Source organism: Streptomyces sp. NPDC051211, from assembly GCF_040689505.1.
In the GTDB taxonomy this organism is placed as follows: domain Bacteria; phylum Actinomycetota; class Actinomycetes; order Streptomycetales; family Streptomycetaceae; genus Streptomyces.
The window spans coordinates 55,740-169,944 of the sequence record NZ_JBFBAV010000005.1 but is presented as its reverse complement, the minus strand read 5'-3'; the positions used below and the strand labels follow the sequence as shown (position 1 = coordinate 169,944).

Below are 114,205 nucleotides of genomic sequence, written 5' to 3'. Positions count from 1 at the left end.
GCGGGGCCGTTCGGGAAGCAGCCGGCCCGACGCGACGTCGAGCAGGTGGATCACGGCGTCGTGCGTGCCGCCGACCGCTTTTCCGAACGCGACCAGTGCGCCGTCGGGTGACGGCTCGGCGAACACCAGCGCCCGGTCGCTCTCCCAGGTGTTCGGATCGAGCACCGTCTCGGCCGGCGCGTCCTTGCCGCGCCGCAGCATGAGCGCGAGTTTCTCGTCGTCGGCATCGGCCTGCCAGAAGAACTCGTGGCCGTGCGGCCCGGCGGGAACCGGTGGCGACAGCCGGGTATGACGCGACGAGCGGGTGACGGCCGTCCGCAGCCGGTCCCGCCCCGGGACCTCGTCCAGCACGGCTCGGGCGGCGGCTTCCTGTGCGGCGATCCAGTTCCGGGTCTCGGCGTCGTCGAGTCGCTCCAGCCAGGCGTAAGGATCGTCGAACCGCCTTCCGTGCAGCGTGTAGCCGCTGTGGGGGTCCTTGCGCGTCGTCGGGACTTCCAGGGGCAGGCTCGGCTTCTTCAAGCGGATCCTCCGCAGTCGCAGCTCTTCAGTGAGCGGTCGGGTAGTCGTACGAGAGGACGTCCGGCAGGGCGGTGAGGTCCGGGCGCCAGCTGTGCAGGACGGCTGCGGAGGGGGCGAACAGCACGGCCGGGATCCGGTCCGGGGCGAACCACTCCCAGCGAGCGATCTTGTGCGGCTCGGTGACGGCCGGGGTGCCCTCCGCGGCCTCGGTGACCGCCGCCGCTGTCAGCCTGGTCGTCCCGGACTCCGTGTCGATGTGGACGCCGAGCACCCGGACCGACGCCGGGTCCGTCCGCAGGTCCGTTTCCTCCGCGAGTTCCCGGGCGGCGGCCTGCTCGAAGCCCTCCCCGGGGTCCACCTTGCCGCCGGGCAGTTCCCAACGGCCGTCGTGGGCCTGCCCGAGCAGGACCCGCCCGTCGGCGCCGAGCACGATCAGGCCGACTCCGACGACGGCGTTCGGCTGCGGCACGGCCCGCTCGGGGCGCTCGCGCTCCGGGTTCTGGGGTGCGGTGGTCATCATCGTCCTTCCGTCGTGTTGCCGGGCCGGGCCCGTACGTGTATCCGCTCGCCCTGCGGCCCGAACAGGCTGAGGAATTCGACCGGTTGCGGGCCCGCGTTGAAGAAGGCGTGCGGGATGCGGGTGTCGAACTCGGCGGCTTCGCCGTCGGTCAGAACCAGGTCGTGCTCGCCCAGCAGCAGCCGCAGCCGCCCGGAGAGCACGTACAGCCACTCGTACCCCTCGTGGACGCGCAGCTCGGGCAGCGGCCGGCCAGCGTCGGAATCGGGCGCCGGCGGGATGATCATCTTGTAGGCCTGCAACCCGCCCAGGGCGCGGGTCAGGGGCAGATAGGTGCTGCCGTGCCGGATGAAGGGCTTGGCGCGGATGCGCGGGTCCCCGGTCTCGGGCGCGCCCACGAGCTCGTCCAGGGCGACCCGGTGGGCCTTGGCGAGGGGGAGGAGCAGTTCCAGGGTGGGCCTGCGCTGGCCCGACTCCAGTCGGGAGAGCGTGGAGAGGGAGATTCCGGTGGCTTCGCTGAGCTGGGCGAGCGTGGTGCCGCGCGCCCGCCGCAGCTCGCGCAGCCGCGGGCCGACGGCGGTGAGCACTTCCGCGAGGTCCGAGTCCTCCTCTTGAGCCATGATCCCATTTGCCGCTTCGGCAACAGTGTTTGTCAAGGCGGCCGGACCGGCCGCAGGCTCGGCCGTATGACGAACACGAACACGAACTCACACGGAACACATTCATCGGTCGGGGCCGGGGCCGGGGTCGGGGTCGGGGTCTCAGGCGATGTCGAGGTCGAGGGCGCGGCCGGGGCCGGGGCCGAGGTCGAGGTCGACGTGGTGGTGGTCGGCGGTGGGGCGGCGGGGCTGAGCGGGGCGCTGACCCTGGCCCGGGCCCGGCGCTCGGTGCTGGTACTCGACTCCGGCAGTCCTCGGAACGCACCGGCCGCCCACATGCACGGCTTCCTCGGCTTCGACGGGGCGAACCCGGCAGAGCTGCTCGCCCGGGGCCGGACGGAGGCGGCGGCCTACGGTGCGCGCTTCGCCCCGGCCACGGCCATCGCGGCGGACCGGATTCCGGAGGGCGGGTTCCGGGTGCGCTGCGACGACGGCTCGACCGTCCGCGCCGCCCGACTGCTGGTCGCCTCCGGCCTGGTGGACGAGCTGCCGGACGTGCCGGGGCTGGCCGGGCGCTGGGGGCGCGACGTGCTGCACTGCCCCTACTGCCACGGCTGGGAAGTGCGCGACCGGCCGCTCGCCGTCCTGGCCACCGGCCCGCTGGCCGTTCACCAGGCGCAACTGTGGCGGCAGTGGAGCGACCGCATCACCCTGCTCCTGCACCGCGCCGCACCGCTCGGCGGGGACCAGTACGAGGAACTGGCCGCCCGGGGCATCGCAGTGGCGGAGGGGGAGGTGACCGCCCTCCGGCAGGCGGCGGACGGCCGGCTGACCGGGGTCGAGCTGGCCGACGGTACGACGGTCCCCTGCGAGGCCCTGGTGGTCGCCCCGCGCTTCGCCGCCCGCGCGGGGGTCCTCACCAGCCTGGGCATTCCGCTGACGGAGGTCGAGCGGGACGGCCGGGTCATCGGCACCGCCGTGGACGCCGATCCGCACACCGGAGCCACCGCCCTGCCGGGGGTCTGGGCGGCCGGCAATGTGACGGCCCCGTTCGAGCAGGTGGTGGGTGCGGCGGCCCAGGGCGTCCACGCGGCTGTGGCGATCAACGCGGACCTGATCGCCGAGGAGGTCCGGCGCGCGACGGCGGCGGCAAAGGCGGCGGCCGCGAGCCCGCAGACCCCGCAGGCCGAGCCCAGCCCGGCGCACTGAACCAGCCGCGCACCGGACCGGTGCTCGGCCGCGTGTGCGGGTTTCGCCCAGCCGCCGGCCGCGCAGGATCTCCGACGATCTGATCGTCACAGCGGGACAGCGGGACAGCGGGACAGCGGGACAGCGGGACAGCGGGACAGCGGGACAGCGGGACAGCGGGACAACGGGACAACGGGACAACGGGCATTCCGGGGGGCGCAATGGCACATGTGCTGGTCATCGGCGGCGGGGTCGGGGGGCTGGCCACGGCGCTGATCGCCGCCCGGCACGGGCACACGGCCGAACTGTTCGAGCGGGACACCCGGGCTCCGGGCCGCGCGCTCGACCGGGACTTCTTCGGCTGGCGCCGCTCCGCCGTCCCGCAGGCCATCCAGCCGCACGCCCTGCTCGGCGCGGCCCGCAAGGTGCTGCGTACCGAACTCCCCGATGTGTACGAGGACATGCTGGGCCTGGGCGCCCGCGAGCGGCACGAACTCGACTGGTTCGAGGAGCGCCCGCCCGCCCGGCCGGGCGACGAGGACCTGGTCATGCTCCAGGCCCGGCGCATCGTGCTGGAGAGCGCACTGGTCACCGCCCTGCGGGCGGAGCCCGGGGTGGTCGCACGGTACGGGGAGCCGGTCACCGGGCTGCTGACGGCCCGGGCCGGCGAAGGCCCGGCCGGCGAGGGCCCGGCGGGCCGGGACGCCGCCGGCCGGGACGAAGCTGGCCGGAACGCCGTCGGCCGGAACGCCGTCGGCCGGGAGGTCGGCGCAGGCATCGGCATCGGCGTCGACGTCGGCGGCTCCGGGGCCGGCGTCCGCAGCGCCGGCGCGGTCCAGGTCGTCGGAGTGCGGACCGCGGGCGGCATTTACCGGGGCGACCTTGTCGTCGATGCCGGCGGGCGGCGCGGCGGCGCCGAGCGCTGGCTGGCCGCGGCCGGCTGCCGCCCCGCGCTCGTGGAACGGCACCGCACCGGCCTCGCGTACTTCTGCCGCTGGTACCGGCTGCCCGCCGGCCGGGAGGACGGCCCGCGCCGGCCCTGGGCGGTGACGGGCGGCAGTTTCGCCGGCTGCGCCGTCTTCCCCGCCGACAACCGGGTGTTCGCGGTCACCCTGTTCGTGCACACCGAGGACCCGACCCGGTCCGCACTCCGCGACCCCGCCGTGTTCGAGGCGGCCGCGGGGGCCTTCGCCCCCGGCGCCGCCTGGCTCGCGCTGGGCGCCGAGCCGCTGTCCGACGTACAGGCCGCGGCCGGGCTCGACAACCGCTGGTGTGCCCTGGCCGACGAACAGGGCCCGGTCGTCCGCGGGTTCGTGCCGGTCGGCGATGCCATCACGCACACCAACCCGACCCTGGGTCAGGGCATGTCCCTCGCCCTCTGGGCGGCCCAGCGGGTCGGCCGGACGGCCCACCAGGACCCGGGATCGGCAGCCTTCGCCGCCGGCTACCACGCGTGGGCGGTGCGCACCCTCAAGCCCTGGTTCGACTTCCAGGTGGTGGCGGACGGGGCCATCGGGGAGCGGTACGCGACCCACGCCGGCCGTGCGGGCCGGGCCGGCGCCGCGCGCGAGGTGGCCGCGCTGTTCGACTGCGCGCTGGACGACCCGGAGGTGATGCGGGCCCGGGCCAGGGTCCGCCACCTGGCCGACTCGCCCGAGCGGGCGTACGCGGACCCGGAGATCCGGGCCAGGGTGGCCCGCTGGCTGGCCGCCCGCCCCGACTACCGGCCGAACGCGTGCGGCCCGGACCGCAGGGAGTGGGAAAAGCTGACGGCAGGCTGACCGGGCCGACGGGGACGGGGCCGGCCGGGTCGACTGGGCCGACCGAGCCGGGCCGACGGGGCCTGCCGGGCCGACGGGGCCGGGCCGGCTGACGGGGGCGGCGGCCCGTCCGCGCCAGGACGGAGGCCACGACCGCCAGGGCGGAGGCCACGGCCCCGGCCCGCGGTCTACACCCCGAGCACCTCGGCCAGGTCGTAGTGGACGACCTCCTCCAACTGGGCGTACGTACAGCTCTCCGGCGTCCGGTCGGGCCGCCAGCGGCGGAACTGCGCGGTGTGCCGGAAGCGGTCGCCCTCCATGTGGTCGTAGGCCACCTCGCAGACCCGTTCGGGGCGCAGCGGCACCCAGGACAGGTCCTTCTTGCCGGTCCAGCGGCTCTGCGCACCGGGCAGCCGGGCACTCTCGTGCGCGGCCTCCTCGGCCCAGGCGGCCCACGGGTGGCCCGCGGCATCGGCCATCCGCAGCGGCTCCAGCTCCTCGACGAGCTCGGCGCGCCGCTTCATGGGGAAGGCGGCGCAGACGCCCACGTGCTGCAGTGCGCCGTGGGCGTCGTGGAGGCCCAGCAGCAGCGATCCGACAATCGGACCGCTCTTGTGGAAGCGGTAGCCCGCGACCACGACGTCGGCCGTACGCTCGTGCTTGATCTTGAACATGAGGCGGGCATCGGGCCGGTAGGGGAGATCGAGCGGTTTGGCGATCACCCCGTCCAGCCCGGCCCCCTCGAACCGCTCGAACCACTCCTGCGCCTCCGTGGCGTCGGTGGTGGCGGGCGCCAGATGGACGGGGGGCCGGGACATGGACAGGGCGCGGACCAGGGAGTCACGGCGATCGGCCAGCGGGGTGTCGAGGAGCGCCTCGTCGCCGAGCGCGAGCAGATCGAAGGCGACGAAGGAGGCGGGGGTCGTCTCGGCGAGCAGCTTCACCCGGGAGGCGGCGGGATGGATCCGCTCGGTCAGCCGGTCGAAGTCGAGCCGCCGGTCGTGCACGATCACGATCTCCCCGTCGACCACGCAGCGCTCCGGCAGATTCTCCCGCAGAGCCACCACCAGCTCGGGAAAGTACCGGGTCAGCGGCTTGCCGGTGCGGCTGCCGATCTCCACCTCGTCCCCGTCGCGGTGCACGATAGCCCGGAAGCCGTCCCACTTGGCCTCGTACTGCATGCCCGGCGGGATCCGGGCCACGGACTTGGCGAGCATCGGCTTCACGGGGGGCATCACCGGCAGATCCATGTCCTCGATTCTGCGGTGGTACGTCCATCCCCGCCCGGTGTGCGAGTCCGGCCGGCCCGGCCTACCGTGGCGCACATGGGTGCTGCCGGGAATGCGATCGAGCTGGAGGCGGGCGGGCGGACGGTACGGCTGTCCAGCCCGGACAAGGTGTACTTCCCGGAGCGCGGCCTCACCAAGCTGGACGTGGCCCAGTACTACCTGGCGGTCGCGGACGGCGTCACCCGCGCCCTCCGCAACCGGCCCACCACCCTGGAGCGCTACCCGGACGGGGTCGAGGGCGAGTCCTTCTTCCAGAAGCGCGCCCCGAAGAACCTCCCGGACTGGATCCCCACCGCCCACATCGCCTTCCCCAGCGGCCGCACCGCCGACGAGATCTGCCCGACCGAACCGGCGGCCGTGCTGTGGGCCGCCAACCTCGGCTGCCTCACCTTCCACCCCTGGCCGGTGCGGCGCGAGGACACCGACCGCCCGGACGAACTCCGCATCGACCTGGACCCGCAGCCCGGCACGGACTACCACCACGCGGTCGTCGCCGCCCACGAGCTGCGCGACCTGCTGGAGGAACTGGGCCTGCGCGGCTGGCCCAAGACCTCCGGCGGCCGCGGGCTGCACGTCTTCGTGCCCATCGAACCGCGCTGGACCTTCACCGAGGTCCGGCAGTGCGCGATCGCCCTGGGGCGGGAGCTGGAGCGGCGCATGCCGGGGAAGGTCACCACGGCCTGGTGGAAGGAGGAGCGCGGCGAGCGGATCTTCGTGGACTACAACCAGACGGCCCGTGACCGCACCATCGCCTCCGCCTACTCGGTCCGCCCCCGCCCACACGCCCCCGTGTCGGCACCGCTGCGCTGGGACGAGATCGACTCGGCCGAGCCCCGGGACTTCGACATCGTCACCATGCCCGCGCGCTACGCCGAACTGGGCGACGTCCACGCAGACATGGACGAGCACGCCTTCACCCTCGACGCGGTCCTCGAACTCGCCCACCGCGACGAACACGACCACGGCCTGGGCGACATGCCCTACCCCCCGGACTACCCGAAGATGCCGGGCGAACCCAAACGCGTCCAGCCCAGCCGCGCCAAACACGACCCGGAAGAATAGGGGGAATGACCGCACCCCCAAACACCCCCTCCCTCCCTCTCCTCTTCCTGGACATCGACGGCCCCCTCCTCCCCTTCGGGGCAACCGGCTACCCGACGTACGAGCCCGCTGACGCGTCGAACCCGTTGCTGGCCCGCCTCAATCCCGCATACGGTCCCCGGCTGCTGGCCCTGCCGTGTGAACTGGTGTGGGCCACAACCTGGATGTCGGACGCGAACGCCTGCATCGCCCCACGCCTCGGCCTGCCTCCACTGCCGGTGCTGGACTGGCCCGAGCCCCACGCCGAGGACGAGCGCACCGGGCTGCACTGGAAGACCCGCGCCCTGGTGGCCTGGGCGGCCGGCCGCCCCTTCGCCTGGGTCGACGACGAAATCACCCCCCGCGACCGCACCTGGATCTCCACCCACCACCCGACCCGCACCCTCCTCCACCACGTCGACCCCCGCCGCGGCCTCACCCCGACCGACTTCGAAACCCTCGAATCCTGGCTGCTCAGCGGCCCTTCTTCCGCCTAGCTGCCTGCCGTCGCCGATCTCAGGCCGCCGTCAATCGGTGACGGTCAGGAGTAGAACCCTCGCCGTATTCGGCGCGGCTCATGGCGAAGCCGGCCGGGTGTTCGCGGCGCAGGTATTCGTAGCGGGATTGGAAGACGTCGGTGGCCTCGTGGATCGAGCAGCCGAGGTGGGAGCGGAACAACTTGATGCCTTGGGTGATCTGACCGCTGAGTTCTGCTCGTCCGCGAAAGAGAGAGGTCCGATCGTCCAAGGGACAGAGGCGGGATCTCCGCCGGGCCAGTCGGTGTCGGTCAGGGTGGCGAGCAGGCGGCCCTCCGAGAGGGCCACCGCCACGTCCATGCCGCGAGCCGCCCCCTCGGCGAAAGTGGCCGGTGCAGTGTGATCGAGGAGGAAGACGAAGTGCTGGGTGATGCGCTGCCGCCATTCGTCGAGATTGCCGTCGCCGTCGATGCGGAGGTTGGAGTTCCAGGCTGCTTGGGCAAGGGCCGATACCAACAGCCCGAGGAAGTCGGCCTCCCGCAGGCCGTCCGCATGGTCGATCAGGATCGCAAGGCCCTGATTTCCCTGGCCGGGACCGTGCCAGTCGTGGAGGCAGCCCACCAGCGCGTCCCAGTTGTGGCCGAAGTGGCCGACGAACGAAAGCTCCCGCGCAAAAGTGCGGAAGAGAGACGCAGCATCCCGTAGTTCGCGGCCGTCCAGGCGCAGGACCAGACCGTTGCGCTGCGCGAGCGCGGCGGTTTCCGACGCCAGCCAGGGATCGGCGACGGGGGCGAACACGACCCAGGGAGAGCGGCGTTCCGTCAGCGTGGGTTTCGGCATCATGGCGCTGATGCTTGCACGCATCCGCTCTGCGGCCGCGTGAGCAACGGCATGGACCTGACGCTCCTCAAATGAACCTATCCGCCCAGGTCAGCAGGCGACCGACGGCGCGGTCCAGGACCGCCCGCCGGGTCTGACTCCCGCGTTCCAGGCGTTCCATGCGGCCGTCCTGTCGAACGCACGATCGTTCATCTTGATGGGTGTTGATCAGTCGTTGATCGGACGTACATCGGCGGTGGTGAGGATCTGCGCATGTCGATGAACACGATCGCTGCGGGGGCAGCTGCCGCTGCCTGGTACGAACTCGCGCTGTGCGCCCAGACCGGCCCGGACTTCTTCTTCCCGGAGCCGGGGACGTCCCTGCGGGACGCGAAGAGACTGTGCGGGGCGTGCGAGGGGCGCGCGGGCTGCCTGGAATTCGCGCTGGCCAACGATGAGCGCTTCGGCGTCTGGGGCGGCCTCTCCGAGCGCGAACGCTCGGCCCTCCGCCCCCGCTAGGTCTGCGTCCCCTTCCCACTCCGCCGCACCAGCCCGACCCGCCGCGCGAGCAGGTCGTCCTCCGGGGCGCCCCACTCCCGGCCGGGCGGTGCGTGCGGGACGACCCGCACCGGATAGTGCCCACCGACGGGCGACACGACTCCGCCGAAGCGGGGGTCGCCGGCGAACCAGATGCGGCCGGGGTGGGGGTTTTGCGTCTCGGCGAGCGGGACGGGGAACGGGATGACGCGGAAGGTGGGGGAGAAGCCTGCCTCGACAGTGATGACAACGGTGGTCGGGCTGCCCGCTGCCCGTGCGGGGTAGCGACAGGGAAATTCGCGCCAGGGATACGCCTGAAGGACCTCCGCCACTCGGTGCCGCCGAAAGAAGGCGATGGCTACCACTGGCAGGATTGCGACGACCAGCATCACGACGTACAGGCTAGCGAGCAGAGCCGCCATCACCTTGCCGAAGGACATGATCGTGCCGGCGATCAGGCCCGAGGCGGCAGTACCGATCAGCCAGACCGTGCGGCGGAACACCAGGTTCGCGTAGCCAGTGACCGTGGGCGGGTGGTCCCATGCGACCTTGGTGAGTGGCAGCGTCACAGGAGCACCTCCAAGATGCGCGAGGGGCGGACCTCAGGGGGTGTCGGGTCGGTGAACGACACTGTGTGGACGATGCCTTCGAGCACATCGCTGTACGCCTCGTCGTGCTCGCTCGACACACTGCTCAGGTCGAGAACCACCACGTATGGGCCTTCGCTGTGAGCCAGTGCGGCCCGTGCTTGGAAGACGGAGTGCTGGATTCCAGGCAGCGCGAGCGTGCCAGCAACAAGGCAGCAGGGCAGTGACGACGGCAGGTCGATGAAGCGACGAGTGGACGTGATCCACAGCGGTGACTTGGCGAGTGCGAGAGCTGTGCGTGCCACAGCCAGGCGGGGATTGTTTGTCTCTACTCGCCGGACGGTCAGCGAGAACAGCGAGGTGGACAGCCCGGACGGGCCGTCCGGGTGTAGCCCGATGGCCGTGTGGACGACGTGGTGCTCGGCAAGTTCGTCCAGGTGGTCCAATAGCTGCGCGACCTGTTGCTCCGCTAGAGCGTTACCCGTGGCTTCTGCCACTGACTCAAACTCGGCACGCTGGGCTGCCGCGATGTCATAGAAGCCCGGCGGCAGGCGGAACCAGAGCGGCGGGAATTCGTGGTTCATCGGACCCTCATCGCTGACCATGCGTGGGAGAACTTGGCGGCTGCGGCAGGGGCGTCTTCCAGGACACCGCGTGTGCCGTCCACGGCGGTGCCTGTCTGTTCGGTGGTATCCCCTGCCCAGGGTGTATAGCCCATACCCGCAGTGAAGGCTCCGGTAGCCGGAACTGCCACGCTCGCCGTGTCGCGGACTCCGGGAGCGGCATTGCGCAGAGCCCACTGGCTCAGCGGACTCTCGGTGGTCCGGATCGTGTTCCCCGTGCTCCACGTCGTCCTTGCGAACGTCCCCGCTCCCGCCCCCAACCCCGACAACGCACTCGTCTCCGGCACCGCCATCGCCGCCCGGGTCGCCCCCACCCCCGCCTTCGCGCCCGTCGCCACGGCCGCGACCCCCGGTACCGTGCCGAGCGTGTCGCCCATCAGCGTGACGCTGCTCTTCCAGAAGTCCGCGTCGAACTCGCCCTTCGTGAAGCCGTCCTTCAGCGGCTTGCGGAACTTCGGGTCCGATGCGTGCATGGTCAGGGCCGCCAGGCTCAGGCCGCTGCCGACCAGCATCACCGCCAGGGCGGCCGGCGGGCAGACGAAGGCCAGGCCGGCGCTCAGCAGGCCCAGGACGGCCGACAGGTTCGACAGGGAGTCCGCCGGGTCCTCGATCACCTCGCGCCAGAGCGACTCCAGCACCCCCGGCTCCTTCGGCGCCAGCCGATCCGTGGCCGAATCCAGTGCATCCGCCACCCGCCGTGCGTCCGTCGCGTGCTGGGCGGCCAGTTCGCGGGCCAGGCGGCGGGCGTTTGCGAGGGCTTCCGGGGTGGTGGCTGCGGCGGCGAGGGAGGCGTAGCGGGCTGCCAGGGTGCGGTGGGAGACCAGGGTGTCGTGCCAGGACGTGAGGCGGCGCGCGGCGTCGGCCAGGGAGTCGTGGGCCGAGCGCAGGTAGCGGGGGAGGTCGTCGGAGAGGGCCGTGCGGAACGCGGTTGCCGCTTCGCCCTCCCAGGCCCCGCTCCGGGACACCAGCGCGTCGACCACCCGCGAGGCCTCGCCCAGGGAGGCCGCGGAGGTGCGCAGTTTCGCCGCCAGGGCGAGGACGGCGGCCGGGGAGCCGGGGGCGGGGTCGAAGCCCAGTGCCCCGGTCGGGGCGGCCTCAGTCACGGCGGGCCGCCACAGCCGCCCGGAAGGCCTCGCGGATCGCCGCGTCCAGCGCCCCGTACTCCGAGGCGCTGCCCCGTACGCCCTCACGGACGGCGGCGACCCGCTTCGACAGCTGCTTCGTGCCGTACGACCATCTGTCCTGGAAGCGTTCGCAGGCCGCGTCCAGCTCCGCCGTGCCCAGCTGGTCCTCCCGGACGTGGCCCATGGCCCGGCGGGCGTCCTTCAGGGCGGTCAGGGAGGTGTCCAGGGACTGGGTGAAGCGGGTCAGCTGGTCGAGGTCCGCCCGGAGAATGGTCATGGCGGTGAAGCCTGGCAGAGCACCGCTCTGCCAGGGGAATCGCCGTCACTCCCAGGAGGGACCGGGAACCGGTCAGGCCTTGCGGGCAGCGAGCCGGGCGGCCCGCGCGGCGAGGCGCTCGTCGAACTTGGTGGCTTCCGCGTCCAGGCCGTTCATGAAGAGGCCGAGCTCGTCCTGGGCCTGCTGGCCGTCCGGGCCGAGGCCGTCGATGTCCATGACCTTCAGGAAGCGGAGGACCGGGCTGAGCACGTCGTCGTGGTGGATCCGCAGGTTGTAGACCCCGCCGATGGCCATCTGCGCGGCCATCCGCTCGAAGCCGGGCATGCCGTGTCCGGGCATCCGGAAGTTGACGACGACGTCCCGGACCGCCTGCATGGTGAGGTCGGGGGCGATCTCGAACGCTGCGCCCAGCAGGTTGCGGTAGAAGATCATGTGCAGGTTCTCGTCGGCGGCGATGCGCGCGAGCATGCGGTCGCAGACCGGGTCGCCGGACTGGTGGCCGGTGTTGCGGTGCGAGATGCGGGTGGCGAGCTCCTGGAAGGCCACGTAGGCGACCGAGTGGAGCATCGAGTGACGGTTGTCGGACTCGAAGCCCTCCGACATGTGCGCCATCCGGAACGCTTCCAGCTTGTCCGGGTCCACGGCGCGCGAGGCCAGCAGGTAGTCGCGCATCACGATGCCGTGCCGGCCTTCCTCGGCGGTCCAGCGGTGCACCCAGGTGCCCCAGGCGCCGTCACGGCCGAAGAGGGTGGCGATCTCGTGGTGGTAGCTGGGGAGGTTGTCCTCGGTGAGGAGGTTCACCACCAGCGCGATCTTGCCGATATCGGTCACCTTGGACTGGCTGGGGTCCCAGGCCTCCCCGTCCTCGAAGAAACCGGGGAAGTTCCGACCGTCGCTCCACGGCACGTACTCGTGGGGCATCCAGTCCTTGGTGATCTTCAGGTGGCGGTTGAGCTCCTGCTCCACGACCTCTTCGAGCGCATAAAGGAGCTTCGCGTCGGTCCACGCCTCCGAGCTGCCGAGGTGGGGAGAAGTGATCGTCACGGGTACTCCTGGGGGGACAAGCGAATTACCTACGGTTCCGTAGCCTACGTACCCGTAGGTTAAGCACGGCGTGAAGACCAGCCAAGCCCGGGGGGCCGCTATGCCCTGTTACGTTGGGTTAAATATGCAGGTGAGGGGCCGCCCGGGCGGTCGAAAATGAGACACGTCCGGACGGCCCCTTCAGGCCGGGCCACGGTTCAGGCCGTCAGGTGGTCCGCCTCCCCGGCCTTGACGGCGAAAATCGGCGAGCGGGCCGCGCCTCGACCGCGCGGGTGTTGCAGCGCCTCGATCACGCAGGTGTTACTGCCGCGTGGACCCGTCCCACATGGCTTCCCGTACCTCCTCCACCGTGGTGGGCCGCAGCTCGCCGTCCAGGAGCAGCCATCGCGTGATGCCGATCGACTCGAGGAACGGCACGTCGTGGCTGGCCACGACGAGCGCCCCCTCGTAGGACTCCAGTGCGTCCGTCAGCTGCCGCACGCTCGCCAGGTCCAGGTTGTTCGTCGGCTCGTCGAGCATGAGCAGCTGCGGGGCCGGTTCCGCCAGCAGCAGTGCCGCCAGCGCCGCCCGGAACCGTTCGCCGCCGGACAGGGTGCCCGCCGGCTGGTCCGCCCGGGCTCCCCGGAGCAGGAAGTGCGCCAGGCGTGCCCTGATCCGGTTGTTCGTGGCCTCCGGTGCGAACCGGGCCACGTTCTCCACCACCGACAGCCCGTCGTCGAGCACGTCGAGCCGCTGCGGCAGGAAACGCGTCGGCACATGGGCCACCGCCTCGCCCGACGCCGGCGGCAGCAGCCCCGCGATCGTGCGCAGCAGGGTGGTCTTGCCCGATCCGTTCCGGCCCACCAGAGCGATCCGTTCCGGTCCGCGCAGGTCCAGCTCGCCGGGGACGGCCGGTACGCCGCCCCCGTACGACAGTGCCAGCTCGCGCAGGGTCAGCACCGTGCGCCCGGCCGGCACCCGGGTGGCCGGCAGCTCGATCCGGATCTCGTCGTCGTCCCGGACCGCTTCCACGGCCTGGTCGAGCCGCTCCCGGGCCGCCGCGAGCTTCTCGGTGTGCAGGATGCGGTGCTTGCCGGACGAGACCTGGGCCTGCCGTTTCCGCTCGTTCATGACGGTCCTGGGCTCGCGCTTGTTGTCGTACATCTTCTGGCCGTAGCGCTTCCGCCGGGCCAGCTTCATGTGGGCGTCGGCCAGTTCGCGCTTCTGCCGCTGTACGTCGGCCTCCGCGACCCGGACCATCCGCTCGGCCGCCTCCTGCTCGGCCGCGACGATCTCCTCGTACGCCGTGAAGTTCCCGCCGTACCAGCGGACTTCGCCCTCGCGCAGCTCGGCGATCTGATCGACCCGCTCCAGCAGCTCCCGGTCGTGGCTGACCACGACCATCACTCCGGACCAGGACTCCACGGCGGCGTACAGCCGCCGGCGGGCCCGCAGGTCGAGGTTGTTGGTCGGCTCGTCGAGCAGGAGTACGTCGGGCCGGGCCAGGAGCAATGCCGCCAGGCGCAGCAGCACGGACTCGCCGCCGGAAAGGTCGCCGACCGTGCGGTCGAGACCGATCCGGCCCAGGCCGAGGCGGTCGAGGGTGGCGTGGGCGCGCTCCTCGACGTCCCAGTCCTCGCCGACCGCGGCGAAGTTCACCTCGGTGGCCTCGCCCGCCTCGATGGCGTGCAGCGCGGCCCGGGTGCGGGCGATCCCGAGGACCTCGTCCACGCGCAGCGCGGTGTCGAGGATGATCCCCTGGGGGAGGTGTCCGACCGTCCCGGCGACGGACAACTGGCCGTCCGAGGGGCGGAGTTCACCGGCCAGGAGTTTCAACAGGGTCGATTTGCCAGAGCCGTTGAGTCCGATCAGGCCGGTTCGGCCGGGGCCGACGGAGAGGTCGAGGGCCTCGAAGACGGGGGTCCCGTCAGGCCAGTCGAAGGCGAGGGCGGAGCATTTGAGAGAAGTCTGGGCATGGCTCATGGAGGCCTCCAGGTTGCGTGAATGGCGAGCTGCAACGTGGGGAGACACCGCCGCTGACGCTGATGCAGCGGGTGTGGGTGTCTCGAACCTCAGACGAACAATGTCCTGCTCCGATCGACGGCAATGGGGCGTCTTCGAAGCTACGGGCGGCCGGGGCCGCCCGCAAACGAATTCCGGGGCCGTTCGGCGGAGTCGGGGAGTAGGAGGAGTCGGGGAGTGGGAGTCGGGGAGTGGGGAGTCGGGGATCAGGGAGTCAGCAGGAGCCGCGCATGAGCTCGGCGAGGCTGTGGTCCACGTCCAGGTAGAGGTGTTCCAGGCCGGGCGGGGCCACCGAACAGGACCGGTCGAGGAAATGGCGCAGGTCGGCGCTGCCCATGAGAACGACCGCAACACCTTCCGGAGCATGGAACTCGACCACGGTCCGCCCCGCCCCGTACGGCCGCACGCGTACGTCGCCGTAGCCGGCCGGCCGCTCCAGACCCACCTCCAGGAGCTCGCGCGCGAACGTCCACGACACCTCGATCCCCTCCAGTGTCGCGGGAGCGGGGAACGCCATGCGGACGGCGAAGGGGTCGGCCCGGTCGTAGCAGAGGGTGACGGGAACGGACTCGACCTTCGGCGCGGTGGCGACCAGTCGGGCCTCTACGGCCTGCTCGATGACGGTGATCAAGGCTCGCTCCCTTGCTGTGGATCGGTTGCGGGCTGAAGGGGTGGGGGCCCGGCATCCGGATAGACGCTGGATCCGGCCGATCCGTGCGGGGAACGCAGCGTGACCTGTGTCACCGAATGGCCGGATCCCACCTGTGTGATCGCACAGAGTGATCGGCGGGGTGGGAGTGGTGGCTGCGGCGGCAGGGAGGCTGCGGTGGTGTTGCGGCCGCCGTGTGGTTCCGGGTGATCGCAGTAAGGCTGAATAGCGCTCACTCCAGAGGCGCAAGGTGCGTTAGCTTCCGGCGCCATGAGACTTCCTGGAGTGGGATTTCGCGCGGGTGCCGGTGTTCGTTCAGGTGTCGGTTCCGGCGTCGGTTCCGGTGTCGGTTCCGGCGTCGGTGTGTGCGCGGCAGCGCTGGTGGTCGGGCTGCTGGCCGGCCCCGCGGGCGCACAGGAGCAGCCGGCCGGTGAGCGCCCGGGCGACACGGCCGCGGCTGCGGGCGTGGGGTGGTCGGTGAAGGCCACCGGGGCGGATGCCCGCTTCCGCGGGCTGTCGGCGGTCAGCCGGTCCACGGCCTGGGTGTCCGGCTCCAAGGGCACCGTGCTGCGCACGGTGGACGGCGGGCGCAGCTGGCAGAACGTGTCCCCGCCGGCCGCGGCGGGGCTGGAGCTGCGCGACATCGAGGCCTTCGACGCGCGGCGGGCGGTCGCCCTGTCCATCGGTGAGGGCGAGGACTCGCGGATCTTCCGTACGGAGGACGGGGGCGCGAGCTGGACCGAGACCTTCCGCAACCCCGAGCCGCGTGCCTTCTACGACTGCCTGACCTTCTTCGACCACCGGAACGGTCTGGCCATGAGCGATCCGGTGGACGGCAAGTTCCGGATCCTGTCGACGGCCGACGGCGGCCGCAGTTGGCGGGTGCTCCCGAATGCCGGGATGCCGGACGCCCTGCCGGGCGAGGCCGGATTCGCGGCGAGCGGCCAGTGCCTGGTGAGTGCCGGGCCGCGCGATGTGTGGCTGGCCACCGGGGGCGGCGCGGTCGCCCGGATCATGCACTCGGGCGACCGGGGGCTGACGTGGACGGTGACCGACGCGCCGGTGCCGGGCGGGGACCCGGCGCGGGGCGTCTTCGGGCTGGCGTTCCGGGACCGCGACCACGGGCTCTCGGTGGGCGGTGACTACCGTACGGGCCAGCCGTCTCCGCAGGCTGCGGCACGGTCGGGGGACGGCGGACGGACGTGGCGGTCCTCGGCGGTGCCGCCGGCCGCCTACCGGTCCGGGGTGACGTGGGTGCCGTTCCTCCGGTCGGTCGCCCTGGCGGTGGGCCCGACGGGCACGGACGTGACGCTGGACGGCGGGGCCACCTGGCGTCCCCTGGACGCGGGTTCGTTCGACACGGTCGACTGCGCTCCGCAAGGGGTGGCGGCGTGCTGGGCGTCGGGGGAGAAGGGGCGAGTGGGGAGGCTGGAAAAGCTGTAGGGGCTCCGGGCCGTCTCCGGTCGGAGACGGCCCGGTCCGATACGCGCAATTCGCACGCTCCGGGACGGGGCATGGCAAGGGGTGCATCGCGCTGGACATGACAGCAGGCGTGCTGGGATGATCGCGGACTTTCCCCGTCCACTTAAATGAAAGTCAGAGAATGACGACGTCCCCCACGTCCTTCTTCCGGCGCGCCGGTTGGGTCGCCGCGCTCGCCGCGGCAGTGCTCTCGGTGCCTGTGCTCGGCACGCCCGCGCAGGCGGCTCCCGGCGACCCGGCAACCGCGTCCTCGTTCAACCTCAAGTCCGGACCGGACCTGAGCGGTCACGTGGCCGACCTGAAGGCGGCCCTGCCCACGCAGGGCGTCCAGATCCTGCTGGACCAGGGCAACCGGGTTGCGAAGACGGGCCCGTCCTGCACCACGGACCCGTTCGGGACCGGCGACGCCGGCGGCATCCTGGCACCGGCCGAGAAGTTCTGCTGGGACGCGGGCGACTCCGACACCAAGGAATGGATACCGCAGGGCATCACCGGCGTTTCGGATGCGCAGGCCGACGAACTCTGGGGCACCCGGAAGCCGGTGGTGACCGCCTGGTACGACAAGTCCGACAACGACCTCTGCTCGTCGAGCCCCGGCACCTGCTACGAAAAGGGCGTACGGCTGTCGTTCCTCGACCCGGAGACGGCGGTGACCGGCGACCCCGAAGGCCGCCGGTACCGGCACGTTCTGCTCGTCGAGCCGTACTACAACACCTACAACCACATCTCCTACAAGGCGATCAACCTCCACGCCGGCGGCATCGCCTGGTACAAGAACTACCTGTACGTCGCGGACACCATGAACGGCCTGCGGGTCTTCGACATGCGTTCCATCCTGGACCTCAACCCGGACCAGGACTCCGCGGTGGACGACACCACGCTCGACGGCCTGAAGAGCAACGTCAGGGACGAGACCAAGATCGGCCGGCAGAGCAACGTCTACTACAGCCACACCTACCGCTATGTGATGCCGCAGGTGGCCTCGTACAAGTTCGTCAGCCCCCAGGGCAACTCCTCGTCCGCGGTGACCTGTGTGGCGACCGGAGCTCCCAAGGCGTCCTACATCTCGATCGACCGCAGCAACACGGTTGCTCCGGCGCTGATCATGGGCGAGTACTGCAACTCCGACACCACGCACGTCGAGAAGGGGCGGATCGGCGCGCTGCCCATCGACGACAGCACCGGTCTGCTGAAGACGGCCAACGGCGTGGTCAGCGCGTCGGACGCGTACTACCTGCCGCGTGACCTCACCCAGGGCGCGGCGCGCTACAACGGCATGTACTACTTCAACCGCAGCAACGTCCACTTCAGCGGCAGCCTGCGACGGGCCCATGTCTCCGGCGGCCGCCTGGTGGACTACGGCGGCAACATCGCCAACGCGGTCGGGCCCGAGGATCTGTCCTTCGAGCACTCCCAGAGCCAGCCCGGGGGCACCCAGTACCTCTGGTCGCTGACCGAGCACCGCATGGACACCGCGGACCCGACCTGCACCGACGCCGGTTCGCCCTGTGGCCGGGTGGTCTACGCACACCGCGTGAGCGACATCCTGGCCCGGCCGTAGCCGACTCCGGAAGCGGGCCCCCGGTCCCGCTCCCGGTCCCGATTCCGGTTCTGCTCCCGGTCCTGATTCCGGTCCTGATTCCGGGTCCCGCTCCGGGCGTGGCAGGAATTGCTTCTCCAGTGGCGGGGGCCCGGGTGCGCGGCGATAACGTGCTCGTCATGACGTGGCGGGGACCGACGTATCGAGTGGTCGACGGGGAGCGGATCGAGGGTCTGTGGCGGCATGTCTGGCGCCGTGGCTGGAGCGGCACGTACTACGTCGACGACCTGCTCGTCTTCGCGGACGGGGCGATCGGCTGCGAGGAACTCACCGATATCGCCGGGCTGGGCCGCCTGTTGGCCTCGGGCCGGATCTCGGCGACCGAACCCGGACGGGGCGATCTGCCGGTGGAACCGTCGAAATGGCGGTCGCGCCGAGGCGAACCCCTGACGCCGGAAGGCTTCGTCCTCGAGGTCGCCGACCGGATCGAGGCGCTCAACGGGCGCCCGACCACTGCGGACCGCTGCTGGGATGCGATTCGCCGTTACCGGGACGAGCCCACGGAATCCAACCGCCTCGCCCTGCGGCAGGCGTACCGGAACGTCCCGCCGCACCGCCGCATCCACGTCCTCGGCGACATGGACCGCCAGGACCGTCCGCTGCGCATACTCGCCACGGACATCGGACAGCCCGTGGACGGTGACGGCCCCGTGGTCACGGCCTTCATGCACCAGCAGACCCTGGACTACTTCATCCGTGCGGACGGGGCAGCGAGCACCGAGCGGATCCGTTACCCCGACGATCCGGTCGGCCCGTCCCGCCCCGCCCTGACCCTCCACGAAACGGTCCATCCCCAGGGATGGCCCGAAACCCTCGATCTCTTCGTGCTGCGCAACGAATATCCGTCGGCCGTGGTCATCGGCAACGAGACCTACCCCTCGGTCACCGAGGCCTACGCGTCCCTCACCGGCCATGAAGACCCGTCCGCGATCCGCCTGTCCCTCATGGCCGATCTCCTGCGCGCCAAATTCGCCCAGCACGCGGAACTGGCGGAGATCCTCCTCTCCACCGGGGACGCGCGGCTCAGCTACACCGGCAGTTCCGTCTCTTCCTTCTGGAGAGACGCCCCGGACGGCCGCAACTGGCTGGGCCGCCTCCTGGAACTGGTCCGCTCCGAACTCGTCGTGGTCCGTCGGTCGCCCGACGGCGGGAGGGTTTAGCCCAGGCCGGCGCCCCGCCACCCGGCGGCCCGGCAATCCGCCAACCCGGCGGTCCCGGCCTCGGACCGCCTGCCCGAGACCGCAGGCGTGTCAGGCCGCCGGCGTCTCCCGTACCGTCGCCAGGTCCGCCGACGTCTTCGTCGCGATGAACTCCGTGATGCGGTACTCGCAGACCCCCGCCACCACGAACGGGTCCTCCTCGGCGATCTTCTCGATCTCGGGGCGGGGGACGCCGCCCGCCAGGATGACGCCGCCGTCGCGCGGGACCTTGCGGCCCGAGGCCAGGAAGATGCCCTGCGCGTAGTAGCCGTTCAGCCAGGCGATGTGCGCGTCCATCTCGGCCTCGACGTCCTCGATGGGCGCGGTGTAGGTCAACTCCATTACGAACATGATCGTCAGGCTACCCTCGGACCATCATGACGAGCGTGAAGACCCCCGCCGACGAGGCCGAGGCCCGGGCGATACAAGACGAATTGCGTAGTCGGGTGGTGTTCGGCGAGGCCGGGCCGGGCGTCGGGCAGGGGCTCGTCGCCGGGGTGGACGTCGCCTACGACGACGAGCGCGACCTGGTGGCGGCCGCCGCCGTGGTCATCGACGCGGCCACCCTGGACGTGGTGGAGGAGGCGACGGCCGTCGGGCACGTCAGCTTCCCCTACGTGCCCGGCCTGCTGGCCTTTCGGGAGCTGCCCACCGTGCTGGCCGCCCTCGACGCCCTGACCGCCACCCCCGACCTGGTCGTGTGCGACGGCTACGGTCTGGCCCACCCGCGCCGCTTCGGGCTGGCCTGCCACCTCGGCGTGGTGACCGGACTGCCCGCCATGGGCGTGGCGAAGAACCCGTTCACCTTCACCTACGAGGAGCCGGGCGAGCGCCGCGGCAGCACCTCGCCGCTGCGCGCCGCCGACGGCGCCGAGGTCGGCCGGGCGGTGCGCACCCAGGACGGCGTCAAGCCCGTCTACGTGTCCGTCGGACACCGGGTCTCGCTCGACAACGCCTGTGCGCACGCCCTCGCCCTCAGCCCCCGCTACCGGATTCCCGAGACCACCCGGCTCGCCGACTCCCTGTGCCGCAAGGCGTTGCGGGAAGCCGGCTGAGCCGGGCGCGCCGGGCGCGGGTCCGCCGGTCCGGCGGATCCGGACGCCTCAGCGGGCATCCGCCACCTCAGCGAACATCCGCCACCCGGAAGCGGATCCCGGCCTTCTGGAGCCGCTCCAGCAGCGCGTCCCCCATCGCCACCGCGGTGGTCAGCTGGCCTGCGCGCGCGGGCAGTTCGTCGTACGCCAGGCACAGCGCCGACTCGGCCAGCATCTTCGCGGTCTCCCCGTAGCCCGGGTCGCCGCCCGTGACCTCGGTGAACACCCGCTGGCCGCCGCCCTTGCCGACGAACCGGACGCTGAACCAGCTGCGGGCCCGCCGCTCCGCGTCCGGACCCTGGCCCGGTTCCCAGCGGTTCATCAGCCAGTTGCGGGCGGCCGGGACCTGGGCCAGTGCCGCCAACGCGCCCACCGCGGCCACGCCGCCCACCGCCACCGGCAGATGGGCGACCGAGGCGTAGTGCCGGTAGCGGAAGTCCGGCCCGTAGCGTTCCAGCGCGGCCGCCGAGCGGGCCACGATCTGCGGGTCAAGGGTGGGCAGCGGCAGCGCCCAGGCGCCGGTCTCGCGGCTGAACCGGGGGGCGCCGACCGGTCCGCGGGCCCGGCGGCCCAGCAGCCGGGGTTCGTGGAGCCGGCGTTCCCGGGCCGCGCTCAGGGTCTGCGGGCCGCGGCCGAGGGCGGTGAGCGCCGAGGCGAAGGTTCCGCCGGAGAACAGTCCGCCGCCCCGCATGAACCCGTCGACGGTCAGCGGGACCCCTTCGGGCAGCTGCCGGACGGTGAACCAGGCGCCCAGGTCGGCGGGGATGGAGTCGAATCCGCAGGCGTGCACGAGGCGCGCCCCGGTCTCCCGGGCCCGCGCGTCGTGCTCGACGTACATCCGGTCCACGAACTCCGGTTCGCCGGTGAGGTCCAGGTAGTCGGTGCCGGCCTCGGCGCAGGCCGCGACCAGTTCCGCGCCGTACCAGACGTAGGGGCCGACGGTGGTGGCCAGCACCCGGGTGGCGGCGGCGAGTTCCCGGACCGCTGCGGCGTCGGTGGCGTCCGCGCGCAGCAGGGGCAGGTCCGCGCAGTGCGGGTGCCGTGCGGTGAGCCGTTCGCGGAGCCGTTCGAGTTTGCCGGTGTCCCGTCCCGCGAGGGCCCACCGGCAGCCGGCCGGCGCGTGCGCGGCGAGGTACTCCGCGGTCAGCGCCCCCACGAACCCGGTCGCCCCGAAGAGCACGACGTCGTACGTGCGTTCCGGTGCGTCCTGTCTGTTCATCCCCGCTCCTCCCAGCTGGTGTCGGTGGCTGAGGCTAGCGTGAGCTCGGGCTGTTCGTTCGGGCAGGTGTGACCTGCGGTAAGTGGAGGTGTCCCGGTGAAGGCTGCGGTGCGCAAGTGGGAAGCGGTGCGGGAGTTCGCCCTGGGGCTGCCCGAGGCGGTGGAGGAGTTCCCGTGGGGGCCGGAGGACTGCGTGGTGAAGGTCAACAAGAAGATCTTCGTCTTCCTGGGGAACGCGGACGGGCCGCAGCCGCCGGGCCTGTCCGTGAAGCTCAAGGACGAGTCGCTGCACGGCCACGCCATGACCGCTCCGGGGGCCGAGCCCAGCGGGTACGGGCTGGGGAAGGCCGGCTGGGTGTCGGTGCCCTTGGGGGAGAAGGGGGCGCCGAGCGCCGAGGTGCTGTGCGAGTGGGTGGAGGAGAGCTACCGGACGGTGGCTCTGAAGCGGCACATCAAGGAGCTGGACGCGAGGATCGAGGCAGACCGCTAGTGCCGCATCAGGCAACGTTTGCCCTTGTGACGTGACGTGACGTGACGTGACGTGACGTGACGTGACGTGACGTACCGGTGCTGTGCCGGGCGGCGCGTGACGGTCACCCTGTCGGGGTGGCGGAACGAGTACGCGTGCGCGAGATCGACGATGACGAGGGGCGGCTGCTGCTGCGGATCATCCGCAGGGGCACCGGGTCGGTGGTGACCTGGCGGCGGGCCCAGATGGTGCTGCTGTCCGCGCAGGGCATGCCGGTGGCGGAGATCGCCGAGGTGTCGTTCACCAGCGATGGCCGGGTCCGGGACGTGATCCGCTACGGCGGAGTGCGGCACCTGTTCGCGGCCTACGACCTGGCCAAGGACAAGCTCTACGGCCACATCAAACCGGTCAAGCGGCGCACACACTTCCTGGAGTTCTGCCGCTATCTCCGCACCCTCTACCCCCGAGAAGTGCGGATCGCGATCGTCTGCTGCCAGGGCGACAACCACACCATGGGGGCTGCGGTCTGCGCCCCGGACGGCCGGATCGTCACCGCGGTGAACGCCCACCACTTCACCTGAGGCCCCTGCGCTGAGCTGGTCGTCATCGGTGCGGCGGCCGCCCGGGGCGCCTACGACCCGGACACCATCGTCGCCGTGGGTGACCCGGGGCCGCGGGGTGGTGCCCCCATGTGGCCGCTGCCGTCAGGTCCAGCCTCTTGTCCAGCCCAAATGTCGAACTACAACTGAAGGGCAAGTGTCCTGCGCCAGTAATCTGTTGGTAGATCTGCGCGCCCTCGATGACCGGCTTCCGGACGCCAGCCAGGCACGTCAACCGTTCACAGCTCAGCCAGAACTGCCTAGGAACTTCCGGCCCAGGACACTAGTCTCCTACCAGGAGGAGCAGCCGTCTGCGGCGGCCTGCGGAGCCGCGGCGAGTGAGGTACCGAGCACCGCCGCCATGGCGCCGCCCCTCACCAGGGCCCTGCGCAGGCTCTTCTTCCTCGTGTTCATTCTCTTCTCCCTCGTCCGGATCGTCTCTCGAGGTCAGCGGGTCAGCGGGGGTTGCCGTACTGGAAGGCGTTGGTGATCTCCTGTCCGGGAACCGTGTTGGACCGCAGTGCGAAAACGGCGGACTCCCGGAAGAAAACGCCGACTTCGTCCTTGCCGTCGTGGTTCCAGTCACCGGCCAGCGGGAGCGAGTACGGGTTGCCGTACATGAAGGAGTTGGTGATCTCCTGTCCCGGGTTGGTGTTGGAGCGCAGCGCGAAGACGCTCGACTGCGGGATGTACACGCCCACCTCGTCCTTGCCGTCACCGTCCCAGTCACCCGCGGTCGGCACCCAGTTGGGGTTGCCGTACATGAAGGAGTTGGTGATCTCCTGTCCCGGGTTGGTGTTGGAGCGCAGCGCGAAGACGCCCGACTGCGGGATGTACACGCCCACCTCGTCCTTGCCGTCACCGTCCCAGTCACCGACCAGCGGCAGCCAGTCCCCGCCGTTGCCGTACCGGAAGGACGTCGTGATCTCCTGTCCGGGGTTGGTGTTGGAGCGCAGGGCGAAGGTGCCCGAATCCGGCATGTACACGCCGACCTCGTCCTTGCCGTCACCGTCCCAGTCACCGGCGATCGGTATCCAGTCCCCGCCGTTGCCGTACGTGAAGTCGATGTCGGAGTACCCGGCGTTGTTGGAGTTCCGCAGCGCGAAGTGGTTGCCCCGGTAGATCCCCGGAGTGTCGACCCCGTCGCCGTTCCAGTCCCCCATGACCTCCCGCACCCCCGCGCCGAACGGCTGCGTGGTGTCGGCGCCTCGGGCCCGGACGAACTTGGTCACCGGGCCGGCAGGGCCCTGCCGCCGCCAGTCGAAGAACTGGCCGTTGTTGTACGACTCGACCCGGCCGCTCTCGTTGCCGCCCACCGTCTTGATCTGGGAGCCGTCCGCCGAGACGGCCACGACGATGTTCACGTGGTCGCTGTCCCGGCCCGCGTTGTCGTAGACGGCCGCGTCGCCGACCTGCGGTGTGTTGAAAAGCCGGTCGTTCCCGTAGTTCAGGAAGCTGTCCGCCCACGGGTCGAGGTGGTTGAGATCGGTCACCCCGGCCGTGCGCCAGACCCATTTGGCGAAGACCGCGCACCACGGGGGGCAGCTCCCGTTCCCCGAGTAGTACGTGCAGCCGTGCGGGTTCGCCAGTTCGGCCAGCGCCACCTCCGCGATCCGGGCTCCGCTGCCCGGGGCCGCCGTCGCGGCGGACGCGGCCTGCGCCGCGGACCGGGCGGCGGTTTGTGCCGACGGCGCAGCCATGGACTGCGGGGCAACCGTCAGGGCACCGGCGGTGCACACGGTGACGAGGGCGGTGGCTGCGAGTCGGCGTGTCCGGGTGTGCAGGTGGGCGAGCATCAGTCAGCCTCCGTGTGTAAGGACCCCGTTGGGCCTCGATGACCGAAGGCTGCCGCAGGCTGGTCCAGGTTTTCTCCAGGTGCCCAGCGGAGGTACCGGAGCGGGCCGGTAACCGGCTCACCACACGAGGGATTCCGCCTGCTCACGGGCCTCCAGCTCGGTGAACACGGCCAGAGCTTCGGCACGGAGCACGGCCGCCTCCGCGTAGGCCTCCTCCGCCTCGCGCACCTCCGCGAGATCACGCATGGCCCGCGCCCTGAAGAGGGGTACCCCGAGCGGCTCCCAGACGCGCAGCGCATGGAGCAACGGCCCTGCGGCCTGCTCGGGGCGGCCCGCCGCGATATGGAACTCGCCGAGCGTGCGCAGCACCATGCCCTCGCCCAGGGTGTCGTGGTGGGCCCGGCAGACGGCCAGGGCGTCCAGGAGCGGAGGCAGTGTGGCGGTGCCGAGGCGGATCCGGGTCTTGGACAGGGCTTGCCGGGTGTAGGCGATCATCAGCTCGTCGCCCAGGTCCTGCAGCATCCCGAGCGCCTGTTCGAACAGGTGCTCGGCGGCAGGGTGGTTGCCGAGCGCGCGGTGGACCAGGCCCGTGGTCCGCAGCGTGAGCGCCACGCCCCGGCGGCTGCCGAGCCGACGGTAGGCGCTGTGCGCTTCCTCGAGCGTGGTCAGGGCCTGCTCGTGGCGGCCCTGCTCCAGGTCGACCGAGGCTGCGAGACGGGAGGCGTATCCCAGCCCTGCATCGTCGCGGGAGACACGGAACCCTTCCGCAGCGCGGGAGAGCGCGGCGCGGGCGGCGGCGAACCGCCCCTGTTCACGGTGGACGCTGCCGGTCCCGGCGAGCACGACGGCCAGGCCCCGCAGATCGTCCGTCTTCTCCACGAGGGCCCTGGCCTGTTCGAAGTACGTCAGGGCCTCGCCGTAGCGGTCCTGGGAGTAGCGCAGTTGCCCGAGACCGGCGAGCAGCATCGCCTCTCCGGAGCGGTCCCCGGCACGCCGGGTGGCCGCGATGGCCGCGTCGTGCGTACGCCACCACTCCTCGAAGCGGTTGGCCACGCCGAAGGAGGAGGAGCCGAGCGCGAGGGCCACTTCGCGCGCGGGGAGGTCGAGGTCGAGGGCTGCGGCCCGCTCCACGGCGGCCACCAAGGCCGCCGCCTCGGACTCGTACCATGCGGCAGCGTCCTCGGCGACTGGTGCTCCGGCCCGCGCCGTCGTGTAGTGGGCGCACATCTCGAGCTCGCCGGAGGGGGCTGCCGCGGCATGCCGGCGGATCAGCCAGAGCCACGAACCGAGCGCGCGGGTGGCGGCGTCCCTCACCAGCTGGGGGGCGTCCTCGGCGGCCGCCCGCTCGGCGGCGTACACCCGGTGCAGGTCGTGCAGCCGGTAGCGGAGCCCGGCGCCGTGTCCGCCCGACGCGACGGACAGCAGGTGGGCGTCGGTCAGCCGCTCGACGGTGTCGTCGGCGGTGCGGGGGTCGGTGTCCAGCAGGGCCGTCACGAGCCAGGGCGCGAAGTCCGGTACGCCGAGGGCGCCCAGGAGGCGGAAGGCACGGCGGGCCCGGTCGTCCAGGGCTTCATAGCTGAGAGCCACGCTGGCACGGACGGCGATGTCTCCCACGGCCAGTTCGTCGAGGCGCCGGTGCTCGTCCGAGAGCCGCTCGACCAGGGTGTGCAGGGTCCAGTGGCGGCGTGTGGCCAGGCGCGCCCCGGCGGTCCGCAGGGCGAGCGGCAAATGGCCGCACAGCCGGGCAATGGACTGGGCCGCGGCGGGCTCGGCCGCGACCCGTTCCGCTCCGGCCACCCTGGCGAGCAGGGCGACGGCCTCGGCGGGGCCGAGGACATCGAGTTCGAGGCGGTGCGCACCCGTCAGTGCGGGGAGCCTGCTGCGGGAGGTGACCAGGACGGCGCAGGAGGCGGCACCCGGCAGCAGCGGGCGGACCTGTGCCTCGGAGTCGGCGTCGTCCAGTACGAGCAGCATCCGGCGGCCCGCAAGGGTGGTGCGGTACAGGTCCACGCGCTCGTGCAGGCTGTCGGGGACCGGTCGGCCGAGGGCGCGCAGGAACCGGGCGAGCACCTCTTCGGGGGTGGCGGGGGTGGTGGCGCCGCTCAGGTCTGCGTAGAGGTGGCCGTCGGGGTAGGCCTGGGCCGTCCGGTGTGAGGCTTCGACGGCGAGCGCCGACTTGCCCACCCCGCCGGTACCGGAGACGACGCAGACGGGCAGGGCGGTTCGGGTGGAGGGAGTGTCCCCGCCCGCGCCGACGAGGTGGCGCACCAGCTCCGCGAGAGGCCGGGCGCGGGCCGTGAAGTCCGCGGTGGCCGGCGGGAGGAGGGCCGGCACGGGCACCACTTCCGGGACGCCTGCACCGCGCTCTCCGCCCGTTTCGCCTTCCGCTTCACCGCCGCACGCGGCGGTCGGGGCCGACGCGTGGCCGGTGGGGTCGCCGCCCGCCCGGAGGATCGACACGTGAAGGGCCTGCAAGTCCGGACCGGGCTCGACGCCGAGCTCGTCGGCGAGCGCTTGCCGCCCCTGCGCGAACACCTCCAGGGCCTCGGCATGCCGGCCGGCCCGGTGCAGGGCCAGCATGAGGTGTCTCCTGGCGCGCTCGCGCGTCGGGTGGGCGGCGACAAGGGCCTGCAGCTCGGCGAGATCAACCGGTGTGCCCGCGTCGAGCTGCGCCTGAGCCCGCTGCTCCATCACGGCCAGGCGTTCCTCGTCCAGGCCGGCGGCAGCGGCGCCGAGAGCCACGCCGATCCCTCCCAGTGCCGGACCACGCCACAGGCCGAGGCCTCGGGTGAACAGCGCGGCGGCCTCTGCGTGTCGGCCGTCCGCGGCCGCCTCGCTGCCCTGGGCGGCCAGCTCCGCGAAGCGGTCCCGGTCCGTCCCGGCGGGTGCCACCCGGATCCGATACCCGGCCGGCCTGGTCTCGATCACATCACCGAGGGCGCGGCGCAGTGCCCACACATACGTCTGGACCAGGGTCCGCGCGCTGTCGGGAGGAGAGTCGCCCCACACCCTGTCGATCAGCGTCTCGGCCGACACCACCTGTCCGCGCTCGAGCAGCAGTGCCGCGAGCAGTGCCCGCGGCTTCCTGCCCGCGATGGCCAGCTGTCCCCCGTCACGCCATGCCTCGACCGGTCCCAGCAGCCGGAACTCGGTCATCGGCAGGTCCCCCCGGGCATTGCGCCCACCCCCTGTTGTCAACGCAATGATCAAGATAGTGGAGGGGGCTCAGGGCGGACAGGGCGGAATCCGGACCGCATTCGGGGCATGGCGGCGGCCGCCGCAGCATCGGGATGAAGGGAACCTCCCGGCGGCGACGTGCCGTAGCGGTCGGACGTCTACCCGCAGCAGCTGATGAAACCCTCTCCTGCGCCGCCGCCCCGGTCCACGGGCTCCCTCGGCCCGGTCAGCAGCCCGCTCTCCGCGGTGAACCGAGGGAGCTGCCCGCGCAGCACCGTCGCTCCGAACAGCGCGACGCTCAGCAACAGTTCGACCGGTTCCTGCTCGCTCGCCTGCCGGACCCGGGCATGCTCGCGGCGCAGCCGGTCGAGGAGCGCGCCGCCGTGCCGTGTATGCCGGGCCAGCATCCACTGCAGCATGGCGACGCCGCCCGCGAGGAGGATTGCGAGGTACGTGAGGAACGGCCCCCGGCCCGGTCTCCCGACCAGCGAAGGCCACGAGGGGAGCGGCGCCGAACTGAGGAGACCCCAGGCGGCTACAGGGCAAAGGTTGCCTGATGTGGCACTAGGAGCAGACCGCCGGAAGGCGCAACGAGGCAAAACGACTAAGCGCTTGCTCTTGTGCTGAGTGGAACGCGTTCCTAGCATCGCTGGTGTTACATCGGTTGTGTCACACAGTCGCGACGCGGACGCTGGGGGCTCGATGGCAGGGACAGGGAACGGCCCGCTGGCCGGGCTGCGGGTGGTCGAACTGGCGGGGATCGGCCCCGGCCCCTTCGCCGCCATGCTCCTCGCCGACCTCGGCGCCGACGTCGTACGGGTGGACCGGCCCGGCGGCGGCGGGCTCGCCGTCAACCCCGCCTACGACGTCACCAACCGCAACAAACGCTCCGTACTGATCGACCTGAAGGCCCCCGAAGGGCCCGCCCGGGTACTGGACCTGGCCGAGCGGGCCGACGTCCTGATCGAGGGGTTCCGGCCCGGGGTCGCCGAGCGGCTCGGGGTCGGCCCGGCCGACTGCCACGCCCGCAACCCCCGGCTGGTGTACGGCCGGATGACCGGCTGGGGCCAGGACGGCCCGCTCGCCCACACCGCCGGCCACGACATCGCGTACATCGCCGTCACCGGCGCGCTGGGCATGATCGGCAACCCGGGCGAGCCCCCGGCCGTCCCCGCCAACCTGGTCGGCGACTACGCGGGCGGCTCCCTCTACCTGGTCATCGGCGTCCTCGCGGCCCTCCAGCACGCCCGCACCCCCGGCGGCACCGGCCAGGTCGTGGACGCGGCCATCGTCGACGGCACCGCCCACCTCACCGCGATGATCCACGGGATGATGGCGGCCGGCGGCTGGCAGGACCGGCGCGGCGCGAACCTGCTCGACGGCGGCTGCCCCTTCTACGGCACCTACGAGACCGCCGACGGCCAGTACATGGCCGTCGGCGCGCTGGAGCAGCAGTTCTACGACACCTTCACCGAGCTGCTCGGGATCGCCGACCGGGCCCCCGCCCGCAAGGACCTGGCCCGCTGGGGCGAGCTCCGCGAGGCCGTCGCCGCCCGGTTCAAGACCCGCACGCGCGACGAGTGGACGGCCGTCTTCGAGGGCACCGACGCCTGTGTGGCCCCGGTGCTCTCCCTCCGCGAGGCGCCCGAGCACCCGCACCTCGCGGCCCGCGGCACCTTCACCGAGGCCGCCGGGATCGTCCAGCCCGCCCCCGCACCCCGGTTCTCCGCCACCCCGGCCGTGGTCACCGGAGGCCCGGCCCTGCCCGGCGCGGACACCGAGGCGGTCGCGCGAGACTGGGACGTACCGGCGCTGGCCGGGCCCGGGAAGGACGCCTGATGGAACTGTCCATGCTGCTCGACTACGCGGGCGATCCGCGCCGCGCCGCCGACGAGGCGGCGGCGCTGGAGGCCGCCGGGCTCGACGCCGTCTGGGTCGCCGAGGCCTGGGGCTTCGACTCGCCGACGATCATGGGGTATCTGGCCGCCCGCACCGAGCGGATGAAGATCGGCTCCGCGATCCTCAACGTCTACTCCCGCACCCCCGCACTCATCGCGCAGACCGCCGCCGGACTGGACGCGATGTCCGGCGGCCGGGCCCTGCTCGGCCTCGGCGCCTCCGGCCCGCAGGTGATCGAGGGCTGGCACGGCAGGCCGTACGACCGGCCGCTCGGCCGGACCCGGGAGACGGTCGACCTGTGCCGCCGGATCTGGCGCCGCGAAACCATCGACAACCACGGCATCACCGACATGCCGCTGCCGCTGGAGAAGGGCGGCCGGCACGGCAAGCCGCTGAAGATCCTCACCCGGCCGGAGCGCCCGGCGATTCCCGTCTACATCGCCTCCCTCGGCCCGGCCAACGTGGCGCTGACCGCGGAGGTCGCCGACGGCTGGCTGCCCACCCTGTTCCTCCCCGAAAAGGCCTCGGCCGTGTGGGGGAGCGCGCTGGCCGAGGGGGCGGCGAAGCGGTCCGCCGAACTCGGACCGCTGCAGACCGTGGCGGGCGGACTGCTCGCCATCGGAGAGGACGCGGCCGCCGTACGGGACCTGGCCCGCCCGCAGATCGCGCTGTACGTCGGCGGCATGGGCGCCGTGGGCAAGAACTTCTACAACGACCTGGCCGTCGCCTACGGGTACGGGAAGGAGGCCAGGGAGATCCAGGAGCTCTACCTCGCCGGCCGCAAACGGGACGCGGCGGCGGCCGTACCCGAGGAGTTCTGCGAGCTGATGACGCTGTGCGGGCCCGAGGGCTACGTACGCGAGCGCATCGAGGCCTTCCGGGAGGCGGGCGTGACCATGCTCAACGTCACGCCCGTCGGCCCCGAACCGGCCAGGATCATCGAAACCGTCAGGAACTGGCTGTAGGGGGCCCGGTATGAAGCGCCGGATTTTCGAGGCGGAGCACGAGGCGTTCCGCGAGACCGTACGCACCTTCCTCACCAAGGAGGTGGCGCCGTACTACGAGCAGTGGGAGAAGGACGGCATCGTCAGCCGCGAGGCCTGGCGGGCGGCCGGCCGGCAGGGGCTGCTGGGCCTGGCCGTGCCGGAGGAGTACGGCGGCGGCGGGAACAGCGACTTCCGGTACGCCGCGGTGATCGCCGAGGAGTTCACCCGGGCGGGCGCCGCCGGCCTGGCCATCGGCCTGCACAACGACATCATCGGCCCCTACCTGACCTCGCTGGCCACCGAGGAGCAGAAGCGCCGGTGGCTGCCCGGGTTCTGCACCGGCGAGACGATCACCGCCATCGCCATGACCGAGCCGGGCGCCGGCTCCGACCTCCAGGGCATCCGGACCAGCGCCGAGGACCGGGGCGACCACTGGCTGCTCAACGGGTCCAAGACCTTCATATCGAACGGGATCCTCGCCGACCTCGTCATCGTGGTCGCCCGCACCACGCCCGAGGGCGGGGCGCACGGCCTGTCCCTCCTGGTGGTCGAGCGCGGTACGGCCGGCTTCGAACGCGGCCGCAACCTCGACAAGATCGGCCAGAAGGCCCAGGACACCGCCGAACTGTTCTTCAACGACGTACGCGTCCCCAAGGAGAACCTGCTCGGCGAGCTCAACGGCGCGTTCGTCCACCTGATGACGAACCTGGCGCAGGAGCGGATGGGCATCGCCATGGCCGGGATCGCCGCCGCCGAGTACCTGCTGGAGATCACCACGCAGTACGTGAAGGAGCGCGAGGCCTTCGGACGGCCGCTGGCCAAGCTCCAGCACATCCGTTTCGAGATCGCCGAGATGGCCACCGAATGCGCGGTGACCCGCACCTTCCTCGACCGCTGCATCGTCGACCACTCCAACGGGGAACTCGACCACGTGCACGCCTCGATGGCCAAGTGGTGGGCCACGGAACTCCAGAAGCGGGTGGCCGACCGCTGTCTGCAACTGCACGGCGGCTACGGCTACATGACCGAATACCGGGTCGCCCGGGCCTTCACGGACGGCCGCATCCAGACCATCTACGGCGGCACGACCGAGATCATGAAAGAGATCATCGGCCGTTCCCTGCTCGGCTGACCTCCCCCCTTTTAGAAACCTCCGAAAGGCTTGACCAGTGAGCACCGAAGCGTACGTATACGACGCGATCCGCACCCCGCGGGGCCGGGGCAAGGCCAACGGCTCCCTGCACGGCACCAAGCCGGTCGACCTGGTGGTGGGCCTCATCCACGCCCTCCGCGAGCGCAACCCCGGGCTGGACCCGGGCACCATCGACGACATCGTGCTCGGCGTGGTCGGCCCGGTCGGCGACCAGGGCTCCGACATCGCCCGGATCGCGGCCATCGCGGCCGGACTCCCCGACACCGTGGCCGGCGTACAGGAGAACCGCTTCTGTGCCTCCGGCCTGGAGGCCGTCAACCTGGCCGCCGCGAAGGTCCGCTCCGGCTGGGAGGACCTGGTCCTGGCCGGCGGCGTGGAGTCCATGTCCCGCGTCCCGATGGCCTCCGACGGCGGCGCCTGGTTCAACGACCCGATGACCAACTGGGACGTCAACTTCGTCCCGCAGGGCATCGGCGCCGACCTCATCGCCACCATCGAGGGCTTCTCCCGGCGCGACGTGGACGAGTACGCCGCCCTGTCCCAGGAGCGCGCCGCGACGGCCGTGAAGGAGGGCCGCTTCGCGAAGTCCGTGGTCCCGGTCACCGACCGCAACGGCCTGGTCGTCCTGGACCACGACGAGTTCATCCGCCCGGGCACCACCGCGGACACCCTCGCCAAGCTGAAGCCGTCCTTCGCGGACATCGGCGACCTCGGCGGCTTCGACGCCGTCGCCCTGCAGAAGTACCACTGGATCGAGAAGATCGACCACGTCCACCACGCGGGCAACTCCTCCGGCATCGTCGACGGCGCCTCGCTCGTCGCGATCGGCTCCCGCGAGGCGGGCGAGCGCAACGGCCTCGCACCCCGCGCCCGGATCGTCTCGGCGGCCGTCTCCGGCTCCGAGCCCACCATCATGCTCACCGGCCCCGCCCCCGCCACCCGCAAGGCCCTCGCCAAGGCCGGACTGACCATCGACGACATCGACCTCATCGAGATCAACGAGGCCTTCGCCGGCGTCGTCCTGCGCTTCGTCAAGGACATGGGCGTCTCCCTCGACAAGGTCAACGTCAACGGCGGAGCCATCGCGCTCGGCCACCCGCTCGGCGCCACCGGCGCGATGATCCTCGGCACGATCGTCGACGAACTGGAGCGCCAGGACAAGCGCTACGGGCTCGTCACCCTCTGCGTCGGCGGCGGCATGGGCGTGGCCACCGTCGTCGAACGCATCTGATCCGTCCTGATCCCTGATCCCACCTCTGACCCGGACCGACACGAAAGTAGTGAACATGAGCGAGTCCACCACGATCCGCTGGGAACAGGACGAGACCGGCGTCGTCACCCTGGTCCTCGACGACCCCGACCAGTCCGCCAACACGATGAACCAGGCCTTCAAGGACTCCATCGCGGCCATCGCCGACCGCGCCGAGGCCGAGAAGGACTCCATCCGGGGCATCATCTTCACCTCCGCCAAGAAGACCTTCTTCGCGGGCGGCGACCTCAAGGACATGATCCGGCTGCGCCCCGAGGACGCACAGCTCGCCTTCGACACCGGCACCGCCATCAAGCGCTCGCTGCGCCGCATCGAGACCCTCGGCAAGCCGGTCGTCGCCGCCATCAACGGCACCGCCCTCGGCGGCGGTTACGAGATCTGCCTGGCCTCCCACCACCGGATCGCCCTGGACGCCCCCGGCACCAAGATCGGCCTGCCCGAGGTCACCCTGGGTCTCCTCCCGGCCGGCGGCGGCGTCACCCGCACCGTCCGCCTGATGGGCATCGCCGACGCGCTCCTCAAGGTCCTCCTCCAGGGCACCCAGTACAACCCGCAGCGCGCCCTGGACAACGGCCTGGTCCACGAACTGGCCGCCACCCCCGAGGAGATGATCGCCAAGGCGCGCGCCTTCATCGACGCCAACCCGGAGTCGAAGCAGCCCTGGGACGTGTCCGGCTACCGGATCCCCGGCGGCACCCCCTCGAACCCGAAGTTCGCCGCCAACCTGCCCGCCTTCCCGGCCAGCCTGAAGAAGCAGCTGAACGGCGCCCCCTACCCGGCCCCGCGCAACATCCTCGCCTGCGCCGTCGAAGGCGCCCAGGTCGACTTCGAGACCGCCCTCACCATCGAGGCCCGCTACTTCACCGAGCTGGTCACCGGCCAGACCGCGAAGAACATGATCCAGGCGTTCTTCTTCGACCTCCAGGCCGTCAACGCCGGCCGCAGCCGCCCGCAGGGCATCCCGCCCCGCAAGGTCACCAAGGTCGCCGTCATCGGCGCCGGCATGATGGGCGCGGGCATCGCCTACTCCTGCGCCAAGGCGGGCATCGAGGTGCTCCTCAAGGACGTCAGCGTCGAAGCCGCCGAGAAGGGCAAGGCGTACTCCGAGAAGCTGCTCGACAAGGCCCTGGCCCGCGGCCGTACGACGGAGGCCAAGCGGGCCGAGCTGCTGGACCGGATCACCCCGACCGCCGACATGACCGACCTCGCCGGATGCGACGCCGTCATCGAGGCCGTCTTCGAGGACGCCGCCCTCAAGCACGGCGTGTTCCAGGACGTCCAGCAGTACGTCGCCCCCGACGCACTGCTCTGCTCCAACACCTCCACGCTGCCCATCACCGGCCTCGCCGAAGGGGTTTCGCGGCCCGCCGACTTCATCGGCCTGCACTTCTTCTCGCCCGTCGACAAGATGCCGCTGGTCGAGATCATCAAGGGCGAGCGCACCGGCGACGAGGCCGTCGCCCGCGCCTTCGACCTGGTCCGCCAGATCGCCAAGACCCCCATCGTGGTCAACGACTCGCGGGGCTTCTTCACCTCCCGGGTCATCGGCCAGTTCATCAACGAGGGCGTGGCGATGGTCGGCGAGGGCATCGAGCCCGCCTCCATCGAGCAGGCCGCCGCCCAGGCCGGCTACCCGGCCAAGGTGCTCTCCCTGATGGACGAACTGACCCTCACCCTCCCGCGCAAGATCCGCAACGAGACCCGCAAGGCCTTCGAGGCCGAGGGCCGCGCCTGGACCGAGCACCCGGCGGACGGCGTCATCGACCGCATGGTCGACGAGTTCGACCGCCCCGGCCGCAGCGGCGGGGCCGGCTTCTACGAGTACGACGAGACCGGCAAGCGCGCCCGCATCTGGCCGGGGCTGCGCGAGCACTTCGCCAAGCCCGGGTACGAGATCCCGTTCGAGGACATGAAGGAGCGGATGCTCTTCTCCGAGGCCCTGGACACCGTCCGCTGCCTCGACGAGGGCGTGCTCACCTCCGTCGCCGACGCCAACATCGGCTCCATCATGGGCATCGGCTTCCCCGCCTGGACCGGCGGCGTGATCCAGTACATCAACGGCTACGAGGGCGGCCTGGCCGGCTTCGTGGCCCGCGCCCGCGAACTGGCCGCCACGTACGGCGAGCGGTTCACCCCGCCCGCCTCCCTCGTCGAGAAGGCCGAGCGCGGCGAGACCTTCACCGACTGACCGAAAGCAGGATCCGACGCGGGCGGCGTTCCCTCACTCCTCCGGGGCGAACGCCGCCCGCAGCTCGTCCCGCAGCGACCGCTGGAAGGCGGTCACCAGCGCCTGCACCACCATCGGCTGCATGTGCGCGGACAGCGCCTTCATCGACTCCACCCGCTCCGGGTCGTCCTCCCCTTCGGTGAACGGCCCCCACACCTCGTCCCGGAACAGCCGGGTCAGCTCGTGCGCCGTGCTCCGGGCGTGGTCCACCAGCACCGTGCGCGCCGCCACGATCGTCTCGTGCGCGATCGGTACGTCGAGCAGTGCGACCCCCAGCCGCAGCAGCCCCGGCTCCACCCGGAAGCCCGCGCCCGCCGCCGCCAGCACGTTCATCGCCGTCAGCCGCCGGATGTCGGTGTCGGACAGCACCCGCCCGGCCCGCCGCTCCAGCTCCTCCCGCGAGGTCTCCTCCGCCGCGTCCGGCGCCCAGCTGGCCACCAGCGCCCGGTGGATGGCCAGGTCGCGGGCGCTCAGGTCGTCCGGCAGCGCGTCCAGATAGCGCTCGATCGCCGACAGGGTCATGCCCTGGTGCTGGAGCTCCTCGATCAGCGCCAGCCGGGACAGGTGCTCCGGCCCGTAGTGGCCCACCCGACGGGGTCCGATCACGGGAGGGGGCAAAAGCCCGCGCGTGCTGTAGAACCGTACGGTACGGACGGTGACCCCGGCTCGCGCGGCGAGTTCGTCCACGGTGAGCGTGGGCTCCTGCGCCTGGGTGCTCATCGGCTGTGCCTCGCTCTCTGATCACTGCGCCTCAGGTTCAACAGTATTGCTGTCGCACCAACGATGTGAAACGGCCAGGAGCTGCCCATGACGACGAACCTGCGACTGCCCGCACCCGCCGACGAGCTCACCCTCCCCGCGCTGCTCGCCCGCAACGCCGCCGACCACCCCGAGCTGCCCGCGCTGTCCTGGCGCGAGGGGGACGGCTGGTCGACCCTCACCTGGTCCGAGGTCCGCCGCAAAGTGGCCGTCCTCGCCTCCGGCTACGCCGCTCTCGGCGTGGAACGCGGAGACCACGTCCTGATCATGATGGGCAACCGGCCCGAGCACTGGCTCAGCGACCTCGCCCTGGTCCATCTCGGCGCCGTCCCGGTCACCGTGTACGGGACCTCCGCGCCCGAGCAGATCGCCCACATCGCCCGGCACAGCCGGGCCCGGGTCGCCGTCGTCGAGGGCGCCCGCGAACTGGCCCGCTGGGAACCGCTGCTGGACGATCCGGACACCCCGCTGGAACGCCTGGTGGTGGCCGAGCCCGCCGACGCCGGCAGCCACCGCAGCTACGGCTCGCTGCACGCGAGCGGCGCCCGGGTGCACCGCCCCGACACCTTCGAGAAGGCCTGGCAGGAGACCCGGCCCGAGGACCCGCTCACCGTCGTCTACACGTCCGGCACCACCGGCGACCCCAAGGGCGTACGGCTCACCCACCGCAACATCATGCTGCAGGCGGTCCGCCTGGACCGGCACGTGGACCTGCCCGAGCACGCCGAGCACATCTGCTACCTGCCGTTCGCGCACATCGCGGAGCGGATCCTGGGCATCTACCTGCCGCTGCTGCGGGCGGCACACGTCCGGCTGTGCGCCGACCCCGCCGCCGTCTCGGCGGCCGTGCGCGAGCTGCACCCGGTCCAGTTCTTCGGCGTGCCCCGGGTCTGGGAGAAGCTCGCCGCGTCGGTCCGGGCGGTCCTCGCGCAGCTGCCCGAGGAGCAGCGCACCGCCATCGAGGCGGCCAACGACCTCGCCCGCGAGCGGGCCGGGTACCGCGAACGCGGCGAGGAGGTCCCCGCCGAGGTCGCCGAGGCCTACGGGCGGGCCAAGGAGCGGGTGCTGGACCCGCTGCTGGGCCTGGCCGGACTCGACCGGCTGGTGTGGACGGCCAGCGCCACCGCGCCGATGCCGATCGACGTGGTCCGCTTCTGGGCCGGCTGGGGCATCACCATCATGGACGCGTGGGGGCTCACCGAGACCTCCGGAGTCTGCACGGTCAACAGCCCGGACGCGTTCCGGCTGGGCTCGGTGGGCCGGCCCATCGAGGGCCTGGAGCTGCGGCTGGCGGCGGACGGGGAGATCTTCACCCGCGGCGCGACCGTGTTCGGCGGCTATCTGCGGCCCGACGGAACGGTGGAGAGCGCCGCCGACGCCGAAGGCTGGTTCCCCACCGGGGACATCGGCCGCCTCGACGAGGACGGCTTCCTCTGGCTGACCGACCGCAAGAAGGAACTGATCATCACCTCCACCGGCAAGAACGTCTCGCCGGCGCTGGTGGAGAACACCGTCAAGGAGCACCCGCTGATCGGCCAGGCCCTGGTGCACGGCGACGGCCGCTCCTACCTGGTCGCCCTGCTGGTCCTGGACGCCGAACTGGCCCCCGCCTGGGCGGCGGCCCGGGGCATCGAGGACACCTCGCCGGCCGCACTCGCCGCCCACCCCGCGGTCCGGGAGGAGATCGCCCGCGCCGTCGAGGTCGCCAACGCCCGCCTCAACCGCACCGAGCAGATCAAGCGGTACCGGCTGCTCGTGGAGGAGTGGGGGCCGGAGTCGGGTGAGCTGACCCCCTCCCTGAAGCTGCGCCGGCGGGTGGTGCGCGCGAAGTACGCGGAGCTCATCGACGGCCTGTACGAGGGGCCGTACGCGGGGCCGTTCGAAACCGTGTGAGGTGCCTACGTCCGGCCGCGGGTCCTGCCCGCGGCCGGCGGCACCTGGTCCGGGGTGCTGTCTAGCGCCCGATCACCGGGTAGTGGTCACTCAGGTTCGTGTACGTGTAGGAGGTGCCCCAGCTGGAGACGGTCCAGGGAGCCGACTGCTCCTTGACCACGTCGTTGGCCCAGCCGGCCGGCCGCGCGTGACCCGCGCGGTGCAGGACGTAGTCCAGGTCCTCCCGCGGATCGGTCGGGTAGCGGTCCTTCGCGATCGAGTTGTCCTGGGTGTCGAAGGAGTACGGGTGGCCGGTGCGCGCATCGGCGCCGGCCAGGCCCGCGTCCGCCAGCATCGTGTTGTACTCCGGGGTGTGCGAGTCCACGTTCAGGTCGCCCGCCACGATGACCTGCTCGTTCGCCGGGATGTTCTTGGCGTCCAGGAAGGCGTCGATGTTCTTGAACTGGCGGCTGCGCATCTGCGCCGCCTCGCCCGCCGAGCAGCCCGGGTCGGTGGACTGCGCGTGCGTGCCCACCACGTGCACCTTCGCGCCGTTCACGTTCAGGACCACGTACGCGAAGCCCTTGTTGGACCACCAGTCCGCGCCGCAGGCGTCCTTGTAGACGTACTGCTCCTTGCGCACGATCGGCCACTTGCTCAGGACCGTGACGCCGCCGTCCTCCGGGGTGGTGGAGGAGTACGCGCCGCCGGTGGCGTCCCAGCCGGTCTTGCTGCGGCCGACGACCGGGGTCTGGTACGGGTACTGCGCGGCCGAATTGGCCTTCAGCGCGTCGGAGGCCGAGTTGTCGAAGGCCTCCTGGATCACGACCACGTCGTGGCCCTGGTAGAAGGAGGTCCTCGGTATCGCCGCGGCCCGGTGGTCCTGCCCCCAGTTCGGGTACAGGCTCTTGCTGAACAGGAACACGTTGTACGACAGGACGCTGACCCGGGGGGTCGCGTCCGCGGCCTGCTCGGCGGCGGAGGCGGCCGGGGTGGCGGTGGCTGCCAGTGCGGCGGCGGCAACGGCCGCGACGGCCGTGGCGGCGGCCCGGTTGCGGAGGTGCTCGGTGAGCGGCATGCGGTCTCCATCATTCCTGTGGGGAAGATCGACCGCGCCATCAAAGCAGCCGCAGTTACCTCTGGGTAACACCCGTGCACCGGGAATCTGGACGGACCGTGGCCATACTGGGAGAGGGAGATCGCCGATCGAGATCACCGCCCCGCACCGGATCGGGAGGAAGCACGTGAAGCAGGACCCCGAGCCGCCCCCGCCCGGAGGCGTGCTCTGGACCATCTCCGGGGACATCCGGCAGCTGCTGATGCTGCCCCCGGCCTTCACCATGCAGGTCGCCCACCCGGCGATCGGCGCCGGAGTGGACCGGTACTCGGTCTTCCGCACCGATCCCTGGGGCCGCGGCGAACGCTCCATCCGCTCGGTCCAGCTGTGGGTGTACGGCGGCGAGGAGGCCGCCGCCGAGGGCCGCCGGGTGCGCCGGCTGCACAAGGACATCCAGGGCACCGACACCCGCGGCCGCCCCTACCACTCCCTGGACCCGGCCTGCTACTCCTGGGTGCACGCCACCGGCTTCCCCGTGTACCGGCACGCGGCCCGCTACCTGTACCGCCGCTTCACCCCGGAGCAGGAGCGGCAGCTGTACCGGGAGTGGCTCCAGGTCGGCCGGATCCTCGGCATCCGCGACCGCGACATGCCGCAGACCATCGAGGAGTTCTGGCCCTACTACCGCAAGATGCTGGCGGAGGAGCTCGAACTCACCCCGGTCGCCCGCGAGTTGCTGGCCACCGACCTGCCGCTGCCGCGCCCTACCGGTGGCCCGCTCGCGGTGCGCGTCCTCACCCGGCTCGCCTGGCCGGTGCTGCGCACCCTCTTCCTGCGCTTCCGGGCGTTCGTCACCGTCGGCTACATGCCGCCCGACGCGCGGGACGCGCTGGGCCTGGAGTGGACCCCGGCCCAGGAACGCCGGCTCCGCCGGTTCAGCGCCGTCGTACGGACGCTCGTACCGCTGCTGCCGGAGCGGTGGCGGTACCTGCCGGTGGCGCGGGAGGCGCGGGCCCGGTGGCGCGCCGCCACCCGCTGAGGGCGGCGGCGCGCGCTTTCACGCCACGTCGGCGTCGGCGTCGGCGTCAGCGTGGGCGTCAGTGGCCGTGGCCGTGGCCGTGCTCGTGCTCGTGCTCGCGCTCGTGCACCGTGTCGGTCGCGGCGATCTTCTTCCAGGACCTGGGCTCGGCGGCCGGCTTGGCCGGAGCGGAGAAGGCGCCGCGCGGCTTCGCGGTCAGCGTCTTCGGAACCGGGCCGGTGGCCGGCTTGCCCGCCGTGTACAGCCAGGTGTCGAACAGCGCGGTGAGCGGCTTGCCGGAGATCCGCTCCGCGTATCGCACGAAGTCACCGACCTTCGCGTTGCCGTACTTGCGCTCCGTCGGCCAGCCCTTCAGGATCTCGAAGAACTTCCGGTCGCCGACCTCGTTGCGCAGCGCCTGCACGGCGAGCGCACCCCTGTCGTACACCGCGGCGTGGAACTGGTTCTCGGCGCCCGGGTCACCCGGCTTGACCTGCCAGAACGGGTCCTCCGCCGGGCGGGTGGCGTACACCCAGTCGGCGAGCTCCTGCGCAGTGCCCTCGCCCTCCTTCTCCGACCACAGCCACTGGCTGTAGCGGGCGAAGCCCTCGTTGACCCAGATGTCCTTCCAGTTGTCGACGGACACGCTGTCCCCGTACCACTGGTGGGCCAGCTCGTGCACGACCACCGAGACGTTGGCGCCGTTCGCGAACTGGCGCGGGCTGTAGAACGGCCGGGTCTGCGTCTCCAGCGCGTAACCGCTGGTCACGTTCGGCACGTAGCCGCCGAGCGCGTTGAACGGGTACGGGCCGAACACCCCCTCCAGCCACTCCGCGACCTCGCCGGTCCGCTCGATGCTCGCGCGCGCCGCACCGTCGTTGTCGCCGAGGTCCTTGCTGTACGCGTTGAGGATCGGCAGCCCGCTCGCGGTCTTGTCCGTGGTGATGTCGAACTTGCCGATGGCGAGCGTGGCCAGGTAGGTGGCCTGCGGCTTGTTGGACCGCCAGTTGTACCGGGTCCAGCCGAGCCGCGAATTCTGCGACTGGAGCACGCCGTTGCTGATGGCCTGGGTGCCGTCCGGCACATTGACCGACACGTCGAAGGTGGCCTTGTCGAGCGGGTGGTCATTGCTCGGGAACCACCAGATCGCCGAGTCGGGCTCCTGCGCGGCCACGCCGCCGTCCGGCGTACGGTGCCAGGCGGTCCAGCCGTCCACCTTCAGCTCGGAGGGCTTGCCCGCGTACTTGACCACCACGGTCAGCGGCTTGTTCTTCGCCACCGGCGCCGCCGGGGTCACCTCCAGTTCCTGGGTGCCGGAGGTCGCGAACTTCGCCTTGATGCCGTTGACCCGCACCTCACTGACCTTCAGCCCGAAGTCCAGGTTGAAGCGGGACAGGTCCTGCTTGGCGGTGGCGAGCAGGGTGGCGGTGCCCGTCAGCAGGTCCGTCTTCGGCTGGTACTGCAACCGCAGGTCGTAGTGCGAGACGTCGTATCCGCCGTTGCCGCTGGCCGGGTAGTAGCTGTCACCGATACCCGGCGCCCCAGGACCGGCACTGGCCGCCGACGCCGGGATCACCAGCAGAAGGGAAGCGGCGAGCACGCTCGGGGCGATGACTTTGCGGTGCACGAAAAGCTCCAAGGGGTAGGGGGCGCTGTTCCGTTCGAACGTATTCACCCCCGGCGCCCCGCGTCATGTCCATGGCCCCGGCTGTCACATGATCGCCATCTGGACGCAAGGATCACGCCGTTGGGGGAAGCGACTCGGCCGTCACGGCCGCGACGAACCGCTCCACACCCTCCGCGCTGCTCCCCAGGAACAGGTTCGGCTCGATGAGTTCCAGTTCCATCACCACCGGGTCCCCGGCCCCGTCCAGCGCCAGGTCCACCCGGGCGATCAGCGGGGCGTCCGGCGACGGCACTGCTGCCAGGGCCGCCCGGGCGGTACGGATCTCCGCCTCGCTCGGCCGGTACGGGGCGGCACCCGGGTGCGCCTCCCGGTCGTTGTCGATCACACCGGGCTCGGTCAGCAGCGGACCCTTCCGTATCGCATGGCTGAAGGTGCCGGAGAAGAACACCAGGGCGCGTTCCCCCCGTTCCACGCCCGGCAGATATGGCTGGATCATCACGGTCCGGCCCTGGTCCAGCAGCATCCGGGCATGGCGTGCGGCGTCCGCGGTCCGGCCGGACTCGTAGCGGGCGGTGTCCCGGGCGCCGGCGGACACGGAGGGCTTGACCACCACCCCGTCGGCCGCATCGAGATCCTCCTCGCGGAACCCGTCACCCGGGGCGAGGAACCGGGTCGGCACGACCGGCACGCCCGCACCGGCGAGGTCCAGCAGATAGCGCTTGTCGCTGTTCCAGCGCACCACCGGCGCCGGATTCTGCAGCCGGGTGGCGTCGGCCGCCCGGTCGGCCCAGGCCAGGAACTCACCGAGGCGGTCCGTGTAGTCCCAGGTCGACCGGACGACCGCCAGATCGAAGCTGCCCCAGACCCCCGGCTCCGCATCCCAGGCCACCGCCTCCGCGGCGGTGCCGCCGGCCCGCAACGCGTCCACGATCAGCGGGAGATCGGCGTCCCGCTTCAGACCTTCTTCGCTCGTGACGATCGCGATCCTGCCGGTACCCATGCATCTCCCCCTGTGGCCGCCTGTACTGCCCGGCCACTCTTCCACACGGGCACCGGCGGACCTGGGACGGGCCGGGGCGGATCGCCGCGGCCGCGGTCAGATGCCGCCTGGCAGGGCCGCGAGTGCGCCGAGCGTCACGTAGATGCCGCCCACCGCCCAGTGCTGCCGGGCCAGAGCGCGCGGGCTGCGGCTCAGCCACCGGCTCAGCAGGCCGCCCGCGCAGGCGTAGCCGATGTCGAGCAGGACGGCGAGGAGCAGGAACACCGCGGCCAGCAACTGCATGTCGGCCCGCGGGGCGGCCGCATCGGGCCGCACGAACTGCGGCAGGAAGGCCAGGAGGAACAGGGTGACCTTCGGGTTGAGCAGGTTCACCAGCGCCCCCTCGGCATAGGCGCGGCGCAGCCGGACCGGCGGGCGCTGCGCCGGGTCGAGGAGGACCGCACCGCCGCGAAGCGCCCGCACCCCCAGGAACAGCAGGTACGCCACCCCCGCGTACTTGAGGACCAGGAACGCGGCGGGGGAGCCGGTGATCAGCCCCCCGACACCGGACACCGCCAGGGCGAGGTGCACCAGGGTGGCGCTCTCCACCCCGGCGGCCGTGGCCAGTCCGGCCCGGCGGCCCTGGGCGGCGCTGCGGGTGACGATCAGGATCAGGTTGGGGCCGGGGACCAGGATGACGGCTGTGGCGGCCAGGAGAAAAGCCAGGAGTGCGCTGCTGTCCATGCGTCTAGCCTGGCCGGGCGGGTGTCCGTACGCCCGGACCAATGGAGGTGGAAGTGGACCGTTCCGCGGCACGCGTCTGGTCGCCGGCCGAACTGGACGGCGTCCTGGGCGGCTGGTCGGCCGCGCCCGGCCCGCTCTACCGCCGGCTCGCCGACGCCCTGCATGCGGCCGTCCGTACGGGAGACCTCGCGCCCGGCGACCGGCTGCCCGCGGAACGCGCGCTGGCCGCCGCGCTGGGCGTGAGCCGGGCGACCGTCGTGTCCGCGTACGACGTCCTGCGCGGGAGCGGCGCGGCCGACAGCCGCCGGGGGAGCGGCACCCGGATCACCCGGCTGCCTCCGACCGCCCTCCGGCCGGCGGACGGGCGGGTACGGGGCGGCACTTCGGCCGCGCTGGTGCAGCGGCTCATCGACGGCGCGGGGGGCCCGGCGGCCGCCCGCCCGGCGGGCGAGGTGATCTCCCTCTCCGTCGCCGCCGAGGGCGCCGCGCCCGAACTCCGCGACGCCCTCGGCGAACTGCTCGCGGACGGCGGCCTCGACGCCCTGCTGGCGCACTCCAGCTACCACCCCGCCGGGCTGCCCGAGCTGCGGGCGGCGGTGGCCGGCCGGTACACGGCCCAGGGGCTGCGCACCACCCCGGAGCAGATCCTGGTCACCACGGGCGCGACCCAGGCCCTGGCGCTGGCCGCCCAGCTGTACGTCCGGCGGGGATCGGCGGTGGTGGTGGAGACGCCGAGCTGGCCGGGCTGTCTGGACGCGTACCTGGCGGCGGGGGCCCGGCCGCGCCGGGTCGGCCTCGACGAGGACGGGGTCCGGGTCCGGGAGTTCCGCACGGCCCTGCCGGGCGCGGCGCTCGCGCACCTCACCCCGACCTTCCACAACCCGACCGGCGTGCTGATGTCCGCGGCGCGGCGGGAGCGGATCGCCGCGCTGGCGGCGGCCGAGGGGGTGCCGCTGGTCGAGGACCTGGCGTACGACACCCGGCTGTGGGACACCCCGGAACCCCCGCCGGTGGCGGCCTTCGCGCCGGCCGGCGCGGACGTCCTCACCATCGGCTCGCTGGCCAAGACGGTGTGGGGCGGCCTGCGGATCGGCTGGCTGCGCGGGCCGGCGGCCGCGGTGGAACGCCTGGCCCGGCTCAAGACCCTGGCGGACCTGGGCAGTCCGCTGCTGGACCAGGCCCTGGCCGTGCGGCTGCTGCCACGGGTCGATGCGGTGCGGGCGGGGCGGGCGGTGACCCTGCGGACCCGCCTGGGCCTGCTGGAGTCCTTGCTCTCCGCCGCCCTGCCCGGCTGGACCTGGACCCGGCCGGCCGGCGGCGCCGCACTGTGGGTCTGCCTCCCGGACGGTGCCGACGCGTCGGTCTTCGCGCAGGTCGCCCTCCGCCACGGCGTCGAACTGATCCCGGGCTCCACCACGGACCCCTCCGGCAGCCACGACACCCACGTCCGCCTCCCCTTCACCTTGCCGGAGCCCCGGCTGCGGGACTTGGCGGCACGCCTTGCCGAGGCGTGGGGTGGCTATCGGTAGCGGTAGCGGTAGCGGTAACGGTAGCTGGGCCGGCCGCTGCGCGGGCCTTTCCCCACCCCGCCCCTTCCCGCTGTGCCGGATATGCGGCTCCGCCGCGTGGGGGCTCCGCCCCAGACCCCGCTCCTCAAACGCCGGAGGGGCTGGGATTCGCTGCGCAAATCCAGCCAGCGCGGCGTTTGAGCGCATCCGGTCGCGAAGCGCCGGACCGGGGGTCTGGGGGCTTTCCCCAGTTCGGGAAGGGGCGGGGTGGGGGAAGGCCCCGCGCAGCGGGCCGACCGGGAGCCCGGGGTTCACGGCGTACTAAGCAGTCGGTAACCTGCGGCGCATGACACTTGAGCCGCGAGCCGCCCGCCGTGCCTGGCACAGCGCCATCAACCCGCTCCACTCCACCGTCTACTTCTCGCCCGACAGCGCCAAGGAGCTCGGCGCCCTCGGCATCACCCACCCCGTCGCCGTCAACCTCGCCGCCCGCTCCGCCGCCATGGGCGCCGTCGGGGCCGGCACCGTTGCCGCCGCCTTCTACAACTACCGGTACGACCGGATCGCCCGGCACATCCCCGCCGTCTGGGACACCGCCACCCCCGAGCAGGTCATCGCCGCCCGCTACCGGGCCGCCGACGCCACCCTGCGCAGGCTGCTCGGCCCGGAGACCATCGCCTCCGACGAACTCGCCGAGGCCGCCGAACTCGCCCTGCGCGCCACCGAGGCGTGCAGCCGGCACGGCCGCGCCCTCTACTCCGCCCACGCCGACCTCCCCACCCCCGAGGAGCCGCACCTCCGGCTCTGGCACGCCACCACCCTGCTCCGCGAGCACCGCGGCGACGGGCACGTCACCGCCCTGCTCACGGCCGGCCTGGACCCGCTGGAGGCCCTCGTCAGCCACAGCGCCACCGGAAAGGGCTTCTCCCCGAAGTGGCTGAAGGCCACCCGAGGCTGGGACCAGGACGACCTCGACGCCGCCTCCGCCCGGCTGCGCGAGCGCGGGCTGCTCGACGAGGACGGCGAACTCACCGAGGCGGGCCGGGACCTTCGCGAGCAGCTGGAGGCCGAGACCGACCGGCTGGACGCCGCCCCGTACGCGCACCTCGGCGCGGCCGGCCTGGCCCGACTCGCCGAGCTCGGCGGCGGCTTCGTCCTCAAGGCCGTCACCGCGGGCGCCTTCCCCGGCGACCTCTTCGGCAAGGCCTGACCCCTCCCGTCGGTGCCACCTGCCACAATTGGCGGCTCCAGGCACAGACAAAGGCGGGACCGAGAACGTGACGACGTCCATCGAAGGCAGGATCGCCGAGGAGCTCGGCGTACGGGAGCGGCAGGTCAAGGCCGCCGTCGAGCTGCTCGACGGCGGCTCCACCGTGCCGTTCATCGCGCGCTACCGCAAGGAAGCGACCGAGATGCTCGACGACGCCCAGCTGCGCACCCTGGAGGAGCGCCTGCGCTATCTGCGCGAGCTGGAGGACCGCCGCTCGGCGATCCTGGAGTCCGTACGGGAGCAGGGCAAGCTCGACGCCGAGCTGGAGGCCCGGATCAACGCGGCCGACACCAAGGCCCGGCTGGAGGACATCTACCTGCCCTTCAAGCCCAAGCGGCGGACGAAGGCCCAGATCGCCCGCGAGGCCGGTCTGGAGCCGCTCGCCGACGGGCTGCTCGCCGACCCGTCCGTGGAGCCGGCCGCCGCGGCGGCCGCGTTCGTCGACGCGGACAAGGGCGTCGCCGACCCGGCCGCGGCCCTGGAGGGCGCCCGCGCCATCCTCACCGAGCGGTTCGGCGAGGACGCCGACCTGATCGGCGAACTGCGCGAGCGCATGTGGGGCCGCGGCCGGCTCGCCGCCAAGGTCCGCGAGGGCAAGGAGGAGGCCGGCGCCAAGTTCGCCGACTACTTCGACTTCGCCGAGCCCTTCACCGCCCTCCCCTCGCACCGCGTCCTGGCGATGCTGCGCGGCGAGAAGGAGGACGTCCTCGACCTCACCCTGGAACCCGAGGAGCCCGAGGCCGCGGCGACCCCCGGCCCGTCCACGTACGAGGGCATGATCGCCCGCCGCTTCGGGGTCGCGGACAGGGGCCGGCCCGGCGACAAGTGGCTGGCCGACACGGTCCGCTGGGCCTGGCGCACGAAGATCCAGGTGCACCTCGGCATCGACCTCCGGATGCGGCTGCGCCAGGCCGCCGAGGACGAGGCCGTCCGCGTCTTCGCCTCGAACCTGCGCGACCTGCTGCTGGCCGCGCCGGCCGGCACCCGCGCCACCCTCGGCCTGGACCCGGGCTTCCGCACCGGCGTGAAGGTCGCCGTGGTCGACGCCACCGGCAAGGTCGTGGCCACCGATGTGATCCACCCGCACGTGCCGGCCAACAAGTGGGACGAGTCCCTCGCCAAGCTGGCCCGGCTCGCCAAGGAGCACGCGGTCGAGCTGGTCGCCATCGGCAACGGCACCGCCTCCCGGGAGACCGACAAGCTGGCCGCCGACCTGATCGCCCGCCACCCCGAGCTGAACCTCACCAAGGTGATGGTCTCGGAGGCAGGCGCCTCCGTGTACTCGGCCTCCGCCTTCGCCTCCCAGGAACTCCCGGACATGGACGTGTCGCTGCGCGGCGCCGTCTCCATCGCCCGCCGCCTCCAGGACCCGCTCGCCGAACTCGTCAAGATCGACCCCAAGTCGATCGGCGTCGGCCAGTACCAGCACGACCTGTCCGAGGTGAAGCTCTCCCGCTCCCTCGACGCGGTGGTCGAGGACTGCGTCAACGGCGTCGGCGTGGACGTCAACACCGCCTCCGCGCCGCTGCTCTCGCGGGTCTCCGGGATCAGCGGCGGACTCGCCGAGAACATCGTCGCGCACCGCGACGCCAACGGCCCGTTCCGCAGCCGCAAGGCCCTCAAGGACGTGGCCCGGCTCGGCCCCAAGGCGTACGAGCAGTGCGCCGGCTTCCTCCGGATCCGCGGCGGCGACGACCCGCTGGACGGCTCCAGCGTGCACCCCGAGGCCTACCCGGTGGTCCGGGCGATGGGCAAGAAGGCGGGCGGCGAGGTCGCCGCGCTGATCGGCAACACCGCCGTGCTGCGCTCGCTGCGCCCCGAGGAGTTCGTCACCGAGACCTTCGGCCTGCCGACCGTCTCCGACATCCTGCGCGAGCTGGAGAAGCCGGGCCGCGACCCGCGCCCCGCGTTCAAGACGGCCACCTTCAAGGAGGGCGTCGAGAAGATCGGCGACCTGGCCGCCGGGATGATCCTGGAGGGCGTGGTCACCAACGTCGCGGCCTTCGGCGCCTTCGTCGACATCGGCGTCCATCAGGACGGCCTGGTGCACGTGTCGGCGATGTCGAAGACCTTCGTCAAGGACCCGCGGGACGTGGTCAAGCCCGGCGATATCGTCCGGGTGAAGGTCATGGACGTGGACATTCCGCGCAAGCGGATCTCGCTCACCCTCCGGCTGGACGACGAGGCGGCGGCCGGCGGTTCGGGCGGCTCCGGCTCCGGAACCGGCTCCAAGTCCCGGCAGGACCGCCAGGAACGCCAGGAACGGCAAGCCCGCCAGGACCGTCCGGAACGGAAGGACCGGCAGGACCGCCGTGGCCGCCCGCCGCAGCAGCGCGGCAACGGCGCCGGCCGCCGGGAGGGCACACCGCCGCCGCCCGCCAACAGCGCGATGGCAGACGCCCTGCGCCGGGCCGGCCTCACCGGCGGCGACGGCGGCCGCCGCTAGGTCGTCTCTTTCGGATCTTGCCGGTTAAGCCCGCGTTGTCCGGTGCCGTGCATCGCAAGGCGGAGAGGCTCCCGATTACTGGACGTCCTCGGGTGCCTCGACAACGCGGCGAGGTGCGGTGCCGGGCGGCGCGGGTCAGGCAAGATCCGGAAGAGACGGCCTAGGGGTGTCCGGCGGATCAGGGTCGGCCCGGCCATGATCCGCCGGACATCCCCCGGCGCTGACGGGTGGCCGAATAGGCACCACGGATGCGGACGGTCCTTGCCAGGCTCCCCGCAAGATCGGTAAGCATGACGGAGCGCCCGTCCGCCGCACGGCGGACGGGCCCTCATGAACTCCCCTCAGGACCGCACTCCGCGAGGCCGCCTCGAAGGCTGAGGACGTCATGCCACCATCCGCACCCGCCTATCACCGCTGCCCGGGAAAGGGTCCGAAGAGGGAGCACATGCCATTCCGGCAACTGAAACTGCGCCGGCGCTGCGAAACGATTCTCGGCCATCTGGATCTGACGGATCCTTTCTCCGTCGACGGACTCTGCGCCCGCCTGGCCGAGCAGCGGGGCCGCCCGATCCGCCTGCACCCGCTGCCCAAGGAAGCCGCCGAATCCGGCGTCTGCGGACTGTGGGTCGGCACCAGCAGCGTCGACTACGTCTTCTACGAGGCCCAGACCTCCCCGCTGCACCGCGAGCACATCGTGCTCCACGAGCTCGGCCACATCCTCTTCGGGCACAACGCACTGGAGGGTGAGGAGAACGGCACCGGCATCCCGGCCGCCCTCGGCCGCACCAACTACACCACCCGTCAGGAGCAGGAGGCCGAGATGCTCGCCAGCATGATCCGCAGCCGGGCCGGCCTGCCCGGCCCGGGCGGCGGACCCGGCGGCACCCTGGAACGCCTCGAGACCGCGATGGGCGTGCGATAGCCATGACCTCCGGCATAACCGCCCTGGGCGACTGGCTCGCCGTCCCCGCCGTGGTCTGTCTCTGGGCCGCGGTCCTGATCCGCACCCGCTCCGCCGTCCGCTGCCGGGAGCAGCGCGGCCTCCTGCTGGCCGTCGCCACCGCGGCCGCCGCGATGACCCTCAACCTGCCCGCCGTCGTGGACTACGCGATGCGCAACCCGGGCCACGGCCACACCGTCGGCCTGACCCGCAACCTCATCGGTGTGCTCTCGGCCGGCGCCGTGCTCTACTTCGTCGCCGCCACCACCCGCGGCCGCCGCCTCCAACGCGCCGCCTGTGCCGCCACCGTGGCCTACCTCGGCACGCTGGTCGCCCTGGACCTGGCCGCCCCCTCGCACGGCACCCACACCATGCCCGCGCACGGCGACCCGGTGCCCTCCACGGCCTACTGGCTGGTCCTGATCTCCGCGCACCTGCTCGCCAACACCGTCTGCGTGTCGGTCTGCTGGCGCTACAGCCGCCGCACGGACAGCCCCGGACTGGCGGCCGGACTCTGGCTGTTCGGCCTGGGCACGGCGCTCGCCGGACTGTTCTGGCTCGCCTACCTGTTCAAGGCGCTGTACGCGACGGTCTGGCCGATGCCGTACCTGCCGCTGCTGATGAACCTGCACGGCCTGCTGCGGGCCGCCGCGCTCCTGGTGCCCGTCCTGTTCCTGCTCCGCCGTACCCTGGCCGACTCCGCCACCGCCTGGCGGCTGTGGCCGCTCTGGCGCGACCTGGTCCAGGCCGTGCCGCACGTGGTCCTCACCCGGGCCCGGGGCAGCCGGCTCGCCGAGCTGCTCTGGCCGCCGGTGCCCCGCACCCTGCTGGCGTACCGGAAGGTCATCGAGACCCGGGACGCGATCCTCATCCTCAACGAATACGTCGCCCCGGGTGTCCCGGAGCTGGCCCGCGGCCATGTCGCGGAGGCCGGGATCCCCGGCCCGCTCCAGGACGCGGCCGTGCTGGCCTGCGTACTGAAGGAGGCGCGGCAGGCGAAGCTGGCCGGGCTGCCGCAGCAGCAGGGCGAGGAGTCCCCCGTGTACCTGTCGGCGGCCGCCGCGGCTCCCGAGGGCAGCGGTCTCGACGAGGAGAAGCAGTTCCTCGTCGCCGTCGCGCAGGCCTACGGCTCGCCGGCCACCGGCAGCTTCAGCCCCGCACTGCCCGTACCTCCCGCACCACCCAGGAAGTGACGTTTCCTTGACCACCGTACTGATCACCGGCGCCAGCGCGGGTCTCGGCGCCGCCTTCGCCCGCGGCTTCGCCGCCAAGGGCTGCGACCTGGTCCTGGTCGCCCGTGACACCGACCGCCTGAAGGCGGCCGCCGAAGCGCTCACCGGCACCTTCGGCATCGAGGCCGAGGTCCTGACGGCCGACCTGCTCGACCCCGGGCAGTGCCGCACCGTCGCCGACCGCCTCGCCGACCCGGCCCGCCCCGTCGACATCCTCGTCAACAACGCCGGATTCGGGCTCCCCGCCCCCTTCCCGTACAACCCGGTCGAGGACGAGGAGCGGATGCTCGACCTGCTGGTCAAGGTTCCGCTGAAGCTCACCCACGCGATCGTGCCCGGCCTGCGCGAGCGCCGCCGCGGCGCCGTGCTCAACGTCTCCTCGGTGGCCGGCCTGCTGCCCACCGGTACCTACGGGGCCGCCAAGGCCTGGATCACCGCGTTCAGCGAATCGCTGCGGGTGGACCTGGCCCCGTACGGGGTCCGGGTGCTGGCGGTGGTGCCGGGCTTCACCCGCACCGAGTTCCAGGAACGCGCCGGCATGGACGTCAGCGCCCTGCGCGACTCCGTCTGGCTGGAGGCCGACGCGGTGGTCGCCCAGGCCCTCAAGGACCTGGGTCTGCGCCGCCCGCTCAGCATCACCGGCTGGCGCTACAAGGCGTACGCGCAGGCCGTCCGCCACCTCCCGCGCACCCTGGTGGCCGGGAAGATGGCCCGCACCCGCCGTCCTCCCGCGGACACCGCTGCAGACGCCTCCTAGGCCTCGGCGACCCGGCCGTCCGCGACCTGCAGGCGGCGGGTCGTCCGGACCGCGTCCAGCATCCGGCGGTCGTGCGTGACCAGCAGCAGGGTGCCCTCGTACGCCTCCAGGGCGGACTCCAGCTGCTCGATGGCCGGCAGGTCCAGGTGGTTCGTCGGCTCGTCCAGCACCAGCAGGTTCACCCCGCGCCCCTGCAGCAGCGCCAAGGCGGCGCGGGTCCGCTCGCCCGGGGACAGGGTGGCTGCCGGGCGCAGCACATGGGCGGCCTTCAGGCCGAACTTGGCGAGCAGGGTGCGCACTTCGGCCGGCTCGGTGTCCGGGACGGCCGCGCAGAAGGCCTCCAGCAGCGCCTCGTCGCCGAGGAACAGCCCGCGGGCCTGGTCGACCTCGCCGACCAGCACCCCCGAACCGAGGGTGGCCGAACCGGAGTCCAGCGGCAGCCGGCCGAGCAGGGCGGCGAGCAGGGTGGACTTGCCGGAACCGTTGGCCCCGGTGATCGCCACCCGGTCCGCCCAGTCGATCTGCAGGCTCGCCGGGCCGAACCGGAAGTCCCCGCGCCGGACTTCGGCCTCGCGCAGGGTGGCGACCACCGAGCCGGAGCGCGGGGCCGCCGCGATCTCCATCCGCAGCTCCCACTCCTTGCGGGGCTCCTCGACCACGTCGAGCCGCTCGATCGCGCGCTGGGTCTGGCGGGCCTTCGCGGCCTGCTTCTCGCTCGCCTCGCTGCGCAGCTTCCGGCCGATCTTGTCGTTGTCGGTGGCCTTGCGGCGGGCGTTGCGGACGCCCTTGTCCATCCAGTTGCGCTGCATCTGGGCCCGGCCTTCGAGGGAGGCGCGCTTGTCGGCGTACTCCTCGAACTCCTCGCGGGCGTGCCGGCGGGCGGTGTCCCGCTCCTCCAGGTAGGCGTCGTAGCCGCCGCCGTAGAGGTTGATCTGCTGCTGGGCCAGGTCGAGTTCGAGGACCTTGGTGACGGTCCGGGCCAGGAACTCGCGGTCGTGGCTGATCACCACCGTGCCCGCGCGCAGCCCCTTCACGAACTGCTCCAGCCGCTCCAGACCGTCCAGGTCCAGGTCGTTGGTGGGCTCGTCGAGCAGGAAGACGTCGTACCGGGAGAGGAGGAGTGAGGCGAGACCGGCACGGGCCGCCTGGCCGCCGGACAGCGCGGTCATCGGCAGGTCCAGGCCCACCGCCAGGCCGAGGTCGTCGGCCACCTCCTGGGCCCGCTCGTCCAGGTCGGCACCGCCCAGGTCCAGCCAGCGGTCGAGCGCGGTCGCGTACGCGTCGTCGGCGCCGGCGACCCCGTCCACCAGGCCCTGGGTGGCCGAGTCCAGGTCCGCCTGGGCCGCGGCCACGCCGGTGCGCCGGGCCAGGAACACCCGAACCGACTCGCCGGGCCGGCGCTCCGGCTCCTGCGGCAGGTGCCCCACGGTCGCGGCCGGCGGGGACAGCCGCAGCTCGCCGTGCTCCGGGGTGTCGAGACCGGCCAGCAGCCGGAGCAGGGTGGACTTCCCGGCGCCGTTGACGCCGACCAGCCCGATGACGTCCCCGGGGGCGACCACGAGGTCGAGCCCGGAGAAGAGGGAGCGCTCGCCGTGTCCGGCGGCGAGTTCCTTGGCGACGAGGGTTGCAGTCATGATCTGGCGATCCTATCGACCCCGACCGCGGCCCCCGCGCCGCGATGGCAGCATAGGTGGGACCCCCGTCATTGCGGCCATCGGCGGGCCGGAACACCATGGAGTCATGCCACTGCGAAACGTGCTCGTCGTCCTCTACGACGGCGTGCAGAGCCTGGACGTGACCGGGCCCGTCGAGGTGTTCGCCGCGGCCGTCCACTTCCCTCAGGCGGCGGGCGGCTACCGGATCCGGACGGTCTCGCCCGGCGGCCTGCCGGTCCGGACGAGCAGCGTGCTCACCCTGGTCCCGGACGGGGCCCTGGAGGACGCCGAGCCCGGCGCGGACACCACGGTGCTGGTGCCCGGCGGGCAGTACTCGGGGGACTTCGACCGGCGGCTCACCGACTGGCTCCGCGCGCACGGGGGTCGCGCGGGCCGGCTGGTGTCCGTCTGCACCGGCGGGCTGCTGCTCGCCGAGGCGGGGCTGCTGGACGGCCACCGTGCCACCACCCACTGGAACGCCTGCGAGCGGATGGCCCGCGACTACCCGGCGGTGCGGGTGGACCCGGACCCGATCTACGTCCGCGACGGCAAGGTGGCCACCAGCGCCGGGGTCACCGCCGGGATCGACCTGGCGCTGGCCCTGGTGGAGGAGGACCTGGGGCGGGACGTGGCCATGACCATCGCCCGGCACCTGGTGGTGTTCCTGCGCCGCCCGGGGAACCAGGCCCAGTTCAGCGCCCAGCTGGCCGCCCAGACCGCGCGGCGCGAGCCCTTGCGGGACGTCCAGCAGTGGATCACCGAACATCCCGGCGAGAACCTGAGCGTCGAGGCCCTCGCCGCCCGGGCGGCCCTCTCGCCCCGGCACTTCGCCCGGGCCTTCCAGGCGGAGACCGGGGTCACCCCGGGCCGCTACGTGGAGCGGGTCCGGGTGGAACACGCCCGCCGCCTGCTGGAGGACAGCAGCGAGGGCGTCGCCCAGATCTCGCGCGCCTGCGGCTACGGCAACCCCGAGGCCCTGCGCCGCGCCTTCGTCCGCACGATGGGGCAGCCGCCCGCCGAGTACCGCCGCCGCTTCGGCAGCCGCTGACAGCACCGCCCACCGCCCACCGCCCACCGCCCACCGCACCCGCAGCTCCACCGACCCTTACGGAGGACACATGCAGATCGCGATCCTGCTCTACGACAAGTTCACCGCGCTCGACGCCATAGGGCCCTACCAGATGCTCAGCCCCCTCCCGGATGCCGAGACCGTCTTCGTCGCCGAGCGGCCCGGACTGGTGCGCGACGACACCGGGGCGTTGGCGTTCCAGGCCGACAAGGGGTTGGACGAGGTGGTGCGGCCGGACATCGTCGTCGTGCCCGGAGGGCCCGAGACGGCCGCCCAACTGGAGAACGCCGCCGTCCTGGACTGGCTGCGGGCCGTCGACGCCGGGAGCACCTGGACCACGTCCGTCTGCACGGGGTCGCTGATCCTCGCCGCCGCCGGCCTGCTCGAGGGGCGGCGGGCCACCAGCCACTGGATGTTCCTCGAGGAACTGCGCGCCTACGGTGCCGAGCCCACCGGAGACCGGGTCGTCTTCGACGGGAAGTACGTCACCGCCGCCGGAGTGTCCTCCGGCATCGACATGGGGCTGACGCTGGTCGGCCGGATCGCGGGCGACGAGTACGCGCAGACGGTGCAGCTCATGACCGAGTACGACCCCCAGCCGCCCTATGACGCGGGCTCGCCGGCCAAGGCCCCGGCCGGCCTGGCCGACAAGCTGCGCGCCGCCTTCGGCTAGGAGCTTTCGGAGCTCTCGCCGGGCGGCACCGTCCAGGTGAACCGCGGCTCGCGCCGCTCCAGGAACGCGGCGACCCCCTCCGCGGTGTCGCCGCTGCCCGCCGCCTGGCCGGCCCAGTAGGCGTCGCGGTCCGGCCGCCCGTCCGCGAACTCCTTGGCCGCGGCCTGGGTGAGCAGCGAGCGGCCGGCCAGGACCGCCGTGAACTCGGCGACCCGCTTGTCCAGGTGGCCCGGGGCGAGCACCTCGTCCACCAGCCCGGTCCGCAACGCCCGATCCGCGTCGATCAACTCCGCCGAGAACAACAGGTACTTGGCGGCCGCCGGCCCCACCAGCGCGGCCAGCCGCCGGGTGGAGGACGAGGGGTACACGATGCCGAGCCGCGCCGGGGTCACCCCGAACAGCGCGCCCTCCTGCGCGAACCGCAGGTCGCAGGCGGCGGCCAGCTGCGTGCCGCCGCCCACGCAGTGGCCGCGGACGGCAGCCAGGGTGGGCTTCGGGAAGGCGGCGAGGGCTTCCTCGGCGGCGACGGCGAGGGCCTGCGGGTCGTCGGACCCGGTCAGCGAGGAGATGTCGGCGCCCGCGCAGAAGGTGCGGCCCTCCCCGGTGAGGACCAGCATGCGCACCGCCGGGTCGGCCGCGTACCCGGCGAGCAGCTCCGGCAGGGCCCGCCACATCGCGGCGGTCATCGCGTTCCGCTTGGCCGGATGGGAGATGACGATCGTGGCGACCCCGTCCGTGACGGAGTGCAGCAGCTGCGCGTCCATGCCGCGAATCCTATGATCAATACAGTCGGTCGAAACAGTCGGTCCGGCGTCCGGGGGGTGCGGCAAGGAGGCACGTCCATGGGCGCAGACCGTCCCGAGGCGCAGAATCAGGACAAGCAGAGGCTGCAGGACAGGCAGAAGCCGGAGAGTCAGAAGCGGGACCAGCAGAAGCAGGAACAGCGGAAGCTCAACCGCAGCTTCGGCCTGCTGGCCGTGCTGGGGGTGATCCTGGTCCTGGCCGGTCTGGTCGGCCTCGTCTACACGGGTGTGGCCACCCTGACCACCATGTTCCTCTTCGGCTGGCTGCTGCTGATCGGCGGCGTGGTCGGGCTGCTCCAGGCCGTCCAGTCCCGGGGGAACAATTCCTTCTGGCTCGCCGTGATCGTCGCCGCGATCAACATCGCGGCCGGCTGCGTGGTGCTGCTCCGTCCGGAGGCCAGTGCCGAGGCGCTCACCATGTTCGCGGCGCTGCTCTTCCTCACCGGCGGGGTGTTCCGGCTGGTCGGCGCCCTGGTGGTGCGCGGCACGACTTTCGGTCTGATGCTGGTGCAGGGCGCCTTCGGGGTGCTGCTCGGCGTGCTGATCCTGGCCGAGTGGCCGGGCAGCAGCCGGTACGTGATCGGTACGTTCTTCTCGCTCGCCCTGTTGTTCGACGGGCTGAGCCTGATCGCCCTGGGCATGGGGGCGCGCCGCATCCTGGGTCTGGTCAGGGAGGACGAGCCGGCCGGGGGCTCGGCTCCGGGCGCAGATGTGACGGGCACGGCGGGTCAGGAACGGTCCAACAACTGACTCTGTCATAAACCAGCGGTCAGAAAGTGCCCGAAAGGCGCTGACTTCTGGTCAGCGGTCCGGTCCGGAGCAGCCCGTTCCCCACTCTTGACGCGTGGAGACGATCGAGCGTGAAGACGGGGGCCGGAAGATGGACGTCAGCGGGAGCGCCCCGCCAGCCCAATACGAGGGAGTGTGGCGGTTCACTGCTCCCGCGAAAGAAGAATCCGTTCCCCAGGCCCGGCGCGCCGTCCGGGACCTGCTCGGCCGGCAGGGCGTGCCCGCCGACCGGGACCTGGTGTACTCCCTGCTGCTGATCGTCTCCGAGCTGGTCACCAACTCGGTGCGGCACGCGGCCCTGCTCTCGCCGGAGGTCGCGGTCGAGGTGGCCATCGGCCGGGAGTGGGTACGGGTGGCCGTCGAGGACAACCACCCCTACCGCCCCAAGGCGCTGGAAGCCGACTTCGGCCAGACCGGCGGCCGCGGCCTGCTGCTGGTCCGCGAGATCACCCGGGAAGCGGGCGGTGTCTGCGACGTCGAGCACACCTCGACCGGCGGCAAGGTGATCTGGGCGGCGCTGCCGCACAGCGGGACCCAGCGGATCTAGCGGGCCCGGCAGGCACCGGCCGCCGGCGCGGCTACCAGCCCGCCGCGTCCCCGGTCAGCTCGCGGATCGCCGGCCGGGCCGCGTCCAGCACGGTCATGAACCAGGCCGAGAACGGCGCCTCGGCATGCCGCTTCTCCAGCTCCTCCGCGGTCACGAACGCGGTGTCGCCGACCTCCTCCGGGTCGGGGCGCAGTGCTGCCTGCGCGAGTCCCACGAAAAGGTGGTTGTACTCCTGCTCCACCAGCCCCGACGCCGGGTCCGGATGGTTGTACCGGACCGTGCCCGCCTCGGCGAGCAGCGACGGGGACAGTCCCAGCTCCTCGTGGGTGCGCCGGGCGGCGGCCGCGAAGGGCGATTCGCCGGGGTAGGGGTGGCCGCAGCAGGTGTTCGACCAGACACCGGGGGAGTGGTACTTCCCCAGGGCCCGCTGCTGGAGCAGCAGCCGCCCCTGCTCGTCGAAGAGGAAAACAGAGAAGGCCCGGTGCAACTGCCCCGGAGCCTGGTGCGCGGACAGCTTCTCCGCCGTGCCGATGGTATTGCCCGCCTCGTCGACCAGTTCGAGCATGATCGGTTCCTGCGGGGCGGTGCCGTATGACGCGGGGTTCGCGGCGGTGGCTGGTGTGATCGGCATGACCATCCTTCGCTTCGGACTATGGCCTTCAGTCTGCCGCACAAATGCGGCTTGTCCGCACTTCGGCCATCCGCGCATGTCCCTCCGCTGTCACGTGCTATGCGCACGGAAAAGGTGGGTACGGAAACGGCAGAACCGGAACCGGTCAGACGCCGAACGGCGCGGGGTAGCGGATGGTGCCTGCCGGGACCGGCACGCGGTCGTCGAGGACCAGCGCCATCATCGCCTCGTCGGGCACCTCGAAGGGCGCCCGGATCCCGTACCGCGAAGCCGGCACGAACCCGAACCGCGGGTAGTACTCCGGGTGCCCCAGGACCAGCACCAGGCCCTCGCCGCACTCGCGTGCCGCAGCCAGCAGAGCCCGTACGACGGAACTGCCCGCGCCCGAGCGCTGCACCGCCGGGTCGACGGCCACCGGAGCCAGCGCCAGCGCCGGCACCCCGTCCACCGTGCAGCGGGTCAGCAGCGCGTGCGCCGCGACCGAGCCGTCAGGTCCCTCGGCCACGTACGACAGCCCGGGCAGCCAGGAGGCATCGGTGCGCAGCGCGTCGACGAGGTCCGCCTCCAGCGGGGTCTCGAACGCCGCCAGATTGACGGACCGGACGGCCCGGGCATCGGCCGGGGCCTCCGGCCGGGCCGGCCAGGCGAAAGCTTCGTGAAGAGAATCGTCGGTCAACGTGAACCCTCCGTCCCATCCCCGCTCACGTCGGCCATTGCGACGTTTCGTACAGGCCTTACGGCACTCGTACGCCTCTGCGGCCACCGTAACACCCAGGCGGTTTGTGGTCGGTCGCCTGGATCGTCAATGATGATCAAGCGGTGGAGGGTCCGGGCGTGAACGGGGGGTGAACCCCAGCTTCCATTCATCGGATAGCCTCTGCCGACGTGCCGCCGCCCCCACGAGGCGCCCGTTCCAAGGAGTGAGTTCGTCGCCGACCGCCATCCTCGCCGGCCCGCCGGTTCCCGGATCACCGCTCGAAGGCGACCTCCGCTCCCTCGGCTTCGAGGTCCGCGCCGTGCCCGATCCGGACGGCACCGCCGCCGCGCTGGCCGCCGTACCCGCCGATCAGCGGGTGGCCGTGGTCGACAGCGGCTTCGTCGGACACGTCCACGCCCTGCGGCTGGCCCTCACCGACCCGCGCTTCGACGCCTGCGCCGTCACCGGCGCGCTGTCCGTCCAGCCGGCCGCCCGCGCCGCCCTGGACCGGGCCGTGACCCGCGTCACCGTCCCCGCCGCCCCCGCCGGGCAGGCCGGCCCGTACGCCGCCGAGCTGGCCGGCGTACTGGAGGCGGAGGGCACCGCCGTACAGCGGCCGGAGCTCGGCACCCTGGTCGCCGCCGTCCCCGGCACCGAGCAGGAGCACGCCGAGGCCCGGGCCGCCGTCGCCGCCGTGGACGACGAGGCGGTCCGCCTGCGCACCGCCGTGAAGTCCCGCGACGGCTTCTTCACCACCTTCTGCATCAGCCCCTACTCGCGCTACCTCGCCCGCTGGTGCGCGCGCCGCGGCCTCACCCCCAACCAGGTCACCACCGCCTCGCTGCTCACCGCGCTGATCGCGGCCGGCTGCGCGGCCACCGGCGACCGCTGGGGCTACGTCACGGCCGGCGTGCTGCTGCTCCTCTCCTTCGTCCTGGACTGCACCGACGGGCAGCTGGCCCGCTACTCGCTCCAGTACTCGACGATGGGCGCCTGGCTGGACGCCACCTTCGACCGGGCCAAGGAGTACTCCTTCTACGCCGGCCTGGCCCTGGGCGCCGCCCGCAACGGGGACGACGTCTGGGCCCTGGCGCTCGGCGCGATGATCCTCATGACCTGCCGGCACGTCGTGGACTTCGCCTTCAACGAGGCCAACCACGACGCCACCGCCAACACGAGCCCGACCGCCGCCCTCTCCGACCGGCTCGACAGCGTCGGCTGGACGGTCTGGGTCCGCCGCATGATCATTCTTCCCATCGGCGAGCGCTGGGCGATGATCGCGGTCCTGACCGCAGTGACCACCCCGCGGATCGTGTTCTACGCCCTGCTGATCGGCTGCGCCTTCGGCGCGCTCTACACCACCGCCGGCCGGGTGCTGCGCTCCCTGACCCGGAAGGCCGCCCGCACCGACCGGGCCGCCCGCGCCCTCGCCGACCTGGCCGACACCGGCCCGCTGGGCGAGCTGGTCGCCGGAGCCCTGCGCCGGCTGCCCACGTACACCGCGCCCGCCTTCCTGGCGGGCGGGGCCGGCGGGGTGGTCGCCCTGCTCGCCGCCGCGTACCTGCTGCCGTTCGGCTCCCCGCTGCTGCTCGTCTTCGCCGGTCTGTACGTGCTGACCGCCGGAGCCGCCGTCGCGCAGCCGCTGAAGGCGCCCCTGGACTGGCTGCTGCCTCCGCTGTTCCGCGCCGCCGAGTACGGCACCGTCCTCATCCTGGCCGTCAAGGCCGACGTCCCCGGCGCCCTTCCTGCGGCATTCGGACTGGTCGCGGCGGTCGCCTACCATCACTACGACACGGTGTACCGCATTCGCGGAGGCACCGGCGCGCCCCCGCACTGGCTGGTGCGGACGATCGGCGGCCACGAAGGCCGGGTCCTGCTGACCGCGGTCCTGGCGGCCGTCCTCGCGCGCAACACGGACTTCCCCGTCGCGCTCACGGCCATGGCCGGGTTCGTGGCACTCGTGGTGCTTGTGGAGAGCATCCGCTTCTGGGTCTCCGCCGGAGCACCCGCCGTACACGACGAAGGAGAACCAGCATGATCGGCCTTGTCCTCGCTGCCGGTGCCGGACGCCGTCTGCGTCCGTACACCGACACCCTGCCCAAGGCCCTCGTGCCCGTCGGCCCCGAGGGCCAGGAGGAGAGCCTCACGGTCCTCGACCTGACCCTGGGCAACTTCGCCGAGGTCGGCCTCACCGAGGTCGCCATCGTCGTCGGCTACCGCAAGGAGGCCGTGTACGAGCGCCGCGAGGCCCTGGAGGCCAAGTACGGCGTCGAGATCACGCTGATCGACAACGACAAGGCCGAGGAGTGGAACAACGCCTACTCCCTGTGGTGCGCGCGTGAGGTCCTCAAGCAGGGTGTGATCCTCGCCAACGGCGACACCGTCCACCCGGTCTCGGTCGAGAAGACCCTGCTCGCCGCCCGCGGCAACGGCCAGAAGATCATCCTCGCCCTCGACACGGTCAAGAACCTGGCCGACGAGGAGATGAAGGTCATCACCGCCGACGGCAAGGGCGTCCAGAAGATCACCAAGCTGATGGACCCGGCCGGCGCGACCGGCGAGTACATCGGCGTCACACTGATCGAGCCGGAGGCCGCCGAGGCCCTCGCCGACGCACTGAAGACCACCTTCGAGCGCGACCCCGACCTCTACTACGAGGACGGCTACCAGCAGCTCGTCAACGACGGCTTCACGGTCGACGTGGCCCCCATCGGTGACGTCAAGTGGGTCGAGATCGACAACCACGACGACCTCGCCAAGGGCCGGACGATCGCATGCCAGTACTGACGAGGCTCATCCCCTCCCCGGTCGTCGTCGACATCAGCCGCGGGGCGATGGACAAGCTGGACGGCATCCTCGCCGACCAGCGGATCTCCGCGTCCGGCAAGCTGGCGATCGCGATCAGCGGCGGTTCCGGCCAGGCGCTCCGCGCCCGGCTGGAGCCGGCCCTGCCGCACGCCGACTGGTACCCGGTCGTCGACGGCACCATCGACTCGGCGGTCAAGCTCGCCGACGACATAAAGGGACGCCGCTACGACGCCGTGGTGGGGCTGGGCGGCGGCAAGATCATCGACGTGGCGAAGTACGCCGCGGCGCGGGTCGGGCTGCCGATGGTGGCGGTCGCCACCAACCTCTCGCACGACGGGATCTGCTCGCCGGTGTCCATCCTGGACAACGACAACGGCCGCGGCTCCTACGGCGTGCCCACGCCGATCGCCATGGTGATCGACCTCGATGTGATCCGCGAGGCGCCCTCCCGGTTCATCCGGGCCGGCATCGGCGACGCGATCTCCAACATCTCGGCGATCGCCGACTGGGAGCTCTCGCACAAGGTCACCGGGGAGTCCGTGGACGGCCTGGCCGCCGCGATGGCCCGGACCGCCGGCGAGTCCGTGCTCCGCCACCCCGGCGGCTGCGGCGACGACGAGTTCCTGACGGTCCTCTCCGAGGCCCTGGTCCTCTCCGGCATCGCCATGTCCATCAGCGGGGACAGCCGTCCCTCGTCCGGTGCCTGCCACGAGATCAGCCACGCCTTCGACCTGCTCTACCCGGGGCGCTCCGCGCTCCACGGCGAGCAGGTGGGCATCGGCGCCGCCTTCGCCATGCACCTGCGCGGCGCCCGGGATCACTCCGGGCTGTTCGTCGAGGTGCTGCGCAACCACGGCATGCCCGTGCTGCCCGAGGAGATCGGGTTCAGCGTGGACGAGTTCGTCGCGGCCGTCGAATACGCCCCGCAGACCCGCCCGGGACGCTTCACCATCCTGGAGCACCTCAACCTGTCCGAAGCCGATATCAGGGACGCGTACGCCGACTATGCCAAAACCATCCGTAGCTGAACTCCGCCCCGTCGTGCATCCGGCAGGCGTGAAGGACCGGCGCAGCGGAGAGCACTGGGGCGGCCGCCTGTACATGCGCGAGATCTCCCTGCGCATCACCCGGCTGCTGGCGAACACCAAGGTCACGCCGAACCAGCTGACCTACCTGATGACCCTCGCCGGTGTCCTGGCCGCCCCTGCCCTGCTGGTGCCGGGCATCTGGGGTGCCGTCCTCGGCGTGGTGATGGTTCAGCTCTACCTGCTGCTCGACTGCGTCGACGGGGAGCTCGCCCGCTGGAAGAAGCAGTACTCGCTGTCCGGGGTGTACCTGGACCGGGTCGGCGCCTACCTGTGCGACGCGGCGGTCCTGGTCGGCTTCGGCCTGCGCGCCGCCGACGTGTGGGGCACCGGGCGGATCGACTGGCTGTGGGCCTTCCTCGGCACCCTCGCGGCGCTCGGCGCGATCCTGATCAAGGCCGAGACCGACCTGGTCGGGGTGGCCCGCCACCAGGGCGGTCTGCCGCCGGTCCAGGAAGCCGCGGCCGAGCCGCGCTCCTCCGGCGTGGCGCTGGCCCGCCGGGCCGCCGCCGCACTGAAGTTCCACCGGCTGATCCTCGGCATCGAGGCCTCCCTGCTCATCCTGGTGCTGGCGGTGCTGGACCAGCTCCGGGGCGACCTGTACTGGTCCCGGGTCGGCGTCGCCGTGCTGGCCGCCATCGCGCTGCTGCAGACGGTGCTGCACCTGGTGTCCGTCCTCGCGTCGAGCAGGCTGCGATGAGCGCCCCGATGCGCCTCGGCGCGGTGATCATCACCATGGGAACCCGGCCCGACGAGCTCAAGGCGCTCCTCGACTCGGTGGCCCGGCAGGACGGGGACCCCATCGAGGTCGTCGTGGTCTGCCAGGGCGTGAAGCTCGACGGTCTCCCCGAGGGCGTCCGCACGGTGGAGCTCCCGGAGAACGTGGGCATCCCCGCCGGCCGCAACGTGGGCATCGAGGCCTTCGGCCCCGGCGGCCGCGAGGTGGACGCCCTGCTGTTCCTGGACGACGACGGGCTGCTGGAGCGCACCGACACCGCGGAGCTGTGCCGGCAGGCCTTCGCCGAGGACCCCCGGCTCGGGATCATCAGCTTCCGGATCGCCGACCCGGAGACGGGCTCCACCCAGCGCCGGCACGTACCGCGCCTCGGGGTCTCCGACCCGATGCGGTCCTCCCGGGTCACCACCTTCCTGGGCGGCGCGAACATCGTCCGCACCGCGGTCTTCCAGCAGGTCGGAGGCCTGCCGGACGATTTCTTCTACGCGCACGAGGAGACCGACCTGGCCTGGCGGGCCCTGGACGCCGGCTGGATGGTCGACTACCGGGCCGACATGGTGCTGCTGCACCCGGCCACCTCCCCCTCCCGGCACGCGGAGTACCACCGGCTGGTGGCCCGCAACCGGGTGTGGCTGGCCCGCCGCAACCTGCCGGCCCCGCTGATCCCGGTGTACCTCCTGGTGTGGGTGCTGCTCACGCTGGTACGCCGCCCCGAGAAGGCCGCACTCAAGGCCTGGACCGCCGGGTTCCGGGAGGGCTGGAAGACTCCCTGCGGTTCCCGGCGGCCGATCAAGTGGCGGACCGTATGGCTGCTGACCCGGCTGGGCCGACCGCCCGTCGTCTGACAAGCTCGGCTCTGGGACCATGGGCGTCGTACCCGGAGCCGGGGCCCCTGAGCCCGACGCCCCACCTGCCGCATCTTGAAGACGAAAGTTTCAACTTGTGAGTGACACAACCCACGACGGTGCCCTCGCCACGAGCACGCCGCCGTCCGCCGACGCGGGGCTGACCCCTGCGCAGCTCGCCACCAAGTACGGGCTCTCGGTGAGCGGTGCCCGGCCCGGGCTCGCCGAGTACGTGCGGCAGATCTGGGGCCGGCGCCACTTCATCATTGCCTTCTCCCGGGCCAAGCTGATGGCGCAGTACAGCCAGGCCAAGCTCGGCCAGATCTGGCAGGTGGCGACCCCCCTGCTGAACGCGGCCGTCTACTGGCTGATCTTCGGGCTGATCCTGGGCGCGGGCAAGGAGATGCCCCCCGGCACCTACGTGCCGTTCCTGATGATGGGCATCTTCGTCTTCACCTTCACCCAGAGCTCCCTGATGGCGGGCGTCCGCTCGATCTCCGGGAACCTGGGCCTGGTGCGGGCCCTGCACTTCCCGCGGGCCACCCTGCCGATCTCCTTCTCGCTGCAGCAGCTCCAGCAGCTGATGTACTCGATGATCGTCGTCTTCGTCATCGCGGTGAGCTTCGGCAACTACCCGAGGCTCTCCTGGCTGCTGGTCGTTCCCACGCTGGCCCTGCAGTTCGTCTTCAACACCGGCCTGGCGATGATCTTCGCGCGGATGGGCGCCAAGACCCCCGACCTGGCCCAGCTGATGCCGTTCATCACCCGTACCTGGATGTACGCGTCCGGCGTGATGTTCCCGATCGCGGCCTACCTCAAGGACCAGCCGGCCTGGGTCAGCGACGTGCTCCTGTGGAACCCGGCGTCCATCTACATGGACCTCGTCCGGTTCGCCCTGATCGACGACTACGGCGCCCACAACCTGCCGCCGCACGTCTGGGCGTTCGCCGTCGGCTGGGCCGTGGTGATCGGCCTCGGCGGCTTCATCTACTTCTGGAAGGCTGAGGAGCGTTACGGCCGTGGCTGAGAACTCGCAGGGGCGAATCCCCACAGTCATCGCCGATGACGTCCACATCGTCTACCGGGTCAACACCGGTGGCGGCGGCAAGGGCGCGGCCACGGCGGCGCTCAGCAGAATAGTCCGCCGCCGCAAGGGCGACACGCCCGGCGTGCGCCGGGTGCACGCGGTCCGCGGGGTCTCCTTCACCGCGTACCGCGGCGAGGCCATCGGCCTCATCGGCTCCAACGGCTCCGGCAAGTCCACCCTGCTGCGGGCCATCGCCGGCCTGCTGCCCACGGAGTCGGGCAAGGTCTACACCGACGGGCAGCCCTCGCTGCTCGGCGTGAACGCCGCGCTGATGAACGACCTGACCGGTGAACGCAACGTCATGCTCGGCGGCCTCGCCATGGGCATGTCCCGCGAGGAGATCCGGGAGCGCTACCAGGGGATCGTCGACTTCTCGGGCATCAACGAGAAGGGCGACTTCATCTCCCTGCCGATGCGCACCTACTCCTCGGGCATGGCCGCCCGCCTGCGCTTCTCCATCGCCGCCGCCAAGAACCACGACGTGCTGATGATCGACGAGGCGCTGGCCACCGGCGACCGCAAGTTCCAGATCCGCTCCGAGGAGCGCATCCGCGAACTGCGCAAGGAGGCGGGCACCGTCTTCCTGGTCAGCCACAGCAACAAGTCGATCCGGGACACCTGCGACCGGGTCCTGTGGCTGGAGAAGGGCGAGCTCCTGATGGACGGCCCGACCGAGGAAGTCGTCGCCGCGTACGAGAAGGAGACCGGCCGCTAGGCCGCGCGCCGGTACCGTGCCGGGCCCCTGCCGCAGGCCGCGGCGGGGGCCTCGGTGTGCCGCCCCCGGGTCGGGCCGCGACATCCCGTGACGCCGCGAACACCCGATAGGCCGCCACGGCGTTGTACAACGTAAGCTGGACCGGTCCTGAATCACGGCATCTGGGGACGAAAACTCCGGCGGCGTGTCCGAAATGGGATGTATTAGGTCGGCAGTGTAGAACGGGAGATGTGACGGCAATGGCTACGGGAATTCTCCGGCCCCCAGGCGGACCGGCCGTCCCCGCCCCGGGCGGCGGGCGGTGACCGCGGGGACCGGCATCCGAGCGCTGTCCGACACGGCCCACACGCAAGCCACCCTCGGCAAGGCCGCCGCGGAGAACTTCCCCGTGGCCCCCGCCTTCCTGCCGCGCGCCTGGCGCGATGGTCTGACGGCCGTCTACGGCTACGCCCGCCTCGTCGACGACATCGGCGACGGCGACCTCGCGCCCGGCGGCCGCGACGCGGCCCTCCTCGGGCTCGACCCTGCTGCCGCCGAGGACCGGCTCGCCCTCCTCGACGCCTTCGAGGCCGACCTGCAACGGGTCTTCGCGACCACGGGGGCCGGCCCGCGCCACCCCCTGCTCCGGGCCCTGCAGCCCGTGGTCCGGGCCCACGCCCTGACCCCCGAGCCCTTCCTCGGCCTCATCGAGGCCAACCGCCAGGACCAGCGCGTCACCCGCTACGCCACCTACCAGGACCTGCTCGACTACTGCGAGCTCTCCGCCAACCCGGTGGGCCGCCTGGTGCTGTCCATCACCGGCACCAGCACCCCCGAACGGATCCGGCGCTCCGACGAGATCTGCACCGCCCTGCAGATCGTCGAGCACCTCCAGGACGTCGCCGAGGACCTCGGCCGCGACCGGATCTACCTGCCCGCACAGGACATGCGCCGCTTCCACGTCTCCGAAGCCGAGCTGGCCGCCCCGACCGCCGGCGCGGCCGTCCGCTCCCTCATCGCGTACGAGGCGGAACGCGCCCGGCACCTGCTGGACGAAGGCACCCCGCTCGTGGGCAGCGTGCACGGCAGACTCCGGCTCCTGCTCGCGGGCTTCGTGGGCGGAGGGCACGCCGCCCTGAGGGCGATCTCCGCCGCGGGGTTCGACGTCCTCCCCGGCCCGCCCAAGCCCACCAAGACCGGCCTGCTCCGCGAGGTGGCCGCCGTACTGCGCCCAATGCCGAGAAAGGGGTGAGCCCGACCGTGGAGGGCCCCTCGCACGCCACCGTCCCGACCGCGCCGGTACTCGCCGCCTACAGCTACTGCGAGGCCGTCACCGGCGCGCAGGCACGCAACTTCGCGTACGGCATCCGGCTGCTGCCGACCGACAAGCGGCAGGCGATGTCGGCGCTCTACGCGTTCTCCCGGCGCGTCGACGACATCGGCGACGGCACGCTCCCGCCCGTGGCCAAGCTGACCCGGCTCGAGGAGACCCGGGCGCTGCTCGGCCGGATCCGCGAAGGCGCCGTCGACGAGGACGACACCGACCCGGTCGCGGTCGCCCTCGACCACGCCGCACGACGGTTCCCGATCCCCCTCGAAGGCCTCGACGAACTGATCGACGGCGTCCTGATGGACGTCCGCGGCGAGACCTACGAGACCTGGGACGACCTCAAGGCCTACTGCCGGTGCGTGGCCGGCGCCATCGGACGGCTCTCGCTCGGCGTGTTCGGCACCACGCCCGGCGCGCACGACGCGGCACGCGCCCCCGAGTACGCCGACACGCTGGGCCTGGCCCTCCAACTCACCAACATCCTCAGGGACATCCGGGAGGACGCGGGCAACGGCCGCACCTACCTGCCGGCCGAGGACCTCGCCAAGTTCGGCTGCGCCGAGGGCTTCGACTCCGGCCGAGCCCCGGCCGGCGCCGACTTCCCCGGCCTGATCCACCACGAAGTCCGGCGCGCCCGAGCCCTGTTCGTCGAGGGCTACCGGCTGCTGCCCATGCTCGACCGGCGCAGCGGCGCCTGCGTGGCCGCGATGGCCGGCATCTACCGCCGCCTGCTGGACCGCATCGAACGGGAGCCGTACGCCGTCCTGCGCGGCCGCGTCTCGCTCCCGGTCCGCGAGAAGGCGTACGTCGCCGTCCGCGGGCTGTCCGGCCTGGACGCGCGGACCATCTCACGCCAGAGCACGAGGAGGCGGAGCCTGTGACGCCACGGCCCGCGATGACTCCGGCCCACCGGCCGGACCCGGCCGGTTCGGCCCCCGACGGGGCGGCAACCGCCCGGCCCACACCGACGGGCCGGTCCGGGCCGCGCCCGACGGCCCGGGCTGTGTCCCGCCCGACGCCTCCGGCGCACGCGCCGGCGAGCCGCCGGACCCGGCGGCCTCGCCCGGGCGCGGCAACCCCCGGTGCCCCCACCGCGTCCTACCCGGCGGGTGCGCCGTCGAGGCGGCCCGGCGCGGCGTTCGCCGCGGGCGGCCGGACGCGCCGAAGTGCCGGCGTCTCGGAGACCGTGCTCGGGGAGGACGCGTGAACGACCACCGCGCCGTCGTCGTCGGCGGCGGACTCGCCGGGGTCACCGCCGCGCTCGAGCTCGCCGACGCCGGGCTGGAGGTGACCCTGCTCGAAGGGCGACCCCGCCTCGGCGGCCTGGCCTTCTCCTTCAAGCGCGGCGAACTCACCGTCGACAACGGCCAGCACGTCTACATGCGCTGCTGCACCGCCTACCGCTGGTTCCTGGACCGGATCGACGGCACCGCGCTGGCCCCGCTTCAGGACCGGCTCGACGTACCCGTCCTCGACGTCGCGCACGCCAAGGGCCCCCGGCTAGGACGGCTGCGGCGCAGCGCCCTGCCGGTGCCGCTGCACCTCGCCGGCGCGCTCGCCCGCTACCCGCACCTGTCGCTCGCCGAACGTGCCGCCGTCGGCCGGGCCGCCCTCGCGCTGCGCCGGCTCGACCCCGCCGACCCGGCCCTGGACGGCCTCGACTTCGCGACCTGGCTCGGTCGCTACGGCCAGTCCGCCCGCGCCATCGAAGCCCTCTGGGACCTCGTCGGCATCGCCACCCTCAACGCCACCGCCGACCAGTCCTCGCTCGGCCTGGCCGCCATGGTGTTCAAGACCGGGCTGCTCTCCGAACCGGGCGCCGCCGACATCGGCTGGGCCCGGGTCCCGCTCGGCGACCTGCACGACACCCTGGCCCGCAAGGCCCTGGACTCGGCCGGGGTCCGCACCGAACTGCGCACCCGGGTCACCGCCGTCTCCCGTACCCACGAGGGGAACTGGCGGGTCGACACCGAGGGCGAAAGCCTGGAAGCCGGCACCGTGGTGCTCGCCGTACCCCAGCGCGAGGCCCACGGCCTGATCCCGGCCGGCGCCCTCGACGACCGCGACAAGCTCCTCGACATCGGCACCGCGCCCATCCTCAACGTGCACGTCGTGTACGACCGCAAGGTGCTGCGGCAGCCGTTCTTCGCGGCGCTCGGCTCCCCGGTGCAGTGGGTGTTCGACCGCACCGAGGCCTCCGGGCTCACCGACGGCGGCCAGTACATCGCCCTGTCCCAGTCGGCCGCCCAGAACGACATCGACGAGCCCGTCCCGGTGCTCCGCGACAAGTACCTGCCCGAACTGGAGCGGCTGCTGCCGGCCGCGCGCGGCGCCAAGGTCCGCGACTTCTTCGTCACCCGGGAGCGGACGGCGACGTTCGCCCCCACTCCCGGTGTCGGCCGGCTGAGGCCCGCCGCCCGCACCGGCGAGCCGGGTCTGTACCTGGCGGGTTCGTGGACGGCGACCGGCTGGCCCGCGACCATGGAGGGCGCCGTCCGGAGCGGCTTCGGCGCGGCGAACGCCGCGCTCGACGTCCTCGGCCGCCCACGCAAGAACCCTCCCCCCGGCTTCGCCGAGGGGACCTCCGGCAGGAGGCCGGCATGACCCTCACCGGTACCACCGGAACCAGCACCACCGGCACCACACGTACAGGAACAAGAGGAGAGCCAGTGAACCCGGGGAATCACACGGGCAACGTCGAGAAGGCGGATACGCTCGCGCTGCTGGAGCGCGGCCGTACGCTCTCGACCCCCGTGCTCCGCGCGGCCGTCGACCGGCTCGCACCGCCCATGGACACCGTCGCCGCCTACCACTTCGGCTGGATCGACGCCCAGGGCAACCCGGCGGACGGGGACGGCGGCAAGGCCGTTCGTCCGGCGCTCGCCCTGCTCTCCGCGGAGGCCGCGGGCGCCGCGGCCGAGGTCGGCATCCCCGGCGCGGTGGCCGTGGAGCTCGTACACAACTTCTCGCTGCTGCACGACGACCTGATGGACGGTGACGAGCAGCGCCGGCACCGCGACACGGTGTGGAAGGTACACGGCCCGGCCCAGGCCATCCTGGTCGGCGACGCGCTGTTCGCCCTCGCCAACGAGGTGCTGCTGGAACTCGGCACGGCCGAGGCCGCCCGCGCCACCCGCCGGCTGACCACCGCCACCCGCAAGCTCATCGACGGGCAGGCCCAGGACATCTCCTACGAGCACCGCGAGCGCGTCAGCGTCGAGGAGTGCCTGGAGATGGAGGGCAACAAGACCGGTGCCCTGCTCGCCTGCGCGGTCTCCATCGGCGCGGTGCTCGGCGGGGCGGACGACCGTACGGCCGACAAGCTGGAGGAGTACGGCTACCACCTGGGCCTCGCCTTCCAGGCCGTCGACGACCTGCTCGGCATCTGGGGCGACCCGGAGTCCACCGGCAAGCAGACCTGGAGCGACCTGCGCCAGCGCAAGAAGTCCCTGCCGGTGGTCGCCGCCCTCGCGGCCGGCGGCGCCGCCTCGGCCGAACTGGCCGAGCTGCTCGCCGCGGACGCCAAGAGCAGCGACTTCGCGACCTTCTCGGAAACGGAGTTCGCGCACCGCGCCTCCCTCATCGAGCAGGCGGGCGGCCGCGAGTGGACCGCCGAGGAGGCGCGCCGCCAGCACGCGGTCGCCGTCGACGCACTGAACGAGGTGGACATGCCGGAGCAGGTGCGCGAACAGCTCGTGGCCCTGGCCGACTTCGTCGTCGTACGCAAGAGGTGAACGCCACGCTCAAGCGGATATGACCCGCTAGTCGCCGGCCGGTGCGATCCGTCAGGATCGCACCGGCCGACGGCAGACCCCAGCACAGCAGAGGACTCGACTGCACGAAGGGGAAGCCATGACAGCGACGACCGACGGTTCCGCCGACGCCCGCGGAGCCGTACCGGAGAGCGGAACGGGGGCCCGGCCGGACCATGCCGGTGCGGGCCTCGTACACATCGGCACGGCCGATCCCGGCCTTGCCGATGCCGGCCCCGTGGATGCCGGGCCTGCGGATCCCGGCCCTGTCGGTCCCGTCCTCGCCGCCCGCGAGGCGGCCGCGCGCGCGACCGCGCACCTGCTGGCCCGTCAGGACCCGGCGGGGTGGTGGAAGGGCGATCTGCAGACCAACGTCACCATGGATGCCGAGGACCTGCTGCTGCGGCAGTTCCTCGGCATCCGGGACGAGGCCGTCACCCGGGCCGCCGCCCTGTTCATCCGCGGTGAGCAACGGGACGACGGAACCTGGGCCACCTTCCACGGCGGACCCCCCGAACTCTCCGCCACCATCGAGGCGTACGTCGCCCTGCGGCTCGCCGGGGACGCCCCCGACGCCCCGCACATGACCCGCGCCTCCGCCTGGATCCGGGCCCACGGCGGAATCGCCGCCGCCCGGGTCTTCACCCGCATCTGGCTCGCCCTGTTCGGCTGGTGGAGCTGGGACCACCTCCCCGAACTCCCGCCCGAGCTGGTCTTCCTGCCCCCCTGGGTGCCGCTCAACATCTACGACTTCGGCTGCTGGGCCCGCCAGACCATCGTGCCGCTGACCGTGGTCTCCGCGAAGCGGCCGGTCCGGCCGGCTCCCTTCGCCCTCGACGAGCTGCACACCGACGCCCGCAACCCCCACCCGGCCAGACCGCTTGCCCCCGCGGCGAGTTGGGACGGCGTCTTCCAGCGGATGGACAAGGCGCTGCACCTGTACCGCAAGGTGGCCCCGCGCCGGCTGCGCAAGGCCGCCATGGACTCCGCCGCCCGCTGGATCATCGAGCGCCAGGAGAACGACGGTTGCTGGGGAGGCATCCAGCCGCCCGCCGTGTACTCGGTGATCGCCCTGCACCTGCTCGGGTACGACCTCGGGCACCCGGTGATGAAGGCCGGCCTGGAATCCCTGGACCGGTTCGCGGTCTGGCGCGAGGACGGCGCCCGGATGATCGAGGCCTGTCAGTCCCCGGTGTGGGACACCTGCCTGGCCGCGATCGCCCTCGCCGACGCCGGCGTCCGGCCGGACCACCCCGCCCTGGTCAAGGCCGCGGACTGGATGCTCGGCGAGGAGATCGTCCGCACCGGGGACTGGGCCGTCCGCCGGCCCGGACTCGCCCCCGGCGGCTGGGCCTTCGAGTTCCACAACGACAACTACCCCGACATCGACGACACCGCCGAGGTCGTCCTCGCCCTGCGCCGGATCAGGCATCCCGACCAGGCCAGGGTGGAGGGCGCCATCGCCCGCGGGGTGTCCTGGAACCTCGGCATGCAGTCGAAGAACGGCGCCTGGGGCGCCTTCGACGCCGACAACACCAGCCCGTTCCCCAACCGGCTGCCGTTCTGCGACTTCGGCGAGGTGATCGACCCGCCCTCCGCCGACGTCACCGCGCACGTGGTGGAGATGCTCGCCATCGAGGGCAAGGCCGGCGATCCGCGGACCTGGCGCGGCATCGAATGGCTGCTGCGCGCACAGGAGCCCAACGGCTCCTGGTTCGGCCGATGGGGCACCAACTACGTCTACGGCACCGGCTCGGTGGTGCCGGCCCTGACAGCCGCCGGGATCCCCGGATCGCACCCGGCGGTCCGGCGGGCCGTGGCCTGGCTCAAATCCGTACAGAACGAGGACGGCGGCTGGGGCGAGGACCAGCGCTCCTACCAGGACCCGGCCCGCTGGGCCGGCCGGGGTGCCTCCACCCCCTCGCAGACCGCCTGGGCGCTGCTCGCCCTGCTCGCGGCCGGCGACCGGGACGGCAAGGCGGTGGAACGCGGCATCGCCCACCTGGTGGACACCCAGCTGCCGGACGGATCCTGGGACGAGCCCTACTTCACGGGCACCGGCTTCCCCTGGGACTTCTCCATCAACTACCACCTGTACCGGCAGGTGTTCCCGCTCACCGCACTCGGCCGCTACCTGTACGGGGAGCCGCTGCTGGGGGTGGTCCCGGCCCCGGCCGGACACGCGGCGGCACCGGACCTGGCGGCACCGGAGCACAGGGCACGGGACCGGGCCGTCCCGGCCGGGCCCGAGGGCACCTGATGGCCGCCGGCCGGCGGAGCCGCACCGCCACCGGGACAGCAGGGGACCGGGCGGCCGCGACCGGGCCACCGGACCTGGCGGCACCGCCGCTGCTCGTCGCCTGCGCTCTCGGCATCGAGCGGCTGGCGCTGGGCCGCCCCGAACGCGCCGGGGCGCGCGGCCCCGTGACGGTGATCCGTACCGGCATGGGCCCGCGCGCCGCCGAGCGGGCCGTGGACCGGGAGCTGGCCCGGCCCGGCATGGCCGGGGCGGCCGTCGTCGCCACCGGCTTCTGCGCCGGGCTTGCGCCGGGGATGCACCCCGGCGACCTGGTGGTCGCCGAGGCCACCCGCGACCCGCGCGGCACCGTGCTCTGCGACGGCACCGGGCTGCTCGCCGAGGCGCTGGCCCGGGCGTTGCCCGGCCGGACCGTCCACATCGGCCTGCTCACCGGCTCCGACCACGTGGTACGCGGCCACGAGCGCGCCGAGCTGCGGGCCGGCGGGGCCGTCGCGGTCGACATGGAGTCCGCGGCGACGCTCTGGGCCGCCACCAGAGGCCGGGGGCCGGCGCCCGGTGCCGGGCGGGGCGCCCTGCGGGGCGCCGTGCCCGAGGACCCGGTGACCGGTTCGCCCGTTGACCGGGCCGTCGACCGGGCCGTTGGTCCGGCCGGTGTGCTGATCCGGTCCGCCGGAGGGCCACGGGTTGCGGCCGTCCGGGTGATCGTGGACGCTCCGGAGCACGAGCTCGTCCGTATCGGTACGGTCCGCGGTGGAATATCGGCCTTCCGTGTTCTCCGTGCCGTGCTGCCCGCTTTCTTCGATTGGCACCACGCTTCGCTGCTCCCCAGGAGGTGAGCCAGATGGCCATGCCGCTGCGTCAGTCCATCAGGGTCGGGACCTATCTCTTCGAACAGAAGCTCCGCAAGCGTGAGAAGTTCCCGCTCATCGTCGAGTTGGAACCGCTCTTCGCCTGCAATCTGAAATGTGAGGGCTGCGGCAAGATCCAGCACCCCGCCGGGGTGCTCAAGCAGCGGATGCCGGTCGCCCAGGCGGTCGGCGCCGTCCTCGAGTCCGGTGCACCGATGGTGTCCATCGCGGGCGGCGAGCCGCTGATGCACCCTCAGATCGACGAGATCGTGCGGCAGTTGGTGGCGCGGAAGAAGTACGTCTTCCTCTGCACCAATGCCCTGCTGCTGCGCAAGAAGATCGAGAACTTCACGCCCTCGCCGTACTTCGCCTTCGCCGTCCACATCGACGGCCTGCGGGAGCGGCACGACGAGTCGGTCGCCAAGGAAGGCGTCTTCGACGAGGCGGTGGCGGCCATCAAGGAAGCGAAGCGGCGCGGCTTCCGGGTCACCACCAACTCGACCTTCTTCAACACCGACACCCCGCAGACCGTCATCGAGGTGCTCAACTACCTCAACGACGACCTCAGGGTCGACGAAATGATGATCTCGCCCGCCTATGCCTACGAAAAGGCCCCCGACCAGGAACACTTCCTCGGTGTCGAACAGACCCGGGAACTCTTCCGAAAGGCCTTCGCAGGTGGGAACCGGCGCCGCTGGCGGCTCAACCACTCCCCGCTCTTCCTGGACTTCCTCGAAGGCAAGGCCGATTTCCCCTGCACCGCCTGGGCCATTCCGAATTACTCCCTGTTCGGCTGGCAGCGGCCCTGCTATCTGATGAGCGACGGCTACGTCCCGACGTACCGGGAACTCATCGAGGACACCGACTGGGACCGGTACGGACGCGGCAAGGACCCGCGCTGCGCCAATTGCATGGCGCACTGCGGGTACGAGCCCACCGCCGTCCTCGCCACCATGGGATCGCTGAAGGAGTCCCTGCGCGCCGCCCGCGAGACCGTCTCCGGGAACCGGGAGAAGCCGTGACCGAGTTCGACCTCCGCGCCCTGCTGGCCGAGCGCGGAGCGGAACGGTACGAACTGCACGCCCGGCACCTCAACCACCAGCTGCCGCGGATGCTGCACACCATCGGCTTCGACAAGGTCTACGAGCGGGCCGAGGGCGCGCACTTCTGGGACGACGAGGGCAACGACTACCTGGACATGCTCGCCGGGTTCGGCGTGATGGGCCTGGGCCGGCACCATCCCGTGGTGCGCCGGGCCCTGCACGACGTCCTGGACGCGCAGCTCGCCGACCTCACCCGGTTCGACTGCCAGCCGCTGCCGGGGCTGCTCGCCGAGAAGCTCCTCTCGTACAGCCCGCACCTGGACCGGGTGTTCTTCGGCAACAGCGGCACCGAAGCCGTCGAAACCGCGCTGAAGTTCGCCCGGTACGCCACCGGCCGGCCCCGGATCCTCTACTGCGACCACGCCTTCCACGGACTGACCACCGGCTCCCTGTCGGTCAACGGGGAGAACGGATTCCGGGACGGCTTCGCCCCGCTGCTGCCCGATACGGAGATCGCCCTCGGCGATCTGGACGCGCTGTCCCGCGAGCTGGCGAAGGGCGATGTGGCGGCCTTCGTGGTCGAGCCGATCCAGGGCAAAGGGGTGCACGAGGCCCCGCCCGGATTCCTGCGGGCGGCACAGGAACTGCTCCACCGGCACAAGGCACTGCTCATCGCCGACGAGGTGCAGACCGGCCTCGGACGCACCGGGGACTTCTACGCGTACCAGCACGAAGAGGGCGTCGAGCCGGACCTGGTGTGCGTGGCCAAGGCGCTGTCGGGCGGCTATGTGCCGGTCGGAGCCACCCTCGGCAAGGACTGGATCTTCAAGAAGGTCTATTCGTCCATGGACCGGGTGCTCGTCCACTCGGCCAGCTTCGGATCCAATGCGCAGGCCATGGCCGCCGGGCTCGCGGTGCTGTCGGTGATGGAGCAGGAGGAGGTGGTGGCCAACGCCCGGGCGATGGGCGACCTGCTGCGGGGGCGGCTGGCCGCCCTGGTGGACGAGTACGAGCTGCTGCACGAGGTGCGCGGCCGCGGCCTGATGGTCGGCATCGAGTTCGGCCGGCCCTCCTCACTGGGCCTGCGCAGCCGGTGGGCGATGCTGCAGGCGGCCCGCAAGGGGCTGTTCGCGCAGATGGTGGTGGTGCCGCTGCTGCAGCGGCACCGGATCCTCACCCAGGTCTCGGGGGACCACCTGGAGGTCATCAAGCTGATTCCGCCGCTGGTCGTGGACGAGCGGGACGTGGACCGGTTCGTGACGGCCTTCCGGGCCGTCATGGACGAGGCGCACGGGGGCGGCGGCCTGATGTGGGACTTCGGCCGGACCTTGGTGAAGCAGGCCGTCGCCAACCGCTGACGGCCTGCTCCTTGGGTTGCGCGGGTTCCGGTGATTCCGGGGGTTCCGGTGGTTTCAGGGCATTCGGCGCCTTCGAGGCCTTTGGTACCTTCGAGGCTTTCGAGACCTTCGGGGGTGGTCAGTCCAGCAGTCTTTCGCGGAGCCGGCCGAGGGTCACGGGCAGCAGCCCGAGGCCCTCGGTGAGGTAGGCGTCCACGCCGCCCCAGGTCTCCTCGATGGTGTCGAAGGCGGCCGTCAGGTATTCGGCGCGGGCGTCGAAGAGCGGGCCCAGCAGGGCCATCACCTCGGGGGAGCGGGCCTCGGCCGAATCGCTGCTGCGGCGGACCCGGTAGCGGCGGTGCGGGGCGTTGGACTCCAGGTAGTCCGCCAGGATCGCCTCGCGCTCGACGCCGAGGGCGAGCAGGGTGACGGCGACGGAGAGCCCGGCCCGGTCCTTTCCGGCGGCGCAGTGCATCAGGGCCGGCACGCTGTCCTCCGCGAGGGCGTGCACCACCCGGCTGTGTTCGGCGGTGCGGGTGCGGATGATCTGCCGGTACGAGGCCGCCATCCGGGCCGCCGCCCTGCCTTCGCCGAGCAGCTCGCGCAGCTGGTCGAGGTCGCCGTCGCGGACCATCTTCCAGAACTCCTTGCCGTCCGCCGGATCGGAGAGCGGAATGCTGACATTCCGGACTCCCGGCAGTTCGACGTCGGGCCCCTCCAGTGCGTGGTCGGCGGAGTTCCGGAAGTCGAAGATGGTGTGCAGGCCGAGCGAGGCGAGAAACTCTGCGTCGGTTTCGGTGGCATGTGCGAGATGTCCGCTTCGGAACAGTACTCCCGGTCTGACCCTCCGTCCGTCCGCAGTCGACAAACCGCCCACATCGCGGAAGTTGCGCACTCCGGACAGTTCGGGCTCAGTGGACGAAGGGTGGGGTATCTGCTGCGTCACAAGGACTCCTTCGCGTCGGTGCCGCCTCGTGAGCCAGATCATACGGTGACGTTGAGTGGCGGCCGACCGTCGTCGAATTGCCTTGTAGGGACGGGTGTTGTCGGTACGGAATGGACGGAGCGTGACCGGAATTCCATTGATCCATCACTTCGGTGATTTCTTCTGCGAATTCATGGCTTGTTCCATGCGCTCCAACTGGAATACGGTCACCCCGAATCCAGGTGGAACGCCGAATCCTGCCGCCACCTGGAAACCGCACCCGACCATTCATGTGCCCGGCAGGAGCGGGGGAACCAGGTAGGCCGCTTGTCCCGGATCTCCGATCCGGGACGGCTCGGGGTGAAGCCGTGCATCCGCTGTACGGCCGGACATCTCCAGTCCGAACCCGACAGCTCACCTCGCAGGCGACGGAGAGGAATGCGCCATGCCCGGAAAGGGTAAGCACCGCCGCCCCAAGTCCAGCCCGATCACCCGCGGTTTCGTCGCGGCCGGCACCGGCGGCGCGGCTCTCGCGCTTCCGCTGCTGGGTGCCGCCGGCGCGAATGCCGCCGAGCTGCCGGCCGCCCACACCGCGGCCAAGCTGCCGTCCCAGGTGCCCGCCGCGTTCCAGGCCCAGGCTCAGGCTCAGGCCCAGGTTCGGTCCCAGGCCGTGCCCGCCGCCGCTCCGCAGCTGGCTCCCTCCGTCTACACCGTCGTGAAGGGCGACTGCCTCTCCGACATAGCCCAGGACCGGAACCTCGGCGGCGGCTGGCAGCAGCTCTACGCGGACAACCGCGAGGCCGTCGGCTCCAACCCGTCGCTGATCCACCCGGGCCTGCGGCTGACCCTGGGCGGGCAGGGTGCGGCCCCGTCCGAGGCGGCGCCGCAGGCCCAGTCCGAGGCCCGGTCCGAGGTCCCGTCCGAGGACTCCGCCGAGTCCGAGCAGCAGCAGTCCGCGCCGGCCCCGCAGCAGTCGGCGCCCGCGCCGAAGAAGCGGTCCGCGCAGGCCCCGAGCACCTCCGGCAACGAGCCCTCGGCCGCGTCCGCCTCGGAGGACCGGGGCCAGGGCTCCGCCGCACAGGAGCAGAGCGGCGGCTCCGAGGCCGGCGCCTCCACCGGTGCCGGATTCGTCGCCCCCGTCAACGCCCGCATCAACACCCAGTACGGGGCCAGCGGCGCCATGTGGTCCAGCGGCACCCACACCGGCGTCGACTTCGGTGCGACCGCCGGCACCAGCGTCAAGGCGGTCGGCGCGGGCACCGTGGTCTCCGCCGGCTGGGGCGGCTCGTACGGCAACGAGGTCGTCATCCGGCACGCCGACGGCCACTACTCGCAGTACGGCCACATGTCCCAGCTGTCGGTCTCGACCGGCCAGAGCGTCACCGCCGGCCAGCAGGTGGGCCTCGTCGGCTCCACCGGCAACTCCACCGGCCCGCACCTGCACTTCGAGATCCGCACCGGTCCGAACTACGGCTCGGACATCAACCCGCTCAGCTACCTCCGCTCCAAGGGCGTGAGCGTCTGACGGACGCAGGTCCGCCCAGCAGGCCTCCGGGGCCGGGAATCCGAGGGGGACTCCCGGCCCCGGCCCCCTTTCGTCCGTATTCCGTCCGACCGGGTGGCAAAGATCACGGTCCGTCAACCCCTGGCTACGGTCGCGTAGGTCACAGGTGTCGGGGAAAGATAAGTCGTCGTGGCAGGCGACGACGACTCGACGAATTCGACATTCCAGACCATTGGCTCATACGCGGCGATCGGCGACAGCTTCACCGAGGGTGTGGGGGACCCGGGACCGGGGGACACCTTCGTCGGCTGGGCCGACCGGCTGGCCGTACTCCTGGCCGACCGACGCGATGAGCACGACTTCCGGTACGCCAACCTCGCCGTGCGGGGCCGGCTGCTCGACCAGATCGTGGCCGAACAGGTGCCGCGGGCCAAGGAGCTCGCCCCCGACCTGGTCAGCTTCTGCGCCGGCGGCAACGACATCATCCGGCCCGGCAGCGACCCCGACGACGTGGCCGAGCGCTTCGAGGCGGCCGTCGCCGACCTCACCGGCGCCGTCGGCCAGGTCATGATCACCACCGGTTTCGACACCCGCGGCGTGCCGGTGCTGCGCCATCTCCGGGGCAAGGTGGCGACGTACAGCGCCCACGTGCGGGCCATCGCCGACCGGTACGACTGCCCGGTGCTCGACCTCTGGTCGCTGAAGTCCGTACAGGACCGGCGGGCCTGGGACGACGACCGGCTGCACCTCTCGCCCGAGGGGCACACCCGGGTCGCCCTGCGGGCCGCCCAGGTGCTCGGCCTGGAGGTGCCGGCCGACCCCGACCAGCCGTGGCCGCCGCTGCGACCGCGCGGCTCGGCCGAGGTGACCCGGGACAATATCCAGTGGGCGCGCGAACACCTCGTACCGTGGATCGGGCGGCGGCTGCGCGGGGAGTCCTCCGGAGATCATGTGGAGCCCAAGCGGCCGGATCTGCTGCCCCTGTGAGCAGGGGGACGGGCGCCGGTACCGGAATCCTTCGGGGTCGGTGTGCGTTGGGAAGGGCAGACACACCGTAGTACCGTCCTGCACCCACCCTCCCAGGAGGCGCCTTGACCGGCTCCCGTCCCTTGCGTTCGCGGCTGCGCGAGCTGCGGTCCGAAGCGTTCGGCGCGGACCCGTCCGGCGCGCGGATGGAGCGGATCCGCCGCTCGCCGAACTTCGCCGACGGCGTCTTCCGGAACCCGGTGGGGGCACGGACCAGACCGTCCGGCTCCAAACGGGAGTTCGCCAAGATCTACTTCCACAAGGAGCAGCGGCTGCGCCGCAGTCCCGGCGCGCCCGTCCCGGTCCATCCGACCACCCTGGCCGACCTGGCGAAACCGCCGGTCAGCGGCCTGCGGCTGACCTGGATGGGCCATTCCAGCGTGCTCGCCGAGATCGACGGGCGCCGGGTGCTGTTCGACCCGGTTTGGGGAGAGCGGTGCTCTCCCTTTCCCTTTGCCGGCCCCAAGCGGCTGCACCCCGTGCCGGTGCCGCTGGCCGCCCTCGGCCCGGTCGACGCCGTGGTGATCTCGCACGACCACTACGACCACCTGGACCTGCCCACGATCAAGGCCCTGGCCGGTACGGACACCGTCTTCGCGGTGCCGCTCGGCGTGGGCGCCCACCTGGAGCGCTGGGGTGTCTCCGAGGACCGGCTGCGCGAGCTCGACTGGAACGAGTCCACCAAGATCGCCGGTCTCTCGCTCACCGCGACCCCCGCCCGCCACTTCTGCGGACGCGGCCTGCGCAACCAGCAGCACACCCTCTGGGCCTCCTGGGCCGTCGCGGGCGACGAGCACCGGATCTTCCACAGCGGGGACACCGGCTACTTCCCCGGCTTCAAGGAGATCGGCGCGGAGCACGGCCCCTTCGACGCCACCATGATCCAGATCGGCGCCTACAGCGAGTACTGGCCGGACATCCACATGACCCCCGAGGAGGGCATGCGCGCCCACCTCGACCTGCAGGGCGGCGTCCCCCACGGGGTGATGCTGCCGATCCACTGGGGCACCTTCAACCTGGCCCCGCACGCGTGGGACGAGCCCGGCGAGGGCACGATGACGGCGGCCGCGGCCGTCGGCGCCCGGGTCGCCCTGCCGGTGCCGGGCCTGCCGTTCGAGCCCGGCGCGGCCGAGCTCCCGGACCGGCCCTGGTGGCGTCCGTACGTGGCCGGGGGCGCGACCCTGCCCGCCCGGACCGGGGCGGCGGAGGCGGCGGAAGCGGAAGCGGAAGCCGCCGAGCCGGCCCTCGGCGAGCGGCGGCCGGCCGTGACCCGCGAGGAGCCGGAGGCGGTCGGCTCCTGACCGGTCGGCTCGCCCTTCAGAGAGGGCCGACGGCTCCCGGGCGGCTTCAGTGCTGCCCGGGGGCCATGTCGTAGGTGACCCACATGGTCCGGGTCGCCACCTGGTCGTACTTGGACCTCGCCCGGTGGTTGTCGTCGGCGGTGATCCACCGGACCACGCTCCAGCCCCGCTCGGCGGCGATCCCGCGCAGCGCCGCGAGCAGCAGGTCGGCCGCGCCCGCGCCCCGGTGCTCCGGCGCCACGAACAGGTCGTCGAGGAAGCAGCCGACCGTCGCGGAGAGCGGCCGGGCGAACGGCCGGTAGTGCGCCAGGCCGACGAGCCGGCCCTCGGCGTCCTCCGCGACCAGGCCGCTGACCTCGTGGCCGGGATCGGTCACCCACGACCAGGTCAGCGCGGCCGCCTCCTCCGTCTGCTCCACCCGGTAGAAGTCGGCGTAGCCGCGGTACAGCGCGCGCCACTGGGCGAAGTCCTCCGGGTGGACGGCGCGGATCGTCAGGTCGGACATGCGTGAGCTCCTGCGTTTCGGTCAGCGGCCGGCGGGAGGTGCCGGCCCCGGGAACCGATCATGCCGGAGCCGGGCCGGGCGGCAGCCCCCGCCCTGCCCCTGAGGGCCGCGCCCATCCCCCACCCTCATCCCCGGGGGCGCAATCGGGCTGTCGTACGAGCGCTCCTTCGGGAGCGGGAAGCACCCCGGTGAAGTTCCCCAACTGGCCGTCAGGGGCAGGAGCGGGCGGTCTAGCGTGGGTACTCGGTGATCAACACCGGGTCCCGGAACCGCGCCGGGGGCCGGGCCCCACGTACGCACGTACCGAGGACGCCGATGTCCGGACTCCGCGCCGCCGCCCGCCACACCTCGTCGAGACACGCCGTCACCGGAGGGGGACGACACATACGCCCCCAGCTCGTCCGCGCCGCCCTGCTGCCCACCCTGGCAGCCGGGCTCAGCGGCGCAGCCGCCGTCATCTTCACCCTCCAGCTGGGCGGCGGTGCCGGTGACCGGGACCCCCGGCTCTGGCCGGTCCTGGCCGGCTGCGGACTCCTGGTGGCCGGCGCGCTCGCCGCCGCGCTGCTGGGAGCCCAGCGCGCCGCCAAGACCGTACGCGACCGCTGTGAAGCGCTGCGCCGGTCCAGCAGCCGCGGCCGGCTGGAGCTGCGGGCCACCGCGGAGCAACTGGAGCGGGGCGAGACCCCGGCCCGGCCGGCCCGCACGGGGACCGGTCGCCCGCCCGGCGGCGCGTCCGCAGGCTCCCCTGCCGCCACGGACGAATTCTGGCTGCTGGCCCAGGAGTTGCGAGGTGCCCGCGAGCAGGCCCAGGCCACCGTGGTACGGCTGGCCGGGCCCGACGGCAGGCCCGGCGGCGACCACCGGGTCGAGGTCTTCGTCAACCTCGCCCGCCGCCTCCAGTCGCTGGTGCACCGGGAGATCTCGCTGCTCGACGACCTGGAGGACACGGTCGAGGACCCGGACCTGCTCAAGGAGCTGTTCCACGTCGACCACCTCGCCACCCGGATCCGGCGGCACGCGGAGAACCTGGCGGTGCTCGGCGGGGCCGCCTCCCGCAGGCAGTGGACCCGGCCGATCGACCTGAGCGAGGTCCTGCGCTCGTCCGTCGCCGAGGTGGAGCAGTACACCAGGGTGAAGGTGGTGCCCCCGGCGGGCGGCACGGTGCGCGGGCACGCCGTCGCGGACGTGGTGCACCTGCTGGCCGAACTCGTCGAGAACGCCACGGTGTTCTCCGCGCCCGACACCGATGTGGTGCTGCGCGCCGAGCGGGTGACGGCCGGCATCGCGGTCGAGGTGGAGGACCGCGGGCTGGGCATGCCGCCGGAGGAGCAGCACCGGATGAACGCGCTGCTCGGCGACCCGGACCAGATCAACGTCCGGCACCTGCTGGCGGACGGGCGGATCGGGCTGTTCGTGGTCTCGGCGCTGGCGCGGCGGCACGGCATCGCGGTCGAGCTCAAGTCCAACATCTACGGCGGGGTGCTGGCCGTCCTGGTGCTGCCGCAGGAACTGCTGGGCGCGGAACCCGCCGAAGCCGCCGTCGGCGACTCCCGGCTGACGGCCGATCCCCTGCCGCCACTGGAACCGGTCCGCGTCCCCGGCCCACCGCCTCCCCCCGACCCACCCTGGCCCTACCCGCCCACCCCCGGCGGCCCACCCCCCGAAACCACCGCACCACCTTGGCCAACCATCCCCCACCCGACGGACGGCGCCCGCCTGTCTGACGGCGCCCGCCTGACGGACGGCGCCCGCCTGACGGGCGAGACCTGGCCGGAGCCCGGCTCCGGCGCGAAGCCCGCCCCGCGGCCGACGGGTGGCCCCGGCCTGACGGACGGCGCCCACTTGCATGGCGGCATCCGCCCGACGGACGGCACCTGGCCGGAGCCCGGCTCCGGCGCGGAGCCCGTGACGCGGCCGACGGGCGGCACCCGCCCGGGGCCTGGCCCCAGGCTTACGGGCGACATGCGCCCAGAGCCTGGTGCCCGCCTGACGGACGGCCCCCACGTGGAGCCGGGGCTCCGGCCGACGGACGGAACCCGCCCGCGGCCCAGCCCCCGGCCGACCGACGGCCCCCGCCCGGAGCCCGGCACTCGCCAGGCGGACGGAGTCCACCCGGAGCCCGGCCCACGCGGGGAGTCCGGCTGGCTGGGGCCCGACATCCGTCCGGAGCCTGGCACCCGTCCTACGGACGGCTCCCGTGCGGAGACAGGCTCCCGCCCGACCGAGGACCCCCGCGCGAAGTCCGGTACTCGCCTGACGGCCGGCACTCGCCGGGAGTCTGACTGGCTCGAGCCCGACATCCGGCCGGAGCCCGGCACCCGTCCCACGGGTGGCCCCCGCCCGACGGAGGGCACGCGCCTGGAGCCCGGCTCGCGCCCCGAGCCCGGCATCCGTCCGACGGACAGCCCCAGCCCGGAGCCGAGGCCCCCCTGGGCGGAGGGCAGTTGGCCGGAGACCGGCCCCCTTGCGGAGACAGGTCCCCGCCCGACGAACGGCTCCCGCGCGGAGCCCGGCACTCGCATGACGCCCGGCATTCGCCAGGAGTCCGGCTGGCTGGAGCCCGACACTCGTCCGGAGTCCGGCACCCGTCCCACGGACGGCCCCCGCCCGACAGAAGGCACGCGTCTGGAGCCCCGCCCCCGCCCGACGCGCGGCGCCCGTCCGACGGACGGCCCTCACCCGGAGTCCAGCCCTCGCCGGACGGCCGGCACTCGCGGGGAGTCCGGCCGGCTGGAGCCCGGCGTCCGTCCGGGGTCTTCCGGTACCCGCCTGACGGATGGCACCCGCACGGCGGGCACCAGCTGGCCGGGGCCCGGCCCGAGCTCGGAGCCCGACCCACGCCTGACGGATGGCAGCCGCCCGACGGAGGGCACCCGCCTCGAGCCCGGCATCCACCGGACGGACGGCATCCGCCCCGAGCCCGGCATCCGGCCGACGGACGGCCATGGCCTGGAGCCGGGGATCCGCCTGGTGGACGGCAGTTGGCCGGAAACCGGCACCCACGGGGAGCCTGGCTCTCGGCCGACGGACGGGCTGCGAGCGGAGCCCGGTACCCGCATGACGGGCGGCACCTGGCCGGAGACCGGTACCCGCCCGGAGCCCGGCATCCGGCCGACGGACGACCCTGGCCTGAAGCCGGGGACCCGCATGACGGGCGGCACCTGGCCGGAGACCGGTACCCGCGCGGAGCCCGGCATCCGGCCGACGGACGGCCCTGGCCTGGAGCCCGGTACCCGCATGACGGGCGGCACCTGGCCGGAGACCGGTACCCGCCCGGAGCCGGCCCCCCGGTCGGCGGACGGCACCCGGCCGGAGACCGGACTCCGGCCGGCGGACGGCACCCGGCCGAAGTCCGGACCCCGGTCCGGGGACGGTCTCCGCCCGGGGGCGGGGCGGGCCGGATCGCGGGTGGAGTGGCCAGGGGGCGGGGTGGCCGCCGGTGGCGGGGAGCGGGGAGGGGCGCGGCCGCCCTTGCCGCGGCGTCGGGCCCAGGAGCACCTCGCTCCGCAGCTGCGCCAGGCGCCCGCACCGCGCCCTGCGGCCGAGGCGGCCGGCGAGGTGCCCGTACACGATCCCGGTCTGATGGCCGCCTTCCAGCGGGGCTTCGGTCGCGCCCAGTCCGAGAACCCGTCCTGACAGCCCTGACCACCGAGCGAGGAGCGCCTCCCATGACCGCCGAAGCGATGACGACCCCGACCGCCCCGACGACCCCCCTGTCGGATCTGGACTGGCTGCTGAGCGGGCTGGTGCAGCGCGTGCCGTACACCCGCAGCGCCGTACTGCTCACCGCCGACGGGCTCGTCACCTGCGTGCACGGGCTCGATGCCGACAGCGCCGACCACATGGCGGCCCTGGCCTCCGGCCTGTACTCGCTCGGGCGCAGCGCCGGCGCCCGCTTCGGCGACGGCGCCGAGGTCCGGCAGGTCGTGGTCGAGCTCGACTCCGCGCTCGTCTTCGTCTCGGCCGCAGGCTCCGGCACCTGCCTGGCCGTGCTCGCCGACCGCGAGGCCGACGCGGGTGTCCTCGGCTACGAGATGGCCATGCTCGTCAAGAGCGTACGTCCCTACCTGGCGGCCCCGCCCCGGCGCCCGGCCGCCGCACCAGGGCGATGAGGGCGCACCGGCCCGGCGCCCCCCGCCGCGACACACCCTGGCTCGACGACACGGCGGGGCGGCTGATGCGCCCGTACACGGCCAGCGGCGGACGCACCCGCCCCGCCGTCGCCCTCGACCTGCTCTCGCTGGTCACCGCGACGGGCGTACGGCCCCGCCCGCCCCTCGGCCCCGACCACACCCTGGCCCTGCGGCTCTGCGCCGGCACCGCGGTGGTGTCCGTCGCGGAGGTGGCGGCCCACCTGCGGCTGCCCGCCGTGGTGACCAAAGTGCTGCTGTCGGACCTGGTGCAGGCCGGTGCGGTGACCGCCCGGGCCCCGTACTTCCTGAACACCCCGGCCGACGACCAGTCCCTCCTGCGGGCGGTGCTCGATGGATTGCGCAGAAGACTCTGAGACCCTGCCCGCGACCTTGAAGATCCTGGTCGCGGGCGGGTTCGGAGCGGGCAAGACCACCTTCGTGGGTGCGGTCAGCGAGATCGAACCCCTGTGCACGGAAGAACTGCTCAGCGGACTCGGCGCGGCCGACGACCCGCTCGACGGAGTCGAGTCCAAGACCACCACCACGGTGGCCCTGGACTTCGGCCGGATCACCCTCGACCACGGGCACGTCCTGTACCTGTTCGGCACGCCGGGGCAGCAGCGCTTCTGGTTCCTGTGGGAGGAGCTGTGCGCGGGCGCCCTGGGGGCGGTGGTCCTCGCCGACACGCGGCGGCTGGCCGACTGCTTCCCGGCGGTCGACTTCTTCGAGCGGCGCGGCATCGGCTTCGTCCTCGCCGTCAACGAGTTCGACGGCGGGCACCGCTACACCGCCGAGGAGGTCCGCGAGGCGGTCGGTCTCGCACCGGGCGTGCCGGTCGTACGGTGCGACGCGCGGCTCACCCGGTCCGGTACGGGCGCCCTCGCGGCCCTCGTCCACCATCTGCTGTCCACGTCCACGTCCACGTCCACGTCCACGTCCACGTCCATGACCACGACAACGGCCCAGGGGGAACGGGAACCATGACCTACTACGAGTCGACCGGACATCTGCTGCTCACCCCGGTGGACCGGGAGGCCCCGGCCAGGGTGCTGCGCCTGCGGCAACTGGGCCTGGGGGAGCGGTCCGATCCGGAACTCGACGCCTTCGCACGGCGGATCGCGGAGACCGCGGGCGCACCGTACGCGGGCGTCAACTTCATCGGGGAGGAACGCCAGTTCTTCGCCGGCCTGCACCACGGACCGGACGCGCCGCCCCGCGGCTACCCGGCCCGGGTGCTGGCCCGCGACCACGGCTACTGCCCGTACGTGGTGGTGCGGCGGCGGGCGCTGGTGCTTCAGGACGTACGGGACTTCGCGCGGTTCGCAGGGAACGCGGTGGTGGACGAGAGCGGCGTCCGCTCCTACCTGGGGGCGCCGCTGACCGACCGGCAAGGCATCGTCCTGGGGACGGTGTGCGCGGTGGACACGGCGCCGCGGCGGTGGGGGACGGACGGGCTGGCCACGATCAAGGCGCTCGCCGCCGAACTGGTCGACCGGATCCACCGGCGGGAGGACGGCGGCGGCTGGTGAAGGGCGGTTGTGAGAGCCGGGCGCTACGGTCGAAGACGGAGTGCCGCCGGGGGGAGAGGAGCCCTGCACCATGCCGGTGACCGCGGAGGACGTCCGGGTGATCGCGCTGTCGCTGCCCGGCAGCAGCGAGCAGCTTGCCTGGGGCATGCCGACCTTCCGGGTGGGCGGGAAGATGTTCGCCGCCCTCGGGGACGACGACACCACCGTCGGGGTGAAGTGCCCCAAGGAGGACCGGGCCGAGCTGATCGCCGCCGAACCGGACAAGTTCTTCCTCCGCGAGGGCCACGACGACAACTACGCCTGGCTGCGAGTCCGGCTTACGGCCGTGGAGGGCACCGCGGAGCTCCGGGCGATCCTGGCGGATGCGTGGCACCAGGCCGCCCCCAAACGGCTGGCGCAGGCCCACCCGGAACTCGGCCCGGCCGGCTGAGCAGCCCTTTCCCGCTCCCCCTCCGCGCCCCGCACTGCCTCACCAGCGGTTCACGGTATGCAGGGCGAACGGTCGCAGCTCGCCTGGTCCGGATGGAGCGTGCCGAACCCGGAGAACGGCACCGGCCGCCCGGACAACGCCTTGGCCAGGCCCCAGGCGGTCGGCGATCCCCAGACCAGGTGCCGGCGGGAGAGGACCATGCTGACCTCGTGCGGTCCGGTCGAGCCCTCGAAAAATCCAGCCGCGGCAGAAAGAACGGATCCGTCTGATTGAAGACGAAATGGGCCGCTTCGAGCGGTCTGAGAGGACCGGCAGACTCGGTCAGCTTCTGGGCCTGCGGGATGTCCTGGAGCGCTCCCGGCTCGATCTTCAGTCGGAAGGTGCCCCTGAAGTAGAGCCAGGCGCCGTCTCGTCCTCGGCAGGGCCTGGGGAAGCGGGCGGCGCAGCGTCGCCGAGATGGACGTTGACGTTCATCGTGTGGGCTTGGAAGACCGCGCCGGCCGACCCGCCGGACATGGTGTTGTTGACGTCCCCTGTGTGATCCGGCATCCCGCCAACTCCCCGTAGGTCCCGTCGAGTTCTCCTGGGAGCTGTAGAGCCTAGCCGCCCGGGCGCGGCCGCCGGCCACCGCCCGTCGCCCTGTTGGCGTGGCCCTTTGAGCGAGGGGCGATATCGGCCGGGCGCCCGAGATCATCGAGGTCGTGAGCGTGCAGAACGATCGACCACCTGGAGGAGAACCTCGCCGCAGCCCGCCTCCACCTGTCCCCGACCCGCCGAGGCCGCTTCGACAGGCTGCCCGACGTGCACCAGGGTGCCAGGCGTCGCGAGCCCGGCCTGATCGGCAAGACACCCCCCGAGGTGCCGTACCGGCGCAGCCCCGGCCTGCTCCGCGTTCGCCGGCCGGGACGGCCTGCCGCGGCCGCGGGGAAAGGTGCGCGCGACCATCCCGTGAAGTGCGGTATTGTTTTGCTGCGCGTTCGGCCAGGGGAAACCCCAGGTCAGCGAGCATCGGGACGTGGCGCAGCTTGGTAGCGCACTTGACTGGGGGTCAAGGGGTCGCAGGTTCAAATCCTGTCGTCCCGACCATGCTTTACGCAGGTCGGAGGCCGTTCTCTCACACATGGGAGGACGGCCTTTTCCGTGCCCGGAATGCTGGTGGTCGCAGCCGTTCCAGCCGACGCCGTATGAGGGTCAGGCCGTGGCGGTGTCGTCGTGGCCGAGGTTGCCGCCCAGCTCGCGGGAGGCTTCGGCCTGGGCCAGGAGTTCCCGGGCCTTGGCCTTGACGCCTTCGATGGCGTCGGCGCCGGCGACGAAACGCAGCGGCGGCTTCTCCTGGTCGGCGATGGTCAGCAGGGCCTGGGCGAGCTTGGCGGGGTCGCCGGTCTGCCGGCCGTTCATGCTCTTCCAGGCCGCGATGGTGGCGGTGGTGCGCTCGGCGTAGTCGTCGATGGTCGGCTCGGGCCAGATGGTGGAGCCGTCGAGGAGCAGCTCGGTGCGGAAGAAGCCGGGCTCCACGACCGTGGTGTGGATGTTGTACGGCTCGACGTCATAGCGCAGCGATTCCATCCAGCCCTCGACGCCGAACTTGGATGCGGCGTACGCGACGCAGAATTCCTGGCCGATCAGCCCGGCGGAGGAGGAGAGGGTGATGACGTGGCCGGCGCGCTGCCCCCGCATGACGGGCAGGATGGCGCGGGTGACGTTCATCGGGCCGAAGAGGTTGGTCTCGATCTGCTGGCGCATCTGGTCGGGCGTGATCTCTTCGAAGTAGCCGGCGAAGAAGTTCCCGGCGTTGTTCACCAGGACGTCGATACGGCCGAAGCGGTCGACGGCCGCCTTTGCCGCGGCCTGGGCGTCGTCCGGGCTGGTGATGTCCAGCTTGGTGACCAGCAGGTTGTCCTGCGGGCCGCCGAGGGTCTTCTCGACTTGTTCGGGGCGGCGGCCGGTGGCGACGACCTGGTGGCCCGCCTCGAGGGCTTCGCGGGCGATGTCCGTGCCCAGACCGCGTCCGGCACCGGTGACGAAGATGACCTTGCTCATGACAGGTTTCCTTCCGGGCGCCGCGGTCCGGCACCTCGAGGGATGCGAATGGTGTGGAGTCGTGTCCTCGCGCGCCGGGGACCTCACGGATCGAGGCGGACGGACTACAGGCGCCCCTGTGTGAGCGCCGAGCGGAGTGCGGCGTGGTCGACGACGCTCTGTTCGGCATAGCGGGCGGCGAAGTCGGCGATCGCTCGGTCGAAACTGTCCTTCCTGCCGAGATAGGCAGCGATCGCGATCCGGTCGCCCGTGCGTGCGTGGGCTCGGGCAAGGGCGCTGCCGCACAGTGCGGCGTAGCCCCGGAGCATGCGAGGGCCCATCGAGGCCACGTCTGCCGAGCCCTTCATGTCACGCAGCTGTCGCCAGTAGAAGTGGCGGCCCTCCGGCCCGGTGGCCCAGCCGAGGAAGATGTCGCCGGCCGCCTGGAGCATGCGCTGGCCATGGACCACGCGATGTCCGGCATGCTCGTGCGGGGAGGCTCCGAGATGGGGCTCCAGCACGGACGCGGTGGCTTCTTTGATCTGGAGGAAGAGCGGGTCGTCCGTGTCGCGGCCGGTGAACAGCGCGATGAAGCAGCGGGTGCCGACGCTGCCGACGCCGACGACCTTGCGGGCGGCGTCGTGGAGACGGAACCGGTCCAGGAGCGTCCGGCGCTCCTCCGGAAGGGTGTTGCGGTAGTCCGTGAGGACCCGCTGCAGGGCGTCGTCGTCGGCGGCGTCCAGGGGTTCGAGCAGGGGTGGGTCGTGGCGGATGCGGAGGCGGCCGTCGACGACTTCGGTGAGCTTTCCCAGTCCTTGGAGACTGGTACGGCGCCGGGCTTGTGCGAGGCCGGCCCGTACGCGAGCGCGGTGGCGTTCGCGTACGAGCGGCAGGACGTCGTTGGCGTCCACCCGTTCATACCAGACGGCGAGTTCACCGAGGCCGGCCAGGCGGCGCATGTTCGTCCTGTACGACCGTACGCACGCGAGAACGGCACGCCGGGCTGCCTCGTCGCCGTGGCCGTTCCCCAGCGCGGCGAGGGCGACGCTTGCCGCCAGCCGTTCGACGTCCCATTCGAAGGGACCGCGTAGCGTCTCGTCGAAGTCGTTGAGGTCGAAGAGCAGCGTGCGTTCGGGTGAGGCGTAGAGACCGAAGTTCAGCAGGTGGGCGTCGCCGCACAGCTGCACGGTGAGACCGGTGTGGGGTCGCGTGGCCAGGTCGGCCGCCATGACGGCTGCAGCCCCGCGAAGGAAGGCGAACGGTCCGGCGGCCATACGGGCGTAACGGAGCGGAAGGAGTTCCGGTACGCGGTCGGTGCCCTGCCGTTTGAGGGTTTCCACCGGGTCGTCCCGGTCGGCGGCCTCCCATACGCCGTGGGCCGAGCGAGGGACACGGTTCCGGGCGGCCCGGCCACGGTCGGCCCGCTCGGCCGGCGAGCGGGGGTTCACTGCGGAAGGGCGGTGCCGACGGAGGCCACACGGCGGATCGGCCCGATGGCGGTGTTCCTGTCGCCGGTCATGGTCCGTTGGTGCTCCTGGTCTCCGTCGGCCGACGTTGCATGGCCCTTCCACGGATAGCACTACCGCACACGGCTCGCCTTCCGACCGGCGAGCCCCCGCCCAGTCGAGTTCCCGCTCGGCCTCACCACAGGCGCCTGATGCGGGTGATCTTCGTGCCGCCTCTGCGGGCGCGGGTGAGGCGGCAGCCACGGCGCAGCCCGTGGGAGCAACCCGGCGTGCGAACGCCGCTACGGTCCACGGGCAACATCGGCTTCCGCTGCGCGGGTCCGGCCGACCGTTGAAGCAGGCTGACGCGAACGGTAGTTTCGTCAACCAGTGGGGGACCGGCGGGCCCGCGGCCGGGTGCTGGGGAGGCTGGGGTCAAGGTTGTTGTGGCCGGAGGGTACGGTTCCCGCATGGACGTTCGCGGCGCGCCGGCAACTGGCCGAGAACGCCGGCTGAACCGTTCGCCGCACCCCCGGCACCTGCAGGAAGCCCGACCGTGAACACCATCAGAACCCTCTGCTTCGTCATCGCGGCGCTCTCGTCGTACGCCGCGCTCGTCTACCGGCTGTGCCAGGGACGGCGCAGCTGGAAGGACAGTGCCTACCGCACGCTGATCACGACTCTGCTGTTCCAGTGCCTCACCTTCACGATGGGCGCCGTCGCCATGCGGAGCGACAGCTTCCTGGGTGTCGGCAATCTCGCCATCCTGGCCATGCACCTGGCAGCGGTCGCCTTCTGCATCACCGCGCAGATCATCCTGCTGCGCTGGGCGGCCGCCGGCGAGGAGGCGGTACGGAAGACGCGTTTCTGGGTGATCACCGGCTGCGCCCTCGGGGTGCTGCTGACGGCCCTCTTCTTCCTCGCCGACGGTCCGGTCCGGGCCCCGCTGGATTTCGACGGCAGCGGCGAACCGCTGCTGCTCCTGTACCTGCTGGCCTTCATCGCCTCTCAGGCGGTCCCCTGCATCACCATCTTCCGCCAGTGCGGTACGTACGTCCGGATGGCGGACAACGCCTCGCTGCGGCAGGCCCTGCGCATGCTGTCCGCCGCGGCGGTGATCCTGCTCCTCTACTCCCTGGTCAGGACGGTCAACGTCCTCACCATCGCCGCCGGGATCGACATCGCGGTGTGGAAGGAGGCCGCCGCTGCCGTCCTCAACGCGGTCGGCATCGTCGTCCTCTCGCTCAGCCTGACCATGCCTTCGTGGGGCCCCGCGGCCGCCAGGCTCCGGGAGTGGATCCGCGCGTACCGGTCGTACCGGGCCCTCTACCCGCTGTGGCGGGACCTGTACGAGTCCTCCCCGGGCATCGCCCTGGAGCTGCCCGGCACTTCGGTCCGGGACCTCGACTACCGGCTCCATCGGCGGGTCGTCGAAATACGGGACGGATGGCGGGACTTGCGCCCGTACATCGAACGCACCACCGGCGAAACGGGCGGATCGGACGGGCAGACCAGCGAGGAGTTCCGGCAAGCGTTCACCGAGGCGGCACAGATCAGGCAGGCGCTGCACGCCAAGCGAACCGGCACCATTCCCCGTGACAACAAGGACGCCGGCGATTTCGACGACCGCGACACGGACAACTTCACCGCGGAAGTCGCCTGGCTCACGAAAGTCGCGGCCGCCTACAGTAGGCTCGGCGCCGCGGGTTGAGAACTCCCGCCCGGTTTGCATCCCCCGTCAAACCGGGCGGGCATCCCCGTTTCCCCCGTTTCCCCCGTTTCCCCCGTTTCCCCCCGCTTTTCCCCCGCTTTTCTGTCGGGCCGGACGGGTGGCTCCCGTCCCGTCCTGACCGGCCCGCCTCCCCCCGGGGGCGCGGCCGGTCTCCGATGTCACCGTCAGCTGACTTGGCGACCCCCGTGCATCAAGTTAGCTGGCAGCTATCGGCGGGTTCCAACGTTGGCGGAGTTCAGGCCAATTGTCAACTGACCGCTAATCTGTGAGACTCCTTGATAGCCAAGGGCTATTTCGGGAGGGTACGGGAGGGAACTTCACCATGACCGCGACGGACGACCGGCCCCTGCTCGCAGTGCGCCTCGACGACCTGTTCAGGACCGTTCGCCCCCAGGGCAGGCACTGGACCAATGCCGAGGCGGCGGAGGAGCTGAAGCGGGCCAACCCCGAACTCAAGGTCGGGGGTGTGTACTTGTCGCAGTTGCGGACGGGGAAGCGTGCCAACCCCTCGCCCGAGCTCCTGGCCGCCCTGGCGCGCTTCTTCGGCGTCTCGGTCGCCTACTTCTTCGACGACGAGGTCGCCGAGTCGGTGCGCGGCGAGCTCGCCGCCATCGAGGCGCTCCGGCAGTCCGGGGTCCGCGCGGTGGCGATGCGGGCGGCCGGGATGAAGAAGGACAACCTCCAGGCCATCACGGCCATCATGGACCAGTACCGGCAGATGCAGGGCCTTCCGCCCGTCACCGAGCCCTCCGATCCTGAATGATCCGGTATCGGGTAATTTGACCGTCCCCCGCGGGTCAGGGGAGGTCGCGGCGCATCAGGTCGGCGTACGTCTCCCGGCGGACCACGGCCCGCGCCTCGCCGTCCCGGCAGAAGACGACGGGGGGCCGGAGTGCGCCGTTGTAGTTGTTGCCGAGGGAGAAGCAGTACGCGCCGGTGACCGGGACCGCGATCAGGTCGCCGGGGCGCGGGTCGCGAAGGCGTACGTCCGCGCTGAGCGTGTCCCCGGATTCGCAGTGCCGGCCCACCAGGTGCCAGGGCTCGCCGCCGCCCACCCGGGTGGCGACGGTGGCTTCGAAACGCTGTCCGTACAGCGCGACTTCGAGGTTGTCGCCCATACCGCCGTCCACGGCGACGAACCCCGGCGCGCCGGGCTTGACGGTGACCGCCCGGTAGAGCGTCACTCCCGCCTCGGCCACCATCGACCGGCCGGGTTCGATCACGATCTGCGCATCCGCGGGCAGCACCCTGCGGGCCGCGCCCACCAGCGTGTCCAGGTACTCCTCGATGCTCGGCGGGTGGTCGCCGTAGGTGTAGCGGGCGCCGAGTCCGCCGCCGAGGTCGTAGACGGCGAAGGCGCCGAGGCCCGCCACCGCCTCCACTGCCCGGGCGAACGGGTCGGTGTCGAGGATCTGGGATCCGATGTGGACGTGTACGCCGTCCAGCCGCAGCCGGTCGCTACCGCGGAGCCGGGCGATCGCCTGCCGCGCCTGGGGCACCGTCAGGCCGAACTTGGACCCCTCCTGCCCGGTGGCGACCGCGGCGTGGGTGTCCGGCCGTATGCCCGGCGTGACCCGGACGAGCACGGGCTGCTCCGTGGTGACCATCCGCTCGAGCCGGTCGATGTCGTCGAGGTTGTCGATGACGATCAGCCCGGCCCCGGCCCCGGCCCCGGCTGCGGCCCCGGCTGCGGCCCCGGCTGCGGCCCCGGCGGTTCCGCTCCCGCCTCCGGCTGCGGTCCCGCCTCCGGTCCCGGCCCGGGCCCCCACCGCCATCCGGAGCTCGGCGTCCGTCTTGGCGTTGCCGTGCACCACCAGCGAAGCCGGATCGGCACCCCCGGCCAGCGCCAGGGCCAACTCGCCGCCGCCCGCGACGTCGATGCTCAACCCCTCCTCCGCGAGCAGCCGGTACACGGCCGTGCAGGGAAAGGCTTTGGAGGCGAACGCCACGCGCGAGTTCGGCCACCGCGCGGCGAGCCCGTCCGCGTACCGGCGGGCACGGCCGCGCAGCGCCGCCTCGTCCACGATCAGCGCCGGGGTGCCGAAGCGCTCCGCGAGCTCGGTCACCCGGCAGCCCCCGATCACCAGCTCCCCCTCCGGGGCGAGCGCCGTACCCGGCGGGAACAGTCCGAGCAGTGCCTGCTGGGAGGGCGGGGCGGCGGGCGTGACCGGGACGGCCATGGGTGTTCCTCCACGGGTGCGAGTACGCAGGTCCCCGCGGCGGGGACCGGCCGGACCATGCTGGAGCCCGCACCCCGGCCGCGGCCTTGTCGCGATCGCCTACCATCGCGGCATGATTCGGTCGGATCCGCCAAGCCCCGAGGCCGGCGTCACGGAGGGGGCCGGCGAGGAGCTGTACGCCCTCGCCGACGCCATCGCCGCCGTCATCGGCGGGTCGGTGGCCATCGAGGACCTGGACGCCCGGGTGCTCGCCTACTCGACGCTCCCGGGACAGCGCATCGACGAACTGCGGCGCCGGGGCATCCTCGGCCGCAGGGTCCCGGCCCAGCCCGGCCCGCAGGCAGACCGGCAGCACCACCAGTACCGGCAGGTGCTGGCCGCCCACGGAGTCGTACGCCTGCCCGCCCTCGCCGGCGACGAGCTGCCGCGCGCCGCCGTCGCCGTCCGCGCGGGAGACCTTCCCCTCGGTACGATCTGGGCGATCGCGGACACCAGGCCGCTCGACGCGGCCGGGGAACAGGCACTGCGGGACGGAGCCACGACCGCGGCCCTGCACATCCTGCGCCTGCGCAGCGCGGCCGCCCTGGAGTTGCACACGCGTGAGCAGGCGCTGCGCGCCGCCCTGGACGCCACGGCTGCGGCGCCGGAGACGGCGTACCGGCTCGGCCTGTCGGCCGGCACCCCGTTCACCCTGCTCGGCTTCGCGCCGGTGGATGCGCCCACGGATGCATCCGTGGGCGCATCGGTGGGTGCATCGGTGGGTGCATCCCCGCAGGCGGGGGCGGTGCTGACCCGCCTCGGCGCCGACCTCGGCCGCCACTGGGCCGCCGTACGTCCCTCCGCCGCGGTCGCCGGCGGCCCCCGGGCCGTCTACACGCTCCTCCCGGACGTCGACCCCGAATCGGCGCGACGGCTCGCCGCGCAGGCACTCGCCGCGGTCGCCCGTCCCCGTGCGGGGCTGCTGCGCGCCGCCGTCGGCCGGCCCACCACGGCCGTGGCGGAACTGCCCGGCCTGCGGGCGGAGGTCGACGACGTGCTACGGGTGACCACCGGCAGTCCCGAGGCCCCCTCGGTCGCCGCCCTGGCCGACGTACACGCCCAGGTCCTGCTCGCGCATCTGGCCGACGAACTCACCCGACGGCCGAGGCTGCGGCATCCGGGCATCGAGGCGATGCTCGAACACGACCGCACCCACCACACCCCCTACGCCGCCACCGTGACGGCCTGGCTGGACGCCGTCGGCAACATCGGCGACGCGGCCCGGCGCCTCCATGTGCACCCCAACACCCTCAAGTACCGCCTGCGCCGCGCACGCGACCTGTTCGGCCTCGAGCTCGACGACCCGGACGTCCGGCTCTCCAGCTGGTTGCAACTGAGGATCGGCAGGAGCGATGCGCACAGGCCGTAGGCCGTAGTGGCGGGCCGATTCCTCCTCCTGGGCCAGTCGGTGCAGGGCCCCCGCGGGAACGGTTCGAAGAGCAGCGCGACCGCCGGGCGGCCGACCGGTTCGCGCACCGGGCCGAGAGCAACAGCACCTAAGGTGACCCGCATGGAGTCGTACACCATCGGTCAGGCGGCGCGGCTGCTCGGCGTGAGCGTCGACACGGCGCGCCGCTGGGCGGACGCGGACCGCTTCCCCACCCGCCGCGAGGGCAACCGCCGGATCGTCGACGGACCCGATCTGGCGGCCTTCTGCGTGGCCGTCGCCCAGGAGGCGGCGGAGGGCGAGGACACGCCCTACACCTCGGCCCGCAACGCCTTCCCCGGCATCGTCACCGCCGTCAAACTCGGCACCGTCGACGCACAGGTCGAGATCCAGGCCGGGCCGCACCGCATCGTGTCCCTGCTGACCCGCGAGGCGGTGGAGGAACTCGGCCTGGAAATCGGCGCGCAGGCCACCGCACGGGTAAAATCCACCAGCGTCTTCATCGACCGGCCCTAGGGAACCGGCGCGGCGGACGCCGGGCCGGGAGGAGACTGCGGTGGACGATCGACCGCGCGTGGTGGAGTCGGCGGCGGAACTGTTCGACGGGATGGGCGCCGAGTACGAGCAGGCCTTCGGGAAGCTGCCCGGCCAGCTCGCCGCCCTGGACTGGCTCACCGCCCGGCTCCCCGACGGGGCGAAGGTACTGGACGTGGGCAGCGGCACCGGCCGCCCCGTCGCCGAGACGCTGGTCCGGGCCGGATACGAGGTCACCGGCCTCGACGTGTCCGCGGCCATGGTCGAACTCGCCCGGTCACAGGTGCCCGGCGCCCGGTTCGAACAGGGGGACGTACGCGACTACCGTGCGCGGGCCGGCAGCTTCGACGCGGTGTGCGCCTTCTTCCCGCTGCTGGTGATGGGCCGGGACGAGGTCGGCGAGGCGCTGGAGCGGATGACCGGATGGCTGGCCCCCGGCGGCTACTTCGTGATGGCCACCGTGCCCGCCGACGTGGCCGACGTGGAGGTCGAGTGGATGGGCCGGCGGGTCCGGGTCTCCAGCTACTCCACCGAGGAGTACCTGCGCCGGCTCCGGGAGGACTGCGGGCTGGAGGTGCTCCACCACTCCACCTCCACCTTCCAGCCCGACAGCGAACTCGCCGGCCCCGAGGACCACCTGTTCTGCTACGCCCGCCGGCCGTAGGGGCTGTCCGGCAAGCCCGTCTACCCGGCCGGGACCACCGCGACCGGGCACGACGCGTGCAGCAGTGCCGCGTTGGCGACGGAGCCCATCAGCAGGGAGTCCGCGTGCCGCCGGCGGCGGTGGCGGCCGACGACCAGCAGGTCGGCCGTCTCCGACTGGGCGACCAGCTGGCCGGCCGCGTCACCGGGCCCGACCAGGCTGTCCGTACGGACCGCCGGGTAGGTGCCGGTGAAGGGTGCCAGCCGCTCCTGCTGGGCCCGTTCGATCTCCCGGAGCAGGGGCGCCACGTCCTCGTCCGGGACGGCCGGCATCGGTACGCCGATCAGCGGCAGCGGCGAGACCGGATCGTGGAAGGCCGTCATCGCGAGCAGGCGGGCGCCGAGGGCGTCGGCCTGCTCGAACGCGAACTCGATGGCCCGGTCGTCGGTCTCGGACGGGTTCACGCCGAGCACCACCACCCGGCCCGCCGACCCCTCGGCGGTGTCGTCCCGTCCGCCCGCGCCGCGCGCCGAGTGCGGGACGACCACCACCGGGCAGGGCGCCGTCGTCGCGCAGGCCCGGCTGGTCGAGCCGAGCAGCAGGCTGGCGAACCCGCCGCGGCCGCGCGACCCGAGCACCAGCATCCGGGCCTGCTCCGCCTGCTTGTTGAGCGCCTGCGGTACGGCCCCCTCGAGGGAGGCGTACCGGATCGGGGGGAGTCCCTCCCGTCCCTCCAGCGAGGTACGGACGTACGCCGCGATCGGGTCCGGGGCCTCCCCGCCCGGGCCCGGCTCGCCGAGCACCGCCTCGCGGCGGGCCTGCCACAACTGCGCGTGATCGGGCACCACATGCGCGACCACGACCTCGGCGCCGGCCGCACGCCCGGCCAGGAGCGCCCACTCCAGGGCCCGCAGGCTGTGCTCGGAGCCGTCCACGGCCACGAGGATCGGGCCGTCTTCCACACCTTTAGCGATCATTGGTCCAGGATTGCACCGACGGCCGTGGAGCGCGCGCTTCCGACGCCCGGTCACCACCCCGAGGCGGCAGCCGGCAGCGGCGGATCACCCGGATCACCCCACCAGTCGGTGCAGGGCCGAGGTGAAGGCGGTGACGAAGGCGTTCCGGGTGGTCTCGGGGAGGAGGTCGAGGGAGAGGTAGGGGTTGAGGTCCTCCAGCTCGACGAGGAGCAGCTCCCCGGTCGGGGTCCGGCAGGCGTCGACCCGCTGGATGCCGTGCCCGATGGTGTTCCAGTCGATGAACTCCTGTGCGAACCGCAGGTCGTCGGCGGTGGGCCGGTACGGCTCCAGCACCCAGCGCTCCTCCGGGCGCGGCGCGTACAGCGCGTACTGGAACTCGGCGTCGACGAAATAGAAGGACACCTCGTAGCGGAACCGGATGCGCGGCTGGACCAGCAGGGCGCCCGGGGCGGCCTCGCCGAGGGCCGCGGCCAGGGCCTCGTACGGCAGGAAGCGCAGGCCGATGGAGTCCGCGCCGAGCTTGGGCTTGACCGCGTACTCCGGCGACTCCGGCAGCAGGGGCAGGTCCTCGGCCCGGTCGACGGTCGGGATGACCGGGAGGCCGGCGGCGGTCAGGTCCGGCAGGTACTGCTTGCCGGCCATGTCGGCGCGGCCGGTGAGCTGGTTGTAGACACGGGTGCCGCGGGCGAGGGCCAGGTCGCGGAACTCGTCGTACCGGTCCTGGTAGTGGAGGACCGGGCCGCTGTTGCGGACCACGACCGCGTCGAAGGAGTCCATCAGGGCGGCCGCGTCCAGGGGATGGCACAGGGCGATGTCGAACTGCTCGCGCAGCCGTGAGGCCAGGAAGATGTCCTCGTCGCAGTAGCGCCGGCCGCGTGCGGGGTAGGCCAGGTCGGTGACGTACAGCAGGCGGGGCTGCGCGGGCATCGGTCCTCTTCTCCGGTGGGGTCCGGCCACGCTATCCGGTGGGCACCGCGCGGCTGGCGCACGGGCCGGGGGCGGGCTGGTGGAATGGCCCCCTCGGCGGGTGCGGTGCGGGGCAGTGCGGTGCGGGTGGACGGCACGGTGGAGGTGTCTTGGCGGGCGAGGGCGAGGGCGCGGACGAGGGCGGAGCGGACCGGGAGTACGGGGCGCTGCGCGCCAGGCTGCGGGCGATGGAGGACGCCGCCGAGCGGATCGGGACCACCCTCGACGAGACGGTCACCTGCCGGGAACTGGCCGGCTTCCTGTTCCGGAACCTGTGCGACGCGGCCGCGGTGGACCTGGCGGTGCCGGTGGACCTGGCCGCCCCGGTGGATCCGGCGGCGGCCGGCGAGGCGGGCGGCGGGCGGCTCCGCCGGGTGGCGGCGGCCGGCCCGCCGGCGCTGCTGGAGGCGCACTCCGAGGCGGGCGGGCCGCCGCCGACGGTCCGCGCCCTGGACGGCGGGCATCCGATCGCCGAGTGGGCGGTGCTGGCCGGCGGCACCGCGGTGCACGTGGTGTCGGTGCCGCTGGTGGCACGGGACGAGGTGTACGGGGCGCTGCTCGCGGTCCGCGCGCGCGGCAGCGGGTTCACCGACCACGAGGCGGCGACGGTGCACTTCGCGGCGCGGCTGGCGGCCGTGCACCTCGGGCACGCGCGGCGAATGGCGTCGACCGAGGAGACCGCGCTCAACCTCCAGCGGGCGCTGGTCGCCGAGCCCGGGCGGCCACACCCGAACCTGGAGATCGCCAGCCGCTACCTGCCGGTGGGGCAGCGGGCGCTGGTCGGCGGGGACTGGTTCGAGACGGTCCGGCTGCACTTCGGGCGCACCCTGCTGGTGGTCGGGGACGTGATGGGGCACGGGCTGGACGCGGCGGTGGACATGAACGCCTACCGTTCGACGCTGCGCGACGTCGCGTCGACGGACCTGGCCCCGCACCGGGTGCTCCGGCAGCTGGACGCGCTGGTGGCCGAGGACGGTGCGCGCCGGCCGGCCACCTGCCTGCTGGTGCGGGTGGATCCGGCGCGACGGGTCGCGATGTTCGCCAGCGCCGGCCATCTGCCGCCCGCGCTCTTCACGTCCGAGGGGGCCGGCAGCCTGCTGGAGGTGCCGGTCGGCCCTCCGCTGGGCACGGGGCTCGGCGGCTACGAGGCGGTCAGCCGCGAGCTCGCGCCGGGGGAGACGCTGCTGCTGTTCACGGACGGCCTGGTGGAACGGCGTGGGGAGGACATCGACGTGTCGCTGGCCCGGCTGGCCGGGCTGCGGCTGCCGCCGGGGGCGACGGTGCCGGAGGTGGTGGACGCGGCGGCCTCGGGCCTGGACGCCCGTCACGCCGAGGACGACGTGGCGGTCCTGGCAGCCCGCATCCGCCCCCGCCCCACCCCCGGCACCAGCCCTTCTCGGCTCGGCTGACCGGCCCGGTCAGCCCCGGCCCGGTCAGCCCCGGGTCCGGCTGTGCACACGGAAGGTCAAGCTCTCGCGGATATCAGGACGCGGTGTCCTTGCGGGCGGCAACTGCCGTGGTTCCGGTGGCCTGTTGGTACAGCCGCCGGACGTCCGCGCCGAAGTAGGGGCTGTAGGAGGTGTCGGGGCTGTTGCCGCCGGTCTGGTAGCCGCCGATGATGCCGATCACCTTGCCGGTGCGGGTGCGCGGGTCGTAGCCGGTGAGGAACGGGCCGCCGCTGGTGCCGCCGGGGTAGCCGGTGCAGTCGATGCGGAGGAAGGAGCCCGGGCTGCCGCGGTCGGTGCTGGTGAAACGGGTGGTGCGGTTGACGCACAGCCGCGGGCGCGCGGCCCGGGCCGGGTGGCCGATCAGGCGGACCGAGGAGTGGCTGTAGCCGGGCTGGGTGACCAGGCGGTTGGCGCCGACCACGTCCTGGAGCCGCCGCCCGTCCGGGCCGGGGCCCACCTGCACGAAGGCGACGTCCAGGGCGGCCGCCCGGGCGGCCCCCTGCTTCCGGTAGCGGGGGTCGATCCAGATCCGCCGGACCGGGAACATGCCGTGCGGCCGGGGCCGGGCGGCGGTGTAGCGGGGGACGAAGGCCACCTGCCGGGTGTCGCTGCCGAGCAGGCAGTGGGCGGCGCTCAGCACCAGGTCGCGGCGCGGGGACACGACGGCGCTGGCGGTGCAGAAGTAGGCGCCGCCGCCCTTCATGGCGAACATCCGGCCGACGACGGGGATCCCGTCGAAGTCCCGGCCCTTGCCGGGCCCGGCGGCCGCCGCCCGGTCCGGCCCGTACCCGGCAGCTGCGGGCTTGCCCGCCGGCCAGGGCTGGACCGGCCGGGCCGAGGCCATCCGCTCCGGGGTCCAGAAGGCGCCGGCCTGGTGGGCGGACCAGACCGGTGCCGCCGCCGCGGCGGAGGCGGATCCGGGAGACGGCCCGGCGGCGGCGGCCGCCACCACCGCCGTGGCGACCAGGGTTCGGAGCAGACGCATGGGGCCAGTCTCGGCCGGGTCCGGCGACGGGGCGGGGCGGCCGCCGCCGGACGGCCGTACGTACTCCCTCCAACGGAGGCCCGCCGCGAGGTCGGCACGTGCCGGGCAGCGCCTCCGGTCGGGCCGCCGCCGCAGTCTTGATCATCGGTCTACGAGAATTGCTTGACCCGCGAGTAACAGGGGCATAAATTCTGGCCGCCTGCTCCACCAGGACGGGCTCGTGGACGTCCTCTGGGGGGACAGATGAAGTACTACCTGCGAGTGCTCAAGCAGTACGCGGTCTTCGGCGGCCGGGCCCGGCGCCAGGACTTCTGGCTGTTCGAGCTGTTCAACACGATCCTCTTCATCCCGCTGATGATCATCGACACCAAGGCGTGGGGCCTGCCCATCCTGACGCTCATCGCCGGACTGGCCCTGTTCCTGCCCGGCCTGGGCGTCACGGTCCGCCGGCTGCACGACACCGGCAAGTCCGGCTGGTGGGCGCTGGTCGGGTTCATCCCGGCCATCGGCGCCATCGTGATCCTCGTCCTGATGGCCGCCGAGGGCGACCCGGAAGAGAACAAGTGGGGCCCCAACCCCAAGTACGCGACCGCGGCCTGAGGCACGTCCCGGCCTGATCCGGCACGGGATCCGCGCCGGTCCGGCACCGGTTTCGCGCCGGTCCGGCACCGGTTTCGCGCCGGTCCCGCACCGGATCGGCGCCGGTCCCGCACCGGATCGGCGCCGGTCCTCGCGCCGCCCTGCGCCGGTCCCGACGGATCCCGTCGGGACCGGCGCTTTCGTTGTCCCGCGCCTGAGATATCTTGATGTCGAGCAATGTTGCAGACGAGAGACGCATACGTGGAGCGGAGCATCCGGTGACTGACTCGACCATCATCTACACCCACACTGACGAGGCCCCGGCCCTCGCGACGCATTCCTTCCTGCCTGTGATCCAGGCATACGCGTCCACCGCCGGTGTGACTGTCGAGACCCGAGACATCTCCCTGGCCGGTCGGATCATCGCGAGCTTCCCGGAGTACCTGGAGGAGGGGCAGCGCATCGCCGACGCCCTGGCCGAGCTCGGTGAGCTGGCCAAGACGCCCAGCGCCAACATCATCAAGCTGCCCAACATCTCGGCGTCCATCCCGCAGCTGAAGGCCGCCGTCGCCGAGCTCCAGGGCCAGGGCTACGCGCTGCCGGACTACCCGGACGACCCGAAGACCGACGAGGAGCGCGAGATCCGCGCCCGCTTCGACAAGGTCAAGGGCTCCGCCGTCAACCCGGTCCTGCGCGAGGGCAACTCCGACCGCCGCGCCCCGGCCTCGGTCAAGAACTACGCCAAGAACCACCCGCACCGCATGGGCGCCTGGACCCCCGAGTCCAAGACCAACGTCGCCACCATGGGTGCCGACGACTTCCGCTCCACCGAGAAGTCCGCGGTCATCGCCGAGGCCGGCTCGCTGCGCATCGAGCACGTCTCCGCCGACGGCACCACCACCGTCCTGCGCGAGTCCGTACCCGTCCTGGCGGGCGAGGTCGTCGACGCGTCCGTCATGCGCGTCGCCGCCCTGCGCACCTTCCTGAGCGAGCAGATCGCCCGCGCCAAGGCCGAGGGCGTCCTCTTCTCCGTGCACCTCAAGGCCACGATGATGAAGGTCTCCGACCCGATCGTCTTCGGTCACGTCGTGCGCGCCTTCTTCCCGAAGACCTTCGCGAAGTACGGCGAGGCGCTCGTCGCCGCCGGCCTGTCCCCGAACGACGGCCTCGGCACCATCCTCAAGGGCCTGGACTCCGTGCCCCACCTGGGCGAGGAGATCAAGGCGTCCTTCGAGGCCGAGCTCGCCGAGGGCCCGGCCCTGGCGATGGTCGACTCCGACAAGGGCATCACCAACCTGCACGTCCCCAGCGACGTCATCGTCGACGCCTCCATGCCGGCGATGATCCGCACCTCCGGCCACATGTGGGGCCCGGACGGCCAGGAGGCCGACACCCTTGCCGTCCTCCCGGACAGCAGCTACTCCGGCGTCTACCAGGTCGTCGTCGACGACTGCCGCGCCCACGGCGCGTTCGACCCGGCCACCATGGGCTCGGTGCCGAACGTCGGCCTGATGGCGCAGAAGGCCGAGGAGTACGGCTCCCACGACAAGACCTTCGAGATCGCCGAGGCGGGAACCGTCCGCCTCGTCGACGCCGCGGGCAACGTGGTCCTGGAGCAGGAAGTCGCCGTCGGCGACATCTTCCGCGCCTGCCAGACCAAGGACCTGCCGATCCAGGACTGGGTCAAGCTCGCCGTCACCCGCGCCCGCGCCACCGGCGTCCCGGCCGTGTTCTGGCTGGACGAGAGCCGCGCGCACGACGCGCAGCTGATCGCCAAGGTCAAGACGTACCTGGCCGAGCACGACACCGACGGCCTGCAGATCGAGATCATGTCCCCGGTCGAGGCCACCGCGTTCTCCCTGGAGCGCATCCGCCGCGGCGAGGACACCATCTCCGTCACCGGCAACGTCCTCCGCGACTACCTGACCGACCTCTTCCCGATCCTGGAGCTGGGCACCAGCGCCAAGATGCTGTCGGTCGTCCCGCTGATGAACGGCGGCGGCCTGTTCGAGACCGGCGCCGGCGGCTCCGCCCCGAAGCACGTCCAGCAGCTGGTCAAGGAGAACTACCTGCGCTGGGACTCGCTCGGCGAGTTCCTCGCGCTGGCCGTCTCCTTCGAGCACCTCGCCACCACCACCGGCAACGCCCGCGCCCAGGTGCTGGCGGACACCCTGGACCGCGCCACCGGCAGCTTCCTCAACGAGGACAAGTCGCCGTCGCGCCGCCTGGGCGGCATCGACAACCGCGGCAGCCACTTCTACCTGTCCCTGTACTGGGCCCAGGAGCTGGCCAAGCAGACCGACGACGCCCAGCTCGCCGAGGCGTTCGCCCCGCTCGCCAAGACCCTGACCGAGCAGGAGGAGACCATCGTGGCCGAGCTGATCGCGGTCCAGGGCTCCCCGGCCGACATCGGCGGCTACTACCAGCCCGACCCGGCCAAGGCCTCGGCGGTCATGCGCCCGTCCGCGACCTTCAACCAGGCCATCGCCTCCCTGGGCTGACCGCCCCGGTAGGACGCAACCACCCCGCCCCGCCCCGGCCGGCACCCGCCCGGCCGGGGCGGAGCTGTTGCCGGGCGGAGCCGTTGCCGGGCGGTGCCGTTGCCCGGCGTTGCGCGAATCCGTGGCCGGGTCGCCCGGCCGTGCGTTAGCGTTCGGCGCGGGATCAGGGGGAGGGACGGGCATGGCACGTCGGAACAACGAGTCCTGCGCGGGCACGGGCTGTGCGGGGGCCGTCCTGCTCGTCGGCTGGGTGATGGTGGGCTACTTCCTCACCCTTCCCACCACGATGAAGCAGCTGCTGGCGGTGCAGACGCCTCCGCAGCAGGTGCAGGGCTTCCTGGAGCACCTGGTCCTGTACGCCATCCCGGTGGCCGCAGCGCTCGCCGTGGCCGCGGCCGCGAGCAAGCAGCGCCCGTTCATCCCGTGGCTGGTCCTGGCCCGCGCCGCACTGGTGCTGGCCGCCGCGTACTTCGCCGCGCGGTGGGCCGACGGCGAGGTCGCCGACGTACCCGCCGACCAGTGGAACATCCGGGCGACGGCCGTGGCCGGTGCCGCCGGACTGGCGGTGCTCGTCCTGCGCAGCGGCTTCCGCGCCTGGGACCAGAAGTACGGCGGCGCCGCCCCCACCCGCGGCGCGGCCCGGTACCGTGCCAGGTTCGGCCACCGCCCGGTCGCCGGCCAGATCTGGCTCGCCGACGTCCCGCTGCGCGAGGACGCCTCCCAGACGCTCCGCCACTACTGCGTGATCACGAGGACCCGGCTCTTCCACGCCGAAGTCCTCCAGATCACCAGCAAGAACAAGGACGGCCGGCGCGACTTCATCCGGCTGCCCAACCACGGCTGGCACGAGAACGACAACACCCCGCACTGGGTGGAATGCGGGCAGCAGCCCCGCCGGGTCTCCTACGGAAAGTTCCTCACGAACCGCCCGCAGGGCCCCTGCCCCCGCGACGCCTGGAAACAACTCCGAACCAGGCAGCCCCACCACCCCGCAAACACCACCCCCACCACGCGCGCCCTGTGGTCCCGCCTCACCAAGCGCCCCTAGGGGGTGTCCGGCGGATCAGGGCCGGGCCCGGCCCGTCTGGCACCGCGGCTTGCCGCGTTGTCGTCGGTCGCCGATGCTCCGCATGGGCTCCCTCCTCCGCCTTGCAATCCACGGCACCAGACGAGCCGGGCTATCCGGCCCTGATCCGCCGGACACCCCCTAGCCGGCCTTCGGATCGGCAGCGCCCCGCGTCCGGCGGGTTCGCGAGGGTCAGTCGGACAGGTGGACTTCCAGGGACGTGCGGATCGCCGACTCCAGGGCGCCCTCGATCCAGGCCGGCTTGACGGAGGTGTGGCAGCCGGCGAAGTGGAGTCGGCCTTCGGGGCGGCGGACGTGCGGGAACAGTTCGGTGTGCTGGCCGGGGAGGAGGACCGAGGCTTCGCCGAACGCGTACGGGTCCCGCATCCACGACTGGGTCTGGCCGACCCCGGTGTAGAAGACCTCGATCCGCTGCCCGTACACGTCCTGCAGGCCGGCCAGGGCCCGCGGGTAGCGCTCGGCGTCGTCGAAGGAGTCCCACTTCAGGGCGTCGTCGGCCCAGCTGTACGAGGCGAGGACCACTCCGCCCCGGCTGCCCTCCACCGGGTGGGACGGCTGGAACATGAAGCGGTTCGGGTTGTCGGTGGTGGAGCCGCCGCCGATCACCTGTGCGGCCTCCGGCTGGTCCCGGGCGACGATCCGGCTGGCCGCGTAGTGCGAACGCTGGGCCTCGGTCACATGGCCCTGGGGTACGGACGGATGGGCGCCCAGCAGGGAGCCGTCGGCAGCCGTGCGGCCCAGCTGGTAGGCGGCGTACAGGCCGGGGCGTACGGCTTCCAGCTCCCGCTTCCACTCGGCCTCGTCGAACTCCCACCAGCGGCGGCTGAATTCGAGCAGCACCTTGGTCGCCGCGTCGTAGTGCAGCTCGGTCACCGCGCGCCGCTTCCCGTACGACAGCGGGGGCGTGACCGGAATGTGCCGCAGGCCGGAGAACGGGACGGTGACGATCGCGATGTCGCCGGTGAAGGTCTGCCGCACCACCCGCCGGTCACCGCGGCCCTCCGACACCGTCTCGACGGTGACCGTCTTCTCCTCCGGGTCCTGCGCGATCCGGGTGACCCGCCGGTCCAGCCGCACCAGGTCCTTCACCCGGGAGTACAGGGCGTCGGCCAAGGTGCCGGTGCCGTCCGGGAGTTCGAAGAACGCGGTGTCCGGACTGATCAGCGCGGAGGAGATGAAGGAGTGCAGGAAGGTGAGGTGCAGCCGGGAGGTGAGGTTCTCCACCGTCCCGATCAGGTCCACCGTCTGCTCGTCGAGCCCGGCCTCGTCGGTGAGGTAGCGGTACATCGACATGTGGCCGTAGCGCTGGATCACCCGGGCCCAGCCCTCGATCAGGGCGCGCCCCTCCTTGCCGTCGATCTCCTTGCGTACGGGCGCGAGGGCGGCCCTGACGATCTGCGCGGCAGGCACGGTCTCGTAGGCGGCCGGTACGCCGAACGAGCGGTTGACGGCACGCGGGTCGCGGGCGTAGTCGGCACGCCGGACCCGGATGCCGTTGACCAGGATCCAGGTGCGGAAGGCGGGCCGGCCGGAGGCGTCCACGTCGACCAGGTGGAACCGGCGGCGCTTGAGGCCGAGGCTGTCGATGAGGCCGGTGACCAGCGGATGGCTGTCGGGGATGCGCATCGCGCCGGCTTCCGCGTACTGCTTGGGGTCGGCGAACGGGGGCGCGGACCGCTCGTGTCCGCCCGCCCGGAAGGTCTTGATCCGGCCGCCGACCCGGTTGGCGTTGGCCTCGATCACGGTCACCGTGTGGCCCGCGGAGCGCAGCAGGTGGGCGGCGGTCAGGCCGGCCGGTCCGGCGCCGACGATGAGCACCTTCTTCCCCGGCCGGCGGTTCCGGGGCAGCCCGGAGCGCAGCAGGATGTCGGAGTAACGGGGCACCAGCGGTTCGTCGTCCTCGTCCCGGACGAGGACGGCACGGGCGACCGACAGGCAGGTCTGCCAGTCGGCGGAGGGTGCGGCCGCGACCGCGGCGGTGGGGGCGGCGGCGGGTGCCGCGGCGGCGACCCCACCGGCCACGGCCAGGGCGCCGGCGCCGGCTCCGGCGAGCAGGGCCCGCCGGGTGGGGGCGCCGGCCGTGGGGGGAGTGGGAGTGGGAGTGGGCTCGGTGATCATGGGCTCACCCTCGGGGCAGCCCGGAGCCCGGCGCGCACCGGACGCGCGTAGACCGTTCAAGATCCACTCCAACGAGCGCCGCTCAAGTCTTCGCTGACGAAGAGGAGTTCGGGGGGCGTGTCGAGCGTCTCCGGCCGGTTTCCGGGCCCGGATCGGAGTACGGATCAGAGGTGGTGGACCCGTTCCTGGTCGAGGGCCAGGGGGAACCGGCCGGCCGCCAGGATGCGCAGGCCCGGGGCGGCGGCGAGCAGCTCGCGGAGCCAGCGACGGGCCTCGGGGGTGAGCCGGTCGGAGCCGTCCAGGACCAGCAGCATGTCCCGTTCGGCGAGGTAGGAGGCGGCGTTGGCGGTGCCGCAGGGCAGGAAGGGCATCCCGGGCACGCAGCCCAGGGCGGCGGTGAGCCGGCGCACCCCGGAGCCGTGCTCCAGGCCGATCACCGCCACCCCGTCGCAGAAGTTCGAGGTGAGCCGCTGCCCGATCTCCCGGACCAGGAGGCTCCGCGGCTCCCGGAACCGTCCGGTGACGGTCACCACCCGCCCTCGGCGGACGGCGGTGAGCAGGACGGACAGCTGTTCGGTGGTGACCGGCAAGGTTGTCATCGGCACGATGCCCCCCATGCATGCGTGTCCACCTGCGGCATCACGGCCATTTCCGGCCGCGTAAAGGACGATTATCCGCCAGTTGGGCAGGATGGCCAGGGGAATGTCGCATTCCGCCGGAAAGCCGTGCGGGTGCCGGTCAGATCTTCGACCACGGTGACCGGTGCGGCGGCCGGGGGAGCGGGCGGAGCTGCGGCCGGAGGGGCGGACCACCCCGCGCCGCCGTGTGCACCGAGTGCACCGAGTGCGCCGAGTGCCCCGAGGGCGCGGTGGAGGCGCCGGGCGCGGCAGTCGACCGGTGCCCGTGGTGCCGGCGCAGGTCCTCCTCCCGGTAGCGGCGGGTGGCGTCGTGCCAGGTGTAGATCCCCGCCATCCACTGCTTCAGCTCCTGCACCCACCGGTCGAGGGCCGCGCGGGCCGCCGCGTCCAGCCCGTGGTCCTCGTACACGACCGGCAGTTCGTGCTCCACCACGTGCTCGAACTGCCGCATCCGCGAGGTCATCAGATCACTGACGACGCCCAGCGCCGCCGGGTAGTCGCAGCCGAAGAAGCTCTCCACCACGACCACCATGTTGTGCAGCTCGCCGTCGTACTCCACGTCCTTCTGGTACGAGTACACGTCGTTCATCAGCGCCGAGTAGTCGAACGCGGAAGCCTCCAGCGACTGCATCGCCGCGCTCTCGTATACCTCCGGCGGTACGACGTCCATGTGCGCCATCCGGGCCAGCGAGGCCGTCATCGGCGAGCCGAAGGTCGCCCGGCGCATCTCCAGGTAGTCCACCGGATCCGGCACCCGGTTCGCCGCCAGGTTGTCCAGCTCCCAAAGCCAGCTGTCCAGGACCGTGTCCATGGCCGCCCGGAACATCTCCCGGCCCCGCGGCGGCATCGGCGCCGCCGTACGCCGCCACAGGTCGGCCAGCCCGCGTTCCAGCACGGTCACCGGCGGCGAGGGGGGCTCGGCCAGGTCCACCGGCATGAAGGACCGCAGCCGATCGGTGGCCGGCTTGGCCCCGCCCAGGCCGCCGACGCGGCCCCAGAGCGCGGGATACATGTCGTCGGCGTACGTACCCCAGCTCAGCCAGGCCGCGCTGATGTCCAGCGCCTCGGGCGAGGCCCCGGGGTCGAGGCCCGCCGAGCACAGCGCGAAGTCGTGGTCGGCGGCCTTCTCCTCCGACCAGAACCCCTCCTCGAACATGCCGATCCGCCGGTTCCACTCGATGAGCCGCTTGCGGGCCCCCTCCAGGTGCGGATTGAGGACGGTCGGGTAGGGGAAGCGGAACTCGGGGATCACCGACGGCCCCACGGGGCGCGGAGTGCGGCCGTACTGCCGCAGCCGCTGCGCGCCGCCGGTGAAACCGAGCAGCGCCTTCAGGTTGGCCGTGGAGACCCCCAGCCCCGAGGGCCCCGGCAGTCCCGGGATCCCGGGCAGTCCCAGGGGCGAGCCGTCGCCACCCCCGCCGCCGTTCATGTACCGGCTGGACCGCAGGTGCCATTCGTGGCCGCCCGACTGCCAGTCCTGCAGCCCCCTCGCATACGTCAGGACGGCCAGCGCCTGCGCCGGGTCCAGGCCCTTCTCCGCGCACATCACAGGGAGTTCGGTGAAGAAGGTGTGCTCGAACTGCTGGAGCCGGGAGGTCAGCAGATTGTTCAGCTGCTCCGCCGCCTCCTGGGTGCCGCAGCCGAAGAACCGCTCCAGCACCAGCACCCCGTTGCTGAGCTCCCCCTCCTGCCGGGTCTCCCGCTCGTACGAGAACAGGTCGTTGCGCAGGTGCACGGCGTCGGCGAAGCAGTCCCGCAGCACCCGCAGCGGCCGCTCCCCGGAGACCGCGGCCGGCACCTCCGCGCCCACCGCGTGCTCGATCAGCCCGGCCGACCAGGGGGCCCCGCCCACCTTGCGGCGCTGCTCCACGTACTCGACCGGGTTGGCGACCCGGCCGATGCTGATGTTGTCGAGTTCCCACAGCGACTCGTTCAGCAGGTGCCGGGTGTTCGCCGAGAACCGCTCGATCCAGTCCGCCGAATGCCCGGGCACGGTCCGCGCCCACAGATCGGCCAGCCCGGCCTCCACCGGGTTACGGGGCTCGGGCCCGGCCGCCGCCCCGGGCGCCGGGGGCATGAACAGCGCCAGGCGGTCCAGCGCCGCCCGGCCGGCCGCCCGGTCGCCGGTCCGCTTGAACTCCTCCAGGAACCAGTCGTCGAAGAAGAACACCCACACGTACCAGTCGGTGACCAGCGAGAGCATCGGCCCGTCGCTTTCCGGATGGGTGTACGCACACAGCAGGGCGTAGTCGTGTGCCTCCAGGTCGGCCTGCTCCCAGATGCCCAATCCCTCCAGCATCCCCATCGACCGGGCCCACTCCGGCGCCTGGGCCCGGGCCTGCGCGAGGTGGGGATTGAGCCGCGCGGGGTGCGGGACGTAGAACTCCGGCAGCGTGAAGGGCTGCGCGGGCGTGCGCTGTGCGGGCGTGCGCTGTGCAGGTGTGGGCTGTGCGGGCGTGGGCTGCGTGCTCATCCCCGGTCCTCCCTCCCTCAGTTGTCGAAGCGCGAGATCTCGACGTTCTCCAGCACCCCGACGGCATCGGGCACCAGGATCGCCGCGGAGTAGTAGGCGGTGACCAGGTAGGAGATGATCGCCTGCTCGTTGATGTTCATGAACCGGACGGACAGCCCGGGCTGGTACTCGTCCGGCAGGCCCAGCTGGTGCAGCCCGATGACCCCTTCGTTGTCCTCCCCGGTCCGCAGCACCAGGATCGAGCTGGTCCGCTCCGGGGTGATCGGAATCTTGTTGCAGGGCAGCAGGGGGATCCCCCGCCAGGACGGGACCTTGTGGCCGTGGAAGTCGACGTTGTCCGGGTAGAGGCCGCGCCGGCTGCACTCGCGGCCGAAGGCGGCGATGGTCCGCGGATGGGCCAGCAGGTACTGCGAGCCGCGGCGCCGGCTGATCAGGTCGTCCAGGTCGTCGGGGGTGGGCGGGCCGGTGCGGGCGTAGATCCGCTGCTCGTAGTCGGCGTTGTGCAGCAGCCCGAACTCGGGATTGTTGATCAGCTCGCTCTCCTGCCGTTCCTTGAGCGCCTCGATGGTCAGCCGCAGCTGCTGCTCCGACTGGTTCATCGGCACGTTGTAGAGGTCGGCGACCCGGCTGTGCACCCGCAGCACGGTCTGGGCCACGCTCAGTTCGTACTCGCGCGGCGAGAGCTCGTAGTTCACGTACGTACCGGGCAGCAGTACCTCGCCGGTGTGCCCGGCCGACAGGTCCACCGCCTCGCTGCCCTTGCGGCCGTTGCGCTCGGCCTCCAGGTAGGCCTCGGCGTGCCGGCGCAGGGCGGCCGAGCTGTTGAGGCTGGCGTCCCAGTCCCGCCGGTTGTAGGTCATGGTCACCACGTCGGTCTGGGCCCGGGCGGTGAACTCCCAGCGGGAGTCGGGGAGGGGGTGGTGGCCGAAGTGGTCGCCGTCGCTGAGCACGCCCAGGCTCGTCTCGTCCCCGTACGCCCCCTGGCCGAACCGCTCGATCCGGCCGTGCGCGATCAGATAGATCTTGTCGACGGGCTCGCCCTCCCGGACGATCACGTCACCCCTGCGGAACTCCTCCTTCACGAACCGGTCCGCGATCGACCGGACCACCTCGTCGTCGGGAAAGTGCCGCAGCATGCCGAGTTCGCGCAACTGCTGGGGAATGACCCGTAGTTCCGAACCGGTCTTGACGAAGCTGATCCGCCCGTCACCGACCGTGTAGCTGACGGTCCGGTTGACCCGGTACGTGCCGCCGCCGGCCTGCACCCACGGCAGGATGCGCAGCAGCCAGCGCGAGCTGATGCCCTGCATCTGCGGGGCGGACTTGGTGGTGGTGGCCAGGTTCCGGGCGGCCTCGGTGCTGAGGCTCTGCCGGGCTGTGGCGGGGACGGAGGTGGCCTCGGAGGTGGCCTCGGAGGTGGGATCGACGGTCATGGCGGGTGCTCCTCTCGGCGGTTCTTCCTGGGGGAGCGGGGCGCGCGAGGACGGAGCGCAATGCTCCCGCGCGCCACGGCGGGCCCGGATTGGCCGCGGGCCGCGCTGCACACATGTCATGGATAGGGGCGGAGCGGGCAGCTCCGGTACACCCTTCGCGGACCCACCCTGTTGAAGCTCCGACCGTGTTGAATCACTGGACGCTTGTACGACGCACCGGGCGGTTTTCATGGCCATGCGCGAACCCAACGGACAGCTCCGCACCCTCCTGACCGAAGCCCGCTGGAGCGGGCAGGACTTCGCCCGCGCCGTCAACGGCGTTGCGGCGGAGACCGGCCTCAGCCTCCGCTACGACCGGACCTCCGTATCCCACTGGCTGGCCGGGACCCGGCCGCCCGCGCACATCGCGGCGCTCGCCGCGGAGGCGCTGACCCGGCGCACCGGGCGGCGGATCAGCGCCGCCGACACCGGGCTCGCCCGGGCCCGCCCGCGAGCGGAGCCGGAGCCTGCGCGGTCTCCTGCCTCGCCCATCCCTCCCGCCCCTGCCACCCCTCTCTCCACGCTCACCACGCTCAGCTCTCTGGCGTCTCTGGGTGAGGTGCCGGTGTACTCCAGCACCTGGCGGCCACCGGGCGGGGAGGGCCCGCCTCCCGGCGAGGCCGCCGGGCCGGAGTCCGGCGAGCGGATCGGCGTACGCCACATCCAGGCGGCGGAAGCGGTCCTGCCGGTGTTCCGCAGTACCGACCTGATGTGCGGCAGCGGGCTGGCCCGGCCCGCCCTCACCCGCTACCTGGCCACCACGGTGGCCCCCTGGCTGCGGGCCGCCGCACCGCCCTCGGTACGGCACCGGCTGCTCGGCTGCACGGCGCGGCTCGCCTACACGGCCGGATTCCTCTGCTTCGACAGCAACCAGCACGGCGTCGCCCAGGCCTACTACCGGGCGGCGCTCCGACTCGGGCAGGAGGCCGGGGACCCGGGCTGCTCGGCACCGGCCCTGCGCGCCATGAGCGTGCAGGCGCACTACCTGGGCCACCGCAGGCAGGCCGTGGAGCTGGCCGAGGCGGCCGCCAGGGACGCGGGCCGGCTGCCGGCGCTGCAGGCCGCGTTCGTGACCGGGCAGCTGGCGGTGGCCGAGGCCGCCTGCGGGGACCGCCGGGCCGCGCTCACCCACCTGGGCACCGCGGGCCGGCTGCTGGAGCGGGCGGCCGGCCAGACCGCGCCGATCGGCGACTACCACCGGGCGGCGCTGGCCCACCAGCAGGCGGAGGCGCTGGCCGCGCTGGGTGACCTGAAGGGGGCGGTCGCCGCCCTGGCCTCCTCGCTGCGGCACCGGCCGGCCGGCGAACGGCGGGCCCGCGCCGTCACCACGGCACGGCTCGCCGAACTCCACCTTGACCGGGGGCACCTGGAACGGGCCTGCGCCACGGCGCACGAGCTGTGGGACCTGGCGCCACAGCTGGACTCGGCGCGGGTCACCGCGGCGGTGCGCCGCCTGCGGGCCCGCCTCCGCGT

At 72.4% G+C, this 114,205-nt stretch carries 99 protein-coding genes, 1 tRNA gene, 2 pseudogenes and 1 riboswitch (2 of these 103 only partly in view); of the genes and pseudogenes, 63 read left to right on the top strand and 39 right to left on the bottom strand.

What is annotated here, in order from left to right; translation table 11 throughout:
* The 3 genes in view from AB0447_RS08220 to AB0447_RS08210 are tightly spaced (at most 25 nt apart) and all read right to left on the bottom strand, a layout consistent with a single transcriptional unit that may run on beyond the window.
* Positions 1-519 carry the 5' end (the start) of a prolyl oligopeptidase family serine peptidase gene (locus AB0447_RS08220; RefSeq protein WP_366475725.1) on the bottom strand. 1,635 nt of this gene lie to the left of the window's left edge, so the window shows 519 of its 2,154 coding nt (coding positions 1-519); the start codon lies at positions 517-519; its stop codon lies beyond the left edge, outside the window.
* Positions 520-544: 25 nt separating this feature from the next.
* Positions 545-1,036: an NUDIX domain-containing protein gene (locus AB0447_RS08215; RefSeq protein ID WP_366475802.1), complete on the bottom strand. Its 492-nt coding sequence runs from the start codon at positions 1,034-1,036 to the stop codon at positions 545-547.
* Entirely contained in the window at positions 1,036-1,656 is a 621-nt protein-coding gene (locus AB0447_RS08210) for a helix-turn-helix domain-containing protein (protein WP_366475724.1), read from the bottom strand. Before AB0447_RS08210 ends, AB0447_RS08215 begins: the two co-directional genes overlap by 1 nt.
* Before the next feature lie 66 nt (positions 1,657-1,722).
* Between AB0447_RS08210 and AB0447_RS08205 the strand changes: the two genes are divergently transcribed.
* Together AB0447_RS08205 and AB0447_RS08200 are read left to right on the top strand one after the other, a co-directional pair.
* On the top strand, positions 1,723-2,844 hold the full coding sequence (locus tag AB0447_RS08205; RefSeq protein ID WP_366475723.1) for an NAD(P)/FAD-dependent oxidoreductase: 1,122 nt from the start codon (positions 1,723-1,725) through the stop codon (positions 2,842-2,844).
* Between the two features lie 200 nt (positions 2,845-3,044).
* Positions 3,045-4,604, top strand: coding sequence for an NAD(P)-binding protein (locus tag AB0447_RS08200; protein ID WP_366475722.1), 1,560 nt, complete (start codon positions 3,045-3,047; stop codon positions 4,602-4,604).
* A gap of 167 nt (positions 4,605-4,771) precedes the next feature.
* Here the strand turns inward: AB0447_RS08200 and AB0447_RS08195 are convergent, their stop codons facing one another.
* The gene (locus tag AB0447_RS08195) at positions 4,772-5,833 is read right to left on the bottom strand and encodes an ATP-dependent DNA ligase (protein WP_366475721.1); all 1,062 of its coding nucleotides are present in this window, start codon (positions 5,831-5,833) and stop codon (positions 4,772-4,774) included.
* A gap of 75 nt (positions 5,834-5,908) precedes the next feature.
* Between AB0447_RS08195 and ligD the strand changes: the two genes are divergently transcribed.
* Positions 5,909-6,934 (top strand): non-homologous end-joining DNA ligase, encoded by a 1,026-nt coding sequence (gene ligD / locus AB0447_RS08190; RefSeq protein WP_366475720.1) that lies wholly within the window; start codon positions 5,909-5,911, stop codon positions 6,932-6,934.
* Positions 6,935-6,939: 5 nt separating this feature from the next.
* Entirely contained in the window at positions 6,940-7,449 is a 510-nt protein-coding gene (locus tag AB0447_RS08185) for an HAD domain-containing protein (RefSeq protein ID WP_366475719.1), read from the top strand.
* 78 nt (positions 7,450-7,527) lie between these two features.
* Here AB0447_RS08185 and AB0447_RS08180 read toward each other — a convergent pair whose 3' ends face one another.
* Positions 7,528-8,271, bottom strand: a complete 744-nt coding sequence (locus AB0447_RS08180) for a barstar family protein (protein WP_366475718.1) — start codon at positions 8,269-8,271, stop codon at positions 7,528-7,530.
* 249 nt (positions 8,272-8,520) lie between these two features.
* Here AB0447_RS08180 and AB0447_RS08175 point away from each other — a divergent pair, with 249 nt between their 5' ends.
* Positions 8,521-8,766, top strand: a complete 246-nt coding sequence (locus tag AB0447_RS08175) for a WhiB family transcriptional regulator (protein WP_366475717.1) — start codon at positions 8,521-8,523, stop codon at positions 8,764-8,766.
* On the opposite strand, the gene AB0447_RS08170 is transcribed toward AB0447_RS08175, so the two are convergent.
* From AB0447_RS08170 to AB0447_RS08140, 7 genes are all read right to left on the bottom strand, one after another.
* Positions 8,763-9,353: a hypothetical protein gene (locus AB0447_RS08170; RefSeq protein ID WP_366475716.1), complete on the bottom strand. Its 591-nt coding sequence runs from the start codon at positions 9,351-9,353 to the stop codon at positions 8,763-8,765. The genes AB0447_RS08175 and AB0447_RS08170 overlap by 4 nt on opposite strands.
* Positions 9,350-9,955: a hypothetical protein gene (locus AB0447_RS08165; RefSeq protein ID WP_366475715.1), complete on the bottom strand. Its 606-nt coding sequence runs from the start codon at positions 9,953-9,955 to the stop codon at positions 9,350-9,352. The genes AB0447_RS08170 and AB0447_RS08165 overlap by 4 nt, the downstream gene beginning before the upstream one ends.
* Positions 9,952-11,097 carry a hypothetical protein gene (locus AB0447_RS08160; RefSeq protein ID WP_366475714.1) on the bottom strand — a complete coding sequence of 382 codons (1,146 nt, stop codon included), beginning with the start codon at positions 11,095-11,097 and terminating at the stop codon, positions 9,952-9,954. The genes AB0447_RS08165 and AB0447_RS08160 overlap by 4 nt, the downstream gene beginning before the upstream one ends.
* Complete coding sequence (locus AB0447_RS08155) at positions 11,090-11,395, bottom strand: hypothetical protein (RefSeq protein WP_366475713.1); 306 nt, start codon at positions 11,393-11,395, stop codon at positions 11,090-11,092. Before AB0447_RS08155 ends, AB0447_RS08160 begins: the two co-directional genes overlap by 8 nt.
* Before the next feature lie 72 nt (positions 11,396-11,467).
* A complete protein-coding gene (locus AB0447_RS08150; protein WP_366475712.1) occupies positions 11,468-12,439 on the bottom strand; it encodes an acyl-ACP desaturase in 972 nt (323 codons plus the stop codon).
* Between the two features lie 300 nt (positions 12,440-12,739).
* Positions 12,740-14,401 (bottom strand): ABC-F family ATP-binding cassette domain-containing protein, encoded by a 1,662-nt coding sequence (locus AB0447_RS08145; protein WP_366475711.1) that lies wholly within the window; start codon positions 14,399-14,401, stop codon positions 12,740-12,742.
* A 253-nt stretch (positions 14,402-14,654) separates the two neighbouring features.
* Positions 14,655-15,071, bottom strand: a complete 417-nt coding sequence (locus AB0447_RS08140) for an SsgA family sporulation/cell division regulator (RefSeq protein WP_366475710.1) — start codon at positions 15,069-15,071, stop codon at positions 14,655-14,657.
* Between the two features lie 408 nt (positions 15,072-15,479).
* Here AB0447_RS08140 and AB0447_RS08135 point away from each other — a divergent pair, with 408 nt between their 5' ends.
* From AB0447_RS08135 to AB0447_RS08125, 3 genes are all read left to right on the top strand, one after another.
* On the top strand, positions 15,480-16,532 hold the full coding sequence (locus AB0447_RS08135) for an oxidoreductase (protein ID WP_366475801.1): 1,053 nt from the start codon (positions 15,480-15,482) through the stop codon (positions 16,530-16,532).
* A gap of 160 nt (positions 16,533-16,692) precedes the next feature.
* A complete protein-coding gene (locus AB0447_RS08130; protein WP_366475709.1) occupies positions 16,693-18,132 on the top strand; it encodes a hypothetical protein in 1,440 nt (479 codons plus the stop codon).
* Between the two features lie 158 nt (positions 18,133-18,290).
* Positions 18,291-19,331 (top strand): NADAR family protein, encoded by a 1,041-nt coding sequence (locus AB0447_RS08125; RefSeq protein WP_366475708.1) that lies wholly within the window; start codon positions 18,291-18,293, stop codon positions 19,329-19,331.
* A gap of 90 nt (positions 19,332-19,421) precedes the next feature.
* Here the strand turns inward: AB0447_RS08125 and AB0447_RS08120 are convergent, their stop codons facing one another.
* Positions 19,422-19,721: a YciI family protein gene (locus AB0447_RS08120; RefSeq protein WP_366475707.1), complete on the bottom strand. Its 300-nt coding sequence runs from the start codon at positions 19,719-19,721 to the stop codon at positions 19,422-19,424.
* Between the two features lie 26 nt (positions 19,722-19,747).
* Here AB0447_RS08120 and AB0447_RS08115 point away from each other — a divergent pair, with 26 nt between their 5' ends.
* Positions 19,748-20,425 (top strand): endonuclease V, encoded by a 678-nt coding sequence (locus AB0447_RS08115; RefSeq protein ID WP_366475706.1) that lies wholly within the window; start codon positions 19,748-19,750, stop codon positions 20,423-20,425.
* A 67-nt stretch (positions 20,426-20,492) separates the two neighbouring features.
* Here the strand turns inward: AB0447_RS08115 and AB0447_RS08110 are convergent, their stop codons facing one another.
* The gene (locus tag AB0447_RS08110) at positions 20,493-21,683 is read right to left on the bottom strand and encodes a saccharopine dehydrogenase NADP-binding domain-containing protein (protein ID WP_366475705.1); all 1,191 of its coding nucleotides are present in this window, start codon (positions 21,681-21,683) and stop codon (positions 20,493-20,495) included.
* A gap of 96 nt (positions 21,684-21,779) precedes the next feature.
* On the opposite strand from AB0447_RS08110, the gene AB0447_RS08105 reads away from it, so the two are divergent.
* On the top strand, positions 21,780-22,172 hold the full coding sequence (locus AB0447_RS08105) for an MmcQ/YjbR family DNA-binding protein (protein ID WP_366475704.1): 393 nt from the start codon (positions 21,780-21,782) through the stop codon (positions 22,170-22,172).
* 116 nt (positions 22,173-22,288) lie between these two features.
* A pseudogene (locus tag AB0447_RS08100) lies at positions 22,289-22,642 on the top strand (hypothetical protein); the annotation flags it as partial.
* Positions 22,643-23,041: 399 nt separating this feature from the next.
* Here the strand turns inward: AB0447_RS08100 and AB0447_RS08095 are convergent.
* The 4 genes from AB0447_RS08095 to AB0447_RS08080 form a co-directional block, all read right to left on the bottom strand.
* Positions 23,042-23,164, bottom strand: a complete 123-nt coding sequence (locus AB0447_RS08095; RefSeq protein WP_366475703.1) for a hypothetical protein — start codon at positions 23,162-23,164, stop codon at positions 23,042-23,044.
* Positions 23,165-23,205: 41 nt separating this feature from the next.
* Positions 23,206-24,546, bottom strand: a complete 1,341-nt coding sequence (locus AB0447_RS08090; RefSeq protein ID WP_366475702.1) for a CHAP domain-containing protein — start codon at positions 24,544-24,546, stop codon at positions 23,206-23,208.
* A gap of 117 nt (positions 24,547-24,663) precedes the next feature.
* Positions 24,664-27,702, bottom strand: a complete 3,039-nt coding sequence (locus AB0447_RS08085; RefSeq protein WP_366475701.1) for a BTAD domain-containing putative transcriptional regulator — start codon at positions 27,700-27,702, stop codon at positions 24,664-24,666.
* A 179-nt stretch (positions 27,703-27,881) separates the two neighbouring features.
* Positions 27,882-28,142, bottom strand: a complete 261-nt coding sequence (locus AB0447_RS08080) for a hypothetical protein (protein WP_366475700.1) — start codon at positions 28,140-28,142, stop codon at positions 27,882-27,884.
* A 283-nt stretch (positions 28,143-28,425) separates the two neighbouring features.
* Here AB0447_RS08080 and AB0447_RS08075 point away from each other — a divergent pair, with 283 nt between their 5' ends.
* From AB0447_RS08075 to AB0447_RS08055, 5 genes are read left to right on the top strand one after another with little or no spacing between them, the layout of a single operon-like run.
* Complete coding sequence (locus AB0447_RS08075; protein ID WP_366475699.1) at positions 28,426-29,562, top strand: CaiB/BaiF CoA-transferase family protein; 1,137 nt, start codon at positions 28,426-28,428, stop codon at positions 29,560-29,562.
* A complete protein-coding gene (locus AB0447_RS08070; protein ID WP_366475698.1) occupies positions 29,562-30,587 on the top strand; it encodes an LLM class F420-dependent oxidoreductase in 1,026 nt (341 codons plus the stop codon). Before AB0447_RS08075 ends, AB0447_RS08070 begins: the two co-directional genes overlap by 1 nt.
* 10 nt (positions 30,588-30,597) lie before the next feature.
* A complete protein-coding gene (locus tag AB0447_RS08065) occupies positions 30,598-31,740 on the top strand; it encodes an acyl-CoA dehydrogenase family protein (RefSeq protein ID WP_366475697.1) in 1,143 nt (380 codons plus the stop codon).
* 37 nt (positions 31,741-31,777) lie between these two features.
* The gene (locus AB0447_RS08060) at positions 31,778-32,992 is read left to right on the top strand and encodes an acetyl-CoA C-acetyltransferase (protein WP_366475696.1); all 1,215 of its coding nucleotides are present in this window, start codon (positions 31,778-31,780) and stop codon (positions 32,990-32,992) included.
* A gap of 55 nt (positions 32,993-33,047) precedes the next feature.
* Entirely contained in the window at positions 33,048-35,219 is a 2,172-nt protein-coding gene (locus AB0447_RS08055; protein WP_366475695.1) for a 3-hydroxyacyl-CoA dehydrogenase NAD-binding domain-containing protein, read from the top strand.
* Between the two features lie 33 nt (positions 35,220-35,252).
* Here the strand turns inward: AB0447_RS08055 and AB0447_RS08050 are convergent, their stop codons facing one another.
* Positions 35,253-35,978, bottom strand: a complete 726-nt coding sequence (locus AB0447_RS08050; RefSeq protein WP_366475694.1) for a MerR family transcriptional regulator — start codon at positions 35,976-35,978, stop codon at positions 35,253-35,255.
* Between the two features lie 87 nt (positions 35,979-36,065).
* Between AB0447_RS08050 and AB0447_RS08045 the strand changes: the two genes are divergently transcribed.
* Positions 36,066-37,910: an AMP-dependent synthetase/ligase gene (locus AB0447_RS08045; RefSeq protein ID WP_366475693.1), complete on the top strand. Its 1,845-nt coding sequence runs from the start codon at positions 36,066-36,068 to the stop codon at positions 37,908-37,910.
* Between the two features lie 61 nt (positions 37,911-37,971).
* Here AB0447_RS08045 and sph read toward each other — a convergent pair whose 3' ends face one another.
* Positions 37,972-38,967, bottom strand: a complete 996-nt coding sequence (sph, locus tag AB0447_RS08040; protein WP_366475692.1) for a sphingomyelin phosphodiesterase — start codon at positions 38,965-38,967, stop codon at positions 37,972-37,974.
* Between the two features lie 166 nt (positions 38,968-39,133).
* Here sph and AB0447_RS08035 point away from each other — a divergent pair, with 166 nt between their 5' ends.
* Entirely contained in the window at positions 39,134-39,985 is an 852-nt protein-coding gene (locus tag AB0447_RS08035) for an oxygenase MpaB family protein (RefSeq protein ID WP_366475691.1), read from the top strand.
* 58 nt (positions 39,986-40,043) lie between these two features.
* On the opposite strand, the gene AB0447_RS08030 is transcribed toward AB0447_RS08035, so the two are convergent.
* The 3 genes from AB0447_RS08030 to AB0447_RS08020 all read right to left on the bottom strand — a co-directional run bounded on the left by AB0447_RS08030 (position 40,044) and on the right by AB0447_RS08020 (position 43,314).
* Positions 40,044-41,591 carry a M1 family metallopeptidase gene (locus AB0447_RS08030; protein ID WP_366475690.1) on the bottom strand — a complete coding sequence of 516 codons (1,548 nt, stop codon included), beginning with the start codon at positions 41,589-41,591 and terminating at the stop codon, positions 40,044-40,046.
* Positions 41,592-41,703: 112 nt separating this feature from the next.
* Positions 41,704-42,591: a hypothetical protein gene (locus AB0447_RS08025; protein WP_366475689.1), complete on the bottom strand. Its 888-nt coding sequence runs from the start codon at positions 42,589-42,591 to the stop codon at positions 41,704-41,706.
* A 96-nt stretch (positions 42,592-42,687) separates the two neighbouring features.
* Complete coding sequence (locus tag AB0447_RS08020) at positions 42,688-43,314, bottom strand: LysE family translocator (RefSeq protein ID WP_366475688.1); 627 nt, start codon at positions 43,312-43,314, stop codon at positions 42,688-42,690.
* A gap of 53 nt (positions 43,315-43,367) precedes the next feature.
* Between AB0447_RS08020 and AB0447_RS08015 the strand changes: the two genes are divergently transcribed.
* From AB0447_RS08015 to AB0447_RS07990, 6 genes are all read left to right on the top strand, one after another.
* The gene (locus tag AB0447_RS08015) at positions 43,368-44,843 is read left to right on the top strand and encodes a PLP-dependent aminotransferase family protein (protein WP_366475687.1); all 1,476 of its coding nucleotides are present in this window, start codon (positions 43,368-43,370) and stop codon (positions 44,841-44,843) included.
* A gap of 325 nt (positions 44,844-45,168) precedes the next feature.
* Entirely contained in the window at positions 45,169-46,032 is an 864-nt protein-coding gene (locus tag AB0447_RS08010) for a hypothetical protein (protein WP_366475686.1), read from the top strand.
* 67 nt (positions 46,033-46,099) lie between these two features.
* Complete coding sequence (locus tag AB0447_RS08005) at positions 46,100-48,538, top strand: Tex family protein (protein ID WP_366475685.1); 2,439 nt, start codon at positions 46,100-46,102, stop codon at positions 48,536-48,538.
* A 445-nt stretch (positions 48,539-48,983) separates the two neighbouring features.
* Positions 48,984-49,460 (top strand): hypothetical protein, encoded by a 477-nt coding sequence (locus AB0447_RS08000; protein ID WP_366475684.1) that lies wholly within the window; start codon positions 48,984-48,986, stop codon positions 49,458-49,460.
* A 2-nt stretch (positions 49,461-49,462) separates the two neighbouring features.
* Positions 49,463-50,671 carry an MAB_1171c family putative transporter gene (locus AB0447_RS07995; RefSeq protein WP_366475683.1) on the top strand — a complete coding sequence of 403 codons (1,209 nt, stop codon included), beginning with the start codon at positions 49,463-49,465 and terminating at the stop codon, positions 50,669-50,671.
* Between the two features lie 7 nt (positions 50,672-50,678).
* Positions 50,679-51,467: an SDR family NAD(P)-dependent oxidoreductase gene (locus tag AB0447_RS07990; protein WP_366475682.1), complete on the top strand. Its 789-nt coding sequence runs from the start codon at positions 50,679-50,681 to the stop codon at positions 51,465-51,467.
* Here AB0447_RS07990 and AB0447_RS07985 read toward each other — a convergent pair.
* Complete coding sequence (locus AB0447_RS07985; protein WP_366475681.1) at positions 51,464-53,101, bottom strand: ABC-F family ATP-binding cassette domain-containing protein; 1,638 nt, start codon at positions 53,099-53,101, stop codon at positions 51,464-51,466. The genes AB0447_RS07990 and AB0447_RS07985 overlap by 4 nt on opposite strands.
* Before the next feature lie 106 nt (positions 53,102-53,207).
* Here AB0447_RS07985 and AB0447_RS07980 point away from each other — a divergent pair, with 106 nt between their 5' ends.
* A complete protein-coding gene (locus tag AB0447_RS07980; RefSeq protein WP_366475680.1) occupies positions 53,208-54,170 on the top strand; it encodes a GlxA family transcriptional regulator in 963 nt (320 codons plus the stop codon).
* A gap of 70 nt (positions 54,171-54,240) precedes the next feature.
* Entirely contained in the window at positions 54,241-54,864 is a 624-nt protein-coding gene (locus AB0447_RS07975; RefSeq protein WP_366475679.1) for a DJ-1/PfpI family protein, read from the top strand.
* On the opposite strand, the gene AB0447_RS07970 is transcribed toward AB0447_RS07975, so the two are convergent.
* Positions 54,861-55,628, bottom strand: a complete 768-nt coding sequence (locus tag AB0447_RS07970; RefSeq protein WP_366475678.1) for an enoyl-CoA hydratase-related protein — start codon at positions 55,626-55,628, stop codon at positions 54,861-54,863. The two genes, AB0447_RS07975 and AB0447_RS07970, sit on opposite strands and share 4 nt — an antisense overlap.
* Positions 55,629-55,706: 78 nt before the next feature.
* On the opposite strand from AB0447_RS07970, the gene AB0447_RS07965 reads away from it, so the two are divergent.
* The gene (locus AB0447_RS07965; RefSeq protein ID WP_366475677.1) at positions 55,707-56,417 is read left to right on the top strand and encodes an HdeD family acid-resistance protein; all 711 of its coding nucleotides are present in this window, start codon (positions 55,707-55,709) and stop codon (positions 56,415-56,417) included.
* A 130-nt stretch (positions 56,418-56,547) separates the two neighbouring features.
* Entirely contained in the window at positions 56,548-57,003 is a 456-nt protein-coding gene (locus tag AB0447_RS07960; RefSeq protein WP_366475800.1) for an ATP-binding protein, read from the top strand.
* Positions 57,004-57,034: 31 nt separating this feature from the next.
* Here AB0447_RS07960 and idi read toward each other — a convergent pair whose 3' ends face one another.
* Positions 57,035-57,634 (bottom strand): isopentenyl-diphosphate Delta-isomerase, encoded by a 600-nt coding sequence (gene idi, locus AB0447_RS07955; RefSeq protein WP_366475676.1) that lies wholly within the window; start codon positions 57,632-57,634, stop codon positions 57,035-57,037.
* 145 nt (positions 57,635-57,779) lie between these two features.
* Positions 57,780-58,268 (bottom strand): annotated as a pseudogene (locus tag AB0447_RS07950) (N-acetyltransferase); the annotation flags it as partial.
* 286 nt (positions 58,269-58,554) lie between these two features.
* On the opposite strand from AB0447_RS07950, the gene AB0447_RS07945 reads away from it, so the two are divergent.
* The 15 genes from AB0447_RS07945 (at position 58,555) to AB0447_RS07875 (ending at position 76,177) form a co-directional block, all read left to right on the top strand.
* Positions 58,555-60,369, top strand: coding sequence for a DUF5941 domain-containing protein (locus AB0447_RS07945; RefSeq protein ID WP_366475675.1), 1,815 nt, complete (start codon positions 58,555-58,557; stop codon positions 60,367-60,369).
* A complete protein-coding gene (locus tag AB0447_RS07940) occupies positions 60,366-61,118 on the top strand; it encodes a phosphocholine cytidylyltransferase family protein (RefSeq protein ID WP_366475674.1) in 753 nt (250 codons plus the stop codon). The genes AB0447_RS07945 and AB0447_RS07940 overlap by 4 nt, the downstream gene beginning before the upstream one ends.
* Complete coding sequence (locus tag AB0447_RS07935) at positions 61,106-62,167, top strand: iron-containing alcohol dehydrogenase family protein (RefSeq protein WP_366475673.1); 1,062 nt, start codon at positions 61,106-61,108, stop codon at positions 62,165-62,167. The genes AB0447_RS07940 and AB0447_RS07935 overlap by 13 nt, the downstream gene beginning before the upstream one ends.
* Positions 62,145-62,924 carry a CDP-alcohol phosphatidyltransferase family protein gene (locus AB0447_RS07930; RefSeq protein ID WP_366475672.1) on the top strand — a complete coding sequence of 260 codons (780 nt, stop codon included), beginning with the start codon at positions 62,145-62,147 and terminating at the stop codon, positions 62,922-62,924. Before AB0447_RS07935 ends, AB0447_RS07930 begins: the two co-directional genes overlap by 23 nt.
* A complete protein-coding gene (locus AB0447_RS07925) occupies positions 62,921-63,805 on the top strand; it encodes a glycosyltransferase (RefSeq protein WP_366475671.1) in 885 nt (294 codons plus the stop codon). The genes AB0447_RS07930 and AB0447_RS07925 overlap by 4 nt, the downstream gene beginning before the upstream one ends.
* 97 nt (positions 63,806-63,902) lie before the next feature.
* The gene (locus AB0447_RS07920) at positions 63,903-64,832 is read left to right on the top strand and encodes an ABC transporter permease (protein WP_366475670.1); all 930 of its coding nucleotides are present in this window, start codon (positions 63,903-63,905) and stop codon (positions 64,830-64,832) included.
* Complete coding sequence (locus tag AB0447_RS07915) at positions 64,825-65,607, top strand: ABC transporter ATP-binding protein (RefSeq protein ID WP_366475669.1); 783 nt, start codon at positions 64,825-64,827, stop codon at positions 65,605-65,607. The genes AB0447_RS07920 and AB0447_RS07915 overlap by 8 nt, the downstream gene beginning before the upstream one ends.
* 301 nt (positions 65,608-65,908) lie before the next feature.
* Complete coding sequence (gene hpnC / locus AB0447_RS07910; RefSeq protein ID WP_366475668.1) at positions 65,909-66,838, top strand: squalene synthase HpnC; 930 nt, start codon at positions 65,909-65,911, stop codon at positions 66,836-66,838.
* Entirely contained in the window at positions 66,835-67,797 is a 963-nt protein-coding gene (hpnD, locus tag AB0447_RS07905; protein ID WP_366475667.1) for a presqualene diphosphate synthase HpnD, read from the top strand. The genes hpnC and hpnD overlap by 4 nt, the downstream gene beginning before the upstream one ends.
* Positions 67,798-68,119: 322 nt before the next feature.
* Positions 68,120-69,520: a hydroxysqualene dehydroxylase HpnE gene (gene hpnE, locus AB0447_RS07900; RefSeq protein ID WP_366475666.1), complete on the top strand. Its 1,401-nt coding sequence runs from the start codon at positions 68,120-68,122 to the stop codon at positions 69,518-69,520.
* Positions 69,517-70,650: a polyprenyl synthetase family protein gene (locus AB0447_RS07895; protein ID WP_366475665.1), complete on the top strand. Its 1,134-nt coding sequence runs from the start codon at positions 69,517-69,519 to the stop codon at positions 70,648-70,650. Before hpnE ends, AB0447_RS07895 begins: the two co-directional genes overlap by 4 nt.
* A 118-nt stretch (positions 70,651-70,768) precedes the next feature.
* Complete coding sequence (gene shc, locus AB0447_RS07890) at positions 70,769-72,928, top strand: squalene--hopene cyclase (RefSeq protein ID WP_366475664.1); 2,160 nt, start codon at positions 70,769-70,771, stop codon at positions 72,926-72,928.
* 74 nt (positions 72,929-73,002) lie between these two features.
* Positions 73,003-73,764, top strand: a complete 762-nt coding sequence (locus tag AB0447_RS07885) for a 1-hydroxy-2-methyl-2-butenyl 4-diphosphate reductase (RefSeq protein WP_366475799.1) — start codon at positions 73,003-73,005, stop codon at positions 73,762-73,764.
* A gap of 5 nt (positions 73,765-73,769) precedes the next feature.
* Positions 73,770-74,798 carry an adenosyl-hopene transferase HpnH gene (gene hpnH / locus AB0447_RS07880; protein WP_366475663.1) on the top strand — a complete coding sequence of 343 codons (1,029 nt, stop codon included), beginning with the start codon at positions 73,770-73,772 and terminating at the stop codon, positions 74,796-74,798.
* Positions 74,795-76,177, top strand: coding sequence for an aspartate aminotransferase family protein (locus AB0447_RS07875; protein WP_366475662.1), 1,383 nt, complete (start codon positions 74,795-74,797; stop codon positions 76,175-76,177). The genes hpnH and AB0447_RS07875 overlap by 4 nt, the downstream gene beginning before the upstream one ends.
* Before the next feature lie 118 nt (positions 76,178-76,295).
* Here AB0447_RS07875 and AB0447_RS07870 read toward each other — a convergent pair whose 3' ends face one another.
* Complete coding sequence (locus tag AB0447_RS07870; RefSeq protein ID WP_366475661.1) at positions 76,296-77,102, bottom strand: tyrosine-protein phosphatase; 807 nt, start codon at positions 77,100-77,102, stop codon at positions 76,296-76,298.
* Between the two features lie 217 nt (positions 77,103-77,319).
* Positions 77,320-77,522, top strand: a riboswitch (cyclic di-AMP (ydaO/yuaA leader).
* Between the two features lie 4 nt (positions 77,523-77,526).
* On the opposite strand from AB0447_RS07870, the gene AB0447_RS07865 reads away from it, so the two are divergent.
* The 3 genes from AB0447_RS07865 to AB0447_RS07855 all read left to right on the top strand — a co-directional run bounded on the left by AB0447_RS07865 (position 77,527) and on the right by AB0447_RS07855 (position 80,912).
* The gene (locus tag AB0447_RS07865; RefSeq protein ID WP_366475660.1) at positions 77,527-78,606 is read left to right on the top strand and encodes a LysM peptidoglycan-binding domain-containing M23 family metallopeptidase; all 1,080 of its coding nucleotides are present in this window, start codon (positions 77,527-77,529) and stop codon (positions 78,604-78,606) included.
* 168 nt (positions 78,607-78,774) lie between these two features.
* A complete protein-coding gene (locus AB0447_RS07860; RefSeq protein WP_366475659.1) occupies positions 78,775-79,572 on the top strand; it encodes an SGNH/GDSL hydrolase family protein in 798 nt (265 codons plus the stop codon).
* A 104-nt stretch (positions 79,573-79,676) separates the two neighbouring features.
* Complete coding sequence (locus AB0447_RS07855; protein WP_366475658.1) at positions 79,677-80,912, top strand: MBL fold metallo-hydrolase; 1,236 nt, start codon at positions 79,677-79,679, stop codon at positions 80,910-80,912.
* Positions 80,913-80,958: 46 nt separating this feature from the next.
* On the opposite strand, the gene AB0447_RS07850 is transcribed toward AB0447_RS07855, so the two are convergent.
* A complete protein-coding gene (locus tag AB0447_RS07850; RefSeq protein WP_366475657.1) occupies positions 80,959-81,417 on the bottom strand; it encodes a GNAT family N-acetyltransferase in 459 nt (152 codons plus the stop codon).
* A gap of 315 nt (positions 81,418-81,732) precedes the next feature.
* On the opposite strand from AB0447_RS07850, the gene AB0447_RS07845 reads away from it, so the two are divergent.
* The 7 genes from AB0447_RS07845 to AB0447_RS07815 all read left to right on the top strand — a co-directional run bounded on the left by AB0447_RS07845 (position 81,733) and on the right by AB0447_RS07815 (position 88,595).
* A complete protein-coding gene (locus AB0447_RS07845) occupies positions 81,733-85,053 on the top strand; it encodes an ATP-binding protein (protein ID WP_366475656.1) in 3,321 nt (1,106 codons plus the stop codon).
* Positions 85,054-85,085: 32 nt separating this feature from the next.
* Entirely contained in the window at positions 85,086-85,529 is a 444-nt protein-coding gene (locus AB0447_RS07840) for a roadblock/LC7 domain-containing protein (protein ID WP_366475655.1), read from the top strand.
* Positions 85,526-85,924, top strand: a complete 399-nt coding sequence (locus AB0447_RS07835) for a DUF742 domain-containing protein (protein WP_366475654.1) — start codon at positions 85,526-85,528, stop codon at positions 85,922-85,924. Before AB0447_RS07840 ends, AB0447_RS07835 begins: the two co-directional genes overlap by 4 nt.
* A complete protein-coding gene (locus tag AB0447_RS07830) occupies positions 85,902-86,534 on the top strand; it encodes an ATP/GTP-binding protein (RefSeq protein WP_366475653.1) in 633 nt (210 codons plus the stop codon). The genes AB0447_RS07835 and AB0447_RS07830 overlap by 23 nt, the downstream gene beginning before the upstream one ends.
* On the top strand, positions 86,531-87,079 hold the full coding sequence (locus tag AB0447_RS07825) for a GAF domain-containing protein (RefSeq protein ID WP_366475652.1): 549 nt from the start codon (positions 86,531-86,533) through the stop codon (positions 87,077-87,079). Before AB0447_RS07830 ends, AB0447_RS07825 begins: the two co-directional genes overlap by 4 nt.
* A 70-nt stretch (positions 87,080-87,149) precedes the next feature.
* Positions 87,150-87,509: an MmcQ/YjbR family DNA-binding protein gene (locus AB0447_RS07820; RefSeq protein ID WP_366475651.1), complete on the top strand. Its 360-nt coding sequence runs from the start codon at positions 87,150-87,152 to the stop codon at positions 87,507-87,509.
* 1,009 nt (positions 87,510-88,518) lie between these two features.
* Positions 88,519-88,595, top strand: a tRNA-Pro gene (locus AB0447_RS07815).
* Between the two features lie 105 nt (positions 88,596-88,700).
* Here the strand turns inward: AB0447_RS07815 and AB0447_RS07810 are convergent.
* A complete protein-coding gene (locus AB0447_RS07810; RefSeq protein WP_366475650.1) occupies positions 88,701-89,549 on the bottom strand; it encodes an SDR family oxidoreductase in 849 nt (282 codons plus the stop codon).
* A gap of 104 nt (positions 89,550-89,653) precedes the next feature.
* Positions 89,654-90,976: a DUF2252 domain-containing protein gene (locus AB0447_RS07805; RefSeq protein WP_366475649.1), complete on the bottom strand. Its 1,323-nt coding sequence runs from the start codon at positions 90,974-90,976 to the stop codon at positions 89,654-89,656.
* Between the two features lie 553 nt (positions 90,977-91,529).
* On the opposite strand from AB0447_RS07805, the gene AB0447_RS07800 reads away from it, so the two are divergent.
* Together AB0447_RS07800 and AB0447_RS07795 are read left to right on the top strand one after the other, a co-directional pair.
* Complete coding sequence (locus AB0447_RS07800; RefSeq protein WP_366475648.1) at positions 91,530-92,684, top strand: MAB_1171c family putative transporter; 1,155 nt, start codon at positions 91,530-91,532, stop codon at positions 92,682-92,684.
* 343 nt (positions 92,685-93,027) lie between these two features.
* Positions 93,028-93,468, top strand: a complete 441-nt coding sequence (locus AB0447_RS07795) for a helix-turn-helix transcriptional regulator (protein ID WP_366475647.1) — start codon at positions 93,028-93,030, stop codon at positions 93,466-93,468.
* Between the two features lie 34 nt (positions 93,469-93,502).
* Here AB0447_RS07795 and AB0447_RS07790 read toward each other — a convergent pair whose 3' ends face one another.
* Complete coding sequence (locus AB0447_RS07790; protein WP_366475646.1) at positions 93,503-94,885, bottom strand: diaminopimelate decarboxylase; 1,383 nt, start codon at positions 94,883-94,885, stop codon at positions 93,503-93,505.
* A 112-nt stretch (positions 94,886-94,997) separates the two neighbouring features.
* Here AB0447_RS07790 and AB0447_RS07785 point away from each other — a divergent pair, with 112 nt between their 5' ends.
* The 3 genes from AB0447_RS07785 (at position 94,998) to AB0447_RS07775 (ending at position 97,509) form a co-directional block, all read left to right on the top strand.
* Positions 94,998-96,293, top strand: coding sequence for a helix-turn-helix domain-containing protein (locus AB0447_RS07785; protein WP_366475645.1), 1,296 nt, complete (start codon positions 94,998-95,000; stop codon positions 96,291-96,293).
* Positions 96,294-96,434: 141 nt separating this feature from the next.
* Positions 96,435-96,827: a TOBE domain-containing protein gene (locus tag AB0447_RS07780; RefSeq protein WP_366475644.1), complete on the top strand. Its 393-nt coding sequence runs from the start codon at positions 96,435-96,437 to the stop codon at positions 96,825-96,827.
* 40 nt (positions 96,828-96,867) lie between these two features.
* On the top strand, positions 96,868-97,509 hold the full coding sequence (locus AB0447_RS07775; protein ID WP_366475643.1) for a methyltransferase domain-containing protein: 642 nt from the start codon (positions 96,868-96,870) through the stop codon (positions 97,507-97,509).
* A gap of 20 nt (positions 97,510-97,529) precedes the next feature.
* Here the strand turns inward: AB0447_RS07775 and AB0447_RS07770 are convergent, their stop codons facing one another.
* The gene (locus tag AB0447_RS07770) at positions 97,530-98,465 is read right to left on the bottom strand and encodes a universal stress protein (RefSeq protein WP_366475642.1); all 936 of its coding nucleotides are present in this window, start codon (positions 98,463-98,465) and stop codon (positions 97,530-97,532) included.
* Between the two features lie 93 nt (positions 98,466-98,558).
* Entirely contained in the window at positions 98,559-99,392 is an 834-nt protein-coding gene (locus tag AB0447_RS07765; protein ID WP_366475641.1) for a hypothetical protein, read from the bottom strand.
* Positions 99,393-99,541: 149 nt separating this feature from the next.
* Between AB0447_RS07765 and AB0447_RS07760 the strand changes: the two genes are divergently transcribed.
* Complete coding sequence (locus tag AB0447_RS07760; RefSeq protein ID WP_366475639.1) at positions 99,542-100,840, top strand: PP2C family protein-serine/threonine phosphatase; 1,299 nt, start codon at positions 99,542-99,544, stop codon at positions 100,838-100,840.
* Between the two features lie 73 nt (positions 100,841-100,913).
* Here the strand turns inward: AB0447_RS07760 and AB0447_RS07755 are convergent, their stop codons facing one another.
* On the bottom strand, positions 100,914-101,864 hold the full coding sequence (locus tag AB0447_RS07755; protein WP_366475638.1) for a serine protease: 951 nt from the start codon (positions 101,862-101,864) through the stop codon (positions 100,914-100,916).
* Positions 101,865-102,107: 243 nt separating this feature from the next.
* Between AB0447_RS07755 and AB0447_RS07750 the strand changes: the two genes are divergently transcribed.
* The 3 genes from AB0447_RS07750 to AB0447_RS07740 all read left to right on the top strand — a co-directional run bounded on the left by AB0447_RS07750 (position 102,108) and on the right by AB0447_RS07740 (position 105,992).
* Entirely contained in the window at positions 102,108-102,464 is a 357-nt protein-coding gene (locus tag AB0447_RS07750) for a DUF805 domain-containing protein (protein WP_366475637.1), read from the top strand.
* 257 nt (positions 102,465-102,721) lie between these two features.
* Positions 102,722-104,944: an NADP-dependent isocitrate dehydrogenase gene (locus tag AB0447_RS07745; protein WP_366475636.1), complete on the top strand. Its 2,223-nt coding sequence runs from the start codon at positions 102,722-102,724 to the stop codon at positions 104,942-104,944.
* Positions 104,945-105,125: 181 nt separating this feature from the next.
* Positions 105,126-105,992, top strand: coding sequence for a hypothetical protein (locus tag AB0447_RS07740; protein WP_366475635.1), 867 nt, complete (start codon positions 105,126-105,128; stop codon positions 105,990-105,992).
* A 210-nt stretch (positions 105,993-106,202) separates the two neighbouring features.
* Here AB0447_RS07740 and AB0447_RS07735 read toward each other — a convergent pair whose 3' ends face one another.
* The 4 genes from AB0447_RS07735 to AB0447_RS07720 all read right to left on the bottom strand — a co-directional run bounded on the left by AB0447_RS07735 (position 106,203) and on the right by AB0447_RS07720 (position 112,693).
* Complete coding sequence (locus tag AB0447_RS07735; RefSeq protein ID WP_366475634.1) at positions 106,203-108,149, bottom strand: FAD-dependent oxidoreductase; 1,947 nt, start codon at positions 108,147-108,149, stop codon at positions 106,203-106,205.
* Between the two features lie 164 nt (positions 108,150-108,313).
* Positions 108,314-108,748, bottom strand: a complete 435-nt coding sequence (locus tag AB0447_RS07730; protein ID WP_366475633.1) for a hypothetical protein — start codon at positions 108,746-108,748, stop codon at positions 108,314-108,316.
* A gap of 139 nt (positions 108,749-108,887) precedes the next feature.
* A complete protein-coding gene (locus tag AB0447_RS07725; protein ID WP_366475632.1) occupies positions 108,888-111,260 on the bottom strand; it encodes a germacradienol/geosmin synthase in 2,373 nt (790 codons plus the stop codon).
* Positions 111,261-111,277: 17 nt separating this feature from the next.
* Positions 111,278-112,693 (bottom strand): family 2B encapsulin nanocompartment shell protein, encoded by a 1,416-nt coding sequence (locus tag AB0447_RS07720; protein ID WP_366475631.1) that lies wholly within the window; start codon positions 112,691-112,693, stop codon positions 111,278-111,280.
* A 235-nt stretch (positions 112,694-112,928) separates the two neighbouring features.
* Here AB0447_RS07720 and AB0447_RS07715 point away from each other — a divergent pair, with 235 nt between their 5' ends.
* Positions 112,929-114,205, top strand: the 5' portion of a protein-coding gene (locus AB0447_RS07715) for a hypothetical protein (protein WP_366475630.1). 46 nt of this gene lie beyond the right edge of the window; only the first 1,277 of its 1,323 coding nucleotides appear in the window; it begins with the start codon at positions 112,929-112,931; its stop codon lies off the right edge, out of view.

Coding starts and splice junctions, on each gene's coding strand:
- AB0447_RS08215 (WP_366475802.1), bottom strand. CDS start 1,036: ATGACCACCGCACCCCAGAACCCGGAGCGCGAGCGCCCCGAGCGGGCC.
- AB0447_RS08210 (WP_366475724.1), bottom strand. CDS start 1,656: ATGGCTCAAGAGGAGGACTCGGACCTCGCGGAAGTGCTCACCGCCGTC.
- AB0447_RS08205 (WP_366475723.1), top strand. CDS start 1,723: ATGACGAACACGAACACGAACTCACACGGAACACATTCATCGGTCGGG.
- AB0447_RS08200 (WP_366475722.1), top strand. CDS start 3,045: ATGGCACATGTGCTGGTCATCGGCGGCGGGGTCGGGGGGCTGGCCACG.
- AB0447_RS08195 (WP_366475721.1), bottom strand. CDS start 5,833: ATGGATCTGCCGGTGATGCCCCCCGTGAAGCCGATGCTCGCCAAGTCC.
- ligD (WP_366475720.1), top strand. CDS start 5,909: ATGGGTGCTGCCGGGAATGCGATCGAGCTGGAGGCGGGCGGGCGGACG.
- AB0447_RS08185 (WP_366475719.1), top strand. CDS start 6,940: ATGACCGCACCCCCAAACACCCCCTCCCTCCCTCTCCTCTTCCTGGAC.
- AB0447_RS08180 (WP_366475718.1), bottom strand. CDS start 8,271: ATGATGCCGAAACCCACGCTGACGGAACGCCGCTCTCCCTGGGTCGTG.
- AB0447_RS08175 (WP_366475717.1), top strand. CDS start 8,521: ATGTCGATGAACACGATCGCTGCGGGGGCAGCTGCCGCTGCCTGGTAC.
- AB0447_RS08165 (WP_366475715.1), bottom strand. CDS start 9,955: ATGAACCACGAATTCCCGCCGCTCTGGTTCCGCCTGCCGCCGGGCTTC.
- AB0447_RS08155 (WP_366475713.1), bottom strand. CDS start 11,395: ATGACCATTCTCCGGGCGGACCTCGACCAGCTGACCCGCTTCACCCAG.
- AB0447_RS08145 (WP_366475711.1), bottom strand. CDS start 14,401: ATGAGCCATGCCCAGACTTCTCTCAAATGCTCCGCCCTCGCCTTCGAC.
- AB0447_RS08130 (WP_366475709.1), top strand. CDS start 16,693: ATGACGACGTCCCCCACGTCCTTCTTCCGGCGCGCCGGTTGGGTCGCC.
- AB0447_RS08125 (WP_366475708.1), top strand. CDS start 18,291: ATGACGTGGCGGGGACCGACGTATCGAGTGGTCGACGGGGAGCGGATC.
- AB0447_RS08120 (WP_366475707.1), bottom strand. CDS start 19,721: ATGTTCGTAATGGAGTTGACCTACACCGCGCCCATCGAGGACGTCGAG.
- AB0447_RS08115 (WP_366475706.1), top strand. CDS start 19,748: ATGACGAGCGTGAAGACCCCCGCCGACGAGGCCGAGGCCCGGGCGATA.
- AB0447_RS08110 (WP_366475705.1), bottom strand. CDS start 21,683: ATGAACAGACAGGACGCACCGGAACGCACGTACGACGTCGTGCTCTTC.
- AB0447_RS08095 (WP_366475703.1), bottom strand. CDS start 23,164: ATGAACACGAGGAAGAAGAGCCTGCGCAGGGCCCTGGTGAGGGGCGGC.
- AB0447_RS08090 (WP_366475702.1), bottom strand. CDS start 24,546: ATGCTCGCCCACCTGCACACCCGGACACGCCGACTCGCAGCCACCGCC.
- AB0447_RS08085 (WP_366475701.1), bottom strand. CDS start 27,702: ATGACCGAGTTCCGGCTGCTGGGACCGGTCGAGGCATGGCGTGACGGG.
- AB0447_RS08080 (WP_366475700.1), bottom strand. CDS start 28,142: ATGCTGCAGTGGATGCTGGCCCGGCATACACGGCACGGCGGCGCGCTC.
- AB0447_RS08075 (WP_366475699.1), top strand. CDS start 28,426: ATGGCAGGGACAGGGAACGGCCCGCTGGCCGGGCTGCGGGTGGTCGAA.
- AB0447_RS08070 (WP_366475698.1), top strand. CDS start 29,562: ATGGAACTGTCCATGCTGCTCGACTACGCGGGCGATCCGCGCCGCGCC.
- AB0447_RS08065 (WP_366475697.1), top strand. CDS start 30,598: ATGAAGCGCCGGATTTTCGAGGCGGAGCACGAGGCGTTCCGCGAGACC.
- AB0447_RS08055 (WP_366475695.1), top strand. CDS start 33,048: ATGAGCGAGTCCACCACGATCCGCTGGGAACAGGACGAGACCGGCGTC.
- AB0447_RS08050 (WP_366475694.1), bottom strand. CDS start 35,978: ATGAGCACCCAGGCGCAGGAGCCCACGCTCACCGTGGACGAACTCGCC.
- AB0447_RS08045 (WP_366475693.1), top strand. CDS start 36,066: ATGACGACGAACCTGCGACTGCCCGCACCCGCCGACGAGCTCACCCTC.
- sph (WP_366475692.1), bottom strand. CDS start 38,967: ATGCCGCTCACCGAGCACCTCCGCAACCGGGCCGCCGCCACGGCCGTC.
- AB0447_RS08025 (WP_366475689.1), bottom strand. CDS start 42,591: ATGGGTACCGGCAGGATCGCGATCGTCACGAGCGAAGAAGGTCTGAAG.
- AB0447_RS08020 (WP_366475688.1), bottom strand. CDS start 43,314: ATGGACAGCAGCGCACTCCTGGCTTTTCTCCTGGCCGCCACAGCCGTC.
- AB0447_RS08010 (WP_366475686.1), top strand. CDS start 45,169: ATGACACTTGAGCCGCGAGCCGCCCGCCGTGCCTGGCACAGCGCCATC.
- AB0447_RS08000 (WP_366475684.1), top strand. CDS start 48,984: ATGCCATTCCGGCAACTGAAACTGCGCCGGCGCTGCGAAACGATTCTC.
- AB0447_RS07995 (WP_366475683.1), top strand. CDS start 49,463: ATGACCTCCGGCATAACCGCCCTGGGCGACTGGCTCGCCGTCCCCGCC.
- AB0447_RS07985 (WP_366475681.1), bottom strand. CDS start 53,101: ATGACTGCAACCCTCGTCGCCAAGGAACTCGCCGCCGGACACGGCGAG.
- AB0447_RS07980 (WP_366475680.1), top strand. CDS start 53,208: ATGCCACTGCGAAACGTGCTCGTCGTCCTCTACGACGGCGTGCAGAGC.
- AB0447_RS07975 (WP_366475679.1), top strand. CDS start 54,241: ATGCAGATCGCGATCCTGCTCTACGACAAGTTCACCGCGCTCGACGCC.
- AB0447_RS07970 (WP_366475678.1), bottom strand. CDS start 55,628: ATGGACGCGCAGCTGCTGCACTCCGTCACGGACGGGGTCGCCACGATC.
- AB0447_RS07965 (WP_366475677.1), top strand. CDS start 55,707: ATGGGCGCAGACCGTCCCGAGGCGCAGAATCAGGACAAGCAGAGGCTG.
- AB0447_RS07960 (WP_366475800.1), top strand. CDS start 56,548: ATGGACGTCAGCGGGAGCGCCCCGCCAGCCCAATACGAGGGAGTGTGG.
- idi (WP_366475676.1), bottom strand. CDS start 57,634: ATGCCGATCACACCAGCCACCGCCGCGAACCCCGCGTCATACGGCACC.
- AB0447_RS07940 (WP_366475674.1), top strand. CDS start 60,366: ATGATCGGCCTTGTCCTCGCTGCCGGTGCCGGACGCCGTCTGCGTCCG.
- AB0447_RS07935 (WP_366475673.1), top strand. CDS start 61,106: ATGCCAGTACTGACGAGGCTCATCCCCTCCCCGGTCGTCGTCGACATC.
- AB0447_RS07930 (WP_366475672.1), top strand. CDS start 62,145: ATGCCAAAACCATCCGTAGCTGAACTCCGCCCCGTCGTGCATCCGGCA.
- AB0447_RS07925 (WP_366475671.1), top strand. CDS start 62,921: ATGAGCGCCCCGATGCGCCTCGGCGCGGTGATCATCACCATGGGAACC.
- AB0447_RS07895 (WP_366475665.1), top strand. CDS start 69,517: ATGACCCTCACCGGTACCACCGGAACCAGCACCACCGGCACCACACGT.
- shc (WP_366475664.1), top strand. CDS start 70,769: ATGACAGCGACGACCGACGGTTCCGCCGACGCCCGCGGAGCCGTACCG.
- hpnH (WP_366475663.1), top strand. CDS start 73,770: ATGGCCATGCCGCTGCGTCAGTCCATCAGGGTCGGGACCTATCTCTTC.
- AB0447_RS07865 (WP_366475660.1), top strand. CDS start 77,527: ATGCCCGGAAAGGGTAAGCACCGCCGCCCCAAGTCCAGCCCGATCACC.
- AB0447_RS07850 (WP_366475657.1), bottom strand. CDS start 81,417: ATGTCCGACCTGACGATCCGCGCCGTCCACCCGGAGGACTTCGCCCAG.
- AB0447_RS07845 (WP_366475656.1), top strand. CDS start 81,733: ATGTCCGGACTCCGCGCCGCCGCCCGCCACACCTCGTCGAGACACGCC.
- AB0447_RS07840 (WP_366475655.1), top strand. CDS start 85,086: ATGACCGCCGAAGCGATGACGACCCCGACCGCCCCGACGACCCCCCTG.
- AB0447_RS07835 (WP_366475654.1), top strand. CDS start 85,526: ATGAGGGCGCACCGGCCCGGCGCCCCCCGCCGCGACACACCCTGGCTC.
- AB0447_RS07830 (WP_366475653.1), top strand. CDS start 85,902: ATGGATTGCGCAGAAGACTCTGAGACCCTGCCCGCGACCTTGAAGATC.
- AB0447_RS07825 (WP_366475652.1), top strand. CDS start 86,531: ATGACCTACTACGAGTCGACCGGACATCTGCTGCTCACCCCGGTGGAC.
- AB0447_RS07820 (WP_366475651.1), top strand. CDS start 87,150: ATGCCGGTGACCGCGGAGGACGTCCGGGTGATCGCGCTGTCGCTGCCC.
- AB0447_RS07810 (WP_366475650.1), bottom strand. CDS start 89,549: ATGAGCAAGGTCATCTTCGTCACCGGTGCCGGACGCGGTCTGGGCACG.
- AB0447_RS07795 (WP_366475647.1), top strand. CDS start 93,028: ATGACCGCGACGGACGACCGGCCCCTGCTCGCAGTGCGCCTCGACGAC.
- AB0447_RS07790 (WP_366475646.1), bottom strand. CDS start 94,885: ATGGCCGTCCCGGTCACGCCCGCCGCCCCGCCCTCCCAGCAGGCACTG.
- AB0447_RS07785 (WP_366475645.1), top strand. CDS start 94,998: ATGATTCGGTCGGATCCGCCAAGCCCCGAGGCCGGCGTCACGGAGGGG.
- AB0447_RS07780 (WP_366475644.1), top strand. CDS start 96,435: ATGGAGTCGTACACCATCGGTCAGGCGGCGCGGCTGCTCGGCGTGAGC.
- AB0447_RS07770 (WP_366475642.1), bottom strand. CDS start 98,465: ATGATCGCTAAAGGTGTGGAAGACGGCCCGATCCTCGTGGCCGTGGAC.
- AB0447_RS07765 (WP_366475641.1), bottom strand. CDS start 99,392: ATGCCCGCGCAGCCCCGCCTGCTGTACGTCACCGACCTGGCCTACCCC.
- AB0447_RS07755 (WP_366475638.1), bottom strand. CDS start 101,864: ATGCGTCTGCTCCGAACCCTGGTCGCCACGGCGGTGGTGGCGGCCGCC.
- AB0447_RS07750 (WP_366475637.1), top strand. CDS start 102,108: ATGAAGTACTACCTGCGAGTGCTCAAGCAGTACGCGGTCTTCGGCGGC.
- AB0447_RS07740 (WP_366475635.1), top strand. CDS start 105,126: ATGGCACGTCGGAACAACGAGTCCTGCGCGGGCACGGGCTGTGCGGGG.
- AB0447_RS07735 (WP_366475634.1), bottom strand. CDS start 108,149: ATGATCACCGAGCCCACTCCCACTCCCACTCCCCCCACGGCCGGCGCC.
- AB0447_RS07730 (WP_366475633.1), bottom strand. CDS start 108,748: ATGACAACCTTGCCGGTCACCACCGAACAGCTGTCCGTCCTGCTCACC.
- AB0447_RS07725 (WP_366475632.1), bottom strand. CDS start 111,260: ATGAGCACGCAGCCCACGCCCGCACAGCCCACACCTGCACAGCGCACG.
- AB0447_RS07720 (WP_366475631.1), bottom strand. CDS start 112,693: ATGACCGTCGATCCCACCTCCGAGGCCACCTCCGAGGCCACCTCCGTC.